General features: G+C 70.4%; 101 protein-coding genes (2 of these 101 cut by a window edge). 29 read left to right on the top strand and 72 right to left on the bottom strand.

The window, feature by feature from the left end; translation table 11 throughout:
- Positions 1-1,102, top strand: partial view of a PepSY-associated TM helix domain-containing protein gene (locus VAB18032_RS14945; protein ID WP_013733696.1) — the 3' portion only. Its footprint begins 344 nt before the window's first position; only the last 1,102 of its 1,446 coding nucleotides appear in the window; the start codon falls outside the window, past its left edge; the stop codon is at positions 1,100-1,102.
- 81 nt (positions 1,103-1,183) lie between these two features.
- On the opposite strand, the gene VAB18032_RS14940 is transcribed toward VAB18032_RS14945, so the two are convergent.
- Both VAB18032_RS14940 and VAB18032_RS14935 read right to left on the bottom strand, forming a co-directional pair.
- Positions 1,184-1,681 carry a GNAT family N-acetyltransferase gene (locus VAB18032_RS14940; protein WP_013733695.1) on the bottom strand — a complete coding sequence of 166 codons (498 nt, stop codon included), beginning with the start codon at positions 1,679-1,681 and terminating at the stop codon, positions 1,184-1,186.
- 197 nt (positions 1,682-1,878) lie between these two features.
- Positions 1,879-3,060, bottom strand: coding sequence for a macrolide family glycosyltransferase (locus VAB18032_RS14935; protein ID WP_043720761.1), 1,182 nt, complete (start codon positions 3,058-3,060; stop codon positions 1,879-1,881).
- 32 nt (positions 3,061-3,092) lie between these two features.
- On the opposite strand from VAB18032_RS14935, the gene VAB18032_RS14930 reads away from it, so the two are divergent.
- Positions 3,093-5,519, top strand: a complete 2,427-nt coding sequence (locus VAB18032_RS14930; RefSeq protein WP_332416552.1) for a glycoside hydrolase family 95 protein — start codon at positions 3,093-3,095, stop codon at positions 5,517-5,519.
- Between the two features lie 5 nt (positions 5,520-5,524).
- Here the strand turns inward: VAB18032_RS14930 and VAB18032_RS14925 are convergent, their stop codons facing one another.
- The 4 genes from VAB18032_RS14925 to VAB18032_RS14910 form a co-directional block, all read right to left on the bottom strand.
- Positions 5,525-6,487, bottom strand: a complete 963-nt coding sequence (locus VAB18032_RS14925; RefSeq protein WP_013733692.1) for an aldo/keto reductase — start codon at positions 6,485-6,487, stop codon at positions 5,525-5,527.
- Positions 6,484-7,272, bottom strand: a complete 789-nt coding sequence (locus VAB18032_RS14920) for an SDR family NAD(P)-dependent oxidoreductase (protein ID WP_013733691.1) — start codon at positions 7,270-7,272, stop codon at positions 6,484-6,486. Before VAB18032_RS14920 ends, VAB18032_RS14925 begins: the two co-directional genes overlap by 4 nt.
- Positions 7,269-8,120, bottom strand: coding sequence for a fumarylacetoacetate hydrolase family protein (locus VAB18032_RS14915; RefSeq protein WP_043720758.1), 852 nt, complete (start codon positions 8,118-8,120; stop codon positions 7,269-7,271). The genes VAB18032_RS14920 and VAB18032_RS14915 overlap by 4 nt, the downstream gene beginning before the upstream one ends.
- Positions 8,121-8,202: 82 nt before the next feature.
- Positions 8,203-9,477 carry an MFS transporter gene (locus VAB18032_RS14910; protein ID WP_050814746.1) on the bottom strand — a complete coding sequence of 425 codons (1,275 nt, stop codon included), beginning with the start codon at positions 9,475-9,477 and terminating at the stop codon, positions 8,203-8,205.
- A gap of 329 nt (positions 9,478-9,806) precedes the next feature.
- Between VAB18032_RS14910 and VAB18032_RS14905 the strand changes: the two genes are divergently transcribed.
- On the top strand, positions 9,807-11,177 hold the full coding sequence (locus VAB18032_RS14905; protein WP_013733688.1) for an extracellular catalytic domain type 1 short-chain-length polyhydroxyalkanoate depolymerase: 1,371 nt from the start codon (positions 9,807-9,809) through the stop codon (positions 11,175-11,177).
- A 105-nt stretch (positions 11,178-11,282) separates the two neighbouring features.
- Here VAB18032_RS14905 and VAB18032_RS14900 read toward each other — a convergent pair whose 3' ends face one another.
- From VAB18032_RS14900 to VAB18032_RS14885, 4 genes are all read right to left on the bottom strand, one after another.
- Positions 11,283-12,218: an oxidoreductase gene (locus VAB18032_RS14900; protein WP_013733687.1), complete on the bottom strand. Its 936-nt coding sequence runs from the start codon at positions 12,216-12,218 to the stop codon at positions 11,283-11,285.
- A 112-nt stretch (positions 12,219-12,330) separates the two neighbouring features.
- Positions 12,331-14,364, bottom strand: a complete 2,034-nt coding sequence (locus tag VAB18032_RS14895) for a cellulose binding domain-containing protein (RefSeq protein ID WP_013733686.1) — start codon at positions 14,362-14,364, stop codon at positions 12,331-12,333.
- A 376-nt stretch (positions 14,365-14,740) separates the two neighbouring features.
- Positions 14,741-14,932, bottom strand: coding sequence for a DUF397 domain-containing protein (locus VAB18032_RS14890; RefSeq protein ID WP_013733685.1), 192 nt, complete (start codon positions 14,930-14,932; stop codon positions 14,741-14,743).
- Positions 14,923-15,696: a helix-turn-helix domain-containing protein gene (locus tag VAB18032_RS14885; RefSeq protein ID WP_043724338.1), complete on the bottom strand. Its 774-nt coding sequence runs from the start codon at positions 15,694-15,696 to the stop codon at positions 14,923-14,925. The genes VAB18032_RS14890 and VAB18032_RS14885 overlap by 10 nt, the downstream gene beginning before the upstream one ends.
- A 203-nt stretch (positions 15,697-15,899) precedes the next feature.
- Here VAB18032_RS14885 and VAB18032_RS14880 point away from each other — a divergent pair, with 203 nt between their 5' ends.
- Positions 15,900-16,253 carry a hypothetical protein gene (locus VAB18032_RS14880; RefSeq protein WP_013733683.1) on the top strand — a complete coding sequence of 118 codons (354 nt, stop codon included), beginning with the start codon at positions 15,900-15,902 and terminating at the stop codon, positions 16,251-16,253.
- Positions 16,250-16,507 carry a hypothetical protein gene (locus tag VAB18032_RS14875; RefSeq protein WP_013733682.1) on the top strand — a complete coding sequence of 86 codons (258 nt, stop codon included), beginning with the start codon at positions 16,250-16,252 and terminating at the stop codon, positions 16,505-16,507. The genes VAB18032_RS14880 and VAB18032_RS14875 overlap by 4 nt, the downstream gene beginning before the upstream one ends.
- A gap of 99 nt (positions 16,508-16,606) precedes the next feature.
- On the opposite strand, the gene VAB18032_RS14870 is transcribed toward VAB18032_RS14875, so the two are convergent.
- The 6 genes from VAB18032_RS14870 to VAB18032_RS14845 all read right to left on the bottom strand — a co-directional run bounded on the left by VAB18032_RS14870 (position 16,607) and on the right by VAB18032_RS14845 (position 24,888).
- Positions 16,607-18,235, bottom strand: a complete 1,629-nt coding sequence (locus tag VAB18032_RS14870; RefSeq protein ID WP_013733681.1) for an isovaleryl-CoA dehydrogenase — start codon at positions 18,233-18,235, stop codon at positions 16,607-16,609.
- A complete protein-coding gene (locus VAB18032_RS14865) occupies positions 18,232-19,128 on the bottom strand; it encodes a bifunctional helix-turn-helix transcriptional regulator/GNAT family N-acetyltransferase (RefSeq protein WP_013733680.1) in 897 nt (298 codons plus the stop codon). Before VAB18032_RS14865 ends, VAB18032_RS14870 begins: the two co-directional genes overlap by 4 nt.
- A 98-nt stretch (positions 19,129-19,226) precedes the next feature.
- Positions 19,227-20,492, bottom strand: a complete 1,266-nt coding sequence (locus tag VAB18032_RS14860) for an MFS transporter (protein WP_232510808.1) — start codon at positions 20,490-20,492, stop codon at positions 19,227-19,229.
- A gap of 121 nt (positions 20,493-20,613) precedes the next feature.
- Complete coding sequence (locus tag VAB18032_RS14855; protein ID WP_013733678.1) at positions 20,614-21,744, bottom strand: glycoside hydrolase family 26 protein; 1,131 nt, start codon at positions 21,742-21,744, stop codon at positions 20,614-20,616.
- Positions 21,732-23,624, bottom strand: coding sequence for a glycosyltransferase family 2 protein (locus VAB18032_RS14850; RefSeq protein ID WP_232510807.1), 1,893 nt, complete (start codon positions 23,622-23,624; stop codon positions 21,732-21,734). The genes VAB18032_RS14855 and VAB18032_RS14850 overlap by 13 nt, the downstream gene beginning before the upstream one ends.
- 184 nt (positions 23,625-23,808) lie before the next feature.
- Complete coding sequence (locus VAB18032_RS14845; protein ID WP_232510806.1) at positions 23,809-24,888, bottom strand: glycosyltransferase family 39 protein; 1,080 nt, start codon at positions 24,886-24,888, stop codon at positions 23,809-23,811.
- A gap of 527 nt (positions 24,889-25,415) precedes the next feature.
- Here VAB18032_RS14845 and VAB18032_RS14840 point away from each other — a divergent pair.
- Positions 25,416-25,712, top strand: a complete 297-nt coding sequence (locus VAB18032_RS14840) for a hypothetical protein (protein ID WP_013733675.1) — start codon at positions 25,416-25,418, stop codon at positions 25,710-25,712.
- Positions 25,713-25,764: 52 nt separating this feature from the next.
- On the top strand, positions 25,765-28,506 hold the full coding sequence (locus VAB18032_RS14835; protein WP_013733674.1) for a beta-L-arabinofuranosidase domain-containing protein: 2,742 nt from the start codon (positions 25,765-25,767) through the stop codon (positions 28,504-28,506).
- A gap of 544 nt (positions 28,507-29,050) precedes the next feature.
- On the opposite strand, the gene VAB18032_RS14830 is transcribed toward VAB18032_RS14835, so the two are convergent.
- The 9 genes from VAB18032_RS14830 to araB all read right to left on the bottom strand — a co-directional run bounded on the left by VAB18032_RS14830 (position 29,051) and on the right by araB (position 41,789).
- Entirely contained in the window at positions 29,051-30,040 is a 990-nt protein-coding gene (locus tag VAB18032_RS14830; RefSeq protein ID WP_193386257.1) for a LacI family DNA-binding transcriptional regulator, read from the bottom strand.
- 451 nt (positions 30,041-30,491) lie between these two features.
- A complete protein-coding gene (locus VAB18032_RS14825; protein WP_013733672.1) occupies positions 30,492-32,537 on the bottom strand; it encodes a family 43 glycosylhydrolase in 2,046 nt (681 codons plus the stop codon).
- 452 nt (positions 32,538-32,989) lie between these two features.
- The gene (araA, locus tag VAB18032_RS14820) at positions 32,990-34,492 is read right to left on the bottom strand and encodes an L-arabinose isomerase (protein ID WP_013733671.1); all 1,503 of its coding nucleotides are present in this window, start codon (positions 34,490-34,492) and stop codon (positions 32,990-32,992) included.
- Between the two features lie 27 nt (positions 34,493-34,519).
- A complete protein-coding gene (gene yjfF, locus VAB18032_RS14815; RefSeq protein WP_013733670.1) occupies positions 34,520-35,509 on the bottom strand; it encodes a galactofuranose ABC transporter, permease protein YjfF in 990 nt (329 codons plus the stop codon).
- Complete coding sequence (locus tag VAB18032_RS14810; protein ID WP_043720749.1) at positions 35,506-36,549, bottom strand: ABC transporter permease; 1,044 nt, start codon at positions 36,547-36,549, stop codon at positions 35,506-35,508. Before VAB18032_RS14810 ends, yjfF begins: the two co-directional genes overlap by 4 nt.
- Before the next feature lie 17 nt (positions 36,550-36,566).
- Positions 36,567-38,108 (bottom strand): sugar ABC transporter ATP-binding protein, encoded by a 1,542-nt coding sequence (locus tag VAB18032_RS14805; RefSeq protein ID WP_043720744.1) that lies wholly within the window; start codon positions 38,106-38,108, stop codon positions 36,567-36,569.
- Between the two features lie 187 nt (positions 38,109-38,295).
- Complete coding sequence (locus VAB18032_RS14800; RefSeq protein WP_198408907.1) at positions 38,296-39,303, bottom strand: ABC transporter substrate-binding protein; 1,008 nt, start codon at positions 39,301-39,303, stop codon at positions 38,296-38,298.
- A 129-nt stretch (positions 39,304-39,432) separates the two neighbouring features.
- Positions 39,433-40,107, bottom strand: a complete 675-nt coding sequence (locus VAB18032_RS14795) for an L-ribulose-5-phosphate 4-epimerase (protein ID WP_013733666.1) — start codon at positions 40,105-40,107, stop codon at positions 39,433-39,435.
- Positions 40,104-41,789 (bottom strand): ribulokinase, encoded by a 1,686-nt coding sequence (gene araB / locus VAB18032_RS14790; RefSeq protein ID WP_013733665.1) that lies wholly within the window; start codon positions 41,787-41,789, stop codon positions 40,104-40,106. The genes VAB18032_RS14795 and araB overlap by 4 nt, the downstream gene beginning before the upstream one ends.
- Positions 41,790-42,657: 868 nt before the next feature.
- On the opposite strand from araB, the gene VAB18032_RS14780 reads away from it, so the two are divergent.
- Complete coding sequence (locus tag VAB18032_RS14780; protein ID WP_013733663.1) at positions 42,658-44,310, top strand: glycoside hydrolase family 27 protein; 1,653 nt, start codon at positions 42,658-42,660, stop codon at positions 44,308-44,310.
- Between the two features lie 245 nt (positions 44,311-44,555).
- On the opposite strand, the gene VAB18032_RS14775 is transcribed toward VAB18032_RS14780, so the two are convergent.
- From VAB18032_RS14775 to chvE, 4 genes are all read right to left on the bottom strand, one after another.
- Positions 44,556-45,737 (bottom strand): ROK family transcriptional regulator, encoded by a 1,182-nt coding sequence (locus VAB18032_RS14775; RefSeq protein ID WP_013733662.1) that lies wholly within the window; start codon positions 45,735-45,737, stop codon positions 44,556-44,558.
- A gap of 110 nt (positions 45,738-45,847) precedes the next feature.
- On the bottom strand, positions 45,848-47,098 hold the full coding sequence (mmsB, locus tag VAB18032_RS14770) for a multiple monosaccharide ABC transporter permease (protein ID WP_013733661.1): 1,251 nt from the start codon (positions 47,096-47,098) through the stop codon (positions 45,848-45,850).
- The gene (gene mmsA / locus VAB18032_RS14765) at positions 47,095-48,633 is read right to left on the bottom strand and encodes a multiple monosaccharide ABC transporter ATP-binding protein (protein WP_013733660.1); all 1,539 of its coding nucleotides are present in this window, start codon (positions 48,631-48,633) and stop codon (positions 47,095-47,097) included. Before mmsA ends, mmsB begins: the two co-directional genes overlap by 4 nt.
- A 105-nt stretch (positions 48,634-48,738) precedes the next feature.
- The gene (chvE, locus tag VAB18032_RS14760; RefSeq protein WP_043720736.1) at positions 48,739-49,869 is read right to left on the bottom strand and encodes a multiple monosaccharide ABC transporter substrate-binding protein; all 1,131 of its coding nucleotides are present in this window, start codon (positions 49,867-49,869) and stop codon (positions 48,739-48,741) included.
- Positions 49,870-50,430: 561 nt separating this feature from the next.
- Here chvE and VAB18032_RS14755 point away from each other — a divergent pair.
- A complete protein-coding gene (locus tag VAB18032_RS14755; protein WP_013733657.1) occupies positions 50,431-51,732 on the top strand; it encodes a phospholipase/carboxylesterase in 1,302 nt (433 codons plus the stop codon).
- A gap of 139 nt (positions 51,733-51,871) precedes the next feature.
- On the opposite strand, the gene VAB18032_RS14750 is transcribed toward VAB18032_RS14755, so the two are convergent.
- The 4 genes from VAB18032_RS14750 to VAB18032_RS14735 all read right to left on the bottom strand — a co-directional run bounded on the left by VAB18032_RS14750 (position 51,872) and on the right by VAB18032_RS14735 (position 57,611).
- Entirely contained in the window at positions 51,872-54,868 is a 2,997-nt protein-coding gene (locus tag VAB18032_RS14750; RefSeq protein WP_013733656.1) for a glycoside hydrolase family 95 protein, read from the bottom strand.
- A gap of 366 nt (positions 54,869-55,234) precedes the next feature.
- Positions 55,235-55,690, bottom strand: coding sequence for a hypothetical protein (locus VAB18032_RS14745; protein WP_013733655.1), 456 nt, complete (start codon positions 55,688-55,690; stop codon positions 55,235-55,237).
- A 137-nt stretch (positions 55,691-55,827) separates the two neighbouring features.
- Positions 55,828-56,583: an SDR family oxidoreductase gene (locus VAB18032_RS14740; RefSeq protein ID WP_043720728.1), complete on the bottom strand. Its 756-nt coding sequence runs from the start codon at positions 56,581-56,583 to the stop codon at positions 55,828-55,830.
- 2 nt (positions 56,584-56,585) lie between these two features.
- Positions 56,586-57,611 (bottom strand): zinc-dependent alcohol dehydrogenase, encoded by a 1,026-nt coding sequence (locus VAB18032_RS14735; RefSeq protein ID WP_013733653.1) that lies wholly within the window; start codon positions 57,609-57,611, stop codon positions 56,586-56,588.
- A gap of 185 nt (positions 57,612-57,796) precedes the next feature.
- On the opposite strand from VAB18032_RS14735, the gene VAB18032_RS14730 reads away from it, so the two are divergent.
- A complete protein-coding gene (locus VAB18032_RS14730) occupies positions 57,797-58,549 on the top strand; it encodes a FadR/GntR family transcriptional regulator (protein ID WP_013733652.1) in 753 nt (250 codons plus the stop codon).
- Here the strand turns inward: VAB18032_RS14730 and VAB18032_RS14725 are convergent.
- From VAB18032_RS14725 to VAB18032_RS14705, 5 genes are read right to left on the bottom strand one after another with little or no spacing between them, the layout of a single operon-like run.
- Positions 58,501-59,379 carry an amidohydrolase family protein gene (locus VAB18032_RS14725; RefSeq protein ID WP_043724318.1) on the bottom strand — a complete coding sequence of 293 codons (879 nt, stop codon included), beginning with the start codon at positions 59,377-59,379 and terminating at the stop codon, positions 58,501-58,503. The genes VAB18032_RS14730 and VAB18032_RS14725 overlap by 49 nt on opposite strands.
- The gene (locus VAB18032_RS14720) at positions 59,376-60,719 is read right to left on the bottom strand and encodes an enolase C-terminal domain-like protein (RefSeq protein ID WP_043724315.1); all 1,344 of its coding nucleotides are present in this window, start codon (positions 60,717-60,719) and stop codon (positions 59,376-59,378) included. The genes VAB18032_RS14725 and VAB18032_RS14720 overlap by 4 nt, the downstream gene beginning before the upstream one ends.
- A 52-nt stretch (positions 60,720-60,771) precedes the next feature.
- Complete coding sequence (locus tag VAB18032_RS14715; RefSeq protein ID WP_013733649.1) at positions 60,772-61,812, bottom strand: ABC transporter permease; 1,041 nt, start codon at positions 61,810-61,812, stop codon at positions 60,772-60,774.
- Entirely contained in the window at positions 61,805-63,346 is a 1,542-nt protein-coding gene (locus VAB18032_RS14710) for a sugar ABC transporter ATP-binding protein (RefSeq protein ID WP_013733648.1), read from the bottom strand. Before VAB18032_RS14710 ends, VAB18032_RS14715 begins: the two co-directional genes overlap by 8 nt.
- Positions 63,343-64,404 carry a sugar ABC transporter substrate-binding protein gene (locus VAB18032_RS14705; protein ID WP_043720725.1) on the bottom strand — a complete coding sequence of 354 codons (1,062 nt, stop codon included), beginning with the start codon at positions 64,402-64,404 and terminating at the stop codon, positions 63,343-63,345. The genes VAB18032_RS14710 and VAB18032_RS14705 overlap by 4 nt, the downstream gene beginning before the upstream one ends.
- Positions 64,405-64,822: 418 nt before the next feature.
- Between VAB18032_RS14705 and VAB18032_RS14700 the strand changes: the two genes are divergently transcribed.
- On the top strand, positions 64,823-65,284 hold the full coding sequence (locus VAB18032_RS14700) for a VOC family protein (protein ID WP_013733646.1): 462 nt from the start codon (positions 64,823-64,825) through the stop codon (positions 65,282-65,284).
- 62 nt (positions 65,285-65,346) lie between these two features.
- On the opposite strand, the gene VAB18032_RS14695 is transcribed toward VAB18032_RS14700, so the two are convergent.
- The 4 genes from VAB18032_RS14695 to VAB18032_RS14680 are packed head-to-tail and all read right to left on the bottom strand — an operon-like array spanning position 65,347 to position 69,696.
- On the bottom strand, positions 65,347-66,495 hold the full coding sequence (locus VAB18032_RS14695; RefSeq protein WP_013733645.1) for a serine hydrolase domain-containing protein: 1,149 nt from the start codon (positions 66,493-66,495) through the stop codon (positions 65,347-65,349).
- A gap of 4 nt (positions 66,496-66,499) precedes the next feature.
- Positions 66,500-67,327 (bottom strand): carbohydrate ABC transporter permease, encoded by an 828-nt coding sequence (locus tag VAB18032_RS14690; RefSeq protein ID WP_013733644.1) that lies wholly within the window; start codon positions 67,325-67,327, stop codon positions 66,500-66,502.
- Positions 67,324-68,289, bottom strand: a complete 966-nt coding sequence (locus VAB18032_RS14685) for a carbohydrate ABC transporter permease (protein WP_013733643.1) — start codon at positions 68,287-68,289, stop codon at positions 67,324-67,326. Before VAB18032_RS14685 ends, VAB18032_RS14690 begins: the two co-directional genes overlap by 4 nt.
- A gap of 45 nt (positions 68,290-68,334) precedes the next feature.
- Positions 68,335-69,696 carry an ABC transporter substrate-binding protein gene (locus VAB18032_RS14680; RefSeq protein WP_013733642.1) on the bottom strand — a complete coding sequence of 454 codons (1,362 nt, stop codon included), beginning with the start codon at positions 69,694-69,696 and terminating at the stop codon, positions 68,335-68,337.
- A 351-nt stretch (positions 69,697-70,047) separates the two neighbouring features.
- Between VAB18032_RS14680 and VAB18032_RS14675 the strand changes: the two genes are divergently transcribed.
- From VAB18032_RS14675 to VAB18032_RS14665, 3 genes are read left to right on the top strand one after another with little or no spacing between them, the layout of a single operon-like run.
- Positions 70,048-71,094, top strand: a complete 1,047-nt coding sequence (locus VAB18032_RS14675; protein ID WP_013733641.1) for a LacI family DNA-binding transcriptional regulator — start codon at positions 70,048-70,050, stop codon at positions 71,092-71,094.
- A gap of 50 nt (positions 71,095-71,144) precedes the next feature.
- Complete coding sequence (locus tag VAB18032_RS14670; RefSeq protein ID WP_013733640.1) at positions 71,145-72,092, top strand: family 43 glycosylhydrolase; 948 nt, start codon at positions 71,145-71,147, stop codon at positions 72,090-72,092.
- Positions 72,093-72,114: 22 nt separating this feature from the next.
- Positions 72,115-73,038 (top strand): carbohydrate kinase family protein, encoded by a 924-nt coding sequence (locus tag VAB18032_RS14665; protein ID WP_043724313.1) that lies wholly within the window; start codon positions 72,115-72,117, stop codon positions 73,036-73,038.
- Positions 73,039-73,290: 252 nt separating this feature from the next.
- On the opposite strand, the gene VAB18032_RS14660 is transcribed toward VAB18032_RS14665, so the two are convergent.
- The 13 genes from VAB18032_RS14660 to VAB18032_RS14600 form a co-directional block, all read right to left on the bottom strand.
- Positions 73,291-73,812: a flavin reductase family protein gene (locus VAB18032_RS14660; protein WP_013733638.1), complete on the bottom strand. Its 522-nt coding sequence runs from the start codon at positions 73,810-73,812 to the stop codon at positions 73,291-73,293.
- Between the two features lie 243 nt (positions 73,813-74,055).
- Positions 74,056-75,063 (bottom strand): sulfate/molybdate ABC transporter ATP-binding protein, encoded by a 1,008-nt coding sequence (locus VAB18032_RS14655; protein WP_013733637.1) that lies wholly within the window; start codon positions 75,061-75,063, stop codon positions 74,056-74,058.
- Positions 75,060-75,896 carry a sulfate ABC transporter permease gene (locus tag VAB18032_RS14650; protein ID WP_013733636.1) on the bottom strand — a complete coding sequence of 279 codons (837 nt, stop codon included), beginning with the start codon at positions 75,894-75,896 and terminating at the stop codon, positions 75,060-75,062. Before VAB18032_RS14650 ends, VAB18032_RS14655 begins: the two co-directional genes overlap by 4 nt.
- Positions 75,889-76,659: a sulfate ABC transporter permease subunit CysT gene (gene cysT, locus VAB18032_RS14645; protein ID WP_232510804.1), complete on the bottom strand. Its 771-nt coding sequence runs from the start codon at positions 76,657-76,659 to the stop codon at positions 75,889-75,891. The genes VAB18032_RS14650 and cysT overlap by 8 nt, the downstream gene beginning before the upstream one ends.
- Before the next feature lie 74 nt (positions 76,660-76,733).
- Positions 76,734-77,753, bottom strand: coding sequence for a sulfate ABC transporter substrate-binding protein (locus VAB18032_RS14640; protein ID WP_013733634.1), 1,020 nt, complete (start codon positions 77,751-77,753; stop codon positions 76,734-76,736).
- 247 nt (positions 77,754-78,000) lie between these two features.
- Positions 78,001-78,456, bottom strand: coding sequence for an RrF2 family transcriptional regulator (locus VAB18032_RS14635; protein ID WP_013733633.1), 456 nt, complete (start codon positions 78,454-78,456; stop codon positions 78,001-78,003).
- Positions 78,457-78,552: 96 nt separating this feature from the next.
- On the bottom strand, positions 78,553-79,575 hold the full coding sequence (locus VAB18032_RS14630; protein ID WP_013733632.1) for an ABC transporter ATP-binding protein: 1,023 nt from the start codon (positions 79,573-79,575) through the stop codon (positions 78,553-78,555).
- Positions 79,572-80,558: an ABC transporter ATP-binding protein gene (locus tag VAB18032_RS14625; protein WP_013733631.1), complete on the bottom strand. Its 987-nt coding sequence runs from the start codon at positions 80,556-80,558 to the stop codon at positions 79,572-79,574. Before VAB18032_RS14625 ends, VAB18032_RS14630 begins: the two co-directional genes overlap by 4 nt.
- On the bottom strand, positions 80,555-81,448 hold the full coding sequence (locus VAB18032_RS14620; RefSeq protein WP_013733630.1) for an ABC transporter permease: 894 nt from the start codon (positions 81,446-81,448) through the stop codon (positions 80,555-80,557). Before VAB18032_RS14620 ends, VAB18032_RS14625 begins: the two co-directional genes overlap by 4 nt.
- Positions 81,445-82,389, bottom strand: coding sequence for an ABC transporter permease (locus VAB18032_RS14615; RefSeq protein WP_013733629.1), 945 nt, complete (start codon positions 82,387-82,389; stop codon positions 81,445-81,447). The genes VAB18032_RS14620 and VAB18032_RS14615 overlap by 4 nt, the downstream gene beginning before the upstream one ends.
- 18 nt (positions 82,390-82,407) lie before the next feature.
- Entirely contained in the window at positions 82,408-83,943 is a 1,536-nt protein-coding gene (locus VAB18032_RS14610) for an ABC transporter substrate-binding protein (protein ID WP_013733628.1), read from the bottom strand.
- A gap of 81 nt (positions 83,944-84,024) precedes the next feature.
- Positions 84,025-84,678, bottom strand: coding sequence for a M23 family metallopeptidase (locus tag VAB18032_RS14605; RefSeq protein WP_050814609.1), 654 nt, complete (start codon positions 84,676-84,678; stop codon positions 84,025-84,027).
- A 32-nt stretch (positions 84,679-84,710) separates the two neighbouring features.
- Positions 84,711-85,166: a MerR family transcriptional regulator gene (locus tag VAB18032_RS14600; protein WP_013733626.1), complete on the bottom strand. Its 456-nt coding sequence runs from the start codon at positions 85,164-85,166 to the stop codon at positions 84,711-84,713.
- A 41-nt stretch (positions 85,167-85,207) separates the two neighbouring features.
- On the opposite strand from VAB18032_RS14600, the gene VAB18032_RS14595 reads away from it, so the two are divergent.
- The 3 genes from VAB18032_RS14595 to VAB18032_RS30765 are packed head-to-tail and all read left to right on the top strand — an operon-like array spanning position 85,208 to position 86,823.
- A complete protein-coding gene (locus VAB18032_RS14595; protein ID WP_013733625.1) occupies positions 85,208-86,380 on the top strand; it encodes an MFS transporter in 1,173 nt (390 codons plus the stop codon).
- A gap of 33 nt (positions 86,381-86,413) precedes the next feature.
- On the top strand, positions 86,414-86,560 hold the full coding sequence (locus VAB18032_RS32115; protein ID WP_013733624.1) for a hypothetical protein: 147 nt from the start codon (positions 86,414-86,416) through the stop codon (positions 86,558-86,560).
- Positions 86,557-86,823, top strand: coding sequence for a hypothetical protein (locus VAB18032_RS30765; protein WP_013733623.1), 267 nt, complete (start codon positions 86,557-86,559; stop codon positions 86,821-86,823). Before VAB18032_RS32115 ends, VAB18032_RS30765 begins: the two co-directional genes overlap by 4 nt.
- Positions 86,824-86,966: 143 nt before the next feature.
- Here the strand turns inward: VAB18032_RS30765 and VAB18032_RS14590 are convergent, their stop codons facing one another.
- From VAB18032_RS14590 to VAB18032_RS14580, 3 genes are all read right to left on the bottom strand, one after another.
- Complete coding sequence (locus tag VAB18032_RS14590; protein ID WP_013733622.1) at positions 86,967-87,788, bottom strand: RICIN domain-containing protein; 822 nt, start codon at positions 87,786-87,788, stop codon at positions 86,967-86,969.
- The gene (locus VAB18032_RS14585) at positions 87,785-88,294 is read right to left on the bottom strand and encodes a sigma-70 family RNA polymerase sigma factor (protein WP_013733621.1); all 510 of its coding nucleotides are present in this window, start codon (positions 88,292-88,294) and stop codon (positions 87,785-87,787) included. The genes VAB18032_RS14590 and VAB18032_RS14585 overlap by 4 nt, the downstream gene beginning before the upstream one ends.
- 95 nt (positions 88,295-88,389) lie before the next feature.
- Positions 88,390-89,055, bottom strand: coding sequence for a hypothetical protein (locus VAB18032_RS14580; protein ID WP_148272279.1), 666 nt, complete (start codon positions 89,053-89,055; stop codon positions 88,390-88,392).
- Positions 89,056-89,297: 242 nt separating this feature from the next.
- Here VAB18032_RS14580 and VAB18032_RS14575 point away from each other — a divergent pair, with 242 nt between their 5' ends.
- The 5 genes from VAB18032_RS14575 to VAB18032_RS14555 all read left to right on the top strand — a co-directional run bounded on the left by VAB18032_RS14575 (position 89,298) and on the right by VAB18032_RS14555 (position 95,991).
- Positions 89,298-90,893 carry a GMC family oxidoreductase gene (locus VAB18032_RS14575; protein ID WP_013733619.1) on the top strand — a complete coding sequence of 532 codons (1,596 nt, stop codon included), beginning with the start codon at positions 89,298-89,300 and terminating at the stop codon, positions 90,891-90,893.
- Positions 90,894-91,255: 362 nt separating this feature from the next.
- Complete coding sequence (locus tag VAB18032_RS14570) at positions 91,256-92,536, top strand: multidrug effflux MFS transporter (RefSeq protein WP_013733618.1); 1,281 nt, start codon at positions 91,256-91,258, stop codon at positions 92,534-92,536.
- Positions 92,537-92,741: 205 nt separating this feature from the next.
- Entirely contained in the window at positions 92,742-94,166 is a 1,425-nt protein-coding gene (gene rox / locus VAB18032_RS14565) for a rifampin monooxygenase (RefSeq protein WP_013733617.1), read from the top strand.
- Positions 94,167-94,189: 23 nt separating this feature from the next.
- The gene (locus VAB18032_RS14560) at positions 94,190-94,678 is read left to right on the top strand and encodes a GNAT family N-acetyltransferase (protein WP_013733616.1); all 489 of its coding nucleotides are present in this window, start codon (positions 94,190-94,192) and stop codon (positions 94,676-94,678) included.
- Between the two features lie 53 nt (positions 94,679-94,731).
- Positions 94,732-95,991, top strand: coding sequence for a cytochrome P450 (locus VAB18032_RS14555; protein ID WP_013733615.1), 1,260 nt, complete (start codon positions 94,732-94,734; stop codon positions 95,989-95,991).
- A 119-nt stretch (positions 95,992-96,110) separates the two neighbouring features.
- Here the strand turns inward: VAB18032_RS14555 and VAB18032_RS14550 are convergent, their stop codons facing one another.
- The 4 genes from VAB18032_RS14550 to VAB18032_RS14535 all read right to left on the bottom strand — a co-directional run bounded on the left by VAB18032_RS14550 (position 96,111) and on the right by VAB18032_RS14535 (position 100,411).
- Positions 96,111-98,372, bottom strand: a complete 2,262-nt coding sequence (locus VAB18032_RS14550) for a catalase (RefSeq protein WP_013733614.1) — start codon at positions 98,370-98,372, stop codon at positions 96,111-96,113.
- Between the two features lie 140 nt (positions 98,373-98,512).
- Complete coding sequence (locus tag VAB18032_RS14545) at positions 98,513-99,016, bottom strand: SRPBCC family protein (protein WP_013733613.1); 504 nt, start codon at positions 99,014-99,016, stop codon at positions 98,513-98,515.
- A complete protein-coding gene (locus VAB18032_RS14540; protein ID WP_043720718.1) occupies positions 99,013-99,375 on the bottom strand; it encodes a metalloregulator ArsR/SmtB family transcription factor in 363 nt (120 codons plus the stop codon). Before VAB18032_RS14540 ends, VAB18032_RS14545 begins: the two co-directional genes overlap by 4 nt.
- A 52-nt stretch (positions 99,376-99,427) precedes the next feature.
- Positions 99,428-100,411 carry an NAD(P)-dependent alcohol dehydrogenase gene (locus VAB18032_RS14535; RefSeq protein ID WP_013733611.1) on the bottom strand — a complete coding sequence of 328 codons (984 nt, stop codon included), beginning with the start codon at positions 100,409-100,411 and terminating at the stop codon, positions 99,428-99,430.
- Positions 100,412-100,530: 119 nt separating this feature from the next.
- Here VAB18032_RS14535 and VAB18032_RS14530 point away from each other — a divergent pair, with 119 nt between their 5' ends.
- The gene (locus VAB18032_RS14530) at positions 100,531-101,241 is read left to right on the top strand and encodes a TetR/AcrR family transcriptional regulator (protein ID WP_013733610.1); all 711 of its coding nucleotides are present in this window, start codon (positions 100,531-100,533) and stop codon (positions 101,239-101,241) included.
- Between the two features lie 62 nt (positions 101,242-101,303).
- On the opposite strand, the gene VAB18032_RS14525 is transcribed toward VAB18032_RS14530, so the two are convergent.
- The 5 genes from VAB18032_RS14525 to VAB18032_RS14505 all read right to left on the bottom strand — a co-directional run bounded on the left by VAB18032_RS14525 (position 101,304) and on the right by VAB18032_RS14505 (position 106,749).
- On the bottom strand, positions 101,304-102,302 hold the full coding sequence (locus VAB18032_RS14525; protein WP_043720713.1) for a DUF5954 family protein: 999 nt from the start codon (positions 102,300-102,302) through the stop codon (positions 101,304-101,306).
- 99 nt (positions 102,303-102,401) lie between these two features.
- Complete coding sequence (locus tag VAB18032_RS14520) at positions 102,402-103,322, bottom strand: arginase family protein (RefSeq protein WP_232510803.1); 921 nt, start codon at positions 103,320-103,322, stop codon at positions 102,402-102,404.
- A gap of 50 nt (positions 103,323-103,372) precedes the next feature.
- Entirely contained in the window at positions 103,373-104,191 is an 819-nt protein-coding gene (locus tag VAB18032_RS14515) for a hypothetical protein (RefSeq protein WP_013733607.1), read from the bottom strand.
- Complete coding sequence (locus tag VAB18032_RS14510; protein ID WP_013733606.1) at positions 104,188-105,201, bottom strand: WxL protein peptidoglycan domain-containing protein; 1,014 nt, start codon at positions 105,199-105,201, stop codon at positions 104,188-104,190. Before VAB18032_RS14510 ends, VAB18032_RS14515 begins: the two co-directional genes overlap by 4 nt.
- Positions 105,202-105,234: 33 nt before the next feature.
- On the bottom strand, positions 105,235-106,749 hold the full coding sequence (locus VAB18032_RS14505; RefSeq protein WP_013733605.1) for an HtaA domain-containing protein: 1,515 nt from the start codon (positions 106,747-106,749) through the stop codon (positions 105,235-105,237).
- 133 nt (positions 106,750-106,882) lie between these two features.
- Between VAB18032_RS14505 and VAB18032_RS14500 the strand changes: the two genes are divergently transcribed.
- From VAB18032_RS14500 to VAB18032_RS14485, 4 genes are read left to right on the top strand one after another with little or no spacing between them, the layout of a single operon-like run.
- Positions 106,883-107,704: a hypothetical protein gene (locus tag VAB18032_RS14500; protein ID WP_013733604.1), complete on the top strand. Its 822-nt coding sequence runs from the start codon at positions 106,883-106,885 to the stop codon at positions 107,702-107,704.
- Positions 107,701-108,708 (top strand): heme/hemin ABC transporter substrate-binding protein, encoded by a 1,008-nt coding sequence (locus VAB18032_RS14495; protein WP_043720709.1) that lies wholly within the window; start codon positions 107,701-107,703, stop codon positions 108,706-108,708. Before VAB18032_RS14500 ends, VAB18032_RS14495 begins: the two co-directional genes overlap by 4 nt.
- Positions 108,705-109,733, top strand: coding sequence for a FecCD family ABC transporter permease (locus VAB18032_RS14490; protein WP_013733602.1), 1,029 nt, complete (start codon positions 108,705-108,707; stop codon positions 109,731-109,733). Before VAB18032_RS14495 ends, VAB18032_RS14490 begins: the two co-directional genes overlap by 4 nt.
- Positions 109,730-110,527: a heme ABC transporter ATP-binding protein gene (locus VAB18032_RS14485; RefSeq protein ID WP_013733601.1), complete on the top strand. Its 798-nt coding sequence runs from the start codon at positions 109,730-109,732 to the stop codon at positions 110,525-110,527. Before VAB18032_RS14490 ends, VAB18032_RS14485 begins: the two co-directional genes overlap by 4 nt.
- Before the next feature lie 54 nt (positions 110,528-110,581).
- On the opposite strand, the gene VAB18032_RS14480 is transcribed toward VAB18032_RS14485, so the two are convergent.
- Together VAB18032_RS14480 and VAB18032_RS14475 are read right to left on the bottom strand one after the other, a co-directional pair.
- Positions 110,582-110,896: a DUF2470 domain-containing protein gene (locus tag VAB18032_RS14480; protein WP_013733600.1), complete on the bottom strand. Its 315-nt coding sequence runs from the start codon at positions 110,894-110,896 to the stop codon at positions 110,582-110,584.
- On the bottom strand, positions 110,893-111,534 hold the full coding sequence (locus tag VAB18032_RS14475) for a biliverdin-producing heme oxygenase (RefSeq protein ID WP_013733599.1): 642 nt from the start codon (positions 111,532-111,534) through the stop codon (positions 110,893-110,895). Before VAB18032_RS14475 ends, VAB18032_RS14480 begins: the two co-directional genes overlap by 4 nt.
- A gap of 217 nt (positions 111,535-111,751) precedes the next feature.
- Between VAB18032_RS14475 and VAB18032_RS14470 the strand changes: the two genes are divergently transcribed.
- Positions 111,752-112,144, top strand: a complete 393-nt coding sequence (locus VAB18032_RS14470) for an SCO5389 family protein (RefSeq protein WP_013733598.1) — start codon at positions 111,752-111,754, stop codon at positions 112,142-112,144.
- 90 nt (positions 112,145-112,234) lie between these two features.
- Here the strand turns inward: VAB18032_RS14470 and VAB18032_RS14465 are convergent, their stop codons facing one another.
- The gene (locus VAB18032_RS14465) at positions 112,235-112,624 is read right to left on the bottom strand and encodes a VOC family protein (RefSeq protein ID WP_043720701.1); all 390 of its coding nucleotides are present in this window, start codon (positions 112,622-112,624) and stop codon (positions 112,235-112,237) included.
- Entirely contained in the window at positions 112,606-112,890 is a 285-nt protein-coding gene (locus tag VAB18032_RS14460) for an ArsR/SmtB family transcription factor (protein WP_043720698.1), read from the bottom strand. Before VAB18032_RS14460 ends, VAB18032_RS14465 begins: the two co-directional genes overlap by 19 nt.
- Before the next feature lie 125 nt (positions 112,891-113,015).
- Between VAB18032_RS14460 and sthA the strand changes: the two genes are divergently transcribed.
- Positions 113,016-114,419 carry a Si-specific NAD(P)(+) transhydrogenase gene (sthA, locus tag VAB18032_RS14455; protein ID WP_013733595.1) on the top strand — a complete coding sequence of 468 codons (1,404 nt, stop codon included), beginning with the start codon at positions 113,016-113,018 and terminating at the stop codon, positions 114,417-114,419.
- Between the two features lie 208 nt (positions 114,420-114,627).
- On the opposite strand, the gene aceB is transcribed toward sthA, so the two are convergent.
- Positions 114,628-114,708 carry the end of a malate synthase A gene (aceB, locus tag VAB18032_RS14450; protein WP_013733594.1) on the bottom strand. 1,530 nt of this gene lie beyond the right edge of the window, so only the last 81 of its 1,611 coding nucleotides appear in the window; its start codon lies off the right edge, out of view — the gene reads right to left on this strand; the stop codon is at positions 114,628-114,630.

The raw sequence follows: 114,708 nt of genomic DNA, 5'->3' as shown, positions 1-114,708 counted from the left end.
TACGACAGCTGTGGTGTTCGCCTTGCCGGAGTTGGGCGACAAGCAGCACACCGTCTACGTCGACCCGTACACCGGCACGGTGGCCGGGCAGTTGACCACCTGGTTCGGCTCCACCCCGGTCACCACCTGGCTGGACGACCTGCACCGCAACCTGCACCTCGGTGCCGTCGGCCGGCACTACTCGGAGATCGCCGCGAGTTGGCTGTGGGTGCTGGCGCTCGGCGGCATCATCCTGTGGTGGCGTCGCCGCGCCACCGGGCGGGGACGGGTACGGCACCTGCTGGTGCCGGACCTGTCGACCGGGCGCGGAGTACGCCGGACCCGGGGCTGGCACGCCACTCTCGGCGTCTGGCTCGCCGTGGGCCTGCTTGTCCTCTCGGCTACCGGGCTGACCTGGTCCCGGTTCGCCGGCGGCAACTTCTCCGCCGGCCTGACCGCGCTCGACGCCGCCCGCCCGACCCTGTCCACGAGTCTCACCGCCGCTCCCGTTGACGGTGGCGGGGAACACCACCACGGCGGCGCACCGTCGCCGACGGCCGAACCGGCGACCTTCGACCGGGTGCTCGCGGTGGCCCGGGACGCCGGGCTGGACGGGCCGGTCGAGATCAGCCCGGGTGAGGCCGGCGAGGCCTGGGTGGTCGCCCAGACCGACAACACCTGGCCGGTCGGCTGGGACCGGGTGGCAGTGGACCCCGACGCCGGTACGGTGACCGCGCGCAGCGACTACGCCGACTGGCCACTGCTGGCCAAGCTCAGCGCGCTCGGCATCCAGGCGCACATGGGTGTGCTGTTCGGCCTGGTCAACCAGATCCTGCTGGCCGCCCTCGCGATCGGTCTGCTCTGCGTCATCGTCTGGGGCTACCGCATGTGGTGGCAACGCCGCCCCACCCGGGTCGACCGGCGGGCCCTTGTCGGCGCCCCGCCTGCCCGGGGTGCCCTGCGCGGACTGCCCTGGTGGGCGCTGCTGCCGGGCGTGCCGCTGGTCGCCGCGCTGGGCTGGGCGCTGCCGTGGTTCGGTGTGACGTTGCTCGGCTTCCTGGCCGTCGACGTGGCCCTGGGCCTGGCGGCCCGACGACGCACGGGCCTGACGTCCGTCGGGTGAGGCACTGCGTTTCGGCGCGATGGCGGTGACCGGGTGCGCCCGAAGCCGCCATCACGCCGAAACGGAGTCGATCACCGCGGGTCAGTCGACGACCGGGCTGCGCCGTTCCAGCAGCGTGACGTCGCGCCAGCGGCCGTGGTGGCGGGCCACCCGCTCGCGGACGCCGACCACCCGGAATCCCGCCCGACTGTGCAACGTCAGGCTGGCGGTGTTCTCCGGGAATACCGCGGACTGGATGGTCCAGATGCCCGCCGCCTCGGTCGAGGCGATCAGGCCGTCGAGCAGCAGGCGGGCCACTCCCCGGCCCTGTGCCGCCGGGTCGACGTAGACGGAGTGTTCCACCACACCGGCGTACACCGGCCGGGTCGAGGTGGGCGACACGGCGACCCAACCGAGCACCGTCCCCGCCTCGTCGACCGCCACCAGGCGATGCGCCGGCAACCGCCCGGCGTCGAAGGCCGCCCACGTCGGGGCGACGGTCTCGAAGCTGGCCTGTCCACCGTCCAGCCCGGCCTGATAGATCGTCAGCACCCGGTCGGCGTCGGCGGCCGTCATCGGCCGCAACACCACCTCGGCCATCGGCCCCCGCTCTCGTTCGCTCCGTACCTGCTCAGGGGCGGTCTCCGGGGTCCGGAACGCGCCCCGCCCCACCGTACTCCGGCACCTCACGGCCTTGATCATCGGCACCCGGCCGGGAGCCCTCCGGCCTCATGCCAGCCGGCCCGCCGCCGAGAACCCCTCGGGCGGCGGGCCGACATCATGCAGGGCAGGTCGGGTCAGCGTTCGGTGAGGTAACTCTCCACCGCGTGCGCTGCCTTGGCGGTGCCGCCGTCGGCCCGTACCTCGGCCTGGGCCTCGGTCAGGCGGCCGCGCAGCGCCGTGTCGTCGGCGACCGCGTCGACGGCCGCGCGCAGCGTCTCGGCGGTGACCTCCTCGGCGGGCAGCAGCCGGCCGAGGCCGGCGTCGGCCAACTGTTGCGCATTGGCGAACTGGTCGACCGCCTGCGGGATCGCGACCGTGGGCACCCCGAACCAGAGCGCCTCGGTGCAGCCGCCCATGCCGGCGTGGGTGACGAAGGCCGAGGCGTGGGCCAGCACCACCAGCTGCGGCACCCGGCGATGCACCTCGACGTTGCCGGGCAGCGGTCCCAGGTCCGCCGGGTCGACCTTGTCGCCGATGGCGATGACCACGTGCCACGGCGAGTCGGCGAACCCTTCCAGGCAGGCCCGGTACACCGGCAGCTGGTCGTTGTAGGCCGTACCGAAGGAAACCAGCAGGACCGGCCGCCCGTCGGTGGGCGGCGTCCACCCCGGCTCGGTGAGCCGGGCCGGGTCCAGGCACGGGCCGACGAAGCGAACCGTCTCCGGCACCCGGTCGGCGTTCGGTTGCATCACCCGTGGGATCAGCGACAGCACCCGCTGGGGAAAGGTGACGAAGGTGCGCGAGTCCTGGTGGATGCCGTGGTCGGCCAGCCAGGCGTCGAAGGTGGCGTAGTAGTCCCGCCCGGACGCCGAGGAGGTCAGCGCGGTGAAGAACTCGGCCATGTCCTGCTCGTAGCCGGTCCAGGCGACCATCGTCGGTGACAGTTGCACCGCCGGCACACCGTACCGCTCACCCAGCAACGGGCCCGGCAGGCCGCCGATGTCGTAGAGCACGAGGTCCGGCCGGTCCGCGTCGTAGCGTGCGGTCACCTGCGGCAGCACCGCGATGCCCTCGTCGAGGAAGACCCGCATCGCCGTGGCCGGGTCCTCCGGCCACGGCGTGTCGCCCTGCGGCAGGATCGTCGGGTGGGCGATGGGCTCGGCGCCGGTCGGCGCGACCAGGCCGGTGAGCGGTTCGCCGACCACGTAGGTCACCCGGTGTCCCCGGTCGACCAGTTCGCGGATCAGCGCCAACGAGGGGTAGATGTGGCTCGGCGCGGTGCAGCCGACCATGGCGATATGAGCTGGTTTACGCATTCGAGATAGGTCCCGTCGAGTCGGAGAGACGTGTGTCATCCGAGGGTCGAGGCGACGCGGACCGGGCCACTCACCGGGGTGAGGGCGTCATCGGGCCGACGAGGCACCGGTCAACGACCGGTGCGACGCGCGCCGCCTCAGGCGGAACGCAGGCGCATGAAAGCGATGATCATGTGTACGACCCTAGTGCGGCAGATCAGACCCGTCAAACCGGAAACACCGGTACGTCTTGTCGGCCGCGGACATCAGCCGGTACTGTCGCGACAATAGCCACCGATCAACCCGCCGCCACCCCGACCGGCCGGCACCTGCTCTGGTTTCGGCGGCCCGCCGTGGACTGGCAGTCCCAGGCCCTGCCGATCGGCAACGGCCGCCTCGGTGCCATGCTCTTCGGCCAGCCCGACCACGAACGCATCCAGTTCAACGAACAGAGCCTGTGGGGCGGGGTCGACGACTACGACAACGCCCTGGCCGGGCAGCCCGACGACGTGTTCGACCCGAGCATGACCGGGTTCGGCTGCTACCTGGCCTTCGGCGACCTGCACCTGCGCTTCCACGCCCACCAGCAGCCGGACGTCGACTACCGCCGGGCGCTGGACCTGGAATCCGGCATCCACACCACCCGCTTCGGTGCGCCCGGTCGACGTGTGCGGCGGGAGGCGTTCGCCAGTCGTAGCGCCGACCTGCTCGTCCTGCACTACGCGGCCGAGCGGGCCGACGCGCTCGACTGCGACATCACCCTGACCAGCGCGCAGGACGCGACCGCGACCGCCGACGCCGGGACCATCGCCTTCCGCGGCACGCTGGGAAACGGGCTGCGGTACGCCGCAGCCGTCCGGGTGGCGGCCACCGACGGGCAGGTCAGAGCCGACGGCCATCGGTTGCAGGTACGGTCGGCGACCCGGCTGACGCTGCTGCTGGACGCGCGTACCGACTACCGGCTCGACGCCGCCGCGCGGTGGCGGGGCGCGGACCCGGAGCCGGCGGTGCGCGCGGCGCTCGACGCGACGGCCGGGCAGCCCTACGCCTCGCTACGAGCGGCACATCGGGCGCGCAGCAGGGCGGTGGCCGACCGGGTACGGGTGAGCTGGGGTGCCAGCGCCGACGAGGTCGTGGCGTTGCCGACGGACGAGCGGCTGGCCCGCTACCGCGCGGGCGGCGTCGACCCCGAACTGGAACAGACCATGTTCGTGCTCGGCCGGTACCTGCTGCACAGCTCCTCGCGGCCCGGTGGCCTGCCCGCCAACCTGCAAGGGCTGTGGAACGACAGCAACCAGCCGCCCTGGGCGGCGGACTACCACACCAACATCAACGTCCAGATGAACTACTGGTGCGCCGAGACCACCGACCTGGACGACAGCCACCGGGCGCTTGTCGAGTTCGTCCGGCAGGTGGCGGTGCCGAGCCGGGTCGCCACCCGCCACGCCTTCGGCGCGCACACCCGAGGGTGGACGGCCCGCACCAGCCAGAGCATCTTCGGCGGCAACGCGTGGCAGTGGAACACCGTCGCCAGCGCCTGGTACGCCCAGCACCTCTACGAACACTGGGCCTTCGGTCAGGACGTCGGCTACCTGCGGGACACCGCCTACCCGATGATCAAGGAGATCTGCGAGTTCTGGACCGACCGGCTGGTCGACGACGGCACCGGCCGCCTCGTCGCGCCGCAGGGCTGGTCACCGGAGCACGGCCCACGTGAGGACGGCGTGCCGTACGACCACCAGATCATCCGGGACCTGTTCCAGAACTACCTCGATTGTGCCGCCGCCCTCGACGTCGACCACGATTACCAGGCCACCGTCACCGACCTGCGATCGCGGCTCGCACCGGACCGGATCGGCAGGTGGGGTCAGCTCCAGGAGTGGCGAGCCGACCGCGACGACCCGGACGACCGGCACCGCCACACCTCGCACCTGTTCGCCGTCTACCCGGGCCGCCAGATCACCCCGGCCGGGTCACCGGCACTCGCGGCCGCCGCCCTGGTGTCGTTGACGGCCCGCTGCGGTCGGCACGACGGCGGCCCGGTCAGTGACACCACTGTCACCGGCGACAGCCGCCGGTCGTGGACCTGGCCCTGGCGGGCGGCGATCTTCGCCCGGCTGGGCCAGGCACCGCAGGCGTGGACCATGCTCCACGGGCTGCTGCGGCACAACACCCTGGACAACCTGCTGTGCACCCACCCGCCTATGCAAACCGACGGCAACTTCGGCATCACCGCGGCGATCGCCGAGATGCTGCTGCAGAGCCACGACGGCACCATCCACCTGCTGCCGGCCCTGCCACCACACTGGACCGACGGCAGCTTCGCGGGGCTGCGGGCCCGAGGCGGCTACCGGGTCGACTGTGTCTGGCGGGCCGGCCGGGTCACCGACTTCACGATCACCGCCGACCGCGCACCCCACTGCGACCCGGTCGTGGTCCGTTGCGACGGCCGGGACGTGCTTGTCGAGCCGGCACGCTGAGCACCTCAGGACGTCAGCAGGCCCTCGGCCGCCAGGTCGTCCCAGAGCGCGTCGGGCACCGGCTCGGCGAGCAGTTCGGCGTTACGCATCACCTGCTCGACGCTCTTGACCCCGACGACCACGGTCGCCACCGCCGGGTGCCGGGCCACGAAGGCCATCGCCGCCTGCGGCAGGGTCACCCCGTGTCGCCGGCACGTGGCGGCGATGCGGACCGCCCGGTCGTACACCGGCTGCGGGACCGGACGGTAGTCGTACATCCGGCCTGGTTCCTCGGTGGCCAGCACACCGCTGTTGAAGACCCCGGCGGCGAGCACCGACACCCCACGTTCCTGGCAGGCGGGCAGCAGGCGTTCCTGCGCCGACTGGTCGAGCAGCGTGTACCGGCCGGCGAGCATCACGGTGTCGATGTCGGTCTCCACCACGAACCGGTGCAGCATCTGCCACTGGTTCATGCCGACGCCGATGGCACCCACCACGCCCTGCGCCCGTAGGTCGTGCAGCGCCGGATACGCCTGCTCGACCGCCTGCTGCCAGTGGTCGTCGGGGTCGTGCAGCAGCACCACGTCGATGCGGTCGAGTCCCAGCCGGTCGAGGCTGGACTCCAGCGACCTGCGGACCCCGTCGGCGCTGAAGTCCCACTCGCGGACGTGGTCGGCCGGCACGTCGAAGCCGCCTTCCTCGTCGCGCAGGTGCGCGGTCTGCGGCGAGGGCACCAGCAGCCTTCCGACCTTGGTGGACACGGTGTACTCGGCGCGGGGCCGGTCGGCCAGTGCGGCCCCGAGCCGGCGTTCGGACAGGCCGAGGCCGTAGTGCGGGGCGGTGTCGAAGTAGCGGATGCCCGCCTCCCACGCCGCGTCGAGGGCGGTGTGCGCCGTCTGCTCGTCGACGGTCCGGTACAGGTTGCCGATCCCGGCCGCGCCGAAGCCGAGCGGACTGACGGTCACCGTCGAGTTGCCGAGCCGTCTCATTGCTGCCTCGATTCTGCGGTGGGGGTGGTGGTTGTCGGTGGGCGCAGGCGCAGCCCGTGCATCCCGCCGTCGACGGCGAGCACGGTTCCGGTGGTGGCGGCGGCCAGTGGGCTGGCCAGGTAGGCGACCGCCGCCGCGACCTCGGCGGGGGTGACCAGCCGTCCGATGGGCTGGCGGGCGCGCAGGGCCGCGTACTCGGCGGTGGGGTCGTCGGCGGCGTCGACCAGGCGGCGTACCCACGGGGTGTCGACGGTGCCGGGGTTGACGCAGTTGACCCGGATGCCCTCACCGACGTGGTCGGCGGCCATGGCGAGGGTCAACGCCTGCACCGCGCCCTTCGTGGCGCTGTAGAGGGCCCGGCCGGGCAGGCCGGCGGTCGCCGCGATCGAGCAGGTGTTGACGACGGCGGCGGACGCGGAGACCCGCAGGTACGGCAGGGCGGCCCGGGTGACCCGGACGATGCCGACGACGTTGACGTCGTACACCCGGTGCCACTCGTCGTCCGACTGGGCCTCGATGGTGCCCTGCGCGCCGGCACCGGCGTTGTTGACCAGGATGTCCAGCCCGCCGAGCCGGTCCACGGCAGCACGCACCGCCGCGTTCACCGAGTCGGCGTCCCCGACGTCGCACGCGATGGCGTGCAGCGGCGCGGGCACCTGCGACGGGTCGAGGTCGAGGCAGGCCACGGCGGCACCGCGCGCGGCCAGCAGCTCGGCCACCGCCAGGCCGATGCCCGATCCCCCGCCGGTCACCACGGCCGCCAGCCCGGCGAACTCCCCGCTCACGCGGTGCCGACCGGCTGGCGTTGCCGACCGAGCCCGTCGATCTCCAACTCGATCACGTCGCCACCGCGCAGGTACGGCTTCGGCTCGGGCATCCCGAGCGCCACCCCGGCCGGGGTGCCGGTGTTGATTAGGTCGCCCGGCTCCAACACCATGAACTGGCTGACGTAGTGGACGATCTCCGCCACCCCGAAGATCATGTTTTTGGTGTTGCCGTCCTGGCGCAAGATGCCGTTGACGCTGCACCGCAGGCCCAACTGCTGCGGGTCGGGCACCTCGTCGGCGGTGACCAGCCACGGGCCGAGCGGGTTGAACGTTTCGCAGGACTTGCCCTTGTCCCACTGGCCGCCGCGTTCCAGCTGGAACTCGCGTTCCGAGACGTCGTTGGCGATCGTGTACCCGGCGACGCAGTCCCACGCCTCGGCCGGGCTCGCCAGATAGCGGGCGGTACGGCCGATGACGACGGCGAGCTCGACCTCCCAGTCGGTCTTCCGGCTGCCCCGGGGGATGAGCACCTGGTCGTTCGGCCCGACCACGGTGTTCGGCGCCTTCATGAACAGGACCGGCTCGGCGGGCGGCTTCGCGCCGGTCTCGGCGGCATGATCGGAATAGTTCAACCCGACGCAGACGATCTTGCCCGGTCGGGCGATCGGGGCGCCGATGCGGGCCGTGGGATCGGCCTCGGGAAGCGTGCCGCCGTCCACCGCCGCCCGGACCTCGGCCATGCCGTCCCCGCCGAGGAACGCCGCGTCGATCTCGGACACCAGGCCGGACAGGTCGACCAGTCGGCCGGCCCGGTCCAGTGCGGCGGGCCGCTCCTGCCCGACCGCTCCCACTCGCAGTAGCTTCACCGTGCACCCTCCGGCCAGACATCGGATCTATCGCCCTGGTTCTATCCGGATCATCGAGCACCGGCAAGCCCCGACCGGAAACTCAGGCGGCAGCGCGTTCGGCGGCCTCGATGGCGGCGTCGGTGACCCAGAACATGCCGACCAGCAGGATCAGGGCCAGCACGCCCATGATGACGAAGACCGCTTGGAGGCCGAACACCTCGGCGAGCCCGCCACCGACCAACGCCCCCAGCGGCATGCTCCCCCAGGCCAGCAGCCGGTAGCCGCTGTTGACCCGCCCGAGCAGGCGGTCCGGGGTGATCTGCTGGCGCAGCGAGACCGTGATGACGCTCCAGGAGGTGAGCAGGATCCCACCGACGAAGAAGACTCCGCCGAGGACGAACGGGTTGGTACTCACCGCCGGTACGCCCACGACGACCGCGATCGCGACCATCGCGACGCCGAGCGCGCGGGCGCGGCCGAGCAGCCGCTCGATCCTCGCGGCGACGAGCGACCCGAGCACGATGCCCGCCGCGAGGGTGGTCAGCAGGAGGCCGTAGCCCGGCTCGCTGAGCCCGATGGCCGAGTTCGGCCCGACCGCGTACAGCACCAGCACCGCGAAGGTGGCCGTGGTGGTGAGGTTGCTGACCCCGACCATCAGTGCCAGGGTCCGCAGCAGTCGGTGTCGCCAGAGGAACCGTACGCCTTCGGCGATGTCGGCGCGCAGCGTGCTCGTGCCCTGCCGCGCAACCCGGAACCGGCCGCCGACCAGCAGCAGGGCCACCACGGCGGCCGCCCAGAGCCCGGCCGGCCCGAGCATCGCGTACGCGACTCCGCCGGCGACGAGGAAACCGGCCAGCGGCGGGCCGACGAACTGGTTGGCGGCCAGTTCGACGGCGTACAGCCGTCCGTTGGCGCGGGGCAGCGCCGCGCGCGGGACGAGTTGCGGCAGGATCGACTGGGCCGAGGTGTCGTACAGGGTCTCGGCGGTGCCCGCGCCGAAGGCCACCAGGTAGAGCAGCCAGATCGAGCCGGCGTCGAGGGCCACGGCCAGGGCCAGCGTGCCGAGCAGGGCCGCCCGGAGGCTGTTGGCGGCCAGCATCACCTGTCGCCGGTCGAGCCGGTCGACGAGCGCGCCGGCCGGCAACGCGAACAGCAGCCAGGGCAGGCTGAACGCGGCGGCCACCCCGGCGACGAGCACCGGCGAGGTCGTGTAGCCGACGGCGGTCAGCGGCAGGGCGATCTTGACGATCCCGTCGGCGAGGTTGGACACCGCCGACGCCGACCACAACCGCCAGTACCGGCCACCCAGACCGCCCGAGCCCGTGCCCGTCTGCTCTGAGCCGGCCGGTCGCGCGGTCGCTACTGGCTCATCCACCCCCGTCACCGGCAGATCATCGCAGACCTCGCGCCCCTGCTCGACCCCGCCGGTACACGGCGGTCGACCGGCCGGAAACCGACCGTGGAGAACTGCGATCATGGATGACCGGAATTATCGATATTCACAAGCATCTTGCTCCGACCCATGGTGCACGCCCATACTTTGGCTACACGCGAGCAGCGGATTGGCACGAATTGCACCGTTGGCACGGCGAGGTGGACGGACACCAGGTTCCGTAGGGCAGCACCTCGCGCATCGCGACGCCGGTCCTCGTCCTCGGTCCACGCCTTTCTGCCGTGGCCCGGTCCGGCGCGCTGTCGTAGTCCATGGAGGTGGACGTGAAACGAACCGTAGCGGCGCTGGGATCCCTGGCTGCCGCGTCCCTTCTCGCCGTGACGGGCGTGCTCTTCGCCCCGTCACCGGCCTCCGCCGCGTCCCTGGTCGAGGTGACCAACTTCGGCACCAACCCGGGCAACATGCGGATGCACATCTACGTGCCGGACGTCCGGCCCGCCAATCCCGCCGTCGTGGTCGCCATGCACGGCTGCGGCGGCAACGGCCCCGGGTTCTACTCCGGCAGTGAGTTCGGCCGCCTCGCCGACCAGTACGGCTTCGTGGTCATCTACCCCACCGCCACCCAGCAGGCCGGCTTCGGCAACTGCTTCGACGTGTGGTCCGCCGCCTCGAAGGTGCGCAACGGTGGCAGTGACCCCGTGTCGATCATGTCGATGGTCAGCTACGCCCAGCGCCAGTACGGCGGCGACCCGCAGCGGGTGTACGCCACCGGCAGCTCGTCGGGCGGCATGATGACCCAGGCCCTGATGGCGCTCTACCCGGACGTCTACAAGGCCGGCGCGGCGTTCATGGGCGTGCCGTTCAACTGCTTCGCCAACGCCGCGGACTTCCCGCCCACCAACAGCCAGTGCGTCAACGGTCGGATGGACCGGACCCCGCAGCAGTGGGGTGACGCGGTCCGGCAGGCGTACCCCGGCTACACCGGTGCTCGCCCGCGGGTGCAGCTGTGGCACGGCACCAACGACAACCTGATTCCCTTCCAGCTCCTGCAGGAGTCGGTGGAGCAGTGGACCAACGTGGCCGGGCTGAGCCAGAACCCGACCCGCACGGACACCCCACAGGCGAGCTGGAACCGGCGTCAGTTCGCCGACTCCACCGGCACGGTGCGGGTGGAGGCGTACGCCATCCAGGGTGCCGGGCACAGCCTGCCGTCGACCGGCATGGCCCGGGCCGCCATCGACTTCTTCGGTCTGACCAGCACCACTCCGCCGCCCACCACCCCGCCGCCGACGACTCCGCCGCCCACCACTCCCCCGCCGACCACGCCGCCGCCCACCACTCCGCCGCCGACGACCCCGCCGCCGGGTGCCACCTCCTGCCGGGTGCAGTGGACGGCCGACACCTGGAACAACGGCCTGGTCGCCAACCTCACCGTCACCAACACCAGCCCGGTTGCGGTCAACGGCTGGACGGTGCAGTGGACCTGGGCCAACAGCCAGCAGGTGACGAACGCGTGGAACGCCACGATCACCCAGAGCGGCAACCAGGTGACCGCCCGCAACGTCGGCTACAACGCCACCATCGGGGCCAACCAGAGCATCACCTTCGGTTTCCAGGCCACCCACACCGGCACCAACACGCCGCCTGACCGCTTCACCCTGAACGGGGCAGCCTGCAGCTGACCCCTCGACCAGATCGGTGCCCCGGCCGTCGACGGCCGGGGCACCGGCACGCCCGGTCCGCGCGGGCACGCCTCCCCGACGACCTGACTCAGGCGGGCGTACCGCTCAGGATGTCGTGGCGTCGACCGGCGGCAGGTCGATCGGGACGCCGGTCAGGCGTTCGCTCTGCGCCCACAGCTGCTGTGCCACCTCGACGTCGACGGCGCGGGCGCTGCGGGTCGCGGGCACCGGCGGGCCGACGTTCTCCGCCCGGTGCGCCGGGCCCCAGTAGCTGCCGCCCTCGGCGTCCGGGTCGGTGGCGGCGCGCAGGATCGGCAGCGCCCCCTCGGAAAGCGGCATCGCCAGGTACCGGCCGATGCCGTTGACGATCGTGACCAGACGGTCGCGACCCTGACTCGGCCCGGTGTACGTCCACCCAGGATGGGCGGCGGTGACCCGCAACGACGTTCCGGCCCCGGTCAGCCGCCGATGCAGCTCCAGGGTGAACAGCAGCATCGCCAGCTTGCTCTGACCGTAGGCGGCGAACCGGGCGTAGCGCCGCCGTTGCCAGTTCAGGTCGTCGAGGTCGATCCGCCCGGTACGGTGCGCGTTGCTTGCCACGTTGACGATCCGGGCCTGCTCGGTGGCGAGCAGCAGCGGCAGCAGCCGGCCGGTGAGCGCGAAATGGCCGAGGTAGTTGGTGCCGAACTGCAGCTCGAAGCCCTGCCGGGTACGCCGCAACGGCGGATACAGCACCCCGGCGTTGTTGACCAGCAGGTCGAGTCGATCGTGCTCGGCCCGGTAGGCGGTGGCGAACGCGGTCACCGAATCGAGGTCGGCCAGGTCCAGCGGACGGCAGTGCACCTCGCTGCGCGGGTGCCGGGCGCGGATCACCTCGGCCGCGGCCTCACCCCGGCCGCGATCCCGGCAGGCGAGCACCACTCGCGCACCCTTGCCGGCCAGCGCTCGTGCCGTCTCCACGCCGAGCCCGCTGTTGGCCCCGGTGACGATAGCCGTGCGCCCCCGCTGGTCCGGAATGTCGTCGTACGTCCAGTGGGGCATCTGTCGCTCCTCGATCCGCTCGGGACCTGGCCGACACGACCAGGTTGGGCTCGTTCACGGCGACCCGGTGCGGTCCGCCGGCGGGATGACGCCGCCGGCGGACCGCACGGGGTCAGCCGATGGTGCAGAGGGTGCCGTTGAGCCGGAACGCCGTCGGTACGACGTTCGGCCCGCTGTACTCGCCGACGAGGCCGACAGTGGTCGAGGCCCCGGCGGAGAGTCGACGGTTGTCGTCGTTGCTTGTCACCCGCACGGTGCTGCCGACCTGTTCCCAGGTGGCGCTCCACCCGCTGCCGACCCGCTGCCAGGAGGTGGGCCAGGTCCAGGTCAGGGTCCACCCGTCGATGGTGTGCTCGCTGTTGTTGACGATGTCGACGTTTGCCACGTAGCCGTTGCCCCAGTCCGTGGTGCTGGTGAAGCGGACGGCGCATCCGCTGGTCGCGGGGCTGCCGGTGGTGAAGGTCAGCGGCGGGGACGCCCAGGAGACCCGTCCTGTGGTGTCGCGGGCCAGCACGTTGACCGTGTACCTGCGGCCCGGCACGAGGTTGCCGACGGTCAGGCTGGTCCCGGAGGTCTCGCCGAGCTGCTCACTGACCGCACCGTTCTGCCGGTGCACCTCGTACTTGGCGATCGGGGCGGCCCCGGCGGTGGCGGCCGGCCAGGTGATCGTCACGTCCCGGTCGGTGACGCCGGTCGCGCTGGGTTGGCCGGGCGCGCCGGGTGCGCCGGTGACCGCAGCCGCCGGCCGCACCACCAGGGTGGTCAGCGAGTACGGCGGCAGCGTACGGCTGGTCGCCTCGCCGCTGCGGGCGGTGGTGACCTCGGTGGCGCCGTTGGTGTGGGTGTGGACCGTCGGTGCTCCGCTGGCCGGGGCGAACCCGGCGTAGTCGATGGTGACCGGGTGGGCGTTCTCCGGGTCCTTGTTGATCAGCAGCACCGCCACCTCCCCGTTGGCCCGCCGCACCGCATGCGCACTGACCAGTGGCTGGTCGGTCTCGGCGCGGATGAACTGGTCACCGGTGCGGGCGAACCGACTCATCATGGACAACCCGTGATAGGCGGCGAACGGGGTGTTCACCGGCGGTTCGCAGACCGAGCCGTCCGCGGTGCAGGTGCCGCTGGAGAGCAACCCGAAGTCGCCGTAGTCGGTCTGCCCCGCCACGGTGCTCACCCGGCCGATGCCGTTGTGCACGTTCCACCAGTGCACGGTGAAGACCCCGTTGGCCAGCAGACCGCTGTAGGCGTCGGCCAGGAACAGCGCGGCCGGTTGGCTGGTCATGCCCTCGGAGGTGACGTTGACCTCGGTGAGGCTGATCCCGATGCGGTCGGCCTGGGACCCGGCGTACCGGGTGATCTGCTGGCGCAGCAGGTACACCGCGTCGGTGATGTGGCTGGTCCGGGGCAGCGACTCGGCGGGGCTGCCGCCCGGGTACCAGTGCACGTCCACGAAGTCGATCGACGGCCCGGCGATGGACAGCACGGTCTGGTTCCACGGGCCCGGGTCGTTGCCGGCGGTCAGGCCGTCCGGCCAGTTGGCCGGCATGGTCAGCACCGCGCCGACCTTGATGGTGGGGTCGGCGGCCTTCATCGCCTCGGCGTAGTCGACCACCAGGTTCGCGTAGTAGGTGGCGCTCTTGTCGGGGTGGTGGTCGGCCTCCCAGGCGGACCCGTAGTGACCGTTGCCGTAGTTCTCGTTGCCGACCGTCCAGTACCGCGCGCCGTAGCCCTTTGTCACGTTGGCGTACCGCACCCAGTCGGCCGCCTCCTGCGGCGTGCCGGTGCCGTAGTTGGCGATGATCATCGGTTCGGCGCCGACCCGCCGCACCGCACCCATAAAGGTGTCGAAGTCGGTGCCGGGAGCGACGTAGCCGCCGGGCGCGGTGTGGTCGCGCCAGTGGTAGATGTCGGCGTACGAGCCACCGGGGTAGCGCATCATCTGCACCCCGGCGTCGCGCAGCAGGTCCGACGTCTCGGGGGTGGCCAGATACTGGTCCCAGATGGCGTGGTTGACGCCGAGCGCGGTGTCGGGCACCCGGGCCAGCCCGGCCCGCGCGTTCACGCTCACCGTCACCGGTGCCGTCGCCGCGTCGGCGCTCGGGGCGTCGACCCCGGTCACCACGCCTGTGGCGAGCAGCAGGCCCGCCACGAGCAGCGCACCTCCACGCCGGGGCAGTCGCCACGATCGGGCCGAGGATCGAACACCGTGCCTGTTCGGAAATCTCATGGTTGTCCTTTTTCGATCACGAGCGAGATCCGCCCGGCCGACAGCCCACGACCGGCGGCGGAGAAGAGAGAACGACCAGCTCACCTGCCGTCACCCGCCGCAGGCCCGGACGGGCCCCGGCTGCCCATCGGGCGACGGTCACTCGCGCGACAACACATCGACAGATCAGAATTGCACAGCGTACGGCGATCACTCAACGTCTCGGGCCCAGAAGGCCGATGCGAGGCGGACGAGAAAAGCGCCCGTCCCGGCTCGGGGAACGGGCGCTTCGCGCATCCGGGTCAGGGCCGCTCGCCGGTCAGGCCCGCTCGGTCACCTGGGCGACGAACGCCTTCCAGGCCGCCGGACCGAAGGCCAGCATCCCGCCGTCACGGTCCTTGGAGTCCCGGACGAGAACGACCCCGGAGAGATTGTCCGCGACCTCGACGCACGCGCCGCCGTTGCCGCTGCTCCGACTGCTCTTACGCCACCGCGCGCCGGTCAGGCCCATGACGCTGCCACATCCCTCATCAACTCGACGGACTGCCGATGAGACAACGCCTCGCCACGGACGTTCTCCCACGCCGCCAGTATGGCCGCCACGTCGTCAGGGTCGCTAACCACTTGCCCCTGTAGTTGCGTGTCCAGGTAGACAGCGGTGCGATGGTCCCTGCTGGTGGCGATGACGAACGGACCGTCCAGCCCGGCGTAGGCCCCGGCCGCCTGCGGCACGACATGCACGCGAACGTGCGGAAGCTCGCACCAGGCGATCAGTGCCTGCATCTGGTCGCGCATCACGTCCCGACCACCCACCGGGCGGCGCAGGGCGAATTCGTCCACGACCGCAGTGAGCCATGGCGGGTTCTCCCATTTGAGAATGACCTGCCGAGCGAGCCTCGCCGCCACCAACTGATCCACCTCGTCGGAGGTGCGCCGCCCGCTCGCGCTGAGGACCGCCCGCGCGTATGCCTCGGTCTGCAACAGTCCCGGCAGGACGGTCGACTCGAACCACCGCAGTTCCGTCGCCTCACGCTCCATCTCCTGCCACGGGCGAAACCACACCAGGTCACGGATCCGGCGTCGTGAAGTGTCCGGCCAAATGTCCGACGCGCTCCTACCGAGGACAGCAGCAGCAGTGGCGCGATGTCCGGGGTGCGGGATGCGGCCCTGCCGGAGCCACCGGTCGGTCGTCTTGGGATCCACGCCTATCTGCGCTGCCAACGATTCCGTGGTGTGGCCTGCTTCTTGGAGTGCCGTCCGCAGTGCGTCGTTCATCAGACCCCCATCGGACATCGGAGATTTCTGCCCACCATATATCTACGCGGTGTTGCCGTCCCATCACCGTTGGCAAGGTGGCGGTAGGCGGTGTTCACGGGCTGGACCAGTAGCCCCCGTGGGCGCTGCACAGGGGCCGACCTGTCCGTACACCTTCGAGGGTCGGCCCCCTTCCACGACGCGCACCGACGGAAGGGCCGCCCATGCCCGTGCAGAGACCAGCGCACGCCGCCACATCCCACGGAACCGCCCCGAGACGGGCCGCGAGCCCGACGCCCACGCGACCGGACGGCACACCACGGGTCGCTCCCGGCGCGTACCTGCTGACCCGGGCGGCGTCGCCGCAGTTCAGTCAGCCGATCGTGGTCCGGGTGATCCGCGAGTTGGTCGAGCGGCAGCCGTACGACGGTTGGGCCTGGGTGGATTGTTACGTGCTCGACCGCCACGGCGACGCGACGGAAAAACGGCAGTTGTTCGTCCGCCCGGACGGGATGCGGCCGGTGCAGATCCGACCGGTTCCGTACGCCGAGCGGCACCGCGCCAAGGTCGGCCGGTGAGCGCGCCGCACGCCCGGGATCATGTCGCCTCGCGTCCGACGTGGCGCTGCCGGGCGTGCGGGGTCGTGTGGCCGTGCAGTGCGGCGAAGGTACGTCTGCTCGCCGAGTACCGGGGCAACACCCCCGGGCTGATGGTCTACCTGGTGACGCTGCGCGAGGAGGCCACCGCCCAACTGGCCGAACTGAACCCGAGCACGCCCCTGCCGGACCTGCACCGACGGTTCACCGACTGGGTTCGCGTCCGGTCGACGTAGCGAGCGGGTGCGCCGGAAAGGCTGTGGCAGTAGAGCTGCTCTGCGTCGGCGTGTCGTACCGCTCAGCTGCCACAGTCCTGCGTTCCTGGGGCAGTACAGCTAGGGCAGCTTCGGGGTGGCGCGGGCGAGGAGGGTGGGGAAGTCGACGCCGGGGGGCAGGGTGCCGTAGGCGTGGCCGTGGTCTGCGGCGAGTCGGGAGGCGCAGAAGGCGTCGGCGACCGCCGGGTGGCCGTGGCGCACCAGCAGCGCGCCCTGCAACACCAGGGCCAACTGCTCGACCAGCCGGCGGGCGCGTACCTCCCGGTCGGCGGGGTCGGCGAGGGCCGCCTGCACCTGGCGTACCGCCGCGTCGAGGCGCGGGTCGGCACCGGCGGCGGCGTCCAGCTCGGCGCGGAAGGCCGCCAGCACCTCGGGCTGGCCGGCGAGCGCGCGCAGCACGTCCAGCGCGGCCACGTTGCCGGAACCTTCCCAGATCGAGTTCAGCGGTGACTCGCGGAACAGCCTCGGCATGCCGGATTCCTCGACGTAGCCGTTGCCGCCCAGGCATTCCAGGGCCTCGGCGGCATGGCCGGGCCACCGCTTGCAGACCCAGTACTTGCCGATGGCCAGCGCGATCCGTTTGAACGCCGCCTCGGTCGCGTCGCCCCGGGCGGCCCGGTCGGTGGCTCCGGCCAGCCGCATCATCAGGATCGTGGCGGCCTCGGACTCGATGGCCAGGTCGGCCAGCACGTTACGCATCAGCGGCTGGTCGATCAGGGCACGACCGAAGGCACGCCGATGCGTGGCGTGGTGCACGGCGGTGATCACACCCTGGCGCATGCCGGCCGCCGCACCGATCACACAGTCCAGCCGGGTCAGGTTGACCATGTCGATGATGGTGCGTACGCCCCGGCCCTCGTCACCGATCCGCCAGGCCGCCGCCTGCTCGTATTCGACCTCGGCGGAGGCGTTGGAACGGTTGCCGAGCTTGTCCTTCAGGCGCATCAGTCGCATCGGGTTGCGGGTGCCGTCGGGCAGCACCCGGGGCACCAGGAAGCAGGTGAGGCCGCCGGGCGCCTGCGCGAGGGTGAGGAACAGGTCGCACATCGGCGCGGAGGTGAACCACTTGTGCCCGACCAGCCGGTAGCTGCCGTCGGGTTGCGGGCGCGCGGTGGTGGCGTTGGCGCGGACGTCCGAGCCGCCCTGCTTCTCGGTCATCGACATGCCGGCGAGCAGTCCCCGCTTGGTCAGCGGCGGGCGCAGCCCGAAGTCGTACGCCCGGGTGGTCAGCAGTGGTTCGTGGTCGGCGGCCAGGTCCGGCGCGTGCCGCAACGCGGGCACCGCCGCGTAGGTCATCGAGATCGGGCAGCCGTGCCCGGCGTCCGGACGCCAGGTGTAGAACTTCGCGGCGCGGGCGACGTGCGCGCCGACCCGCTCGTCGGCCCAGGGCGCGGCGTGCAGACCGTGCTCGACGGCGGTACGCATCAGCTCGTGCCAGGACGGGTGGAACTCCACCTCGTCGATGCGGTGACCGTAGCGGTCGTGGGTACGCAGCACCGGCGGATATTCGTTGGCCAGCCGACCGTGCTCGATGGCGGGCTGGCTGCCGGCGAGCCGACCGAGGTCACGGACCTCCCCGACGGCCCAGCCGGCACCCTCACGGGCGAGGCCTTCCAGCAGCGCCGGGTCGTCGGCGGTGTCGTGGTCGATCAACGGGGGGACCTGGTTGGACACCTCGTGTGTGGTCACGGCGACACCCCCGGCGCGTGGTGCAGTTGCTTGGCGAACCAGTGATCAGGGTACGGGCTCGTGTTGTATCGCGGGATCTCCTCGTATCCGGCGCTGCGGTAGAGCCGGATCGCCTCGGTGAGGGCGCGGTTGCTGTCCAGGCGTACGCAGTCCGCACCGGCTGCCGCGGCGTGCCGTTCCAACTCGGTGAGCAGCCGTCGGCCGACACCGAGCCCGCGCACCGTGCCGGAGACCCAGAGGCGCTTGATCTCGGCGGGCCCGTCGGGGTCGAAGCGGACCGACCCGCAGCCCACCGCCTCGGAGGCGAGGGTGGCGACCAGGAACACCCCGGCGGGCGGGACGAACTGCTGGTCGTCGTCGGTGTCGAGGGTGAACCCGGACTCGAACCGCTCGGCCAACTCCGCCGCGTACGCCCGCAGGCAGGCACGGGCACGCGGATCGGCGGGCGGGCAGACCTCGACGGTGACCATCGAGGCCATCAGCAGCCGTTGCACCTCGTTCATCGCGGTGGTCAACCTGTCACGTTGGCCGACGGTCAACGGGGCGAGCATCGACCAGGCCAGTTCGTCGGATCGGCGATCGAGCAGTGCCCACTCGGCACGGCCGGCTTCGGTGAGCCGGGCCATGCGTACCCGTCCGTCGCCCTCGGCCGGTGTCACCACGACCAGTCCCGCGCCCTCCAGGGTGCGCAGCAGCCGGCTGAGGTATCCGGCATCGAGGTCCAGCCGGTTGCGCAGCGCCGCCACCTCCGCCCCGGCGGGGCCGATCTCCCAGAGCAGCCGGGACTGGGCCAGCGGCCGATCGCGGGCCAGGAACTTGTCGTCCAGCGCGCCGACACGCTGGGTCACCGTGCGGTTGAAGCCCCGCACCACGTCCACCAGTTCACGCTCCATGTTGTCTGACTTTAGTCAGCTATTCTCTCCGACGGTAGGGCGGATCCGCATCGGACACCCGGAGCACCCCAACCGGGCAGCCGAAAGTCCAACGCCGGTCAACGCCGGTCGGCGCGGCGCAGGGAGGGCGAGGTCAGTGCCGTCACCGCCGCCACGGCCAGCACACCGGCGCAGCCGTACAGCAGCGCCGCCACCGGCACGACCTCGGCGAGCGAACCGAGCACGTTGAGGGTGAGCAGCAGCGGCAGGCTCTGCACGAGCACCAGCACCGACTGCACCCGAGACACGTGTGTGTCCGGGGCGACGGCCAGGATCAACGGGCCGACATGGGTGGCGAAGCCACCCGATCCGACACCGATCACCATCCCGGCGGCGACCGAGACCGACAACGAACCGGCCGCCGCCCCCAGGGTGACCACGCCGACGGCGGCCACCAGCAGCGCGGCAGCGCTGGCCCGACCGGGGTCGGGCAGGGCGCCACGCACCAACACGAGGATCGCGACGGTCGCGGTGCCGAGCGCCAACGCCGCGACGACCGCACTGGTGGCCGGCGACGACCAGGTGCGCTCCCGCCCGAGCAACGGTACGAGCAGGCTGGACACCGGCAGCAGGAAGCCTGCGGCCACCCCGACCAGCAGCATTGCGGGCCGCAGTACGGCATGCGAGGCGGCGATCCGCAGGCCGTCGACCGCAGCCCGCCACAGTGGTTGCGACGGCGGCTGCCCGTCCGGCAGTTCCGGCGATCCGCTCGGCCGTCCGCCCATGGCCGCACGGAGCACCACCAGGACCGCCAGCATCAGGGCGAAACTTGAGGCGTTGGCCAGCGCCACTGCGGCGAGCCCGAGGGCGGCCAGCAGCAGGCTGCCCGCCGCCGGCCCGACGAACATGGCGAGTTGACCGGCAAGGTGTCGGGCCGACATCGCCCGCGCCAACCCGGCCGGTGGCACCAACCGCCGGGGCATCGAGCCCGTGCTGGGCAGGTAGAAGGCGTCCACGACCCCGATGGCCAGGGCTGCCAGCAGCAGTGGCAGCCACGGATCCGCCGCCGACCACACGGCGGCGGCCAATGCCACGGTGACGACGACCATCGCCGCGTCCGAGACCACCATGACGGTCCAGGCGCCCAGCCGGTCGGCCACCGCACCGCCGACCAGCAGGAGCAGGGCCCGGGGCAGGTTGACGGCGGTGAGCACCAGCGCGGCGAAGCCGCCACCTGCTCCGGCCGCCACCCAGGCCATCGCGAACGCCATGGCCTGAACGCCGATCAGGGACAGCGTCGTCCCGCCCAGCCACGCCCAGTACGCGCCCGGCACCGCTGTCGCACTGCCGCTCGATGGCGCCCTACCGGTAGATGTCGCCGCCACGGTTCCTCCCGATCACCGCATCGCGCCGACCGTTGCCGGTCGGTGTCTCGCGTCCGGCACTGTCCGGCCTCGACCCGGTCGAGAGTCAAGTCGGCACGGGACCGGCCCCGGCGGGCGACCGTCAGTCGGCCGGCTCGGTGCGCGGCAGCATTTCGGGCGACCAGGTGAAGCGGTAGCGCGGATCGGACACGGCCTGGGCGAAGGCCGCCGAGACAGCCGGGGAGCTGACGATCCGCCAGTCCCGTTCCTTGTTCACCTCGAACCAGATGAGCCCGATGATGCCCTCGTGCTCGGGTAGCGACCGGAACGTCTCAGTGATCCATTCCGCCTTGCGGCCGGCGATGTCGGAGGCCGCGGTCTCGGTGATGACCAGCGGTTTGGCGCTGAAGGCACGGATCTCCCCGATGGTCTCCTTGAAGATCGCGTCGAAGGACCGGTATTTCGAGAAGGCGCCCATGCCGTAGTAGCCCGAGATGCCGATCCAGTCGACGTAGTCGTCCCCCGGGTAGAGCGCGGAAAGCTTCGGCGTCGAGCCGTCCCATCTGGCGTTCGGGCTCCACACCCAGATCACGTTTGTCGTTCCGGCAGCCATGAACAGATCGTGCAGGTGGCGCCAGGCCTTGACGTAGTCGCCCGGCTGATTGCCGTTGGCGGTCTCGCACCACGGGTACCAGTTGCCGTTCATCTCATGGGCGAACCGGATGGCCACCGGGTAGTCGAGCGCCTTGATCCCCTCAGCCCAGGAGCGCAGGTAGTCATCGAAGTCGCCGCGCGTGATGTGGGACAACCGGTAGTCGGGCTGACGGGAGCGGAGCCGGTCGATCGTGCCGCGGGCGGCTCCCTTCTTACGGGCCTGCTCGTCCAACCGGTAGTCCCATGGTTCCCAGGCCAGCATCGGCAGCATGCCCCGACTGCTTACCGCGTCGAACAGCGTCCGGTCGAAGGTGTCGGTCGCCCAGCCGGAACCGAAGAGCATGACCTGCGGATGGTGCTTCGCCGTCGCGGTGAAGGCGTCCACGGGTGTGAAGTCGTGCGGTCCCTCCTTGGTCGCGATGCCGATGAACACCTTTTCCGCTGGCGGGAAGACCTCGGGCGGGGATGGCGAAGGGCTCGGTTCGCGTACCGCCGCCTGGTCCGCCGGGGCGGATTCCCGCCTCCCGGACCCGGTGCCCGGTGCGATGGCGAAGGCGTACGCCAGCAGCAGCGCGCCGACCAGCGACATGGCGACCCGCGGCAGAGTCAGCCGTGCCATGGCACCTCCCGGGAAGCGACCACCGGTGCTGTCGCCCGGACCCGCCGGTGGCGGACGGCATGACGCCCGGTCGGACTGGCGCGGCGCGAGCGCCAGGCCAACAGAGCCGACCCGCACGCGATCAGCGGTGGGCCGAGGCCAGTCAGGAGGGTCAGCAGAGGCCATACCCGCAGCGGTGTGCGGCCGTGTTCCAGCACGAAGCTCACGGCGAGCAGGCCGGCGGCGAAGGCCGCCCAGCACAGGTGCAGCCGGAACGTGTTGAGCGATTCGGTGGTGCGTAGCCTGCCCTTGGCGGTCACCACGAACCCGAGCTTGCGGCGCAGCAGCGCGCCGACGGCAGCCGCCACGTAGATCGGGCCGGCGAACAGCGCCAGCGCCATGCCGACCAGGCCGATCTCCTCCCGCTCGTGCGGCGCGATGTTGAATCGACGCAGCCAGAGCCAGAGCACGAACCAGGTGCAGATGGTGGCGCCCCACAGCACCGACCACACGGCGATGTCGACCCGGGCCGCGCTCACCCCGGTGAGCAGGTACGCGGCTGTGGCGAAATTGCCCAGCAACAGACTGACCGCGACGCTCGGGTAGTAGAACTGGAGCAGCCGGTAGTGCCAGCGCCGTCGGGACCGTAGTTCGCGCGGCGCCCGCAACTCGGGGCGGACCAGTATCTCGCAGATCCCCGCCGCCCACCGCTTCTGCTGGTTGAAGTAGTCCGCCCACGATGTCGGGCCTTCCCCGATGGCCACCACGTCGGGGGTGTAGACGCCCTTCCACTGGTTGCCGGTCTGCGGGTTCACCGCAGCGTGGATCCGGATGCTGGTCAGGTGGTCCTCGATGATCGAATCCTGGTAGCCGCCGATGCTGCGCCAGGCGGACGGCCGGTACAGGTGGCCGGTGCCGGTGAGCAGTGGGGCGTCCAGTCCGTTGCCACCACGGGCGATCAGTCCGTTGTAGAGATACTGCTGGACCGACGCGCCGTGGGCGACCATGTTCTGGTGCATGTTGCCGTAGACCTGTGGCGTCACCACGAAGGCGACGTCCGGGTCGCGGAAGTAGCCGAGCGTACGCTCCAGGAAGTTGGCCAGCGGCACGTGGTCCGGATCGACGTTGGCGACCACGTCGTAGTGGTGCTCGTGCTCGGCCCGCCAGGCGTTGTGGTTGCCGGACTTCGTCCTGGTGCGGAACTCGCCGTCGGGTTGGTTGTACTCCGGTCTTCCCTTGCGGCTGAAGTGGCGTACGCCGAGCCGCGCGGCCATCTCCTTCACCGCCGGATCGTCGCCCTCGTCGAGGATCCAGACGTCGACCTGACCGCAGTAGACGATCTGCCGCATGCGCCGCAGGGTCCGCTCGGCGACGTCGATCGGCTCCTTGCTCGGCACGATCGTGGTGAGCAGCGCCACCCGCAGGCCGACCGGAGGATCGACCGGGATCGGATCCTTGGCGTGGTAAGCGAACACCCAGACGACCATGTTCTGCGCGAGGCGGATCAGTTCGACGCCGACGATCACGCAGAAGCCGAGCCGGGCCACGGCGGTCTGCCAGTCGCCGAGCCCCGTCACGCCCGAGCCGGGTACGTGCTGGGGAAGCAGCAGCCAGCCGACGAGCAGCAGTCCGGCCGCACTGTTGACGAGGACCAGCAGGGTCAGTACGAGCCGCGCCGCGGGCGACAGGACGGATCGGAACTCGACCGCCGCCTGCGGATGTCGTGGCGCGACGAGAGTTCCGGCACTCGCCCCGCAACTCGCGTACGCGATGCGAGCACTGATGTTGAGTTGACGACGGTCAGGGCGTCGGGCGGGTGACGGCCGGACCGCGGTGCTCTCTACGGGCCCGCCTCCGGGCGGCCTCTCCGCCACGTCCCGAGACAGGCGTGTGTCGGTCACGACGCCCACGTTGCCCCCCAAGGGTCGGAGTTCCCTGGCCTTCATGAACACGGCCATGCTGATCGTAAGGACAGATACCGGCAAACTTCTCAGATAGCTCTGTTCGACCCCAAAGGGCTACATATCTGCTCTTTCATCTACCAGCAGGGCAGGATTGAGTCCCGTGTCGCGGAACGGTGCCCGGCTATCGCCGCCAGCACACCCGCCGACCGGCGGACGCGCATCGCGCGAGCGCGGCCGCGCCGAGCGTCGCCCAGGCCGGAAGCGTGAAGAGGACGAACTCCGGCCGCCAGAGCGGCGTCGCCTGCGCAGCGAGCAGCAGAGCCAGCGGCGGCACGGCTGCCCAGGCGGTGAACACGGCGGCGGGGTGACGCAGCGGAAGGCTGAACAGCACCAGCACCAGCAGCGCCGCACCCAGCGCGGTGACGCCGAACAGTTCTCCCGGCGTCGCAGCCAATTCGGTCAGACTCGGGCTCGACGTCTGCGCGAGCCGTACTCCCTGCCGCGTGGCGTGCCAGAGCAGGCCGACCGCGGGTAGCGCGCTCACCACCGCAGCGGCCAGCCATCGCAGCGCCACCTCGCGCCGGAAGGCGAGCACGGTCCAGCCGTGTCCGACGAGGAGCAGGAGCGCGGTCACCTGACACAGACCCATCAGGCCCGCCACGGCGGCGTAGAGCACGAAGCGCCAGAGTCTCGGCCGACCCACGGCCGCCTGGAGCAGCCATGTGGCGAGGACCGCGGCGAGCAGGGTGAGCGCGTACGGCTGGGCCTCCTGCGCGTACCGCGCGGACGTCGGCAGCAGGGCGAAGATGACGCCGGCCAAAACACCGGTGCCCGGTGCGAACATCCGGGCGGCCAGCGCTCCGACGAGCGCTGCCGCTGTGACCATGGCGAGGACGGAGAGTCCCCGCAGCGCCAGCTCCGAGGTGCCGAAGTACTCCGCCCAGGCCCGTACCAGCAGGTGGTAGAGCACGCTGTCGCCCGAGCGGAGCATCGACCAGGTGTCCCGCCAGGACGATGTGGCCCCGGCCCGGGTCGCGAGTTCCGCCATCCGCGGCCCGGGTGTGTCGGCCCGTACGGCGCCGAGTGCGCCCATCAGCAGTGCTGGCACCAGCCAAGCGGCCAGCCGCATTCGGCGGCTACCGTTCACCGGCTCGCCCGGTGCCTCGCCGCGGCCCTCCCCCCATGGGTCCTCGGCGGCCTCCGGCAACCCGAGTCGGGGCAGGACGATGGTGTCGGCGTCCTTCATCTGTCCCTCACGCATCTCCGTGGGTTCCGTAGCTCCAGGAGCGTATTGAGCGGATCTCACCACCGAGGCCGTTATGCCTACAAAGCCGCCGAATCGGTACGTCATAGCTGCAAAGCGACAAACAACCATGGCCATCTGAGCGGGCCGCCGTAGGATGCCCGCGCCGCTCGACGTTGACCGACAGGCGTGTTGCGGGACGATTTCGACCCTGCGTTCCGGCGGAAACCCGAGGCTTGCGCACCTGTCACCGGAACCATTATGTTAGCGATAACATCGATGCCGGCGCATAAAGGTTCGGAGCTCGATCCGTGGAGACGGGCGAGGGCACCCCGCCGCCACGGCCGCACAACACCCGGCCGGACAGTCGTGGGTCGCCTGCGGCGCCGCCGTCTCCGACGCCCCGCCGAGCCCCACCACCTACCGCAGCGGCACCTCCTGCCCGCCGGCCGTTCCCTGGGCTTCGTCCCCCGGGGCTCACGGCCCGTCCAGCACTTGGCGTACCGGAGTCACACCCCCGTCCACCACCAGAAAGGTCCACCCCCATGGCGTTGCGCCGACGAGCATTCACCCCGGGCGCGATAGCCAGCGCCGGACTCACCGTGACCGGCCTGGCGGTCAGTCCACGGGTCGCCTCGGCGGCCACGCACACCGCGTACCTCAAGACCCACTTCACCGAGTCGCCGAACCAGTCGGCGGCCAACTACGGCCTGCACCTCGCGGTCAGCCGGGACGGTCTGAACTGGTCGCCGAAAGAACCCCGCCAACGGGAACATCCACGCCGCTCGATCAAGCACCGACGCGCCGAACAGCTTCACCACCTATTCCGGGTCACCTCGTAACGGTCCACCCGGCCGCTACCACCACTGCTCACCCGCAACCAGGGAGGCCGCGATGCCCTACCCGTCCCTCAACCGTCGACACATACTTCAGGCCGCCGGCGCGGCTGCCCTCGCCACCGCCGTCGGTCCCGTCCTGCGTGGCGGCACCGCCAGCGCGGCGATCCCGCCGGTGCGACCCGATCTCGGTGTCGCCGCGTACGCCTTCGACATGGGTCAGGTGCGACTGACCGCCAGCCGCTGGCTGGACAACCAGAACCGCACCCTGAACTACCTGCGCTTCGTCGACGTCAACCGGCTGCTCTACAACTTCCGCGCCAACCACCGGCTGTCCACCGCCGGGGCCGCGGCGCTCGGCGGTTGGGAGGCACCCACCTTCCCGTTCCGCACCCACTCCCAGGGGCACTTCCTGACCGCCTGGTCGCACATGTGGGCCGTGCTCGGCGACACCACCTGCCGGGACAAGGCCAACTACATGGTGGCCGAGCTGGCGAAGTGTCAGGCCAACAACGCCGCCGCCGGCTTCAACCCCGGCTACCTCTGCGGCTACCCCGAGTCGGACTTCACCGCCGTGGAGGCCCGTACCCTCAACAACGGCAACGTGCCGTACTACACCATCCACAAGACCCTCGTCGGCCTGCTCGACGTGTGGCGGCACATCGGCAACAACCAGGCCCGAGACGTGCTGCTGGCGTTGGCCGGGTGGGTCGACTGGCGTACCGGCCGGCTCAGCTCCGCACAGATGCAGGCCATGCTCGGCACCGAGTTCGGCGGCATGAACGCGGTGCTGACCGACCTGTACCAGCAGACCGGTGACGCCCGCTGGCTGACCGTCGCCCAGCGCTTCGACCACGCGGCCGTGTTCAACCCCCTCGCGGCGAATCAGGACCAGCTCAACGGGCTGCACGCCAACACCCAGATCCCCAAGTGGATCGGCGCGGCCCGCGAGTTCAAAGCCACCGGCACCACCCGGTACCGCGACATCGCCAGCAACGCCTGGAACCTGACCGTCAACACCCGCACGTACGCCATCGGCGGCAACAGCCAGGCCGAACACTTCCGGGCCCCGAACGCCATCTCCGGGTACCTGCGCAACGACACCTGCGAGCACTGCAACACGTACAACATGCTCAAGCTGACCCGCGAGCTGTGGCTGCTCGACCCGAACCGGGTCGCGTACTTCGACTTCTACGAGCGCGCCCTGCTCAACCATCTGATCGGCGCACAGAACCCGGCCGACAACCACGGCCACATCACCTACTTCACCCCGCTGCAACCGGGCGGACGGCGCGGCGTGGGACCGGCCTGGGGTGGCGGCACCTGGAGTACGGACTACAACTCCTTCTGGTGCTGTCAGGGCACCGGCCTGGAGAACAACACCACCCTGATGGACTCGATCTACTTCCACAACGGCAGCACGCTGACGGTGAACCTGTTCATGCCATCGGTGCTGAACTGGTCGCAGCGCGGCATCACCGTCACCCAGTCGACCAGCTACCCGGCCAGCGACACCAGCACGCTCACCGTCACCGGCACCGTGGGCGGCTCGTGGACGATGCGCATCCGCATCCCCGCCTGGACACAGGACGCCACCGTCAGCGTCAACGGCACCGTGCAGAACATCGCCACCACGCCCGGCACGTACGCCTCTCTCACCCGCACCTGGACCTCCGGCGACACGGTGACCGTACGGCTGCCGATGCGGGTCGTCGTGGAGCCGACGAACGACAACCCGAGCGTGGTCGCGCTCACCTACGGCCCGGCGGTGCTCTCCGGCAACTACGGCAACACCGCCCTGTCGGCGCTGCCCGCACTGGCCACCGCCTCGGTCACCCGCACCAGCAGCACGGCGCTCACCTTCACCGCCACCGCCAACAACACGCAGGTCAACCTGCTCCCGTTCTACGACGCGCACGGGCACAACTACACCGTCTACTGGAGCAGCGGCGGCTCCTCCGGCCCGGCGCAGGCCACGTTCCGGCTGGTCAACGCCGCCAGCGGGCTGGTGCTCGGGATCGAGAACATGTCCACCGCCGACGGCGCACCGGCGTTGCAGTGGGCCGACAACGGCACCGCCGACCACGACTGGCAGCTGATCGTCGACGGCAGCGTGGTGCGGTTCCGCAACGCCAACAGCGGCAAGGTGCTCGGCGTGCAGAACATGTCCACCGCCGACAACGCGCAGGTCCTGCAATGGTCGGACACCGGCACCGCCGACCACCGCTGGACGATCGTGGACGCCGGCGACGGCTCACACAAGATCCGCAACGGCAACAGCGGCAAGCTGCTGGCCGTCCTGAGCGGCTCGACCGCGCAGGGCGCGCGGGTGGTCCAGGACCCGGACAACGGTACGCCGGACAACCAGTGGCGATTCGTCCCCAACGGTGCCCGCCGGATCCAGAACCTGGCCACCGGCCTGGTCCTCGGTGTGCAGAACATGTCCACCGCCGACGGCGGCCTGGTGATCCAGTGGGGTGACACCGGCACCGCCGACCACCTCTGGACCGCGATCGTGGACAGCGGCGGCTACCTGCGGCTGCGCAACTCCAACAGCGGCAAGGTGCTCGGCGTGGAGAACGGCAGCAGCGCCGCCGGCGCCCGGGTGGTCCAGTGGACCGACAACGGCTCGGCCGCCCACCGGTGGCGGCTGCGGTACGGCGGAGGCGGCTACTTCCGGATCCAGTCGGCCAACGGCGGACGGGTGCTCGGCGTACTCGGCGCCTCGTCGAGCCAGGGCACCCAGATCGTCATCTGGGACGACAACGGCGCCAACGACCACCGCTGGCGCTTCATCTGACCACCACCGCTGATCGGCTGATCGCTGACGGCCGACGCTGATCGCATAGCCCGCGTGCGGCCCGGGCCTCCGCTCGGGCCGCACACGCGTCTTCGGCAACCGGTCCCTCAGCAGGCACGACCCCGCAGTCGTCAATCCATCGACACTCTTGATGGTGTTATCGATAACATGCTAACTTCTGCCCAGGAGTAAGGGCACACTCCTTTTCGAGGTCACCGTCTGCCAGGGCGCTGCGGGACGCAACCACTCCCGCCACCCGCCGACCGAGACCTGTCCGGGCCGACACCACCCCAGCCAACCCCACACTCCCCCACCCGCCCCACCCCGTTGATCAAGACGTTTCGGTCTGATTCCACGCGCTCCCCGACCAGAACCTCTTGATCACCGTTGCGGGCGGCGAGGCGGACCGACCCGACCAGACCGGCCGGGGTCGGGTTGAGCCGGGGGCGCGGCGGGGTGGGTGATCAAGAGGTTTTGGTCGGGTGTCGAGCTGATTCTGACCGAAACCTCTTGATCACCACTTTGAGCGGGGGCAGGGGTCGGGTTAGCGGTGGGGTGGGGGGCCTACGGATTGGCGGGATACGAGGGAGGGGGCGATGGTTTCGCGGAGGGCACCGCCGCTGTCGGTCTCGATCTGCGCCAGCAGCATCTCCAGGCTGGCCCGCGCCACCGCGACGAAGTCCGGTCGGACGGTGGTCAGCGGTGGGATGAAGTAGGCCGCTTCCGGCACGTCGTCGAAGCCGACCACGCTTATGTCGTCCGGCACCCGTCGGCCGTGCTCGTGCAGGGCGCGCAGCACCCCGAGCGCGAGATGGTCGTTGGCGGTGAAGACCGCTGTCACGTCGGGCATCCGGGCGAGCATCTGCCCGCACCGGTAGCCGGCCGCCGCCGACCAGTCCGCCGGCACCAGCGGCGGGATCTCGACGCCCGCCGAGAGCAGGGCGCTCCGCCAGCCCTCGATGCGGCCCGCGCTGTCGAACCAGTCGGACGGCCCGGAGACGTGCCAGACCGTACGGTGCCCGGCGTCGAGCAGATGCTGGGTCGCGGCTCGGGCACCGGCTGCCTGGTCGACAGTCACCAGCGGCATCGGTCGGCGCGGATCACCGTCGACGGTGACCAACGGTACGTCGTTGGGCAGCCGCTCCAGCGCCTCACCGGCCGACTCCACCGGTGCGATCACCACGATGCCGGCGACCCGGTGGGCCAGGTGCCGTTCGACGACCGCCGAGATGGACCGGTGATCGAGGTCGCGGACGCTGCCCACACTGACCGCGAAGCCGGACTCCGCGGCGGTCTGTTCCAAGGCGGCCAGCAGTGACGCCGGCCCGTAGAGGGTGGTGTTCTGCGCGACCACGCCGATCACCTGAGAGCGACCGGTGACCAGCGCACGCGCCGCCCGGTTCGGCCGGTAGCCCAGCTCGGCTATTGCCGCCTGGACCCGCAGCCGGGTCTGTTCCCGCACGTTCGGGTGGCCGTTGAGCACTCGCGAAACCGTCTGGTGGGAGACGCCAGCGAGGCGAGCCACGTCCGTCATCGCAGGATCGCGTACGGCCATCTCACACTCCCGCATGCCCGTGGGTCGCCGCGACCCGTCGACACTGACCGGAGCGGCTCAGATTCACGATCCCTCTCGCGACGCCCACGCCGGCCCGTGCCAGCCGGGGTGGCTTTTCGCTAGATCACGCACAGTCTACGACAGCGACGACGTCATACGCCGACAGGCCAGTCACGGATTGACGGATGTCCGTCTTTCCGACCGCACCGATCGGCTAAAGGGTGATTCGAAGTCGCTGCTCCGCGCTTTTCGCCACGCGGCGATCACGGGGCCGCGATTCCGCGAAATTGCGGATCGGCGCGTGGTGCGGGTGGCGCCCATGCCTGGGCGCCACCCGCCGGTCACCGGTGGCTGGTGACCTCGTTCCCGGTGGTCGGCGTTGCCGGAGGAGAACGCCGGACCCACTTCGAGAGCCGCCTGACGATCGAGGTCAGGGCGTCGCCAGCTCGAAGCGTCGCACGGTCACCGCGCCGCCCAGTGCCTGGGTGGCGTGGTTGAAGATGGCGAACCGGTACCCCATGAAGAATGTCCAGTTGTTGTTGAGGGTCAGGGCATTGCCCAACGAGACGAAGTTGACCCCGTCGGTGCTGTACGAGAAGCGGGCCTGCCGGCCGGAGCCGGGCCTGATGTCGGCGTTGGCCCGCAGCCAGATCCGCCCGCCGGACACCGCCGCGCTGGCGATCTCGCTGCCGGTGCTGGTGGTGTCCCAGTTGCTGTTCATGTTCAGCCCGTTGGTCATGACCACCCGGGTCTGCCCGTTGTCACGCCGTACCCCGATCCAGGCCGAGACGTCGCGCAGCATGGCCAGACCGGTCCGGTCGCCGTCGCGCATCGTCGAGTAGTCCAGCTCGACGGTCGCCGTGGAGGTCGGCCCCTGGATGCGGTGGGTGACCGTGTTCCGGGCCTGGTAGAGGTCGTTGGTGACCGAGGCGGTCTGCAGACGCAGGCCGTTGTTCACCGACCAGCGGCTGTTGTCCGGGTTGTGGTTCCACTCCCACTGCGGGCCGAGGGTGGTGCCGGCGAAGGTGTCCACGCCGGTGAGCGGCTTGACCGGACGCAGCGGCAGCGGGTTGGGGTAGTTCACGCCCCAGGCGCCGTTGACCGTCTGCACCTGCGGCCAGCCGTCGGCGGTCCAGGTGATCGGGGCCAGGGTCGGCACCCGCCCGCCCGGGTACGCGTCGGTGAAGGCCATGTAGTACCAGGCGCCGTTCGGGGTCTGCACCAGGCCGCCCTGGTGGGGTACGCCACCGCCGGAGATCGGACCCTGCATGTTGAGCAGCACCTGCCGCTGCTCGTACGGGCCGAAGGGTCCGTTCGTGGACTTCAGCACGTACTGGCCGTTGGCGGGGCGGGTCAGCCAGATGTAGTAGGCGCCGTTGCGCTTGTAGAACCGTGCCCCTTCCAGGGTGCCGATGCTCGACGGAGTCTGGTAGACCTGCTGGGCCCGTACCTGGCTGCGCCCGTCGGCGGAGAGCTGCGCGACGCTGATCGTGCCGTTGCCGTACGCGACGTACATCGTGTCGTTGTCGTCGATGAGCATGCCGGCGTCGTAGTAGCAGGGCAGGGTGGCGTGCCGGGTCCAGGTGCCGTCGACGGCCTTGGCGGTGTAGATGTGGGTCTGGGCGAAGTTGATGCACCCGGCCCAGTAGTACGTCTGGTTGCTCGGCCGGTAGCTCAGGGTCGACGCCCAGATGCCCTCCACGTACGCCTGTTGCCCGGGGGGCAGGTCGTACTTGGTGCCGAAGTCCAGTCGGGGCACGGAGTGCCCGGCGAACTCCCAGTTCACCAGGTCCCAGGAGCGCAGGATCGGCGCGCCGGGCGAGTAGTGCATCGTCGAGGCCGTCATGTAGTAGACGTCGCCGACCCGGATCACCTCGACGTCGGCGAAGTCCTGCCAGACCACCGGGTTGGTGAAGTTGCCACCGGTGGGCGGCGGGGTCGTCGGCCCGGGGGTGGGCCCGTCGCCGACCCGGACCAGCTGCCACTGCTGGTTGGCACCGTTCCAGTCGTCGTACTGGACGATGTTGCCGCCGTCGGCGGTCGAGGCGTTCTGCACCTCCATCACCCGGTTCGAGTTCCGGTTGATCAGCCGTACGTAGCCACCGGCCGAGTCGGCCAACCGGAACTGCTGGTTGGTCCCGTTGTGGTCGGACCACTGCACGATCGAGGCACCGTTGGCGGTGGAGAAGTTGTAGACGTCGAGCACCTTGCCCGACAGCCGCGACTTGAGCCGGTAGTAGCCACCGCCGGAGTCGACGAACTGCCACTGCTGCTGGTTCCCGTCGTTACGCGACCACTGGGTGATCCGCGCGCCGTCGTTGGTCGCCAGGTTGTACACGTCGAGCGCCTTGCCGCTGTTGCGGTTGACCAGCACGTACCACGCGTTGGTGTCGACCGTCGCGGCCGAGGCCGGCGTTGCGGCCACCGCCACCAGCGTGCCGCCGACCATCACCGCCGCCGCCACCGCGGCCCACATCCGCGACCACCACCCACGCCTACGCGGCGCGGGTCCTGAGACCTCGCCAATGGCAACCATGATCCTCCTTCAGCAATGACGAGCCATCTGAGCGGGACGGTCTCCACTGCGGCGAGCGTCGTGGTGATCTCAGACCAGTCATGTGATCGCTAACATGCCATCCCGTGCCCAAAGGACGACAAGAGATCATTTACTGGGAGAGACGCGAAGCGGCCCGGACAGCCACAGATATCGTCCGTCTTCACTATCGACTGTGAGCGATAACACGACGTTAGTCAAGACGTAACATCCGCCGCGCGATCGGGCGGCGGAGGCGAAGGCGAGGACCCGCCACCGGCAGGGTGGTGCCCCGGCCGGTGGGTGGCGGGTCGGCCGGGGCGAGGCAGCCGCGAAAGCGCGCGCTGCCGTCTCGGCGTGACGGGGGCGCGCCCGTCACGCCGAGAGGGTCGTGCTCAGAAGCCCCGGGCGAGCCGGTAGTACGCCTGGTTCCAGCGCAGTTCGTTGGCGAAGCGGCGCGGCTCGGTGTCCGCGTCGATGACGACCAGTTCGGTACGGGCCATCTCGGCCAGATCGTGCAGCTCCTCCACCCCGACGCCCTGGGACAGCACGGTGTGGTGCGGCGCGCCCGCGGTGATCCACGCCTCGGCAGAGCCGGCCAGGCTCGGGCGGGGCTGCCAGACGGCCCGGGCCACCGGGAGCTTGGGCAGCGGCTGCGGCGGCGCCACCACGTCGACCTCGTTGGCGACCAGCCGGAACCGCTCCCCCATGTCGGCCAGGCCGAGCACCACCGCCGGGCCGGGTGCGGCGTCGAAGACCAGCCGGACCGGGTCCTCCCGGCCACCGATGCTCAGCGGGTGGATCTCGACGTTCGGCACGCCTGAGGCGATCGTCGGGCACACCTCCAGCATGTGCGCGCCGAGGATCAGCTCCTGGCCCGGCGTGAGGTCGTAGGTGTAGTCCTCCATGAAGGAGGTGCCGCCCTCGGCCCCGACCGCCATCGCCTTGACGGTGTGCACCAGCACCGAGGTCTTCCAGTCGCCCTCGCCGCCGAAGCCGTACCCGTCGGCCATCAGCCGCTGCACCGCGATGCCGGGCAGTTGCCGCAGTCCGCCGAGGTCCTCGAAGTTCGTGGTGAAGGCGCGGAAGCCACCGGCGTCCAGGAAGGTACGCAGACCGAGCTCGATGCGGGCGGCGTAGCGCAGCGAGTCGTGCCGGTCACCGCCGGGACGCAGCTCGGCGGCGACCCGGAACGTGTCGTCGTACTCCTTGACCAGGTCGTCGATCTGCGCCTCGGCGACCTCGTCGACGGCCGTGACCAGGTCGTTGACGCCGTAGGTGTTGACCGAGACGCCGAAGCGCAGCTCCGCCTCCACCTTGTCGCCCTCGGTCACCGCGACGTCGCGCATGTTGTCGCCGAAGCGGGCCAGGCGCAGCGAGCGCATCGCCGACCAGCCGATCGCGGCCCGGGTCCAGGCGCCGACGCGGGAGACCACCCGCGGGTCGGTGACGTGCCCGGCGACCGTCTTGCGGGCCACCCCCAGGCGGGTCTGGATGAACCCGAACTCCCGGTCGCCGTGGGCGGCCTGGTTGAGGTTCATGAAGTCCATGTCGATCTCGTGCCATGGCAGCTGAACGTTTGCCTGCGTGTGCAGGTGCAGCAGCGGCGTACGCAGCGCGTCCAAGCCGGTGATCCACATCTTCGCCGGCGAGAAGGTGTGCATCCAGGCGATGACCCCGACCGCCCCGTGCACGCTGGCGTCCTGACAGACCTTCAGGATGTCGGCGCTTGTGGTCAGGACCGGCTTCCAGACCACCCGGGCGGGGATGTGCGGCGAGTCGTCGAGCAGGGCGGCGATCTGACGGGACTGCTCGGCCACCTGCCGGAGGGTGTCCTCGCCGTACATCGCCTGGCTTCCGGTGAGGAACCAGACCTCGGGTTCAGGTTGTGCTGCCATGGGAGTTGCCTTCCGCGAGAGGGGCGGTCACTTGTAGCGGATGCCGATGAGGCGCTGGAACAGGATGAACGCGAAGAGCAGGCCTCCGATCACGATCTTGGTCCACCAGGAGTTGAGGCTGCCGTCGAAGGTGATCAGAGTCTGGATCACGCCGAGCACCAGCACACCGAGCACCGTGCCGAACACGTAGCCCGATCCACCGGTCAGGACGGTGCCACCGATCACCACCGCCGCGATCACGTCGAGTTCCATGCCCACCGCGATCAGCGGCGCGCCGGACAGGGTGTAGAACGACAGCAGGATCCCGCCGATCGCCGAGCAGAGCCCGCTGATCGTGTAGACCGCGATCCGGGTACGGCCCACCGGCAGGCCCATCAACAGCGCCGACTGCGGGTTGCCGCCGATCGCGTACACGTTGCGCCCCAAGCGGGTGTACGCCAGCACGTACGCGGCGATCAGCACGACCGCGAAGGCGATCAGGACGCTGACCGAGACGAAGTTGCCGCGGGGATCACCGATCCGGTACTGCGCCATCGTGGTCCAGAAGCCGTCGGTGATCCGGATCGACGAGTCACTGATGAACGTGCACATGCCCCGGGCGAAGAACATCCCGGCGAGTGTCACGATGAACGGCTGGATGTCGAAGAAGTGGATCGCACAGCCCATCAGGAAGCCGAGGGTCGGCCCGATGAGCAGCGCGATGATCAGCACCGGCAACGCCGGCAGACCGGATTCGAGCAACCAGGCCGAGACCATCGCCGTCATCGCGACCACCGAGCCGACCGACAGGTCGATGCCGCCGGTGAGGATCACGAAGGTCATCCCGACCGCGACCACGAGCAGGAAGCCGTTGTCGATGAAGACGTTGAAGATGACCTGGATGTTGGAGAAGGCGCGGTACTGGGACACGCCGATGCCGTACATGACCAGCAGCAGGGCGAGGGTGACAAGCACCGGCACGTGACGCCGGGGCAGTCGGGCCCACCGCGGGCCGGTGGTCAGCGAGGTCGTGGTCACGCCGTCACCTCTTCCTTCTGCGGCTGCGGGGTCGAGGTCGGCGAGGCCGGTCCACCGCGCCTGCGCCGACCGAGCTTGGCCCGGAACTCCGGTGCCTGGATGAGGCAGACCGCGATGACGACCACCGCCTTGAACAGCAGGGCCGTCTGGGGGGAGATGTTCATGGCGTACACCGTCGTGGTGAGGGTCTGGATGATCAGCGCGCCGAGGATGGTGCCGCTGAGATAGAACCGGCCACCGGCCAGCGACGTGCCGCCGATGACGACCGCGAGGATCGCGTCCAGCTCGACCCAGAGGCCGGCGTTGTTGCCGTCGGCGCTGGAGACGTTGGCGGTCATCATGAAGCCGGCGACGGCCGCACATGCCGCGCTGACCACGTAGACGAGGAAGACCATCCGGGCCGACCGGATGCCGGCCAGCCGGCTGGCCTCGCGGTTGCCACCCACCGACTCGATGATCATGCCGAGGGCGGTACGGCGGGTCAGCGCCGCGACGAGCAGGGCCGCGCCCAGCGCGATGAAGATCGCCAGCGGCAGGGTCAGCAGGTGCCCCAGCCCGATCGCCCGGTACGGCCCCGAGTTGATGGTGATGATCTGTCCCTCGGTGACCAGCTGGGCCAGGCCCCGGCCCGCCACCATGAGGATCAGCGTGGCGATGATCGGCTGGATGCCGATCACGGAGACGAGCACACCGTTCCACGCGCCGAGCACGAGTGCGGCGCCGAGCGCCATGGCCAACGCGGTGAAGACGGTGACCAGGCTGTTCTGGTCCGGTGCCTGACTGATGTGCAGACAGGCGATGGCGCCGCTGATGGCGCAGATCGAACCGACCGACAAATCGATACCGCCGGTGGAGATGACCAGGGTCATGCCCAGCCCGACCAGGATCAGCGGGGCGCTCAACCGGAGGATGTCGATCGGGGTGCCGTAGAGATGCCCGTTGTTCACCTCGACGGCCAGGAAGCCGGGACGGTAGATCGTGTTCACCGCCAGCATCACCACGAGGACCGCCACCGGCCAGAACAGCCGGTGGCTCGCCATCGACCTGAGACGCTCGTTCACTGGCTCGCCTCCTTCCTCGTCGATCCGCTGGCGATGGTCTGCATCACGCGCTCGGCGTCCACAGTGTCGTCGTTGTCGAGCTGCGCCACCATCTCCCGGTCGCGCATCACCGCAACCTTGTGGCTGAGCCGCAGCACCTCCTCCAGCTCGGCGGAGATGAACAGCACGGCCATGCCGCCGTCGGACAGCTGCACGACGAGCTTCTGGATCTCGGCCTTGGCGCCGATGTCGATGCCGCGGGTCGGCTCGTCCAGGATGAGCAGGCGAGGCTCGGTGATCAGCCAGCGGGCCAGCAGCACCTTCTGCTGGTTGCCGCCGGACAGGTTACGCACCGGCACGTCCGGGTTGGCGGGTCGGATGCTCAGCGCCTTGATGTACTGCTCGACCAGCTCGTCCTGGCGTCGGCGTGGGATCGGGCGGAGCCAGCCCCGGGCCGCCTGCATCGCCAGGATCATGTTCTCCCGGACGGACAGGTCGGGGATGATCCCCTCCGCGCGGCGGTTCTCCGAACAGAACCCGATGCCGTACTCGATGGCCTGGACCGGGTTGCGCAGGCTTGTCGGTTTGCCGTTCACCGCGACCTCGCCCCGATCGGCGCGGTCCGCGCCGAAGAACAACCGCGCCGCCTCGGTACGCCCCGAGCCGAGCAGGCCGGCCAGGCCGACCACCTCGCCGGCGTGGATGGTCAGGCTGAACGGGGCGATCGCGCCCTTGCGACCCAGCTCGGAGACCGCCACGAACGGGGTGCCGCCCTCCAGGGCCGCGAGCTCCCGCCGGGGCTGCTCCTCCAGCCGTTCCAGGACGTCGAGTTCCTTGCCGATCATCTTCTCGACCAGGGCGAGCTGCGGCAGCTCCGCGATCGGGTACTCACCGACCAGGGTGCCGTTGCGCAGCACGGTGATCCGGTCGGCGATGCCGTAGACCTGGTCGAGGAAGTGGGTCACGAAGAGGATCGCGATTCCCTCGTCGCGCAACTGGCGCATGACGCGGAACAGCTGCGCCACCTCACCGGCGTCCAGACTGGAGGTCGGCTCGTCGAGGATCAGTACCCGCGCCTGCACGTCGATCGCGCGGGCGATGGCGACCATCTGCTGCACCGCCAGGGAGTAGCTGGCCACCGGCGCGGTGACGTCGATGTCGAGGTCGAGACGGGTCAGCAGCTTGCGGGCGCGACGGCGTACCTCACCCCAGCGGACGGCACCGAAGAGTCGGGGCTCCCGGCCGATGAAGATGTTCTCCGCCACGGAGAGGTTGGGGCAGAGGTTGACCTCCTGGTAGACCGTGCTCACGCCGGCGGCGGACGCCTGCATCGGGCCGGAGAAGGCCACCTGCTCGTCGCCCAGCGTGATGGTGCCCTCGTCGATGCCGTAGACCCCGGTCAACACCTTGATCAGGGTCGACTTGCCGGCGCCGTTCTCGCCCATGAGGGCGTGCACCTCGCCGGGAAAGAGCCGGAAGTCGACGTTGTGGAGTGCGCGCACTCCAGGAAAGGACTTACTGATCCCGGTCATCGTCAGGACCGGACGGCTATCCGTCATCCCATCAGGCCTTCTTCTGGGTTCGATTCTGTTCGGGGGAATACGGCCGTCCCGTGACGTCCGCCCGACCGACCCGGGGGTCGATCGGGCGGACGTGGGCACCGGAGGTGTCGGGCCGCCCGGTCCGTCGGGGAAGTGGGCGACGCGGCGGGGCCGCCACGATCAGTGTGGCGACCCCGGGCATCGATCAGTACTTACGGTTGGGCAGAGCCTCCTTGGCCTGCTCCTGGGTGAAGGTGGTCTCCTCGGTCTCGATCCGCGGCGGCACCTCTTCACCGGCGTGCACCTTCTTGGCCAGCTCCATCAGCTGTGGGCCGAGCAGCGGGCTGCACTCCGCGATGAAGTTGAACTTGCCGTCGGCCAGGGCCTGCATGCCATCCTTCACCGCGTCGATGGTGATGATGATGATGTCCTTGCCGGGCTCCTTGCCCGCCGCGGTGATGGCTTCGAGAGCACCCAGACCCATGTCGTCGTTGTGCGCGAAGAGCACGTCGATCTTCGGGTGGGCCTTGAGGAACTGCTCCATGACCTGCTTGCCACCGGCACGGGTGAAGTCACCCGACTGGGAGGCGATGACCTTCAACTTGGGGTCGGCGGCGATCGCCTCGCCGAAGCCCTTCTTGCGGTCGTTGGCCGGGGCCGAGCCGGTGGTGCCCTGCAGCTCGACGATGTTCACGTCGCCGGTCGCGCTCTTCATCTGCTCGACCAGCCACTCGCCCGACAGCCGGCCTTCCTTGACGAAGTCCGAGCCGAGGAACGTCTTGTACAGCGACTTGTCGGCCGAGTCCACGGCGCGGTCGGTCAGGATGACCGGGATGCCGGCGTCCTTGGCCTCCTTGAGCACGGTGTCCCAGCCCGACTCCACGACCGGCGAGAAGGCGATCACGTCGACCTTCTGCTGGATGTAGTTGCGGATGGCCTTGATCTGGTTCTCCTGCTTCTGCTGGGCGTCGTCGAACTTCAGCTCGATGCCCGCCTCGGCAGCCGCCTCCTTGATGGAGTTGGTGTTGGCCGTCCGCCAGCCGCTCTCCGCACCGACCTGGGAGAAGCCCATGACGATCTTGCCGTCGCCGCTTCCTCCTTCGTCGGTTCCGGTGTCACTGTTGCCGCAGGCTGCCATGCCGCCGGCCAGAAGCACGGCGGCGAGCGCCGCGACGGCGCGCCGAGGCGCGAGGGACATTCGCATGTTTCTCATCGGATCTCCTCGGGTGGGGGTGCGGGTTCCACGCCGTCGGCCGAGACCGGCGGCATGGCGTACTGGTGGTGTGGATCCTGTGCACGGTGGTACGAATTCGGTCGCGGCCCGGTCGGGTCGCGGCCGGGGTCAGGTGGTCGTCGCCGGCGCGGGACGTTGGCCGTAGACGTTCTGGTAGCGGTCGTAGAGGGCGTCGATGTCCGCCTGCGCCATCGGCACCGGCTGTCCGAGCGCCCGTGCCAGGTGCGCGGTCCGGGCGACGTCCTCGCACATCACCGCGGCCTTGACCGCGGCCCGAGCGGTACGCCCGATGGTGAAGACCCCGTGGTTGCGCATCAGTACGGCCGGCGAGCGGTGCCCGGTCAGCGTGCTGACGATCCCCTTGCCGATGTCGTCCCCGCCGATCAGCGCGAACGGACCCACCGGGATCTCCCCGCCGAACTCGTCGGCCTGGGCGGTCAGCCAGCAGGGGATCGACTCGCCGCGAGCCGCCCAGGCGGTCGCGTACGTGCTGTGGGTGTGCACCACGCCGCCGACCTCGGGCATGGCCCGGTAGACGTAGGCGTGCGCGGCGGTGTCACTCGACGGCGACAGGTCACCCTCGACCGGTACGCCGTCGAGGTCGCAGAGCACCATGTTGTCGGCGGACAGGTCGTCGTAGTCGACACCGCTCGGCTTGATGATCATCAGGTCCCGGCCGGGTACCCGCGCGGAGACGTTCCCGGCCGTCCAGGCCACCAGCCCGTAGCGGGTCAGTTCGCCGTGCAGCCGAGCGACGGTCTCGCGCAACTCACGCTCGATCATGCCACCTCCTCCGACGCGGTCTCGTTGGTCGACGCGGCCGATCCTGCGGCCGCATTACGGATCGCCCGCAGGCGCAGCATCACGTCGTTGGTGCCGCGACCGAAGTGGTCGTGCAACGTCCGGTACTCGGCGTAGAGCGCGTCGTAGGCGCGTACCCGGTCCGGATCGGGGCGGTAGACCGCCTCGCTGATCCGGCCCATCGCCTGCGACGCCTCGTGGATCGAGGAGTACTCACCGGCGGCCACCGCGGCGTGGATGGCCGAGCCGAGCGCCGGGCCCTGCGCCGAGCCGATGATGCTCAACGGCCGGTTGGTGACGTCGGCGTAGATCTGCATCAGCAGCGTGTTCGAGGTGAGCCCGCCGGCGATCACCAGGTCGTTGACGGGCACCCCCGCCTCGACGAACGCCTCGATGATCATGCGGGTGCCGTACGCGGTCGCCTCCAGCAGCGCCCGGTACACGTCCTCCGGGCGGGTGGCCAGGGTCAGGCCGACGATCATTCCACTGAGGTCGTGGTTGACCAGCAACGACCGGTTGCCGTTCCACCAGTCCAGCGCGACCAGGCCGTGGGCCCCGACCGGCTGGGCGGCGGCGAGCTCGGTGAGCCGCTCGTGCGAGGCGACCTCCGCCGGGGCGGCGTGCTTGACGAACCAGCCGAAGATGTCGCCGACCCCGCTCTGACCGGCCTCGTAGCCCCAGGCTCCGGCGCTGATGCCACCCTCGACGACGCCGCACATCCCGGCCACCTCGGCCGGCTGGGCGCCGTTGACCACGTGGCAGGTGGAGGTGCCCATGATCGCGACCAGTCGGCCCGGCGCGAGGGCCTGCGCGGAGGCGGCGGTGACGTGCGCGTCGACGTTGCCGACGGCCACCGCGATGCCCTGCGGCAGGCCGGTCCAGGCGGCGGCCGCCGCGGTCAGCTCGCCGGCCTTGTCGGCCAGCGGCATCAGCGGACCGTCGAGCTTGGTCACGAAGTCGCCGAAGTCGGGGTTGAGGGCGGTCAGGTAGTCCGTCGACGGGTACTTGCCGTCCTGCATGATGCCCTTGTAGCCGGCCGTGCAGACGTTGCGGGTCTCGATGCCGCACAGCTGCCAGACGATCCAGTCGGCGGCCTCGATGAACCGGTCGGCCCGGCGGTAGACCTCCGGGTCCTCCTCCAGCAGTTGCAGCCCCTTGGCGAACTGCCACTCGGCGGAGATCTTGCCGCCGTAGCGGCCGATCCACGGCTCGCCGCGTTCGTGGGCCAGGGCGTTGATCCGGTCGGCGTGCGGCTGGGCCGCGTGGTGCTTCCAGAGCTTCACCCAGGCGTGCGGGCGCTGCCGCAGCTCCGGCACCTCGCACAGTGGAGTGCCGTCGGCGAGCGTCGGCAGGATCGTGCAGGCGGTGAAGTCGATGCCGATGCCGACGACGTCGCGCGGGTCCACTCCGGCCGCGGCGACGGCCGCCGGCACGGCATGACGCAGCACGTCGCGGTAGTCCTGCGGGTCCTGCAACGCCCAGTCCGGTGGCAGGGACGGGCCGCCGTCGGGCAGTGCGGACTCGATGACGGCGTTGCGGTACTCGTGCACCGCCGTACCCAGTTCGGCACCGTCGCGTACGCGGACCACCAGGGCCCGCCCGGACAGGGTCCCGTAGTCGACTCCGACGACATACCGGTCGCCGACTTCGCCCACACCGCTCATGCTCACCTCCGGCCGATGACGGCCCTCAGTGTTAACGCTCACATCCGGCGTCGTCAAGACACCGGCCGGCAACAGCTCCGTAACGGAGTACGACGACCCGTCCGACCACCCGCAACGAACGGCGCGACACCGCTTACCCGACCCGTGCTGCACCAGATGCCGGGATGCGCCAGCGGTCGTCGATGTCGGGCTCGGTCGGTGCGGGCGTCGCCCGGTCGTCGGCTGCCCGCGACCGCTCCGGCGGCTCCGCCCGCAACGGCCACGCCAACACCCGGACCGCCGGCCACCGCGACGACGACAACCCCGGAAGCGAGCCTGCCGAGCGATCGACCGACGCCATCCACAAAGGCTTCCGGGCCACCGGCGAAAGCGGGCTCGACTCGGCACATGAGCGTTAACATCCGTCGATTCGGCCGGGGCTACCCGACTCGCGTCCTCGACATCCGCGACACAGCGACGCCGCACCGGAGACGATCACTTACTGAATCGTTTCCACATGCGAAATCAGCAGCGCGAGGACGGGGTAACCGCTTCTGATCAGGTCGAGAAGTCCGCTTGGCATCCATCGACGACGATTTACAGAACTAGATGTCAGCGATAACATCCCTGACATCGGAGCGCCCGTGTCCGGGAGAACCGCCACCGTCACACCGCCCACGTCGTAGCGCCACCACCGTGACGGCCGACGCGATCCTCGGGCGGCCCGTGGGCGACGGCGTCCCCGCCACGGTCGGCGGCACTTCGTTCATCTGACCGCGAGCAGACGACGCTGCCCGCGCCCGCTCGACGAACCAGCTGGGCTGCCCGACAACTCACCGGTCGGTCATCGATGACTACCACTCACCACCCCTGTCCCGAGGAGGATCGAATGCGTGCACGACCACGATGGTTGGCCGTCCTGAGCGTCCTGGTGCTGACGCTCACCACGGTCGTCGTCGACGGACTCCACTCACCGAAACCCGCACAGGCGCTGAACAACGGCGTGGCTCGCACCCCACCGATGGGGTGGAACACCTGGAACACCTTCGGCTGCAACATCAACGAGACGCTGATCCGGCAGATGGCCGATGCGATCGTCAACACCGGCATGCGCGACCTCGGCTACAAGTACGTCGTCGTCGACGACTGCTGGTTCGACCCGAACCGCGACGCGCAGGGCAACCTTCAGGCCCATGCCGGCCGCTTCCCCAGCGGCATGAAGGCCCTCGGCGACTACCTGCACTCCCGGGGTCTGCTCTTCGGCCTCTACCAGGTGCCCCGGGAGAAGACCTGCGCCCAGTACTTCGGCGCCTGGCCCGGTTCCACCGGTAGCCTCGGGCACGAATACCAGGACGCCCGGCAGTTCGCCGCCTGGGGCGTGGACTTCCTCAAGTACGACTGGTGCTCACCGTGGGGCACCATCAACGACCAGATCGCCGGGTTCTCGCTGATGCGCGACGCCCTCGCGGCCACCGGTCGGCCCATCGTCTACAGCATCAACCCGAACAGCATCCACGAGAAGACCGGCCCCCAGCGCAACTGGGGCGACATCGCCAACATGTGGCGGACCACCGAGGACATCACCAACGCGTGGAACACCGGTCAGACCAACGGCTACCCGATGGGCATCCAGAACATCGTCAACGTCAACGTGCCCATCGCCTCGTACGCCTCACCGGGCTCGTTCAACGACCCGGACATGCTCGTGGTCGGCAACGGCGGCATGACCGACACCGAGATGCGCAGCCACTTCGCCCTCTGGGCGATCATGGCGGCACCGCTGATCGCCGGCAACGACATCCGTAACGCCAGCGCCGCCACGCTGGACATCCTGCGCAACCAGAACCTCGTCGCCATCAACCAGGATTCCCTGGCGCTGCAGGCAGTGCAGGTCGCCAACGACGGCATCCGCCGGGTGCTGGCCAAGCGGCTGGCCAACGGCGACGTCGCGGTCGCCCTGTTCAACCAGGGCAACTCCACCACCACCGTCTCCACCACGGCGGCGGCGATCGGCAAGTCCGGCAACTCGTTCACCCTGCGCGACGCCTGGACCAACACCACCTCGACGAGCACCGGAACGATCTCGGCAAGCGTCCCGGCGCACGGCACCGTGGTCTACCGGGTCAGCGGTGGCGGCACCACCACTCCCCCGCCCCCGCCGACCACCTTCCGGCTGCGCAGCGAATCGTCCGGCCGCTGCCTGGACGTCAACAACAGCGGTACCGCCAACGGCACCGCGACGCTGATCTGGGACTGCCACACCGCCAGCAACCAGAGCTTCACCCAGAACGGTCAGGCCCTGCAGGTGCTCGGCAAGTGTCTGGACATCTCCCCGACCGCCACCCCCGGCACTCCCGTACAGATCTGGGACTGCAACGGCGGCACGAACCAACAGTGGACGTTCAACAGCAACGGCACCATCAGCAACGTCCGCTCCCCCAACCTCTGCCTGGACGTCAACAACAACGGCACCGCCAACGGCACCCCCGTGATCGTCTGGACCTGCCACACCGCCCCCAACCAACGCTGGACCCGCACCTAACACCCCACCCACCCCACCCCCACCCCCACGCCCTTGCGCCCTTGCGCCCGCCCCGCCCGCTCGCCCCGCCCGCCCGCCCTGCCCGCTCGACCCGCCCGCTCGACCTGCCCGTCGATCTTGCACTTTCCGCCTCGACAAAAGCTGCCAATCCAGGCATATAGGCGACCAGAAGTGCAAGATCGACGGGGCGGGGGGCGGGGTGGGGGGTGCGGGGCGGGGTGGGGTGGGGCAGGGGGGTGTCGGGGTCAGGTGGGGGTGGTCAGGGGGTTGGTGAGGAGGGGGGTGAAGGCCAGTTCGGCGGCGCCGGTGAGGGTGGCGTCGTCGCCGAGGGCGGCGATGCGCAGCTTGACGTGTTCGCGGGCGACCGGCAGGACGTTGCGGGCGATGCGGGCACGGACCTGGTCGGCCGCGCCCGGGTACAGGTCGCACAGCATCCCGCCGAACACCACCATGCCGGGGTTGAACAGATTGATCAGGTTCGCCACCCCGATGCCGAGCCAGTCGCCGACGTGCCGCAGCGCCTCGCGGGCGGCGGGATCTCCCCGGTCGGCGTCGTCGGTCACCGCGCGGATCGCGTCGCGGCCGAACAGTTCGGCCGGCCGACCGGCGGCGTCGAGCAGGGCCCGCTCGCCGACCTCGGCCTCCAGGCAGCCGTACGAGCCGCACCCGCAGGCCCGCCCGTCGTACGGGTTGACCACCATGTGCCCGACCTCGCAGCCGTAGCCGCCGTCGCCGCCCAGCAACCGACCACCGACGATGATCCCGCCGCCGACCCCGACGTCCCCGTGCAGGTAGATGAGGTTCTGCAGGCCGACACCCGCGCCACGCAGGTGTTCGGCCTGCGCGCCCAGGTGTGCCTCGTTGCCCACCAGCACCGGCAGACCGAGCCCGAGCCGGCGACCCAGTTCGGCGCCGAAAGCCTGGTCGACCCAGCCCAGGTCGGGACCGAAGCGCACCATCCCGTCGCCGGGGCGGATCATCCCGCAGTACGACGCGCCCACGCCGACGCAGGTGGCCGACGGTGGCGCGGCGCGATGCAACTGGCGACCGAACCGGGCCAGCACCTCCACCACCTGCGGCAGGTCAGGCCCGGCGCGGGGGCGTACCGCCTCGCGACGGTCCAGGATGACGCCGCCCAGCCCGACCCGGGCGGCGACCAGCCGGTCCACCGCCACGTCGAAGGCGAGGACGTAGATCCGGTCGGACGCGGGCCGCACCAGCAGGGACGGTCGACCGGCACGACCGGTGTCCGACGGGGACTCCTCCTCGACCAGGCCCACCCGGGCCAGCTCGGTGGTCAGCGCGCGGATGGTGCTGCGGTTGAGCCCCATCCGCGCGGCCAGGTCGGCACGGCAGAGCGGACCGTCCAGATGCACATGGCGCAGCAGTGTGCTGGCGTTGCGCCGACGGATCTCCTCCTGGACCAACCCGATCCTCCGGCATCAGCGTCGATGCGGACACCCCGACGCGAGGCAGTGTGGTCAACAGCCGCCGTGACGTCAAGGCGAGGGCCGGGCGACCCATCCACGCCGCACCGTCAACGGGTCGCCCCGGCGCGGCGCTTGTTGTAGACGTCGAACGCGACGGCGACGAGCAGCACCAGCCCCTTCACCACCGACTGCATCGACTGGTCGACGCCCATCAACTGCATGCCGTTGCTCATCACCGCCATGATCAGGCCACCCACCATGGCACCGACCACGGTGCCGACGCCACCGGTGACGGCCGCGCCGCCGATGAACGCCGCGGCGATCGCGTCCAGCTCGAACATGTTGCCGGCCGCCGGCTGCGCGCCGTTGGAACGGGAGGAGAAGATGACGCCCGCCACCGCGGACAGGAAGCCCATGTTGACGAAGATCCAGAAGTTGACCGTACGGACCTTCACACCCGACAGCATCGCCGCCGGCAGGTTGCCGCCGATCGCGTAGACCTGCCGACCGAACACGGTACGCCGGGTGAGCAGCCCGTAGACCAGCACCAGCACGGCCAGGATGATCAGCACGATGGGCAGGCCCCGGGCGTTTGCCAACTGCCAGGCGAACCACATGACCACGGCGCCGACCAGGACCATCCGCGCGACGAACAACGCGAACGACTCCACCGGCTGCTGGTAGCGGATCCGCGCCACCCGGGTACGGAAGCAACTGACCACGTATCCGGCCACCGCGATGCCGCCGATGAGCAGGGTGAAGGCGTCGTAGCCGTCCCCGCCGATCAGCCCGTTGAGGAAGCCGGCCGCGATCCGGTTGTACTCCGCCGGGAACGGCGACAGCGAGATGTTGTCGAGCACCCGCAGTGTCAGACCACGGAACAGCAGCATGCCGGCGAGGGTCACGATGAAGGCGGGGATGCCGACGTACGCGACCCAGAAGCCGTGCCACGCGCCGACGGCGAGCCCGACGGCCACCGCCGCGAGCACCCCCAGCCACCAGGGTTGCCCCTGCCGGATGACGACCACGGCGGAGACCGCGCCGGTCAGCGCCACCACCGAGCCGACCGACAGGTCGATGTGCCCGCCGATGATCACGATGACCATGCCGATGGCGAGCACCAGGATGTAGGAGTACTGGAGGACGATGTTGGTGATGTTGCCGGGGCTCAGCGAGAGACCGTCGGTGAGGAAGGCGAAGAGCGCGACGATGACGACGAGCGCCACGAAGATGCCGCTCTGCCGCAGGTTGTTCATGATCAGCGTACGGGGGTCGCTGCTGCCGACGTGCAGTGCGTCGGCGGGCGTACTCTCGGTCGACCCGCCCTTGTGCACCGAGGAGGGCTTGGTGCTGGTCATCTGACGGATTCCTTGTCCTTCGCCATGAGTTCCATGAGCTTCTCCTGGGTCGCCTCGGCCGCCGGCAGCACGCCGGTGATCCGGCCCGCCGACAGGGTGTAGATGCGGTCGCACATGCCCAGCAGTTCCGGCAGTTCGGACGAGATCATGATGACCGCCTTACCGTCGGCCACCAGTTGGTTGATGATCGTGTAGATCTCGAACTTCGCCCCGACGTCGATGCCCCGGGTCGGCTCGTCCAGGATCAACACGTCCGGGTCGGTGAACAGCCACTTCGACAGGACGACCTTCTGCTGGTTGCCGCCGGAGAGCTTGCCCACCACGGACAGCACGCTCGGCGCCTTGATGTTCATGTCGCGCCGGCTGGACTCGGCGACCCGGGTCTCCTCGTTGTCGTGCACCCATCCGGCGCGGGCCAGCCTGCGCAGCCCGGCCGAGGACACGTTGTGCCGGATGTCGTCGATGAGGTTGAGGCCGAAGCGCTTACGGTCCTCGGTCGCGTACGCGATGCCGTTGCCGATCGCCTCGGACACCGACCGTGCCCTGATCTCCTTGCCGTGCATGTACAGCCGACCGGAGATGTCCCGCCCGTACGAGCGTCCGAAGACGCTCATCGCCAGCTCGGTACGGCCCGCCCCCATCAACCCGGCGATGCCGACCACCTCCCCGGCCCGTACGTCGAGGCTCGCACCGTCGACGACCAGCCGGTCCTGGGTGGGATGCCGGACGGTCCAGTCCTCGATGCGCAGCACCTCCGCTCCCGGGGAGGAGACCCGGTCGGGGTAGAAGCTGTCCAGGTCGCGGCCGACCATGCCGCGGATGATCCGCTCCTGGTTCACCTCGCCCGAGCCCATCTCCAGTCGTTCCACCGTGCGGCCGTCGCGCAGCACGGTGGTCGAGTCGGCGATGGCGGTTATCTCGTTGAGCTTGTGCGAGATCATGATGCAGGTGATGCCCTGGTCGCGCAGCCGGCGCATCAGGTTCAGCAGGTGCGCGGAGTCGACGTCGTTGAGCGCGGCCGTCGGCTCGTCCAGGATCAGCAGTTTGACCTCTTTGGACAGCGCCTTGGCGATCTCGACCAGTTGCTGTTTGCCGACGCCGAGTTGCACCACGGGGGTGACCGGGTTCTCGTGCAGGCCGACCGAGGCGAGCAGCTTCGCCGCCTCGGCGTTTGTGCGGTTCCAGTCGATCAGGCCGCTGCGGCCACGGCGTTCGTTGCCGAGGAAGATGTTCTCGGCGATGGAGAGGTACGGCACCAGGGCGAGTTCCTGGTGGATGATGACGATGCCGTGGGCCTCGCTGTCGCGGATGCCGCGGAAGTCCACAGGTTTGCCGTCGAGCAGGATCTCGCCGGAGTAGCTGCCCGACGGGTAGACCCCCGACAGCACCTTCATCAGGGTGGACTTGCCGGCGCCGTTCTCCCCGCAGATGGCGTGGATCTCGCCACGCCGTACGGCGAGGGTGACGTCCTGGAGCGCCGCCACCCCCGGGAAGGTCTTGGTGATGCGACGCATCTCGAGGATGTGGTCGTCCATGATCACCGTCCTGCGGTCTCGATCGTGGTGCGGGGCTAAGTGGTGCGGTCGAAGATGGGTCCGGGCTCGGCGGCGGGCACCCGCCGCCGAGCCCGGGGAGTGCCGTCAGCCCTTGGCCTGGCCGGCGGCGACCTCCTCGGCGGTGAAGTATCCGGAGTCGATCAGGACCGGCTTGATGTCGTCCTTGAACACGGTCTGCACCGGCAGCAGGTACGACGGGACGACCTTGACCCCGTTGTTGTAGGTCTCGGTGTCGTTGGCCTGCGGCGTCTTGTCCTGGAGGAACGACTCACCGGCGACCACGGCCTGCTCGGCCAGCAGCCGGGTGTCCTTGAAGATCGTGGAACTCTGCACGCCGTCGTTGATCAGCTTGACCGAGGCGATCTCGGCGTCCTGTCCGGTCACCACCGGCATGTCGCCGCTGTAGCCGGCGTTCTGCAAGGCGGTGATGATGCCGCGCGACAGGCCGTCGTACGGCGAGAGCACCCCGGCGACCTTGCTGCCGTCGTTGTAGCTCGACGTCAGCAGGTCCTCCATCCGCTTCTGCGCGCCCTCCTGCTGCCAGCGCAGGATCGCCACCTGATCGATCTTGGTCTGACCGGACTTCACCTTCAGCGTGCCGGCGTCGATGAACGGCTTGAGGGTTTCCATGGCGCCGTTGAAGAAGAAGTGGGCGTTGTTGTCGTCGAGCGAGCCGGCGAACAGTTCGATGTTGAACGGCCCGGTCGCCTCGCCCTTCCCGCCGTCCTTGGTCTGCAGGCCCAGACCGACGAGAAGCGCGGTGGCCTGCGCCACGCCGACCTTGAAGTTGTCGAAGCTGACGTAGAAGTCGACGTTCGGGCTGTCCCGGATGAGCCGGTCGTAGGCGATGACCGGGATCTTGGCGTCGGCCGCCGCCTGCAACTGCCCGCTGAGCGCCGTGCCGTCGATCGCCGCGATGATCAGCACGTCGGCACCACGGGTGATCATCTGGTCGACCTGCTGCGACTGGGTGGGGATGTCGTCGCCGGCGTACTGAAGGTCCACCTTGTAGCCCTTGGCCTCCAGCTTCTCCTTGACGGAGTTGCCGTCGGCGATCCACCGCTCGGAGGTCTGGGTGGGCATCGAGACGCCGATGGTCAGATCGCCGGGCTTGTCGCTGTCATTGCCGCCACCGCCGGCGCCGTCACCACTGCAGGCCGCCATGCTCAGCGCCAGGACGACGCTACCGAGAGCGGCCAGGATTTTTCTGCTCACTGGCTTCCCCAATCTGAACTCGCGCCGTCAGCCGGCTGCGTGGGTCGCACTTGGAGGCCAAGTGTTAGCGCTCACATGTACCAGGTCAACACCTGCCCGGAAATCCAGCGGTCACGGTCTCGTAACGTTCCCAGGGCTCCTCCGATCGACCAATTAGCCGCAGGTCAGAGCGGGTCGCGCCGACGAACGCAGCGGCATCTCATCGATGCCCGAGGATGCCTTTGTCGCGTCGAACGCGACTCGGTGGCGGTCGCCGCGCACCACCCGGACGCCACCCGCGCGCCGTCGCGCACCGGGGGCGACGTCGATGACCACGAAGGGTGACAACGGAGACCACAAGAGACAGTCGGAGGCGGCGCATCATCGTCACCGAGCAGGCGACCCCGAGGCCTCCGTCACGACGGCGGGGCCGTCCGAGCGGGTTCCGATGACCCGCCCGTCCTTGACAGCGCACCGACTCTCGGAAGATGCTCTGCTAAATCAGTTTAGCGACTGCATCCCCCGGACCCCTGAGCAGTTGTCAGCACGCGCGGGCCAGTCGCACCCCACCAGGGAGGATCGATGAGACTGCGCAGGGCGCTGATCGCCGTCGCCGCGGCGCTGGCGATCGGCATGTCCGGTACGGCCTACGCCGCAGCCGGCGACCGGGGCGGTGCCGGCGGCATCGCCAGCATCACCCCCATCACCACCGTCTACACCTACGGTCAGAAGGTCTCGGCCGTGGCCGTCGAGTACCCGGCCACGGTCAACCCGCGCACCCTGGACACCTCGACCTTCGCGGTGTCCGACACGACGTACAACTTCCGCTTCAACCCGATCGAAGACCTGCCCAAGCTGGCGGAGCGGACGATCACCCACACCTACACCAACGACGCGCCGACCATCCGCGCCGACCGGCGGTCGGTGCCGGGGCGGTACGTCATCGTGGAGTTGGACCCGGACGAGAACCTCGGCTGGACCGTCGTGCTCTCCAAGTGCCCGACCTTCCTGTGCCACGTCAAGGTCAACGAGGACCTGCCGACCCGGGTGGTCCAGCGCAAGGACGTCCACGCCCAGCCGGGCAACGGCAAGGGCAAGGGTCCGGTGCTGGTCAAGGCGGCGCCGACCACCGCGCACCCGGTCACCGAGCAGGCCGTCAACCTGCTCGTCGACGACTTCCGGTACGGCTCGTACCTCAGCGGCGGCATGGTCCTGCCCTACCACTACCACCTGCCGAAGAACTACCAGCCCGGCAGGACGTACCCGCTGATGGTGGTCCTGCCCGGCCACGGCATGGGCTGGGACGGCGACAACCTGGGCGTGCAGATCGCCGCCGACATCCCGGCGACGGCCTGGTTGCAGTCGAGCTGGACCGGCAGCACCGAGGACGTCATCGTGCTGGCGCCGCAGAACCAGCGGGTCGGTCTGCCCGCCGAGGGGGACCTGCTGATCCGGCTGGTCGAGCAGTTCGTCAAGGACCACCCGGTGGACAGCGGCCGGGTCTACGCCACCACCGTGTCGTACGGCTCGCGTCTGCTGTGGGAGGCGTTCGCCAAGCGGCCCGACCTGTTCACCGCCGGCCTGGTCACCGGTGGCTTCCAGATCAGCGCCGCCCAGGCGATCGCGATCGCCGCCGGTGAGGTGCCGCTCTGGATCACCCACGGGGTCAACGACCACCTGCTCAACATCTCGCTGGCCCGTAACACGCACGCCGCATTGCGGGCGGCGTACCAGGCGCAGGGCACCTCGCCCGAGCGGACCGCCGAGCTGCTGCGCTACACCGAGTACGGCAACGAGGCGTTCTCGCTGCCGGACTACCACGCCGCCTACGGCCCGACGTACGAGGACAGCAGCATCCTGCGGTGGCTGCTGGCCCAGCGGTGACGCACCGGTGATGATCGTCGCCTGACGCGGCGCGCCGACCGCGGCACCCCCGTGGTGCGCGGCCGGCGCGCCGCTTTCGATGGTCCGTGCCCGCCCGGCGGTGCGGGCACGGACGTGTAGGGGCCGACCCGGGCGTTCCTCAGCCGCCGATCGCGACGGCGAAGATGTGCATGGTCGGCACGTTGGCGGCCGGTCGCGCGCTGATGTTGGGCAGCTCGACCCGGCTCACCGGCTTGTTCTGCAACCCCACCCCGACGTAGTAGACGCAGGCGGAGACGTTGTGCCGCTGGTTGCCGGGCCGGTTCTGGTACGCCGTCACGATGGCGGCGGTGGCACCGGCGTGCGGTCCGCCGTACCAGTCGGGGGTGCTCAACGTGAAGCTCTGCCGGGTGCCGTCGGCGTAGACCACCGTGGCGGTGCCGGACACCGCACCGTAGGTGCCGGTGGCGAGGAACCCGAGCGTGCGACCCGTACCGGTCACGCTTATCGACTGCCCTGAGGCGATGGCGTTGTCCGCGCCGCCGGGGGCCACGTTCGGCCAGCGGAAGTTCACACCGTTGCGGCTCACCGTGCTGCCCGGGGTGACGCCGGCCTGGGCCAGGGCCTGCGCGGAGAGGCTGGCGCCGTTGCCGTCGAAGTTGGCCGCCCCGGTGTTGGTGTCGTTTGTGGTGCTGGCGTTGCTGAAGCTCTGCTCCAGCGTCGGTGCGGCCGCCGCCGAGCCGGTGGCCCGATAGGTGCGTCCACCCTGCACGGTGACCTCGATCAGGTCGGTCTCGACGCGGGTGGTGCGGGCCGGCGTGCCGTCGGTGGTGTCGACTACGGTGAAGGTGCCGGTGAACATCCGCCCGCGCAGGCGTACGGTGCCCGGCCGGTCCGGCCGGACGAGGATCTCGGTGGCCTGGCCGTTGCTCCAGGTGATGCCGACGGTGTGCCCACCGCGCCCGCGCAGGCCGCTGACCGAGCCGCTGGGCCAGGCGGCCGGCAGGGCGGGCAGCAGGTGCAGTTCACCGGCGTGGCTGTGCAGCAGCATCTCGGCGATGCCGGCGGTGGCGCCGAAGTTCCCGTCGATCTGGAACGGTGGGTGCAGGTCGAACATGTTGGGGGCGAGCCGGGCGGTGGTGGCCAGGTAGCGGATGAGGTCGTGGGCGCGGTTGCCTTCCTCGAGGCGGGCCCAGAAGTTGATTTTCCAGGCCAGCGACCAGCCGGTGCCGTCGTCGCCACGGATCTCCAGGGTCCGGCGGGCGGCCTCGAACAGTTGCGGGGTGCCGCGCCGGGTGATCTGGTTGCTGGGGGCGAGGCCGTAGAGGTGCGAGACGTGCCGGTGGTTGCGTTCGGTCTCCACCCAGTCGTAGAGCCACTCCATGATGTTGCCGCGCGAGCCGATCCGGGTCGGGGCGAGCCGGTCGCGGGTGGCCCGGACCTGGGCCCGGAAGGTGGCATCGGTGTTGAGGATCTCGCTGGCCCGGGCACAGCCGTCGAAGAGGTCGCGCAGGATCTGGTTGTCCATGGTCGGGCCGGCGCAGACGCTGGCGTCGGCATGGTGGCCGATCTCGGGTGAGTTCGACGGGTTGGTGACCAGGTAGCCGAGGCTGGGCTCGGTGACCAGGGTGTCGAGGAAGAACTGCGCGGCGCCCTTCATGGCGGGGTAGTTGGCGCGCAGGAAGTCCAGGTCGCCGGTGAACAGGTAGTGGTCCCAGATCATGGTGGCCAGCCACGCGCCGCCGGTCTGCCACATCCCCCAGAACGCGCCGTCGACCACCGACGATCCGCGCCAGGCGTCGGTGTTGTGGTGGGTGACCCATCCCCCGGCCCCGTACTGCACCTGGGCGGTACGTGCGCCACTGACGGTCAGGTCCTGGATCATCGAGAACACCGGTTGGTAGCACTCGGACAGGTTCGTGGTGTCCGCCGGCCAGTAGTTCATTGGCAGGTTCGCGTTGATCGTGTACTTCGAGTCCCAGGCCGGGGTCAGCGAGTCGTTCCAGATGCCCTGGAGGTTCGCCGGTTGGGTGCCCGGCCGCGACGAGGAGATCAGCAGGTACCGGCCGTACTGGAAGAGCAGGGTCGAGAACTGCGGATCGTTCACCGAGTTGTGCTGGGCGATCCGGACGTCCGTCGGCTGGTCCGCGGCCGACGTACGCCCCAGGTCGAGACTGACCCGACCGAACAGCGCCTGGTAGTCGGCCACGTGCCGGGCGCGCAGCTGGTCGTAGCTGCTGGCCCGGGCCGCAGTGAGGTGCCGTCGCGCGATGCCCTGGTAGTCGCCGCCGACGTTGCGGAAGTTGACATAGCTGGAGCCGATCGAGACGAGCAGGGTCACGCTTGTGGCGCCGGTGACCCGCAGCGTCCCACCGGAGCTGCTCACGGTGCCGCCGCTGACGGTGGCGTGCGCCAGCGCGAGGAACCGGACTGCTCCGGTCACGCCTTCCTGGTTGCCGGAGACGCCGTCGAGAGCGATCGTGGCCCCGTCCGGACTGGACACGGTGGTCCGCTGCGGGCTGTCGAACGTCGCGGTGAAGGTGATCGAGGCGGACCGGTCGGCGGTCAACCGCATCGCGATGACCTGGTCCGGCGCGCTGGCGAAGACCTCCCGCTGGAAGCGCACCCCGTTCATCACGTAGCTGACGGAGGTGGTCGCGGTGGTGAGGTCCAGCTGGCGGTTGTACTGCGAGGTGCCGCTGGCGCTGGCGAAAGCCAGCCGGAGATTGCCGACGGTCTGGTATGCCAGTTGCCCGACCGGGTTGCCGAGCATGGTCTGGTTGATCAGGTTCTGGGCCTGGGTCCACTGGTTGGCGAAGACCAGCCGCCGGATCTCCGCGAGCGAGCCCTGGCCTCTGGGGTTGCTGGAGTCGTGCGGCCCACCGGCCCAGACGGTGTCCTCGTTGAGCTGGAGCCGTTCCGTGTCGCTGTTGCCGAACACCATGGCGCCCAGTCGGCCGTTGCCGATCGGCAACGCCCGCAGCCAGTCGGTGCCGGCGGAGCGGTCGTACCAGAGCGCGAGGTCGCCGGCCGCCAGCACCTGTGGGGGTGCCACCGAGTCGGCGCGGGCGACTGCCGTCCACGGCAGCGGCAGCAGGGCGCCCCCGGCGCCGGCCGCGCCGATCTTGAGGGCCTGCCGTCGGGTCAGGTCTGACATCGATCCTCCAAGGCGGTGACCGATCCCGGCCACCCGAAGCGCGGAAACACTGATTGAGGAATCAGCCCGTTGAAGCCAGCCGCGGCCGCGATGCGTCAGGTCGCCGGTAGCCTGCGAACCAGGCAGACATCTGATGTGTTTCGGAAATGTTACTACCGGCTCGCGCGATAGGCAATGGTCGATGCTTGCGGCGAACCTGCCCGACTGACTGGAGAAAACCGCTGCTGGAGGCGACCAGCGAGAGCTGATCGCCCACCTCAGGCGACACCCGGACACGCCGAGGAAGACGGCCAGCGGAGCAGTCACCGGTCGCTTACATCAGATGTTTTCGGGTACGCTTTTCTGCGTCGGGCTGCGTGGTGGCGGCTATCCGGAGCCGCGACGAGGGTGGGGAATCCGGTCCATGTTGGCCAGCCGGACGAGTGCGGCGGTGCGCAGCACGGCGGGCTCGTCGAGGGCGAGCCGGCGCGCATGCTCGACGATCAGGTCCGGTATCCGGTAGCGGACCCCGCACTCGACGACCAGCCGGCGCTCCACCAGGTCGGCCAGGGTGCGTCGGGCGTGCACGAGGGTCAGGTTGCCCAGCGCCGCCGCCGCGCACACGTCGAAATCCGGGCCCGGGTGCAGACCCAGACAGCGGAACAACCGCCTCCGGCTGGCAGGCAGGGCGTGGTAGGCCAGGTCGAAGGCAGCCGTCGCGGCCCGCTGCTCCGCAGCCGCGTCGAGCGGCTGACGGCGTACGCGGTCAAGCGCGACGAACGCGGCGGCGGTGGTACCGCTCGGCAGCCGCCCCGCGTACCGCACCTGGCCTGGTAGCCGCATGAAACCCCCTCCCACCAGCCGAACTCGGCAGTGACCTCCGACTTCGACGGTGGCCGCCACCGGCGACCAAGGTGTCCTGCTCATGTCGAGAGATAAAATGTTATCGATAACACTGCAGGAGTCAATGGCACGACAGTTCAGCGGGCGAGCCAGCCGCCATCGACCGGGATGATCGCCCCGTGCAGATAGGCCGCGGCGTCGGAGGCCAGGAAGACGGTGATCCCCGCGAGGTCCTCGGGCCGCCCCCAGCGTCCGGCCGGGATCCGCTCCAGGATGGCCTGGTTGCGTTCCGGCTGCTCGCGCAACGCCTGGGTGTTGTCCGTGCTGATGTAGCCCGGCGCGATGGCGTTGACGTTGACACCGTGCCGCGCCCACTCGTTTGCCAACGCACGGGTCAGCCCGGCGATCCCCGATTTCGCCGCGGCGTAGCCGGGCACGGTGATGCCCCCTTGGAAGCTCAACATCGACGCGGTGAAGATGATCTTCCCGCTGCCCCGGGCCACCATGTCCCGACCGACCTCGCGGGCGAGCAGGAACGGCGCGGACAGGTCGACCTCCAGCACGTGGTCCCAGTCGGCGTCGGAGTGCTCGGCTGCCGGCGCGCGGCGGATGGTGCCGGCGTTGTTGACCAGGATGTCCACCGGTCGGTCCCGCTGGCCGAGCCACCGCGCGAGCGCCCGGACGGCCTCGCGGTCGGACAGGTCCGCCCGGTACGGCACGAACGAACGCCCCTGCGCGCCGACCCGGGCCGCGACCTCGCTACCGGTCTCCCCCAGTGCGGCGCTCACCCCGATCACGTCGGCGCCGGCCGCCGCGAGCGCTTCGGCCATCGCCAGGCCGATGCCGCGGCGGCAGCCGGTCACCACGGCCAGCCGGCCACCGAGGTCGAACATCGTCACGCGTCTCCTCCACAGTCGATGAGCACCTTGACGTCGCCACCGGTGGCCAGTGCCTCGAACGCCTGCGCCACCTCGGTCAACGGCACGATGCGGGAGATCAGTCGGTCGACCGGCACCTGACCACCGTGCACCAGACGGACCGCCTCGACGTAGTCCGCGCGCTCGTAGACGCGTACGCCGATCACCTCCAGCTCGCGCCAGAAGATCCGGTGCAGGTCCACCTCGCGGGGGGCGGGGTGGATCGCCACCACGACCAACCGCCCGCGTACGGCGAGCAGGTCCGTCGCCGTACGGACACCGGCGGCTGATCCCGACACCTCGTACACCACCTCGGCACCGGCGCCCCCGGTCACCTCGTGGACGTAGCCGGCGACGTCGACCGTCGCGGGATCCACCGCGGACAGGCCGAGGTCGGCGGCGAGTTGACGCCGCCGCGGGTCGAGTTCGAGCACGGTCACCTGGGCACCGGTCGTCCGCGCGACGGTGCCGATGAGCAGCCCGACCGGGCCGGCGCCGATGACCACCGCGTGTTCACCGGCGGCCAGGCGGGACCGCCGTACGTCGTGCACGGCCACCGCAGTCGGCTCCACCAGCGCGGCGTGGGCCAGGGACAGCCCTTCGGGCAGCGGCACCAGGATCCGCGCCGGCACCGTCCAGGACTGCTGCATCGCGCCGGGCGAGTCGATGCCGACGAAGTTGAGCCGGTGACAGATGTGGGTGTGCCCGGCACGGCAGGCGGGACAGTCGCCGCACCAGTCCAGCGGCATCACCGTCACCGGGTCCCCCACCCTGTGGCCCTCGACACCCGCGCCCAACTCCGCGATACGGCCCGACATCTCGTGTCCGATCACCGCCGGTCGCTGGACCCGCTGGTCCATCGCGCCGTGGGCGATGTGCAGGTCGGTGCCGCAGATCCCGGTGTAGGCGACCTCGATGCGGACCTGCCCGGGACCGGGCGGCACCGGGTCGGCCTCCTTGACGACGAAGGTCTGGTCGCCGACGTAGTACGCGCTGCGGTTCACGCCGCCTCCTCGGTCAGGTGCTTGTCGACGGACGTGACCGGACGCCGGTCCCGCTGCCCGGGTGGCACGGCGGACCGCGACGGCGACAAACGTCCGATGTCTCTATAGTGGTGGAAGCTGGTACCGGTCACCGCCGGTGGATCCGAGCCGAGGGTGCGAGGCGGGCCGGGCCGAAGGGGGCGTGGATGGCACTGACCGACGACGCGATCGCGAAGATCCGGAGCATGATCCAGAGCGGTGAGTTGCCGCCTGGGGCGCGGCTGCCACCGGAACCACAACTGGCCGCCCAGATGGGGCTCTCCCGCAGCGGCGTCCGGGAGGCGGTGAAGGTGCTGGAGTCGGCCCGGGTGCTCGACGTACGACGCGGTGACGGCACCTATGTCACAAGTCTCGCTCCTCGACTGCTGCTGGAGGGGCTGGGCCTGGCGGTCGAGCTGCTGCGCGACGACACCCTGCTGGAGGTCATGGAGGTGCGCCGGATGCTGGAGCCGGTGGCGACCGGCCTGGCGGCGCTGCGGATGACCGACGCCCAACTCGACGAACTGGCCCAGATCCTGGAGGACATGCGGGCGGCGGCCGACGACGCCGAGAAGCTGATCCAGTTCGACACCGCCTTCCACCACACCGTCATCGCCACCACCGGCAACGAGACCCTCACCTCGCTGCTGGACGGGCTCTCCAGCCGTACGTTGCGGGCTCGGGTGTGGCGTGGCCTGATCGAGGGCAACGCGGCACACAAGACGATCGACGAACACCACGCCATCTATCTCGCCCTGCGTTCGCGTGACCAGCTGCTCGCCCAGGCCAGCGCGCTGATCCACGTGAACACCTCCGAGGCGTGGTTGCGCACGGTGCTCGCGGCCAACGCGGCGAAGGCCCAGCGACGGGCTCATCCGGGTGCTCCGGCGGGGCGGATCGACGGCACGGACAGGTCGTAGGTGCGTATCGCGGTGCCGGCGAAGATCTCGTTGCGCTGCCGGTCGGTAAGCGTCGGCAGGGCCGCCTCCAGGGCCCGCCGCACGCCCGGATAGTCCGACCTGAGCAGGCACACCGGCCAGTCCGAACCAAACATCAGACGATCGGCGCCGAACTGTTTCACCGCCTCCTCGACGAACGGCCGCAGGTCGTCCGGCGACCAGTGCGGCGCCGCCTCGGTCACCAGGCCGGACAGCTTGGCGGTCACGTTCGGGTGCGCCGCCAGGTCGGTCAACGGCGTACGCCACCGGCGCAGTCCCGCCGCACCCTCGTCGATGCGGGGCTTGCCGAGGTGGTCCAGAACGAACCGGAGTTCGGGCAGCGCCTGGGCCGCCCGGGTCGCGGCGGGCAGCTGATCGGCCCGGATCACCAGGTCGAACACCAGGCCGGCGGCGGCGATCTCGGCCAGTCCCCGGCGTACCTCGGGCCGATCGAGGTAGTCGGGGTCGGTCTCCCCCTGCACCTGCGAGCGGAGCCCGACCAGCAACTCGCCACCGCGCAGCCGCCGGTATCCGGCGATGGTCTCGGCGACGTCACCGGCGGCCACGTCGAGCCAGGCCACCACCCCCAGGATCGGCGCGGTGTCGGCGGCGTAGCCGAGGAACTCGGCCGCCTCGTCGGGATGGCAGCGACCACCCTCGACGAGCACCGTGCCGTCCACCCCGGTCGCGCTCAGCTCGGCGGTCAAGTCCTGCGGCGTGAACGGCCGGCGGATGACCGTCAGCTCGGGCTCGTCGAGCCAGGTGTAGCCGCGTTCCGGCCGCCACAGGTGGTGATGCGCGTCGATGATCATGCCGGCGCTCCCGCCATGGTCGGCGCGGCCCACTCCGGGCCGTCGGGGTAGCGGTAGTCGGCCAGCGCGGCGGGCACGAGTTGGGCGCTCATGCCCGGCGCGGTGGGGGCCAGGTAGCGACCGTCGCTGATGCGTACCGGATCGACGAAGTGTTCGTGCAGGTGGTCGACGTACTCGATGGCCCGGTCGTCGGTGCTGCCGCTGAGCGCGACGAAGTCGAACATGGCGAGGTGCTGTACCAGTTCGCACAGGCCCACCCCACCGGCGTGCGGGCAGACCGGCACCCCGAACTTGGCGGCGAGCAGCAGGATCGCCAGGTTCTCGTTGACGCCGGCGACCCGGCACGCGTCGATCTGCACCACGTCGACCGCCTCGGCCTGGAGCAACTGCTTGAACATCACCGCGTTGTGCACGTGCTCGCCGGTGGCCACCTTCACCGGTGCCAGGGCGGCGCGTACGGCGGCGTGGCCCAGCACGTCGTCGGGCGAGGTCGGCTCCTCGATCCAGTACGGGTCGAACACGGCCAGCTCACGCATCCACTCGATCGCCTCGGGTACGCCCCAGACCTGGTTGGCGTCCACCGCGATGCGCACGTGCGGCCCGACCGACTGCCGGGCGATGCCCATCCGGCGAATGTCGTCGGCCAGGTTGCCGCCGACCTTGAGCTTGATCAGGCGGTACCCCGCCTCGACGGCCTCCCGGCACAGCCGGGCCAGCTTCTTGTCGTCGTAGCCCAGCCAGCCGGGTGTGGTGGTGTAGGCCGGGTAGCCCTCGGCCCGCAGGACCCGCTCGCGCTCGGCGCGGCCGTCGGCGGCGGCCCGCAGCAGCGCCACCGCCTCCTGCTCGGTGAGGGCGTCGCGCAGGTAGCGGAAGTCCACCTGGGCCACGAGTTGTTCCGGGGTGAGGTCGGCCAGCAGCTTCCACAACGGCTGGCCGGCCCGCCGGGCGGCCAGGTCCCACACCGCGTTGACCAGGCCGCCGGCGGCCATGTGCACCACGCCCTTCTCCGGGCCCAGCCAGCGGATCTGGCTGTCGCCGACGAGTCGCCGGGCCAGCGCGCCGGGGTCGGCGACGAGCTCGTCGACCGACTGACCGATCACCATGGCGGCCAACGACTGCACCGCCGCCACCTGGATCTCGGTGCCGCGTCCCACCGTGAAGACCAGACCGTGTCCTTCGGCCCCGGCGGTGGTACGCAGCAGCACGTACGCGGCGGAGTAGTCCGGGAACGGGTTCATCGCGTCCGACCCGTCCCGGTGCCGGGAGGTGGGGAATCGTACGTCGATGGTCTCTACGGACGAGATGAGTTCAGTCACCGGGGCTCCTGTGGGATCGGACATCTGACCTGCCTGTGCCGGGTGCTCGCCGGTCGGGGCGCCGCAGCGGTGCACCTCATGTCTGTGCCTTGCCTCCGGTGATGCGGGAGACCACCAGGGCCACCAGGATGACCGTGCCGTTGAGGAAGTTGGTCCACTGTGCGGGCACACCGGCCAGGGTCAACACGTTGATGATCATGAACAGGAGCAGCACTCCGGTGAAGGCGCCGAACACGGTGCCCTTGCCGCCGTTGAGGCTGACCCCACCGATGACGGCGGCGGCGAACACCTGGAAGATGGCACCGCTGCCCTGCGCCGCGGGCACCGAGGCGAGCCGACCGCTGATCAGCAGCCCGGCCAGGGCGGCGAGCATGCTGGCGACGATCAGCGCGATCCACAGCACCCGGTCGGTACGGATGCCGGCGGCGCGGGCCGCGTCGACGTTGCCGCCGATGGCGTAGAGCGCCCGACCGGCCCGGGTGTAGCCCAGCACCACGATGCCGACCGCGAACAGCAGCAACGACACCCAGATCGACACCGGTACGGCGAACCAGCTCGCCGAGCCCAGGTAGGTCATCGACTCGGGCAGGGCGAAGAAGGTCTTGCCACCGGAGATACCGGTCAGCAGTCCGCGCAGCACGATGAGCATGCCCAGCGTGACGATGAACCCGTTGAGGCCGAACCGGACGATGAGCAGGCCGTTGAAGGCGCCGACGAGGGCGCCGACGGCCAGCACGACCGGGACCGCCCAGGCCGACGGCAGTACGTCGAGCCCGAGGCCACGGGTCAGGGCCGGGTCGACGACCAGCCAGGCGGCGATGCCGGGGGCGAGCCCGAAGGTGGATTCCAGGGACAGGTCCATCTTCCCGGTGATCAGCACGATTGTCTGGGCGAGCACCACGATCGCGATCTCCGACATGCTCTGCAGCACGTTGATGATGTTGTCGGAGCTGAGGAAGACCGGGTTGACGACGAACCCGACGATCGCGACCGCGATGATCGCCGGCACCAGGGCCAGGTCCCGCAGTCGGGCGATGGCCAGCGTCCGTGACGGCGGCCGGGTCGGTGGTGGTGGCGCGGCAGCCGGTGACGCGGCGGTGGACAGCGTCTCAGACATGGTGGAGGTCCACCCCTTCCATGGCGGCTACCAGATCGTTGTCGCTCCAGCCGTGAGCCATCTCGCGGACGACCCGCCCCTGGAACATCACCAGCACGCGGTCGCAGATCCGCAGGTCGTCCACCTCGTCGGAGACGACGAGCACGGTCGTGCCGCGGCGTCGTACCTGCTCGACGACGCCGAGCAGAGTCTGCTTGGACCGCACGTCGACACCGGCGGTCGGCGTGATGAGCACCAGCAGCTTCGGGTCGCTGGCCAGCGCCCGACCCATCACCACCTTCTGCTGGTTGCCGCCGGACAGCTCCGCGACGGGCACCTGCGGGCCGGCCGCCTTGATCGCAAGGTCGGCGATGCTCTGCCGGGCGAGGGCGTCGCGGCGCGCCGGGGAGATGAGGCCCCGCCGGCCGACCCGGTGCGGCACGGTCATCGTGACGTTCTCCGCGATGGACAGCAGCGGCACCAGTCCCTCCCGGTGCCGGTCCTGCGGGACCAGACCCACGCCGGCAGCCAACGCGTCGGGCACGCTGCCGGGACGCAACCGCCGGCCGTCGAGGGTGACCGTCCCGCCCGCCGGACGGGCCAGTCCGACGATCGCCTCGGCCACCTCGACCTTGCCGCTGCCGCCGCCACCGGCGATGCCGACGACCTCGCCGACCCTCGCCTCCAGCGACAGGTGCGCGCCGGAGGCGGTGACCAGGTCCCGTACCGACAGCAGCACCGGCACCTCGCGCGACGGTGGCCGAGGTGCCGCCTCGGGCATGCTCACGTCCTCGCCCGTCATGGCCGCCACCAGCGCCGGCCGGCTCAGCTGCGCCACCGGGGCGGTCACGATGTGCCGGGCGTCGCGGAACACCGTCACCTGGTCGCAGATCTCGTAGATCTCCTGGAGATGGTGGCTGATGAACAGGAACGTCACGCCCTGGGCGCGCAGGTCGCGGATGCGGGCGAACAACCGCCCGATGCCCGCGCCGTCCAGTTGGGCGGTCGGCTCGTCGAGGATGATGAACCGGGCCCCGAAGGACAGTGCCCGGGCGATCTCCACGAACTGCCGCTGCTCGACGGTGAGCGTCGCGGCGGGCTGGCGTACGTCGACGTCGACCGACCATTCGGCGAGCAGTTCCTGGGCCTGCCGGCGCAGGGTGTTCCAGCGGATCAGCCGGCCCGGCCCACGGGCGTGCCGGTTGAGGAACAGGTTCTCCGCCACCGTCAGGGCCGGGATGATCGTGGACTTCTGATAGACGCAGGCGACCTGCCGCCGCCACGCGTCGCGGTCGCCGAGCGGCGGTGCCGGCGCGCCGGCGAAGAGCACCCGGCCCTCGTCGGCTGCCTGCAGGCCGGTGAGGATGCCGACAAGCGTGGACTTGCCGGCGCCGTTGCGCCCGACCAGGGCGTGCGTCTCCCCGCGCCGGACCACGATGCCGGCCTCGGACAGGGCCAGTGTCGATCCGAAGCGTTTGGTGACGTTCACCGCCTCGACGACGGGCTGGTCGTCACCGACCGGCCCGGCGCTCGGGGCTTGCCGGGTGGCGCTCATCCGTTGTTGCCCCACAGCGCGGCGTCGTCGAACTTCGTGGTGGGCTCGCCGCCGATCGGCGCGCCGTCCAGGGTCACCAGCGGCGCGGGCAACTGGTCCTCCAGCAGCCCGTCACGCACCTGAATGATGGTGCTGCCGTGCTCGGTCGGGCCGGGCTGGAACGTCTTGCCCTCGATCGCCGCCTTGACGTACTCCAGCCCGTACTTGGCGTAGAGGTCGGCGGGCTGGCTGACGGTGGCGTCGATGAGGCCCGCGCCGATGTTCTTCAGCTCCTCGGGGATGCCGTCGTTGGAGACCACGAAGACGTGCCTGGGGTCGGTCGGGGGCACCTGAAGACCGCGTTGCTTGAGGATCTGCAGCGTGCCGGAGAGGGCGAACGACGACTGCATGTAGATGCCCTTGATGTCCGGGTCGGAGGCGAACCGGGTCTGGAGCTTCGACGCCGCCACGTCCGCCTTCCAGTCGGTGGCCTCGCCGAAGACGGTGATGCCGGGGAAGTCCCGTTGCATGCACTCGTTGAACGCCTCGGTGCGGTCCCGGCCGTTGATCGAGTCGAGGCCGCCCTGGAGCATCACCACCTTGCCCTTGCCGCCGAGCTTGGTGCCGAGGAACTGGCAGGCCTTCGTCCCGTACGCGCGGTTGTCGGCGCGGACCACCATGAACACGTTGCCGGTGTCCGGCCGGGTGTCGATGGTGACCACCGGGATCTTCTTGTCGTCGAGCTGGGCCAGCGTGGGCGCGATGGCCGCGGTGTCCTGCGGTGCCATCACCACGCCCTTGACCCCCTGGCTCATGAAGGTCTGGGTGTTCGAGATCAGGTTCGCGATGTCGTTCTGCGAGTTGGTGGTCTTCAGGTCGACTCCCAGCTCGGACGCGAACTGCGGCACGTAGGTGATGTACGAGTTCCAGAAGTCGGTGTCGGAGCGCGGGTAGTCCACCCCGACGAGCAGTTCGGAGCCGGACCCGCCGGTCGCGTCGTTGCCGCAGCCGGCGGCGAAGGTGGCCGACGCGGCGAGCATCGTGGCCACCCCCATACCGAGCAGAGCCCTACGGTTCATTGCCGTTCCTCCATATCGGGAAGTCATCGACACGGTCGCGCCCGGGGGACGGCGGCGACGCGGGTCGGACGGGGATGGCGAAGGATCAGACATCAAAGGCGACCTAGACATCGGACGTTATACGTTTCCGCCGCGTAACGTCAACGCCTCGATCCCGAGGCGGACGCGGCACTCGGCGCACGGGTCCGCGAAGAAGACACGCCGATAGGTCTGATGATTGACTGTGGCGACGACTCAGTGGGGCAAGCGGCTCATTCGCCAATGTCGGCGGTCACAACCGGTCGCCGATCGATCACTGTTTCGCGTCGAAGGGGCGCTGCGGGAACGCTAACATCGACGCCCGGTGATTGTCAGCCCTCGTCCCGAATCGTCCCCGGGACGGCGCACCGAAGACCGGCGTCACTGGCAGGCTGGGGGCATGAGTCGCCACATCCAAGTCACCTTCGACGCCCATGACCCGACGGCACTGTCGTCGTTCTGGCGGGACGTGCTGGGCTACGTACATCCCGGTCCGCCCGGGGTCGACCTGCCCGACGGCGCTGACCCGCTGGCCGCGTGGGACGACTTCCTCGCCCGACTCGGGGTGCCGCCGGAGCAGCGCAACACGCGATCGGCCATCGAGGACCCGGACGGGCACGGTCCCCGGCTGTTCTTCCAGCAGGTGCCGGAGGACAAGGTCACCAAGAACCGGGTCCATCTCGACGTGCGGGTCGCGCCCGGTTTGCAGGGCGACGAGCGGATGGCCGCGCTGGAGGCCGAGTGTGATCGGCTGGTGGCGCTGGGCGCGAGCCGGCTACGTCGGGTCGAACCCGCGCCGCCGTTCGAGAGCGGCTTCATCGTGATGGCCGATCCGGAGGGCAACGAGTTCTGCCTGGACTGAGCCGGCCCGAGGGGGTGGCGCCGACGCCACGGCCGGGGGGTACGGCCGTGGCGTCGGGTGTCCTACTCCCCCAGGCAGTCGCGCACCGCGGCGCTGAGCAGGTTGGCTCGTTCGTCGTCGAAGCCGCCCATCTGGTTGACCACGTAAGCGAAGCCGACCTGGTGGGCGTCGTCACCGAAGGCCAGGTGCCCGCCGGCACCGTCGTGGCCGAAGCTGCGTGGCCCGAGCATCGGCCGGGGCAGCGAGTGCACGAGGAACCCGGTGCCCCACTGGTGTCCGGCGTCGGGGTGGCCGTACACCTGCTGGCCGGCGGCGCGGACGGCGATCGCGTCGTCGACGGACGCGGCGGTGAGCAGCCGGGGCCCGTCGACCTCCGATACGCAGGCGGCGTAGAGCCGGGCGAGGCTCTCGGCCGTGCTGACCGCGCCCGCGCCGGGGACCTGCGCCGCCTGGATGGCCGGGTCGTTGAAGCTGACCTCGTTGTTCTCGTCGGCCGGGAACGGGAAGGCGCCGCCCATGGTGATGGCGCGCTCGGAGACCGGGTCGATCTCCGGGCCGGGGTCCCCGATCGGCCCCAGCATCCAGGCGACCGCGTCGCGTTCGGCGGCCGGCAGCCCGATCCAGGTACGCAGGCCGAGCGGCTCGGCGAGGGCCCGGGCGAACCAGACGCCGGGCAGCTCGCCGGTGATCCGGCGGATCACCTCACCGATCAGCCAGCCGAAGGTGATCGGGTGGTAGCTGTGCGCGGTGCCCGGCTTCCACAGTGGCGCCTGCGCCTCGATCGCCTGGATCACCGGATCCCAGGCGAGCACTTCCTCCCGGGTGAAGGGCTTGTCCAGCGCCGACAGGCCGGACTGGTGGGTGAGCAGCCAGCGGACGGGGATCTCCGCCTTGCCGTTCTGGCCGAACTCGGGCCAGTAGCGGGTGACCGGGGCGTCCAGGTCCAGCCGGCCCTGCTGGACCAGCAGGTACGCGCAGATCGTCATGATCCCCTTGGTGCAGGAGAAGACCACGGCCGGGGTACGGGCGGTCCACGGTCGTCCCGAGCGGGGGTCGGCCGACCCGCCGTGCAGGTCGACGACCTTGCGTCCGCGCCGGTAGACGGCGACCGCGGCGCCCACCTCCTGCCGGTGGGTGAAGTTGTCTCGGAACACGTCGGCGACCCGGCCGAAGCCGTCGGCGACGTCGCCGTGGATCTGGGTGTCGGTCAACCCGCTATCCCTTCACTGAGCCCTGAAGCAGGGCCTTGATGAACTGCCGCTGGAAGATCAGGAACACGATGAGTGTGGGGGTGAGGATCAACAACGACCCGGCGCACAGCAGCACCAGGTCCGTCCCCCACTGTCCCTGGAAAGCGCCGAGCGCACCAGCCATGGTCCGCTTGGTGGCATCGTCGACCATCACGATGGCGAGCAGGAACTGGTTCCAGGTCCAGAGGAACAGCAGGATCGTCAGCGAGGCGATCGCCGGGCGGGCCAGCGGCACGTGGATCCGCCAGAACAACTGCCAGGTGTTGCTGCCGTCGACCCGCGCCGCCTCGGACAGTTCGGCTGGCACGTTCGTGAAGTGCGCCCGCATCCAGAACACCGCGAACGGCATGTAGAGGCCGATCAGCGGCAGGATGATCGCCCAACGGGTGTTGAGCAGGCCCAGGTCCCGCATCTGGTAGTACAGCGGGGTGACCACCGCCTCGAAGGGCAGGGTGAGCCCGAGCAGCAGCAGCCCGAAGGCGATGTGGCCGCCGGGTACCCGCAGGTGACCGAGACCGAAGCCGGCCATGGTCGCGATGAGCACGCCGATCGGCACCACCCCGGCCACGATCAGCATGCTCGACTTGAGCAGGGCGCCCATGTTCGCGGCGGTGAAGGCGTCGGCGAAGTTGCTCCACTGTGGGTCCGACGGCCAGGCCAGACCGGTGGGTACGGTGCCGCGCGGTTGCAGCGCCGCCGACAGCATGCTCAGAAACGGCAGCAGGGTGACCACGACCAGGGCGATCAGGAAGATCCGCCCGCTCACCCGCTCGCTGCGACTGGTCAGGTTCATGGCTTCTCCCCTCGGGTCAGCCGCTGGATCGGCAGCACGCAGACCAGCACCAGCAGCATCAGCACCACGCCCAGGGCGGAGGCGAGCCCGACCTGCCGCTGGGAGAAGGCGAGCCGGTAGATCTCCAGGCCCGGCACGGTGGTCTGGATGCCCGGACCGCCGCTGGTGGAGATGTAGACGATGTCGAAGCTCGCCAGCGCCGCGATGACGGTCACCGTGAGGCAGACGCCGATCTCCTGGCGCAGGCTGGGCAGGGTCACCGCGAAGAACTCGCGGATCGGGCCCGCGCCGTCCATCCGGGCCGCCTCGTAGAGCGACGGGTCGATCTTGCTCATGCCGGTGACCAGCAGGATGGTGCAGAGGCCGAGCATGATCCAGGTCCCGATCACCCCGACCGCCGGCAGCGCGGTGCTGAACTCGCCGAGCCAGGGACGGGTGACGCGGTCCAGGCCGACGGCCCGCAGCAGCTGGTTGACCAGGCCGTTGCTGGACAGCACCCAGCTCCAGGCGATGCCGGCCGCGACCAGCGGGATCACCTGCGGCAGGAACAGCACGGTACGGACCAGGGTGCCGCCCGGCCCGGTGGTGATCCGCCGTACCAGGCTGGCCACCAGCAGACCGAGCGCGACCGGGATGAAGCTGAAGAAGATGATCAGGACGAACGCGTTCGTGATGATCTTCAGCAGGTCCCGGTCGGTGAAGACGGTCAGGTAGTTGTCGAACCCGACCCACTGGGCCGGCCCGATGCCGTTCCAGCGGTACAGCGAGTACTGCACGGTCAGCGCGAGCGGGCGCAGCACGAAGAAGCCGTACATGAGCAGAGCGGGCAGGACCCAGAGCCACCCGATCCACCGGGTCGGGCGACCCCTACGGTTTCGGCGCGCGGGTCGCGCAGGGTCCGCCCCGCCGGGCCGGGTCGCGGTGCCCGGCCCGGCGGGGACGCTGCCGAGGGCAGACGTCATCGGATTCCTTCCGTGGCTTCCCCGGCCCACGGGCCGGGGAAGAGGTCAGCGGGACAGTTCCTTCTCGTACTCGGCCTGCACCGCCTTGACGTAGCCCTGCGGGTTCTGCTGGCCGGCGATCAGCTTCTGCATCTCCGGGGTGATCGCCGAGGCGAAGATGCCGCCGGTGGCGTTGGCGGTGAAGTCGACGGCGCCGTTGTCCGCGCCGAGCTGCTGCGAGGCCTTGAGGGTCTCGGCCAGCACGGTGCCCTCGCCCACGGCCGGCAGCGCCGACGTGCTCGGGCCGCCCGGGTGCGAACCGCCGACGTTGACCGAGATCTCCCGGGCCTTGTCGTTGGTGTGCGCCCAGTTCAGGAAGTACGCGGCGGCGTCGGCGTTCTTGGCCTTGGCCCCGACGCCGAAGGTGTTCGGCGCGGACATCGCGACGCGCTTGGCGTCGGGGGTCTCACCCGGGAAGAGGAAGAAACCGACGTTGCCGGCCATGTTCTTGTCCAGGTTCGCCGACTCCCAGTCGCCGTTGAACATGAACACGCCGTTGCCCTTCATGAACTCGCCCATCATCGCGGTGTAGTCGATGGCGTTGGCGTCCTTCGGGAAGTACCCGGCCTGGGCCCACTTCTGGATGCTCTCGGTGGCCTTGAGGGCGGCCGGGGTGTCGAAGGTGGCGCCCGGCTTCTGGAAGATCCAGTCGGCGATCTGCTGCGGGTCGCCGAACTGGTTCTGCAGCGCCTGGTGCGGGAAGTTGATGCCTGCGGTGTTCTTGTTGAACTGCATGATCGGCTGGAGGTTCGCGGCCTTGGCCTTGGCCAGCAGGTCCTCGAACTCGGCGATGGTGGCCGGCGGCTGGGTCATGCCGATCTGCTCGGCCTGCTTCTTGTTGTAGAACACGCCGGTGACGCTGTAGCCCAGCCCCATGCCGTAGAGGGAGCCGCTGCCACGCTGGGCGCCACCGTCGGTGAGCCGCAGCTGCACCAGCTGGGAGGCGGGGAACTTGTCCCACCCGTGGGCGTCGAAGTACGGGTCCAGGTTCTTCAGCAGGCCGTCCTTGACCAGGTCGACCATGGTGGGCAGCCGGATGATGTCGGGCGCGTTGTCCGAGGCCAGGACGCGCGGCGCGTTCTCCACGATGACGGTGAACTGGTCTTCGCGGACGTTGAACGTGACGTTCGGGTGCTGCTTGGTGAACTCGTCGGCGAGCGCCTTGGCCAGCGGGAAGCCGGTCTCGGCGTACATCTCCAGGGTGATCGGGTCGGTGCCGAGCTCGGTGCTGACCGCGGCGTCGGCATCGCCCGACGGGGTCTGCTCCGTGCCCGGAGCGCTGCAGGCGGTGATGGTCAGGCCGGCGGTTAGCAGCGGCACGAGTAGTGCCAGCCGGCGTCGAGTGAACCTGGTGGAGAACTCCGGCACCTCAATGCTCCTTGACTCGTCCGCGTGCCTCGCCGTCCGGCGGTCCGGGCGCCCCGTGGATCGGCCTTCGGCCGGGTGGGACGTCGCGCCGGGACTCCGGCTCGCGGTATCCAATGACAAAATGGCGGAATACGTCCTCCGCCAGCGGCTCAACCACGTCGCTAAACTGATTTAGCAGAGCATGCGCGTGATGCCGGGCACTGTCAAGGAGCAGTTGGCAACGGTCCGGAAACAACCGGTTCACCTGGCGGGCCCGACGCCGGCCGGTCCGCCCGCCGGTGATCGGTCCTTTGCCGCAACGCATCATGATGGGACGGCGGCGCGCGACGGACCGCCGCGATCGGAGGACTGATGGGCCGCGACCGAGCAACCCTGGCCGATGTCGCCAAGCGGGCAGGGCTGTCCAAGACCGCCGCCTCGATGGTGCTCAACGGGCGGGAGGGCACCCGACTGTCCGCCGAGGCGCACCAGCGGGTCTTCGCCGCGGCCGAGGAACTCGGTTACCGACCCAACGTGGCCGCGCGCAGTCTGCGTACCCGCAAGACCGCGACCATCGCGTTCGTCTCCGACATCGTGGCCACCACCCGCTTCGCCGGTGGCCTGATCCGCGGCGCGCTGGACGCCGCCCGCGAGCGCGACCACGTCCTGCTCATCACCGAGACCCAGGGCGACGCGACGTTCGAGCGGTACGCCATCGAGGCGATCCTGGACCGTCAGGTCGACGGCGTCATCTACGCCGCCATGGCCACCCGCCGCCTGTCCGTGCCGCCGGCGATCCTCAGCGGGCCGGTGGTGCTGCTCAACGCGACAAGCGCCGAGGAGCTGCCCTGCGTGCTACCCGACGACGAGGGGGCAGGCGTCGCGATCGCCGAGACCCTGCTCGGGTACGGCCACCGGGACCGGATCGCCCTGATCGGGCGCAACCGGCAGAAGGAGCGTGACCCGGAGATCTCGCTGGCCGCCGAGGCGCGACTGCGCGGCATCCGGGCCACCCTCGCCGCCGCCGGGGTCTCGTTGCTTGTCGAGAGCTTCTGTCCCGAGTGGCTTCCGGAGCACGGCTACACCGCGACCCGGGCGCTGCTGGCCCGCCCGGACCGGCCGACCGCGATCATCTGCATGAACGACCGCCTCGCCTTCGGCGCGTACCAAGCGCTCGGCGAGGCGGGGTTGACCATCCCCGACGACATCTCGGTGATCTCCTTCGACGACGATCCCACCGCCTCGTGGTTGCGCCCGCGGCTGTCGACGGCCGCCCTGCCGCACGAGCAGATGGGGCGGCGGGCGGTGGAGTTGCTGCTCGACGGCGAGGCCCCGGCGCAGTCGCTCGTGCCGATGCCGTTGCGACGGCGCCGGTCGGTCGCCGCACCGGCCGGCGCACCTGCCGTCGAGCACGACTGACGGCAGGGCGGCGCTAGCCGCTAAACCGATTTAGTGGTACGTTCCCCGCCATGCTACGTCTGCCCGACCACTGGGTGTGGGACAGCTGGTACGCCCAGGACGACGACGGTTCGTGGCACGCGTTCTTCCTGCGTGCCTCCCGCGCCCTGCTCGACCCGCACCGCCGCCACCGGCGCGCCTCGATCGGCCACGCCGTGTCGACGGACCTCCGCTCCTGGCAACTGGTCCCCGACGCGCTGGTGCCCGCCGACTCCCCCGCCTGGGACGATCTGGCGACCTGGACCGGTTGCACGGTCCGTGGCCCGGACGGACGGTGGTACCTGTTCTACACCGGTGTCGGCCGGGCGGAGGACGGTCTCGTCCAGCGCGTCGGCGTCGCCGTCTCCGACGACCTGACCACCTGGCACCGGCACGGCGACGGCCCGCTCGTGGAGGCCGACCCGACCTGGTACGAGCTGCTCGACCCCCAGATGTGGTACGAGCAGGCCTGGCGTGACCCGTGGGTGTTCCCGGACCCGGCCGGCGACGGCTGGCACATGCTCATCACCGCCCGGGCCAACCAGGGGCCCGCCGCCGAACGCGGCGTCATCGGCCACGCCACCTCCCCGGACCTGCTGACCTGGACCGTCCAGCCGCCGCTGTCCGCGCCGGCCGGCTTCGGTCACCTCGAGGTGCCGCAGGTCGCCGTCGTGGACGGCCAGCCGCTGCTGCTGTTCTGCACCAACGCCGTCGCCGACGGCCCCGAGCACCAACTCTGGGTGGTGCCCGCGCCCACCGTCCAAGGCCCCTGGGACGTGGCCGCCGCGCAGCCGATCGCGCTGCCGAACCTGTACGCGCCTCGGCTGGTGCCCGACGGCGACGGGTGGTCCCTGATCGGGTTCGTCGACCACGTCGACGGTGAATTCGTCGGTGCGATCAGCGACCCGGTGCCGGTCCACTACCAGCCGGGCATCGGCCTGGTCCCCCGCCTGCCGGCCGCCACGACCAGCGGAGGCTGAGGTGACCTGCGACCCGCAGCCGGTGGTCACCGTGCTCGGTGAGGCGGTCGTCGACCTGGTGCAGGGCCCGGACGGCCGGTTCACCGCCCACCCGGGCGGCAGCCCGCTCAACGTCGCCGTCGGCCTCGCCCGGCTCGGCGTACCGGCCACGTTGCTCGCCCGCTTCTCCACCAGCCGGTTCGGTCGCATCCTGCGCGCACACGCCGACGCCAACGGTGTCGACCTGCGGCACGCCGTCGACACCGACGATCCGGCGACCCTGGCGATCGCCTCGCTCGACGACGACGGGGTCGCCACGTACGACTTCTACGTCGACGGCACCGCCGACTGGCAGTGGCGCGACGACGAGTTGTCCCCGGCACTGACCAGCCGGGGCATCCTGCACACCGGTTCGCTTGCGGTGTTCCGCTCCCCCGGCGCCGACCGGGTGGCCGACGCGCTGCGTACCGCGCGGGCCGAACGCGCACTGATCAGCATCGACCCGAACATCCGTCCCGGCCTGCTCGGCACCCCCGCGCAGGCCCGCGCCCGCGTCGAAGAGTTGATACGGCTGGCTCACCTGGTCAAGGCCAGTGAGGAGGACATCGCCTGGCTCTATCCGGGCCGGCCCGTCGAGGACGTCCTGCGGCACTGGCGGGACCTCGGCGCCGCCCTCACGGTGGTGACCCTGGGAGCCGGCGGGGCGCTCGCCCTCTCCGGCACCCGCACGTTCCGGCAACCGGCACCGGCCGTCGAGGTGGTGGACACCATCGGCGCCGGTGACGCGTTCACCGCCGGGCTGCTGGCCGCGCTGTCGCGCGCGGCATCCGGCTGGCCGAACGAGGAGATCGCCGCCGCACTGCGGTACGCCGTCGAGGTCGCCGCCGTCACCTGCACCCGGGCGGGCGCCGACCCGCCGTACCGACACGAGCTGTCGAACCCTGATCAGCCGGGCACCTCGGCCTGAGCACGCCGGGTGAGGTGCCCGCCCGCAGCACCGGTCCACTCACCCAGCAGTAGAACGTCAGGCGCCATCGCCGTCAGCACCGCCCGCCGTACCGGGGGCAGGTCGACGCGCGTCTGGTTGCCCCAGCCAGAGGTATCCCGACCAGGCGAGCCAGAGCATCATCTGCAGCAGTCAGACGCCCCTCCCCCACCGCGACCTGCGGCTTTCCCGATGTCAGGCAGCGGTTCTCCGCACGAGGGCGCAGGTGTCACTTCACCCGGGCACGTGGGCTGCCGGTAGGCCGGTGTAGCGGCCCCGGTGGTAGAGCAGCGGTGAGCCGACTCCGGCGCTGTGAAGCAGTTCCGGTTCGGCCAGCACGATGGCGTGGCTGCCGACCCTGACCCGATCGATCACCCGGCACAGCAGCCAGGCCAACGCGTCGGCCAGGACGGGCACGCCCTCCGGGCCGGGCTGCCAACGGGTCGGTGCCGCGAACCGGTCGATCCCGCTGGTGGCGAAGGTCCGCGCGAGTTGGTGCTGGTCGTGGGCGAGCAGATGCACCCCGACATGCCGTGCCGCCGCCATGGTGGGCCAGCTCGACGAGCCGGTGTCGACGCAGAACGACACGACCGGCGGTCGGAGCGAGACGGCGGAGAAGGAGGTGGCGGTGAAGCCGGCCAGCGGGGGTCCGGGCGCGGTGACCACAGTGACCGTGCTCGCCTGGTGACGCAGGAGGTTGCGGAGCTCCGCCACGTCAGCATCGACGGGCTTGAGATCGTCGGTGGGCGGCGCCATGGGGTACTCCCTACGCTCCGGGAACGGCCTCGGGTCAATAACCTACTGATCCGGTTGGTTATGTCGATATTCTGAGCCGGTCAACCAGACCATGACAAGTAGCGTCCAGATCCCGGACACTTCTCCCCGTTTCGGCCGCATCAGCACGACGCTGTGAGTGCGTTTCTTGTTGCTCCAGCGACAAGAAACGCACTCACAGCGTTCAGCAGACGCCGACCCCGCGCGCAGGGTGCGCGTCCCGGGTCACGAGGTGGTCGTGGCGAGGCTGGGTTCGGCGGTGCGCTGCTCCGGGGTGCTCACCGTGGTGCTGGGGCTGCCCGGGGCGAGCTGGACCCGCACCTCGGAGTCGACCGCGATGCCCAGGGCGAGGAACTCGTTGCGGGTGAGCGTCACCGTCACCGGCTGGCCGCCGGTCGTGGCCACGTCGACCCGGATCTCGAAACCGATCCGGGTCACCCTGGTCACCCGGGCGGCCACGCCGGCGGTGCCGCCGGCCGACAGGTGCAGGTCGTGCGGGCGCACCAACTGGTCGCCGAGCTGGGTGACCGGGCCGAGGAAGCGCATGACGAACTCGTTGGCCGGGCGGTCGTACAGGTCGTCGGGCGAGCCGATCTGCTCCACCCGCCCCTCGTTGATCACCACGATCTCGTCGGCCACCTCCAGGGCCTCCTCCTGGTCGTGAGTGACGAAGACGGTGGTGACGTGCACCTCGTCGTGCAGCCGACGCAGCCAGTCCCGCAATTCCTTACGGACCTTCGCGTCCAGGGCACCGAACGGCTCATCGAGCAGCAGCACGGTCGGCTCGACGGCCAGTGCCCGGGCCAACGCCATCCGCTGACGCTGCCCGCCGGAGAGCTGCGCGGGCAGCCGCTCGGCGAACTGTTCCAGGTGGACCAGGGCGAGCAGTTCATCGACCCGGCGACGGATCTCGTCCTTGGGCCGCTTGCGGATCTCTAGACCGAAGGCCACGTTGCGGCGTACGGTCAGATGCTTGAACGCGGCGTAGTGCTGGAACACGAAGCCGACGTTGCGTTTCTGCGGCGGCAGACCGGTGGCGTCCACGCCCTCGATCTCCACCTTCCCGGTGTCGGCGCGCTCCAGGCCCGCGATGATCCGCAGCAGGGTGGACTTACCGCCACCGGAGGGGCCGAGCAGGGCGGTGAGTCGGCCGGACGGGATGCTCACCGACACGTCGTCCAGGGCGACGAAGTCGCCGAAACGCTTGCCGACGTTGACAATCTCGATGCTCAACGGTCTTCCTTCGGCCTGAGGACGGACACGACGATGATGCAGGCGACAGCGACGAGGGCCAGCAGGAACGCGGTCGCGTACGAGCCGCCCTTGTCGAAGTTCAGGTACTTCTCCTCGACGACGAGGGTGGCCGTACGGGTCTCGCCGAGCACGTTGCCGGAGACGACCTTCACCGCGCCGAACTCACCCAGGGAACGGGCGAGGCTGAGCACGACGCCGTAGATCACGCCCCACTTGATCGCCGGCAGGGTGATTCGACGGAACGTCTGCACGGCGTTCGCGCCGAGGCTGCGGGCAGCCTGCTCCTGCTCGTCGCCGATCTCCTGAAGGACCGGTACGACCTCCCGGATGACCAGCGGCAACGCCACGAACACGGTGGCCAGCACCATGCCCGGCGTGGCGAAGATGATCTGAAGACCGGCGGATTCGAGCGTCGGGCCGAACCAGCCCTCCCGACCGCCGTAGACCAGCACCAGGGCGAGGCCGACGACGATGGGCGAGACCGACAGCGGCATGTCGAGCAGGGCGTTCAGCGTCCGCTTGCCGGGGAAGTCGTACCGGACCAGCAGGATCGAGATGCCGACCCCGAACACCGTGTTGATCACGACGGCGGTCACCGCGATGACCACGGTCAGCCGCAGCGCGTGGGTGACGTCGGGATCGGTGAGGATGTCGCCCAGGCTGGTGAAGCCGTCGGCGAGAGCGTTGCGGCCGACCAGGTACAACGGCCAGGCCACCAGGAGGAACAGGTACGCGGTGACCACCGCGCGCAGCACGTACCGGCCGGGTCGGCGGCCGACCTGGTTGCGGGTGGTGATCGAGTGTTCAGCCACGGCGTATCACCCTCCGCTGGATGACGTCGAGCACGACGATGACGGCCAACGAGACGGCCAGCAGCACCACCGCGACCGCCGCCGCGCTGTCGATGTTGTCGTTCTCGATGCTGCTGAGGATGCGTACGGAGGCCACCTCGGTCCGCATCGGCAGGTTGCCGGTGAGCAGGACCAGCGAGCCGTACTCGCCGACCGCGCGGGCGAACGACAACGCCGCGCCCGCGGCGATGGCCGGGGTGAGGCTCGGCAGGACGATACGCCGGAAGGTGGTGTACCGGCTGGCACCCAGCGAGGCGGCGGCCTCCTCCACCTCCGGGTCGAGTTCGGCCAGCACCGGCTGCACGGTCCGCACGATGAACGGCAGGGTGACGAAGAGGAAGGCGAGGAAGACCGCGATCCGGGTGTTGGCGATGTTGACCCCGAGCGGGCTGCCCGGCCCGTACAGCGACAGCAGCACCAGACCGGCGACGATCGTCGGCAGCGCGAACGGTACGTCGATGAGGATTTCCAACGCCCGCTTGCCGAAGAACCTGTCGCGGACCAGCAGCCAGGCGATCAGGGTGCCCATCACGATGTTGACCAGGGTGACCAGCAGCGCGGTGCCCACGGTCAGCCGAATGGTGGCGGCGGTCTGCTCGTTGGTCACCGACCGCCAGAAGCCGGCCCAGCCGCCTTCGGCGGCGGTCACCGCGACGGCGGCCAGTGGGATCAGCACGAGCAGGCTGAACCAGACCATGGCCACGCCGAGGCCCAGCCCGGACACCCGGGTCAGCGGCAGGCCGCTCCGGACCGACCGGCGGGGGGCCGCCGGTCGGTCCGGAGCAAGAGTTGCCGAGGTCACTTCGCCTTCCCGGAGGCCGCGATGACCTTGGTGATGATGCCCTCGTTCTCATCGAAGAACTTCTTGGACAGCGCCGACCAGCTCTCGAAGTCCGTGTCGACGGTGAGCAGCTTCTGCGGCGCCGGGAACGGGTTGGCCGGGTCGAGCGCGCCCTCGATACCGCTGGTGTCGACGCCGTCGATGATCGGACGGAAGCCGGTCAGGGCGAACTGCCGCTGCCCCTGCGGGCCGAGCACGAAGTCCAGCCACTCCTTCGCCTTCGGGTCCGCGTCCTTGAGCACGGCGCCCGGGTTCTGGATCAGGATGGTGGTGGGAGGCAGGATCCAGTCCAGATCCTCGCCGTTCTGCCGGGCCAGGATCGTCTCGTTCTCGTAGGCCAGCAGCACGTCACCGGTGCCACCGAGGAAGGTGGTGGTGGCGTCCCGGCCGCTGCCCGGCAGCGACACCACGTTGGCGAACAGCTTGGTGAGGAACTCCTGCGCCTGGGCGTCGGTGCCACCGTTGGCGGCGATGTGTCCCCAGGCGGCGAGGGCGTTCCAGCGGGCGGCGCCCGAGGAGGCCGGGTTGGGCGTGACGATGCCGATGCCGGGCTTGATCAGGTCGTCCCAGCCCTGGATGTTCTTGGGGTTGCCCTTGCGTACGGCCAGGACCACGACCGACGAGGACACGATGCCCTTGTTCGGGCCGTCGTCCCAGCTCTCGTCGACCAGACCGGCGTCGACCAGGCGGGTCACGTCGCTGCTGACGGAGAAGTGCACGTAGTCGGCCTTGAGGCCGGAGACCACCGCGCGACTCTGGTCGCCGGAGGCGCCGTAGGAGGACTTGAACCGTACGCCCTTGCCCGCCTCGGTCTTGTTCCATTCCGCGGCGATGGCCTTGTTGGCCGCCTCGGGCACCGCGAATCCGACGATGTTCAACGTGCTGGAGTCACTCGCCGAGGTGCCGCCGCCGCAGCCCGACAGGGCCAGGCCGGTGACCATGGCTGCAGCGATGGCCGTTCTGATCCGGAGCCTCATCGCAGGTGTCCTCCTCCAGTGCGCGCCCGCACTCTATAAATCCGACCGACTAGATAGGGAATATGCCCGTTTTGGGTCATCAGCAGGAAAAGCGGTGTTGGATCGCGGTCACGGACCGAGCCTCGGTGCCCAGCCGACAACGGCGCGACGACGACCCCGACGCGCCCGGCTCACGCCGGCGCGGCAGCATCGATCGCCTGCCCGACCGCGCACCGAATATCCCACCAACTCGACAGGATTTCAAGCCTTAATCCGGGCCGGACCGGGTGCAGACCCGACCGGCGTGCGCATCCGCGGGGCGGTCGACCGGCACGAGCAGGTCGGCGAGGCTGGACCGGTCGACCACCCGCTCGATCGCGCGGTGCACCGACTGCCACACCTCGCCCAGCCCGACGGCCACCCCGTGATACGTCGCCACCTCGGCAGGCGCACCCCGAACGGTGGTCAGCGGCCCGCCGGTGGCCCGCAACACGTCACCGACGGTGATCTCCTCCGGTGCCCTGGTCAGCGCGTATCCGCCGTCGGAACCGCGGGCGCTGTGCAGCAGACCGGCACGGCGCAGATCCAGCAGGATGCCCTGCAGGAAGGAGTACGGGATGTCCTGGCTGGCCGCGAGCGCCGCCGCCTTCACCAGGGCCGGGTGCTGCTGAGCCATCGCCAACATGGCCCGTACGGCGTAGTCCGATCGCGCTGACACGTACACGCCTAGGCCCCAGGTGCCCTACATACTCCATCGAACATATAGGGATACTGGACAACGTCGTACGGCGCGTCAAGAGCCACGGTGCCGGCGGAGGGGTCAGGAGACGCGCATCGCCCGTACGGCCTCTCCCGCGTACAGGCAGGCGGCCCGGTGCCCGGCGGCGACCTCGACCAGCGCCGGATCGGTCTCGGCACAGTCGGGTCGCGCCTGCGGGCAGCGGGTCCGGAACCGGCAGCCGCTGGGCGGGTCGACCGGGCTGGGGATGTCCCCACTGAGGATGACCCGCCGACGTTCCCGTTCGACCCGCGGATCCGCCACCGGAATCGCCGACAGCAGCGCGGCCGTGTACGGATGCGCCGGCTCCCGCCAGATCTGCGCCGGTGTGCCGCTCTCCACGATGCGACCCAGATACATCACCGCCATCCGGTCGCTCATGTGCTCGACGGCGGCCAGATCGTGGGCGATGAACAGGTAGGTCAGTCCCAGGTCCCGTTGCAGCCCGCGCAGCAGATTCATGATCTGCGCCTGCACGCTGAGATCGAGCGAGGCGATCGGCTCGTCGAGGACGATCAGGTCCGGCTCGCCGGCCAGCGCGCGGGCGATACCCACCCGCTGCCGCTGGCCGCCGGAGAGTTCATGCGGGTGCCGGTCGGCCAGGTCCCGACGCAGACCCACCGCGTCGAGCAGTTCCTCGACGCGGCGACGACGAGCGGCGGAGGAGTCGACGAGCCGGTGCACGATCAACGGTTCGGCGATGCTGGACCCGACGGTACGGCGTGGATCGAGCGACGCCTGCGGATCCTGGAACACCATGGCGACCCGACGCCGCAGCGCCCGCAGCTGGCGACGCGACCAGCCGGTCACGTCCTGCCCGGCCACCCGGACGCTGCCCGTGGTGGGATCGACCAGGCGCAGCAGCGCCAGACCGGTGGTCGACTTGCCGCTGCCCGACTCCCCCACCAGCCCCAGCGTCTCGCCCCGGCGGACCTGCAACGACACCCCGTCGACCGCCCGGACCACGCCGGCCGAGGTCGGGAACCAGACCCGCAGGTCGTCGAGCTCGGCGACCGCCTCAGTCGCACCGCGCTGCGTCGGCACCTGCACCTCACCGCGCTTCATCGGCCCTCCCCGTCGGGTTGCTGCGGGTAGAAGGTGCGGACGTGGTGTGCGCCGGCAACCGGGACCAGCGGCGGCAGCTCGTGCTCGCATCGGGCGTCGCCGCGCACCGGGCAGCGGGGCCAGAAGGCACAGCCGGCGGGTAGCTCGTGCGGGCTGGGTGGCGCGCCGGCGATGGTGACCAGGTCGCCACCGCCGGCCCCCGGCTCGGGTCGGGCGGCGAGCAGAGCCGAGGTGTACGGGTGCCCCGGCCGGTCGAACACCGCGTCGACCGGCCCCTGCTCGACGATCCGCCCGGCGTACATCACCGCCACGGTGTCCGCGATGCCGGCGACCACGCCCAGGTCGTGGGTGATCCAGACGACCGCGGTGCCGAGGCGCTGTTGCAGGTCGGCGACCAGCTCGACGATCTGGGCCTGGGTGGTGACGTCCAGCGCGGTGGTCGGCTCGTCGGCGATCAGCAGATCCGGTTCGCAGGCCAACGCCATGGCGATGACCACCCGCTGGCGCATGCCACCGGAGAACTGGTGCGGGTAGGCGTCCACCCGCTGCGCGGCCGACGGGATGCCGACCAGGTCGAGCAGTTCGATGGCGCGGGTGCGGGCGGCCCGCCGGGTCAGCCCGAGATGTTCCTCGCCGGCCTCGGCGACCTGCCGACCGACTGTGAGCACCGGGTTGAGCGAGGTCATCGGATCCTGGAAGACGAATCCGACGTGCCGACCCCGCATCCGCCGCCGCCGATCCGCCGGCAACGCGGTGAAGTCCTCACCGAGCAGCCGTACGCCGCCCGTCACCCGGGCGGCGCGCGGTGCCAGGCCGGTGGCGGCGAGCACGCTCATGCTCTTGCCGCTGCCCGACTCGCCGACCAGGGCGAGGGTCTGCCCCGCCTGGACCGACCAGTCGACCCCGGCCACCGCGCGGGCCGGACCGCGCCGGGTGCCGATGGTGACGGTGAGCCCCGACACGGCCAGTACGGCATCGCTCATCCGGTGCTCCTCCTGGCCTCGTTGACGGTCAACTGACGGGGGTCGAGCACGTCGCGCAGCGCGTCACCGACCAGGTTGAACGCCAGCACGGTGCAGAAGATGGCGGCACCCGGAAAGACGCCCAGCCACCAGGCGTCGGTGACGAAACCCCGACCGTCGTAGAGCATCCGACCCCAGGCGGGGGCGGGTGGCTGCACCCCGAGACCGAGGAAGGACAGCGCCGCCTCGGACAGGATCGCGAAAGCCAGCGACAGCGACGTCTGCACGATCAGCGGCGCGGCGATGTTCGGCAGCACGTGCCGGCGCATGATCCGCAGGTCGGACGCGCCGATGGAGACCGCGGCCCGGACGAAGACCTGCTCCCGCACCGAGAGCACACCGGCCCGGGTGACCCGGGCGAAGATCGGCGTGTAGACCACCCCGATGGCGATCATCGCGGTGAGCAGGCCCGGTCCGAGCACCGCCACGATGGCCACCGCGAGCAGCAGCACCGGGAACGCGAACAGCACGTCCATGCAGCGCATCAGCAGGTTGTCCAGCCAGCCCCGGTAGTAGCCGGCGAACAGGCCGAGGGTGACCCCGGCGACCAGGGCGATGCCGACGCTGACCGCGCCGACCTGAAGGGACACCCGGGCGGCGACCATGACCCGGCTGAGCACGTCGCGGCCGAGTTCGTCGGTGCCGAACGGATGCGCCCAACTGGGCGCCTGGAGCATCCGGTCGACGTCCACGTCGTTGATGCCGGCCGGTGCCAGCCACGGCCCGGCCACCCCGACCACGACCAGCAGCACCAGGACCGCGGTGCCGGTCAGGGCCAGCGGGTCGTGGCGCAACGCCGACACGGCACGCCGCAACTGCCCCTCGCTCGGGTTGACCGTCGGCGCGCTCATTTGACCGTGATCCTCGGGTCGAGGCGGGCGTAGAGGATGTCCACCAACAGGTTGACCAGCAGGAACAGCGCCGCGACCAGCAGCACCGCCCCCTGGAGTACGGGATAGTCGCGGGCCTGTACCGCGTCGAAGGTGAGCCGGCCGATGCCCGGCCAGGCGAACAGCACCTCGATCACGATCACTCCGCCGAGCAGGCTCGCCAACTGCACCGCCACCACGGTGACCACCGGGATCAGGGCGTTGCGCAGCACATGCCGCAACACCACCACCCGGGTCCGCAGACCCTTGGCCTCGGCGGTACGGACGTAGTCCTCCGACAGCACCTCAAGCATCGACGAGCGGATGAACCGGGTCAGGATCGACGCGGTCACCAGGCCCACGGTCGCCGCGGGCAGGGCGATGTGCGACGCCCACCGGGCCGGGTCCTCGGTCAACGCCACGTAGCCCGACGGCGGCAGCCAGCCGAGCACCCCGGCGAAGAGCAGGATGCCCATGATGCCCATCCAGAAATCCGGCACGGAGACACCGAACTGGCTGAACACCCGCGCCGCGTGGTCGACGACCGATCCGCTGCGCATGGCCGACACGATGCCCAGCGGCAGGGCGATCACCAACGCGAACAGCACAGCGGTCACGGCCAGCGACAGCGTCGCGGGCAACCGCTCCAGCACGATGGCGGTGACCGGCCGGCCGCTGCGGAAGCTGACCCCCAGGTCGCCGGTCAGCGCCCGCCGCAGATAGTCGAAGTACTGCACCACCAGGGGTTGGTCCAGCCCGGCCCGAGCCCGCAGCGCCTCGTAGGTCTGCGGGTCGAACCGGGTGCCCAGCGCCACCCGGACCGGGTCACCCGGCACCAGTTGCAGCAGCAGGAACACCACGAGGGTGACGCCGAGCAGCACCACGCAGGACTGGAGCAGTCGGCGGATGACGAAGCGGGCCACCTGCGGTCCCCTGCCCGCTCACCTGGTCAACGCCACGTCGCGGAACCGGATCGCCCGGTCGGTGCGTACCTGATAGCCGGTGACCTGTTTCGACCAGCCCTGCGCCACGTCGGGGTTGTAGAGGTAGATGTAGCTGGCGTCGTCGACGATCTGCTTGGCCACCTGCTCGTACTGCTGTTTGCGGGCGCCCTGGTCGGTCTGCGTGCGGGCCCGGTCCAGCAGTTGGTCGACGGCGGGGTTGTTGTACTTGTGGAAGTTGAACGTGCCGCCGCTGTGGTGCTGGGCGTAGTAGAACTCGTCCGGGTCGATGTTGCCCAGCCAGCCGAGCATGAACGAGTCGAAGTTGCCGTTGCCCTGCTCGTCGAGCCACTGCGCGAAGTCCAGCGTACGGATCTTGACGTTGACGCCGATCCCTGCCAGCTGAGAGGCGATGACCTGGGCGGCGGTGACCGTCTCCGGGTACTCGCTGGTCACCATCAGGTCCATGGTCAGGTCATTGACCCCGGCCTGGTCGAGCAGTTGCCGGGCCTGATTCGGGTCGTGCGAGTACGGCGCGTACTCGTAGTAGAAGGCGCTGTTCTGCGGAATCGCCGTCTGGTTGACCGTGGCCAGCCCGAACTTGGCGGCCTTGGTGATCGCCTCCCGGTCCAGCGCGAACGCGATCGCCCGGCGCACGTTGACGTCGTCGTACGGCTTACGCGCCTGGTTGAGGGCCAGGTACCAGTAGTCCGTCGACGGCACCGACTCGACGGTCGGCTCGTCGCCGTCGAGCAGCGCGGGCACCTGCTGCGGGGGCAGGTTGTCCGTCCACTGCACCTCGTTTCCGCGTAGGTTCTGCAACGCCACCGTGGGGTCGCTGACGAAGGTGAACCGCACCCCGTCGAGCTTGGGCCGCTCGCCCCAGTAGTTGTCGTTGCGGACCAACTGGATGTTGTCGCCGGAGGTGTAGCCGCCGATGGCGAAGGGTCCACTGCCGATCGGCTTGGTGGTGATCTCGCCGGACTCCACGTTGGCCTTCTGCACGATCGCCACCCCCTTGAAGCCGCCCAGGTTGGCCAGCAGATTCGGGGTGGGCGCGGACAGGGTGATGACCACGGTGGTCGGGTTCGACGCGGCCACCGACTTGACGGTGCCGAACTTGTACGCCGTGTTCAGCTTCTCGTCGATGATCCGGTTGTACGAGTAGACGACGTCCTCGGCGGTCAACGGCGTACCGTCGGAGAACTTGACCCCCTCGCGGAGGGTGAACGTCCAGGTCAGCTGGTCGTCGCTGGTGGTCCACCCGGTGGCCAGCGACGGCTGCATCTCCAGGTTCGCGTCCGGCTCCACCAGGGTGTCGAAGACGTTCTCCAGCACCTGGAAGCTGTAGTAGGCCGAAGTCTTGTGCGGGTCGAGCTGATCCGGTTCACCACCGATGGCGGCGTTCAGGACACCCCCCGCGCCGGCCTCGTTCCCGCCGTCGACATCGACGCCCTCCCCCGCGCTACAACCCACCGACACGGTGAGCAGCAGGGCGAGCGTCGCGCCGGCCAACCCGAATCTGGTGCTGGACATGGTCCTCCCCCAGGGATCCTGCGGCCACTGCCTGACCCCACGCTAGCCGCTAACCGGGCATCTGGCAGGGCATGATCGGCGTCAATTACCGGCAGCGGCGCAGTTCTTGCTGGTCAGCCGCACGGTGTACTCGGCATCGTCGTGCGTGATACCGGACGGTTGACCGTCGAACCAGGTCTCCACCTTCTGCCAGCCCGCACGCTGCTCGTAGTGCAGATGCGGGGCCCCGGAGTTGCCGGTGCTGCCGATCCGCCCGATCTGCTGACCCTGGGCGACCCGCTGCCCGACCTGCACCATCGGCGGTTCGAGCAGGTGCAGATACTGGGTCTCCCACCGTCCGCCGTGGTCGATCTTCACCCAGTAGCCGCCACCGCGGCCCCGAGGCCCATCCGGATTCTCCGGCGTACGCCCACCGAGCGACCCGTTGATGCCCGCCACGGTCACCGTGCCCTCGTACGAGGCGAGCACCGGCTGCCCCCACGGGTCACCGGAGAGGGGGAAGAAATCCACGTCGTTGTCACCGTGACCGGGATAGGTGCCCACCTGCCAGGTCTCCCCGCAGCCCACCGGCATCTGGAACAACGGTCGCGGCCCCGGCGGCAACACCTGCGGCACCACCACGTACGCGACCGCGCCGAGCACCCCCAGCAGACCGACGACCAGCAGCAGCCACGGCAGACGTCTGCGGCGGCGACGGTGTGAGCGGGGGTGGCCGGTCGTCACGCCCCGAAGCATCTCAGACGCCCACAACGCCGCTGCTCGGACGGTCAGCGGGCGCGGCCGGTCGCCGGTCCCGCCTTGCTTACCGATCGGCGCACCACCCGGGCACCCGGGTCGCCCGGTCGGCCGGGTCCCACCGCGTCCCCGCGTACGTCGGCGACGAAGGTGGCGAGCAACTCCCGGCTGTGTTGCAACGACGCGATCTTCTCGGTCAACTGGTCCAGTTCGCTCTCAAGGGTTTCGGCCAGCCGAGCCCGGTCGGCCGGTTCGTCGGGGATCGCCGCACGCCCGTCCAGCAGGAAGCGCAGCGCCTGCCCGACCACGCCCGAGGGCAGCGAGGCCGACAGCATGCACCTGATCCGGGCCACCCGGTCGACATCCGCGTCGGCGTAGACCCGGTAGCCCGAGGCGGTCCGCTCGGGCTTGAGCAGCCCCTGCTCCTCGTAGTAGCGCAGCATCCGCTCCGAGGCGCCGGTACGGGCGCTCAACTCACCGATCCGCATGGCTTGACTCTAACGTCGATGTCAGGCTTTAGCGTCCGTCTGTGATCATCTATGTACTCCTCGTCTGCTCGTTCGCCGTGGCCACCGCCGAGTTCGTGCTGGTCGGCCTCCTCCCCCAGGTCGCCGTCGACCTGGGGGTCTCGGTGCCCGCCGCCGGGCAACTGATCACCGCGTACATGATCGTGGTGACCGTGGGCGGCCCCGTCACGGCCCTGCTGACCCGCCGGCTACCCCGCCGGGAACTACTCGCCGCCACCATGGCGCTGGCGACCGTGTCGGCGGCGGCCAGCGCGATGTCCACGTCGTACGCCATGCTGTTGTCGGCCCGGCTGGGGTCGGCGCTGGCGCAGGCGCTGTTCATGGCCGTGGCCTCCCAGATCGCCATGGCGGCCGTGCCGCCCGAGCGGCAGACCGCCGCGGTGGCCCGGGTGTTCGGCGGTTTCGCCCTGGCCACCGTGCTCGGTCTGCCGCTGGGCAGCCTGATCGGTGCGGCGTACGGCTGGCCGGTCACCTTCGTGGTCGTCGCCGGCCTGGCCGCCGTCGGGCTGCTCGGCGTCGTCGTCTTCTGCCCCCGGATCGTCGCCGTGCCACCGGCCGGGATCCGCGACAGCGTCGGCGCGCTGACCCGTCCGGCCATCCTCGCCGGCCTCGGCGTCACCCTGCTCACGCTTACCGGCTTCGTGGCAGCCTTCACCTACGTCGCCCCGATGCTGCGTACCGTCACCGGATTGAGCCCCGGCTGGGTCAGCGTCGGCCTGGTCGGCTACGGCCTGGGCACCATCGTCGGCAACCTGCTCGCCGGCCGGGTACGCCCCGACGCCATCACCCGCCGCCTGCCGTACGCCATCGGCGCCCTGGCGCTGATCCTGCTCGCCCAGCCGCTCCTGCTACCCACGACGGCACCGGCGTTGGCCGGGCTGGCTCTGCTGGGTGCTGCGGCGTTCCTGGTCGTACCGCTGGTCCAGACCTGGCTGATGGGCCAGGTCGACGCGGGTGCCACCGGCCTGATCGCGGCGGTGAACATCTCCGTCGCCGGCGCGGCGGGTGCCCTCGGCGCCGCGCTCGGCGGGACGGTGCTCGCGATCGGGTTCGGCCCCGCCTGGATCGGCCCGGTCGCCGCCGTCTCCGTACTCGGTGCGACCATCATCGCCACCGGCATCGCCCGGTCGTCATCGCCGAGCAAACGGTCACCGGGAGCACTGCTACGGCGGTGAAGTGGGTGAGAACGGCTCCGACGGTGCCCGCCGATGTTGCTGGAAGCCGACCGGATCGCGCCCGCCGAGGTACGCCACCGGCCCGCCGCCCGGCAGGTGCTCGCCGACACCCTCAGTCACCCCGACGCCCCGGCCACGATTCTCGCGCTCGCCGCCACCCTGGGGGTGACCCGAGGATGACCGCCCCCTTCCTGACCCTGGCCCAGGTCCTCAACCGGCTCACCCTGACCGCCCGCTGGACCCTGCGTGACCACCAGCCCGGCCCGGACGGCCGCTGCCCCCTCTGCCGCGTCCCGGATTGTGCCGTGGCCGCCGCCGCCCGCGACGTGCTCACCACGATCAAGCAGACCCGCTGGGTCCCGCCCAACCCTCCCTCCACCCCAGACGCCCTCTCCCCCACGCCCCCTTCCCGTCGATCATGGAGTTTCGGTCGGGACAAATAGTTGATATGCCACATTCCGGCGACCAAAACTCCATGATCGACGGGGCGATCGGGCGGGGCGATCGGGCGGGGCGATCGGGCGGGGCGATCGGGCGGGGCGATCGGGCGGGGCGATCGGGCGGGGCGAGTGGGTGGGGAAGGGGGTTACTTGGGGGCGGGGCCGTTGTCGACCAGGCGGAAGCGGGCGGTTACCGGGGCGTCGCCGGCCTCTTCGAGGATCAGGCCTCGGGTCGGGGAGTTCTGCAGGTACGCCGAGTTGCTGCTGATCAGGTACGTGCCTCCGGCGGCGGGGTCGAGAGAGAAACGCTGTCGGGGTTCGTCCTGGTCGCAGGGGACGCCTTCGACGCGCAGCGGCTGGCTGCCTGCCGAGCGGACCTCCCAGCAGGTGTCGGTCAGGTCGGTGTCGGGGTCGGCGGCGGTGCGGATCTGGTAGGTGCCGGGGCCCTGCGGCGTGATCACGAACAGCCGGCGGCCCTCGACGCCGTCGACCTCGGCCAGCCGGCCGTCGTCGAGCATCGACACCGCCGACTCGAACGCGTCGGTGCGCACGATGGCGACCTGGCGGGTGCCGGACAGCAGCCGATCGGTGCTCGGCGGCACGGCCGGCGAACTGGTGGACGAATCAGGTGAATCAGGCGACCCCGTGGACGAGTCGGGCGAGCCCGTGGGCGAGGTCGACGGGCGCGACGGATCGACGCTGGGGCTGGTGGACGGGCCGATGACGGTGGACGGACCGGCCGGGTCGATCGGCATCGACTGCGTGGAGCCGCCGAGGCGGGCCAGTGCGACGCCCGCGCCGAGCGCGACGACCGCGGTGGCGGCGAGCGCCACCGAGGCGGTCCGGCGGCGTCGGCGGCGGATTTCGCCGCGTCGCCGGATGTCGGTGGCGGCGGGGATCCGGCTGTCCTGCCCGCCGTCGCGCGCCAGTGCCCGTAGGGCGTCGTCGAGCTGGTTGTCGAAGCTCACGTGCTGCGCCCTCCGTCCATGTGGGGACTGCTCTCCTCGGTCAGATGGGCGGCCAGCGCCCGGCGGCCCCGGGCCAGCCGGGTCTTGACGGTGTTCTCGTTGCTGCCCACCTCGGTCGCGATCTCGGTGACGCTGAGGCCGACCAGATGGTGCAGCACCACCACCCGACGCTGCTCGGTGGGGATGCGCCGCAGCGCCGTCACCACCGCGACGTGGTCGACCGAGGTGGCCTCCACCTGCTGCCCGGTGGCGTCCCGCCGGTGGGCGCGCAGCCGGTTGACGGTCTTGCGCCAGGCGCTCACCGCCACCCGGTAGGCCACCCGGCGCACCCAGGCTTCCGGGCTGTCGCACTCGCGCACCGTCGCCCACCGGTCCCAGGCCCGGGCGTACGCCTCGGCCACCGCGTCCTCGGCCTCGGCCCGGTTGCCGATCATCGCGTACAGCTGTCCCAGCACCCGCTGCACGGACGCGGAGTAGAAGGCGTCGAACTCCGCAGCGTCACGCATCGATCAAAGTCTCCCACCCGACCCGGTTGAATCCGTCAACTGTCTGGTCACACTGGTGACCCGGCCGGGGGTGGACGGCCGGGTCACCGGGCCGGTCACGTGCGCGGGGCCGGGCCGGTGTCGTTGAACCGGAAGCTGCTGAACGGTGCGGCGTCACCCAACTCCTCCAGGATCAGCCCGGATCGTACCGAGTCTCGCAGGTACGCCCAGCGGTTGCTGATCACGTACTCACGGGGTCCACCACCCTCGGCGGCGGTGATGACGAACCGCTGTGCCGGGTCGTTCGCCCGGCAGGTGGCACCCCGCACGTACAGCGGTTGGGTGTTCTGCGGGTTGTGTGCCTGCCAGCAGATCGGCTTGCCGGTGCCGCCGCCGTAGTACGCCTTCATCAGGAACTCGCCCGAGCCGAGGGGGGTCGGCACGAACACCTGTCGACCCCGGTCGTCGTCGACCTCGGCCAGCCGGCCACCGTCGAGCAGGGACAGACCGCCCTCGAACGCGCCCACCCGTACGATCGTGACCCGGCGTTTGCCGGAGAGCACGGCGTCGATGCTCGGGGTCGGCTGCGGTGTCGGCCGCCCCTTGCCGGCACCGGGCGGCCGCAAGCCAGCCACCGGCGCCGCCGCAGCCGGCGCATCGACGGCCACCGCGCTCGGCGTCGGTGTGTCGTTTTCGGACGCCGACGCTACCCCGTACACGGTCGCGGCGACGCTTGTCAGCGCCACCAGGCTCGCTCCAGCGAGCCATCTACCCACCACCACGGTTCCTCCCGGCTGCCTCGCCTGTCGAGGCCATCTGCCCTGCCGGCGGCTGGTCCTCGGTCGTTCAGCCTGATGACGCGTAGCGCCGGCAGCGGGTTTCACCGATCCGCCGCATTTCTCGGCGGGCATTGCGGACACCCCTGCCGGCTGCTGACAGGACGGCCTCCGCCCCCACCCTTTCCCTGCCGTGACCGACGCAATACGGTGTGTGGCAGCGAGACACGCCAATATCGGGGGCCAGCATGGCGGAGTTCGACTACATCGTGGTGGGTGCGGGGTCGGCCGGCTGTGTGCTGGCGAACCGGCTGACCGAGGACCCGGGCACGCGGGTCCTGCTCATCGAGGCCGGCGGCTGGGACCGCAGCCCCTGGGTCCGCATTCCCAAGGGTTTCAGCCGGCTGATGGACGACCGACGCACCGCCTGGCACTACCCGGCGCAGGTCCGAGCGGGCCAGCAGGAGGTCTGGCAGCGCGGCCGGCTGGTCGGCGGGTCCAGCTCGATAAACGGCATGGTGTACGGCCGCGGCGACCGGCTCGACTACGACGAGTTGGAACGTCTCGGCAACCCCGGCTGGGGTTGGGACACCATGCTGCCGATCTTCAAGCGCCTGGAGGACAATCCGCTCGGCGCCTCGCAGGTGCGCGGCGTCGGCGGGCCGCTGCGCCTGTCCACCGCCACCGGCACCGACGAGATCAGCGAGAACGCCATCGCGGCCGGGGTGGAACTGGGCTGGCAGCGGGTGGACGACCTCAACGCCACCGACGACGAACGCATCGGCTACCTGATGGCGACCATCCGCGACGGTCGCCGCAGCAACGCCGCAGACGCCTTCCTGCATCCGGTCCGCAACCGACCCAACCTCACCGTCGTGGTCGACACCGTCGTGGTACGCATCCTGATCGAGAACGGTCAGGCGGTCGGGGTATGCACCCGCCAGGGCGGCCGGAGTGTCGAGCATCGGGCCGCCGCCGAGGTGGTCCTCGCCGCCGGGGCGATCGCCACCCCGCAGTTGTTGCAGGTCTCCGGCATCGGGCCGGCCGAGACCCTGCGCCGGGCCGGTGTCCCGGTGCTGGCGGACCGGCCGCGCGTCGGGGTCGGCATGCGCGAGCACCGCACCACGCCCATGCAGTTCCGGCTGGCGGGCCGGGCCGGCTACAACGCCCGCCTGAGCAGCCCACTCGGGCAGGCCCGCGAGATGCTGCGCTACCTGACCACTCGACGGGGGCTGCTCGCCCTACCGGTGTACGACGTCGGGGCGTACTTCCGCTCCGCGCCGGACGTCGGGCACCCCGACGCGCAGTTGCTGCTCGCGCCCTTCTCGGCAGCACCCCGACGCCCCGGACGGGCGATCGAGTTGGAGTCGGAGTCGGGGTTGATGGCCCAGGTCACGGTGACCCGGCCGGAGAGCGAAGGCAGCCTGGCAATCACCTCGGCGGACCCTGGCACCGCACCGGCAATCGTGGCGAACTACTTCACCGCCCCGCATGACCGTCGGGTCGCCGTCGGCGCGTTCCGGCGGGTGCGGGAGTTGTTCGGCACGGCACCGATCGCCAAGCGGATCGTCGCCGAGACGCTGCCCGGCCCGGCGGTACAGGACGACGAGGAGATCATCGAGGCGGGGCTCGCCCTCGGCTACTGCGGTTACCACGCGGTGGGCACCTGCGCGATGGGGCCGGGCGACGACTTCGTGGTGGACTCCCGGCTGCGGGTACGCGGTGTGGCAGGCCTACGCGTCGTGGACGCGTCGGTTCTGCCGATCCTCGTCTCGGGCTACCTCAACGCCCCGGTGATGGCGCTGGCCTGGCGCGCCGCCGACCTGATCCGCGCCGACCGCTGACCGCCCCCGCATCCGCTCATCTGATCCTGCTGATCACGTGACCACCTGGCGTGGCTGTCACCGGCGTTGACCGCGACACCATCCGTCGTTGACCGCGACACCATCCGTAGAGCATCCTAGGCAGATAGGTTGAAGAGGAACAGCTCGGCGCGCCTGAAGGCCCATGGCAGGTCAGTGGCGGAGAGTTACCAGGTGGTGCCTCGTGCTGCCGGCCCGGCCGCTCGGGCGGCATTCTCCGGCAGGGCTGTGACCTGCGTTACCAACGTCCGCAGCGGGAATCAGCTCGCCGGTCACGGGTTGCAGCCAGTTGTGACGATCACGCCGCTGACTGCCCTGACCGCCCGTTTCGTGGAGACGACCCGATGACCTCAGTCGACACGGCCACGGCACCGGCGCAGCCGGTGATGCCCGGCGACCTGATGACCCCTCGGCAGCGCCTGCGGCTGATCCTCGTCCTCGGCTCGCTGATCGCGGTGGGGCCGCTGACCATCGACATGTACCTGCCGGCGCTGCCCGCGATCGTCGACGACTTCGCGACAAGTTCGGCGGCGGTCCAGTTGACCCTCACCGGCACGCTTATCGGTCTCGCGTTGGGTCAGCTGCTGATCGGTCCCCTCTCCGACGCCGTCGGCCGCAGGGCACCGCTGATCGCCGGCACCGCACTGCACATCGTCGCCTCGGTGTGCTGCGCGCTCGCCCCGAACGTCACCGTGCTGGGGGCGCTGCGGGTCGTGCAGGGTCTCGGCGCGGCGGCCGCCGCCGTGATCGCCATGGCCGTGGTGCGTGACCTGTTCACCGGCATCGCATTCGCCCGGACGCTGTCCCGGCTGCTGCTGGTGATGGGTGCCGCGCCGGTGCTCGCCCCCACGCTCGGCAGCGAACTGCTGCGGTGGACGCAGTGGCGTGGCGTCTTCGCCGCGCTGGCCGTCTTCGGCGTACTGCTGATGCTCGTCGCCGTGTTGGGGCTGCCGGAGACGTTGCCGCCCGCGCAGCGGCAACGCGGCGGGCCGCTGCACATCGTGCGGCTCTACGGTGGACTGCTCCGCGACCGCGCCTTCGTCGGGTTGATCATGGTTGCCGGCCTGGCCATGGCGGCGCTGTTCGCCTACGTCGCCGGGTCCTCGTTCGTCATGCAGGAGCAGTACGGGCTGGACGAGCAGCAGTTCGGGCTCGCCTTCGGTGCCGGTGCCATCGGGCTGATCGCCGCCACCCAGGGCAACGTACGACTGCTGCGCCGCTACACCCCGCAGCGGATCCTGCTGGTCGCCCTGCTCGCGGGCACCGCTGCCGCTCTGGTGCTCGTCGCGCTCGCCCTGACCGGTTTCGGCGGGCTGCCGGCGCTGCTGGCCGCGCTGTGGTTGGTGCTGGCCGCGACCGGCCTCGCGCTGCCGAACGCGCCGGCGTTGGCGCTCAGCCGGCACGGCGAGGCGGCCGGCACCGCCTCCGCTCTGCTCGGCGCGGTGCAGTTCGGCGTCGGCGCGGTGGCCGCGCCGCTGGTCGGCGTGCTCGGCAACGGCGCGGTGGCGATGGCCGCGGTGATCGCCGGCGGCCTGGCCTCGGCACTGATCGCCCTGCTCGTCGTGGCCCGGCCCGACCAGCTCGCCGCGGTGGACGCGGAGCCGGTGGCCGTAGCGCTGCACTGACCATCAAGGCCGGGAAATGCGAAAAGCAGGAAGCGGATCGCTTCCTGCCACTCTTAACTTATAGCGCACAGGGGGTCTTGCGGCAAGACCCCGGTGATGGCGCAGACTCTGCGCCCGAGGCCACAAGCTGCGGAAATGGCAGCGCCTGCGGTGCAAGTGAAACCGCAGGAACTGGTGGCCGAATCCTTCACCGAATGGGCGGCGCATGTTTGACGTGATCGTTGTGGGCGGCGGACCGACCGGCCTGATGCTGGCCGCCGAGTTACGGCTGCACGGGGTGCAGGTCGTCGTACTGGAGAAGGATTCGGAGCCGACCAAGTTCGTCCGGTCGCTCGGCCTGCACGTACGCAGCATCGAGGTGTTGGACCAGCGCGGGCTGCTGGACACCTTCCTCGCGCACGGCCAGCGGTACCCGGTCGGCGGCTTCTTCGCCGGGATCGAGAAGCCGGCGCCGGAGCTGGACAGCGCGCACGCGTACGTGCTCGGCATTCCGCAGACCACCACCGACCGGCTGCTCGCCGAGCATGCGGTCGCGGTCGGCGCGGACCTGCGGCGCGGCTGCGAACTGGTCGGGTTGAGCCAGGACGAGGACGGCGTCACCGCCGAACTGGCCGACGGCACCCAGCTGCGCGCACGCTACCTGGTCGGCTGTGACGGCGGGCGCAGCACCGTACGCAATCTGCTCGGGGTTGGTTTTCCCGGCGAACCGAGCCGGGTCGACACCCTGCTGGGTGAGATGGAGGCGGATGCCCCGCTGGACACGATCGTCGCCATGGTCACCGAGATCCGCAAGACCCAGAAACGGTTCGGTCTCGGGCCCCTCGGCAACGGGGTCTACCGGGTCATCGTGCCCGCCGAGAAAGTGGCAGTCGACCGGACCGTCGCGCCGACGCTCGACGAGTTCAAACAGCAACTGCGGGCGTACGCGGGCACCGACTTCGGTGTGCACTCACCGCGCTGGCTGTCTCGCTTCGGCGACGCCACCCGGCTGGCCGAGCGTTACCGGGTGGACCGGGTGCTGTTGGCCGGCGACGCTGCGCACATCCACCCGCCGACCGGCGGGCAGGGCCTCAACCTCGGCATCCAGGACGCGGTAAACCTCGGCTGGAAGCTGGCCGCCGAGGTCAACGGGTGGGCCCCGGAAGGGCTGCTGGACAGCTACCACACCGAACGGCATCCGGTCGCCGCGGACGTGCTGGACAACACCCGGGCGCAGATGGAGTTGCTCTCCACCGAGCCGGGCCCGCAGTCGCTGCGCCGACTGCTGTCGGAGCTGATGGACTTCGAGGAGGTCAACCGGTACCTGACCGAGAAGATCACCGCGATCGGCGTCCGGTACGACTTCGGCGCAGGGCACGACCTGCTGGGCCGGCGGATGCGGGACGTGCCGCTGGGCCGGGGACGCCTCTACGAGCTGACCCGGACCGGTCGTGGGCTGCTGCTCGACCAGACCGGCCGGCTCTCGGTCGCCGGCTGGGCCGACCGGGTCGACCACGTCGTGGACACCAGTGGCGAGCTGGACGTAACCGCGGTCCTGCTGCGGCCCGACGGCCACATCGCCTGGGCCGGTGCCGATCAGCAGGAGTTGCGGGGCCAGCTACCGCGCTGGTTCGGCGACCCGACCGATTGACGTGATGTGCGAGCATCGCGCGCATGTCTGAGCTGACGGTGCGATCGATGACCGAGGCCGAGTTCGACCGGTGGCGGGCCGGCATTGTGCGGGCCTTCGCGGACGCGCAGGTGGCGGCCGGCAACTGGCCCGCCGAGGAGGCCCAGGAACTGGCCCAGCAGGGCAACGACGCCCTGCTGCCGGCGGGTTTCGGCACCCCCGGGATGCTGTTCCTCACCGGTGAACTCCGCGACGGGACACCGATCGGGGTGTTGTGGATCGGCCTCACCCATCCGCGTGGCGTCCCGGACTGCGCGTTCCTCTACGACATCGAGATCGGCGCGGACCACCGTGGGGCGGGCTACGGGCGGGCGCTGCTCGCCGCCGGTGAGGACGCGGTTCGCCGGCACGGCGTCGGTGCCATCGAACTCAACGTCTTCGGTGACAATGCCCGCGCCGTCGGGCTGTACGGCAGTTCGGGATACCGGGTGGTCACACAGCAGATGCGGAAGACCCTGGTGGCGCAGCAGTGAGGTGAACGGGTGCTACTGGTTTGACAACGGCAGCAGTGGGCAGGACCAGCCTCATGCTGGTTGACCTGATGGGACGCATGGACGACACGCTGACGCTCGCGATCCAGGGCTACGGATGGCTGCCCAACCGCCTGCGCCACAGCCCGCAGGACGTGGTGCGGACCCGTCTGCTCGGTCAGACCACGGTGGCGCTGCGCGGGCCCGACGCCGCCCGGTTCTTCTACGACGAGCAGCACATCCGCCGGCACGGCGCCATTCCCGAGCCGCTGCGCGGCACACTGTTCGGCAAGGGCGCCGTACACACCCTCGACGGCGAGCCGCACCGGGTGCGCAAGGCGATGTTCACCGCGCTACTGATGAACGGCGGCTACGACGGCCTGGTGGAGCGGGCCGAGACGGCGTGGGACGCGGCCACGCGATCCTGGGCGGGGCGGCAGGTGGTGTTGTTCGACGAGACGGCCCCCGTGTTGGCCCGCGCGGTCTGCGAGTGGACTGGCATCCCGGTGCAGCCGCAGGACCTTCCGGCACTCGCGGCCGACCTGGTCGCGATGGTCGACGGCTTCGCCACTGCCGGGCCCCGGCACTGGCGGGCCCGCCGGGCGCGGGGACGTCGGGAGCGCTGGCTGGCCGACATCGTCACCCAGGTCCGGCGGGGTGAGCTTGACGTGCCGCCGGGCGCGGCGCTGGCCGCGGTGGCCGCGCACCGGGACAGCGACGGTGAGCTGCTCGACCCGCAGATCGCCGCGGTGGAACTGCTCAACATCATCCGACCGACGGTCGCGGTGACCTGGTTCGTGACCTTCGCCGGGCACGCCCTGCACCGCTGGCCCGAGCACCGGGGCCGGCTCCGACAGGGCGACGCGGTCTTCGCCGAGGCGTTCGCCCACGAGGTGCGCCGCTTCTACCCGTTCGCGCCCTTCATCGGCGGTCGGGCCAGGACCGACCTGACCTGGCGGGGCACCGACATCCCGGCCGGCGCGATCGTCCTGCTCGACCTGTACGGCCAGAACCACGACGCGCGACTCTGGCCGGACCCGTACCGGTTCGACCCGGACCGCTTCGTCGGTCGGGAGATCGGTGCCTTCGACCTCGTACCGCAGGGCGGCGGCGACCCGCGGACCGGCCACCGCTGCCCCGGTGAGCAGATCACCGTCGCGCTGCTGAAGGCCCTGGCCGTACGGCTCGCCCGCCTCGACCACCAGGTGCCCGCCCAGGACCTGGACATTCCGCTGCACCGCATCCCGACCCGGCCGGTCAGCGGCCTGGTGATGGCCGTGCCCGCCCGCAGCGCCGCGCCGCTGAGCACCCACTGACCAGTTCCTTCCGGCACCGCGTCTGAGGATGGACAGCTGGATCCGCGACGGCAAGCAGACGTGAGGCCGCCCCCGCCGGATTCGGCGGGGGCGGCCTCACATGCGTGTCGGCAGCGGGGTCAGGACACCGAGGCGGGGAACCTTTCCCAGACCCGGTGGTGGGTCATCAGTTGCCGGACAGCGTCGAAGACGTCGTCGCCGGAGTCGCCGGTGACCACACCCGGACTGGCGGTGACACCGGCCTGCTCCAGGACGGTGACGCCGGCACCCCAGGCGCCGATCGCCTTGGCGTGCCGCCAGACCTCCTCGACCAGGAGCAGCACCCGGGGGTCGACGGTGGCGGAGTCGGCCGCGCCGGCCTTGGCGTCCCGGGCGGGCAGCGCGTCGGGGGCCGGTGGCGGTGCGGCGGCGAGCAGGAGCGCGTCGAACTCGACCGAACGGCCGGTGGCGAAGGTGCGCTGCACCGGCAGATCGCCGATCATGCCGCCGTGCCCGACGATCAGCAGCGGCACCATGTCCGCGGCGAAGACGGCGCGACGCACCTGGTGAATGGTGTCGAGGTCGCTGTCGTCGGTCACCACGATGCCGATCGTCCGGCCGTCGACCGGCCACTGCCGGCCCACCTGCGAGAGCGCGGGGCTGGGCTCGACGTCGGCCAGCGGTACGGTCGGCTTCGGCGCGGGCAGTCCCAGGCCGGTGGCGACCTGGGCGCAGAGCACCGGGTCGATGTTGGCCAGGCATTGCAGTTGCCGTTCCTTGATCGCCTGGTGGTAGCACTTGCCCAGCTCGAAGGTGTAGGCCCGGATGATGTGTTCCTGCTCGACCGGGGACATGCTCAACCAGAAGAGTCGGGCCTGGCTGAAGTGATCGTCGAAGGACGCCGGGCTCTGCCGGACCTTGGGAGCCTGGGCCACCTGGACGGGTACGTCGATGAACGGGTGGTCGTCGTCGCCGGCCGGGAACGGGTTGCCGCCGTCGAGGGAGTTCGGCCGGTACGGTGCCACCCCGGCGTGAATGGCGTGCTGGTGGAAGCCGTCACGCAGCATGTCGTTGACCGCGGCGTGCGGCCGGTTGATCGGGATCTGCGAGAAGTTCGGCCCGGCCAGCCGGGTCAGCTGCGTGTCGACGTACGAGAAGAGGCGGCCCTGCAACAGCGGATCGTTCGTGACGTCGATGCCCGGTGGCAGGTGGCCGACGTGGAAGGCGACCTGTTCGGTCTCGGCGAAGAAGTTCGTGGGCGTGCGGTTGAGCACCAGCTTGCCGATGGGCTGCACCGGCGCGAGCTCCTCCGGCACGATCTTGGTCGGGTCGAGCAGGTCGATGCCGGCGAACGTCTCCTCCGGGGTGTCGGGGAAGACCTGGATGCCGAGTTCCCACTCGGGGAACGCGCCGGCCTCGATGGCGTCGTAGAGGTCACGGCGGTGGAAGTCCGGGTCGATGCCGTTGAGCAGCTGCGCCTCCTCCCAGACCAGGGAGTGCACACCCAGCTTCGGCTTCCAGTGGAACTTCACCAAGGCCGTCTCCCCCGCCGCGTTGACCATGCGGAAGGTGTGGACGCCGAAGCCCTCCATGGTCCGGTACGAGCGCGGGATGCCCCGGTCGGACATGTTCCACATGGTGTGGTGCTGTGCCTCGGTGTGCAGGGAGACGAAGTCCCAGAAGGTGTCGTGGGCGCTCTGCGCCTGCGGGATCTCCCGGTCCGGGTGCGGTTTGGCGGCGTGGATGATGTCGGGGAACTTGATGGCGTCCTGGATGAAGAAGACCGGCATGTTGTTGGCGACCAGGTCGAAGGTGCCCTCGTCGGTGTAGAACTTGGTGGCGAAGCCACGGGTGTCGCGTACCGTGTCGGCCGAACCGCGCGAGCCGAGCACGGTGGAGAAGCGGACGAAGACCTCGGTCTCGCGGCCCTTGCGCAGGAAGCCGGCCCGGGTGACGTTCTCGGCGGTGCCGTACGCGGTGAACAGCCCGTGCGCGCCGGCGCCCCGGGCGTGCACGACCCGCTCCGGGATGCGCTCGTGGTCGAAGTGGGTGATCTTCTCCCGCAGGTGATGGTCCTGGAGCAGGACGGGCCCGCGGGGCCCCGCCTTCAGCGAGTGGTCGGTGTCGCGCAGCCGCGCCCCCTGCGCGGTGGTGAGGAAGGCACCCTGCTGGCCCTTTGCCGTCGGCGGCGTGCCGGTCTTCGCGCCGGTGGGCGTACGGGTCTGCGGGGCGCCCTGCTCGGGCTTGGGTGGCAGCGGGTCGTGCGGGGTGGTCGGCTCCGCCAGGGACGGCGGGGCGCTGCCCGGCGCACCGGGCACCTGCGGGGTCAGCGCCTCGGTGACCTTCTCCGCCGCGGATTCCACGACGTCCTTGACCGCCTTGGCGGGGTTACGCGATTCCATCTCTGCAGGTACCTCCCTGGAGCACAACGACCGGACTCCAGGGGCGGTACCCTGGCCAGGGAGAACAAAACGGGCCGAAGGCACTCGACGCCGCCGAATCGATCACACCTGCCGGATCGGGCATCTGACGGCGGAGGAGATCAGCGCGGTGACAGACTCAGCTGATCGAAATAGGTCTTCATGGCCGGGTAGTAGTCGTCGAACGACGGCATCGTCGTGTCGTTGTGGACGGCGAGCAGCCGATCCAGGTAGTACTCCCAGCCGGGCCCGATCTCGCCGATGCCCTCGACCGTGTCCAGGTGCTGGACGAAGCGCAGTTCCGTCCGCTCCCCGTGCGGGGTGAGCTGCACCTCCCACCGCCAGGCACCGGCTTCGTCCTGGCTGGAGAGGGCGAGTCGGCGGGGCGGCTCGCAGGCGTCGATCCGTAGCTCGGACCACGGCTGCCCCTCCTCGAAGGCCATCTGCACCCGGATGCTGCGCCCGGGCGCGGCGTGGCCGTCCCAGCGGCCGTACCAGCGGGCCGTGCGATCAGGTTCGGTCAGGCTGGCCCAGACGTCCTCGACGGGGGCGCGAAATTCGCGGGTGATGACCAGGTCGGTCCCGCGGTCGGCGCCGAAGAGGCGTCCGGTCGGTGTGGGTGTCACGCTGTCCGCTCCTCGCGGGAGTTGGGCGAGCGGCCGGTGCGGCGCTCGCGGCGGGTACGGTGAACTTCGGTCTCCAGCGCGTCGAACCGGCGCTCCCAGCGCTCGGGCTGCGCGAACTGCGACAGCCATCGATTCAGCTCGTCGAAGCGTGTCGCGTCCAACTCGTAGCGACGCTCGCGGCCGACCAGGGTGTCGCGCACCAGGCCGCTCTCGCGCAGGACGCGCAGGTGGCGACTGACCGCGGGTCGGCTGATCTCGAAGTGCTCGGCGATCCGGCCGGCGGTGAGCCGGCGTTCCCGCAGCAGTTCGAGGATCCGCCGGCGCACCGGATCGGCGATGGCGGCGGCTACCTTGTCCACCACAAAAGCGTAACTGATGGGTTACGGGTTTTCCAGCGGAACACCGGGCCGCTCAGATGGTGATGACCACCTTCGCCCGGGCGTGTTCGCCTTCTAGGTAGCCGATGGCCTGGGGCACCTCGTGCAGCGGGTAGGTCCGGTCGATGACCGGGGCGAGCCGGCCTGCCTCGACGTACGCGCGGAGGGTGTCGAGGTGGGCACGGCTGGGTGTCGCGGTGAGGATGGCGATGCGCTGCCCGACGACCGGAGCCAGCAGCCGCCCCCGGGTCAGCAACCAGACCGGCCCGAGCAGGCTGCCCCGACGGTGGACACCGCCGCCGGAGAGCACAAGCGTCCCGGTCGGGGTCACCGCGCGCCGCAGCGCGGTCAGTGAGCGGTTGCCGACCAGGTCGAACACCAGGTCGTGGCGGCGGCCGTCGCGGGTGAAGTCGTCGCGGGTGTAGTCGACCACGTGGTCGGCGCCGAGGGAACGGACCAGGTCGACGTTGCGGGTGCTGCACACCGCCGTCACGGTCGCACTGAGGGCCTTGGCCAGTTGCACGGCCAGGGTGCCGACGCCGCCGGAGGCGCCGTTGACGAGGACCCGCTGACCCGGCTCGACCCGTCCGACGTCGGACAGTCCCATGAGGGCGGTCACCCCGGCCAGCGGCAGGGCAGCAGCCTGCTGCGGGGTCAGGTTCGTCGGCGCGGGCGCGACCAGGGCCTCCGGTACGCAGACGTACTCGGCGAACGCGCCGTTGGCGTCGCCGAGGTCACCGAAGACGGCGTCGCCGGGGCGCACCTGGTGGACGTCGGGACCGACGGCGCTGACCCGGCCGGCGAAGTCGCGACCACGGATGCGGGCCCGAGGCTTCGCGGGGCCGAAGGCCAGTCGGGACATCCAGGGGTCGCCGCGCACGATGTGCCAGTCGTACGCGTTGAGCGCGGCGGCCTCGACGCGCACGAGCACCTCGCCGGCGGCGGGCACCGGCACGTCGACGTCGGCGAGTCGCAGTGTCTCGGGCGGGCCGTACCGGTCCTGGACGATCGCTCTCATCGCGCTTCCTCCTCTACAGCGGGTGTACGGCGTACACCACTGCGACCTACGGTAGGTGTACGCCGTACACCTGTCAAGGCGGTTATGGTTTTCCCGGCACCCGGAAGACGAGGATCACGATGGCTGAGCAGGCAGGAACGGCCCGGCGGACGCCGCTGAGCAGGGAGCGGATCCTGCGTACCGCGATCGCGCTCGCCGACGCCGCCGGGATCGGGTCGCTCAGCATGCGCAACCTCGCCCAGGAACTGGGTGTGGTGCCCATGGCGCTCTACAAGCACGTGGCCAACAAGGACGAACTACTCGACGCGATGATCGACATGGTGGTCGGCGAGATCGACACGCCGATGCCCGACACCGAGTGGAAGCAGGCCATCCGGGGACGGATCCTGTCGGCCCGCTCGGCGTTGCAACGCCATCCCTGGGCGGCGCTCGCGATCGAGTCCCGGAACATGGCGACCCCGGCGATCCTGGGCTACCTCGACTCGGTGGTCGCCACCCTGCGATCCGGCGGGCTCTCCGCCGACCTCGCCCACCACGTCATGCACGCGATGGGTAGCCGGGTGCTCGGCTTCAGCCAGGAACTGTTCGACACCACCCGCGACGCCGGCCGGTCCGGCCCGAGCACCGCGCCGCAGCCGGCCGCCATGCCACCGGAGGTCGCGGCCCGGTTCCCGCACCTCGCGGAGATCGCCACGGCGGCGTCCCACGACGACGCGTCGGTGGTGGGATCCGGCTGCGACGACCAGTTCGAGTTCGAGTTCGCGCTGGACCTGCTGCTCGACGGCATCGAACGGTTGCAGCAGCAGGGATGGACGTCAGCACATCGCTGAGGACGGTCGGTGCCGGCCGCGGCGCTCAGTCCGGCTGTGGTGGTCAGTCCCGGCTGTGGTGGTCAGTCCGGCTCGGGTAGCCGCCCCTCGGCGCGCAGTCGGGCGAAGTGCGCCTCGGGTGGCGGCTCGGGGTCCGGATCGGAGGGACGTGGCCGCTCGGGCCCGTCGGCGGCGAAGCGCAGCAGCGTCTCCACGCGGATGACCCGGAGCCGACGGCCGCGCACACTCACCTCGTCGGCGCGGCTGGCTTCCAGGTCGTCGGCGGCGCGGCGGTACTCGGCGGCCGCCGCCTCGCCGGGGTTGGCGATGCGCGGGGTCAGCCACCGGAAGTCGAAGAGGATCAGCTCGCGGGCCTGCTGCGGGGTGGCCACCGCCCGGCTCGACGGCTGCCAGACGCCGGCCACCTGCTCGGCCACGGCGTAGCGGGTGGGCAGCAGCACGCCGTTGGGATGTGAGCGTACGGCGGCGACACTGTCGGCGTACGCGGCCGGCGACACCTCCGCCTTCGGGTAGCGGGCGGGCAGCAGCTCGACCTTCAACACCGCTGCGCCGACGCCGGTGGGTGCGGCCGGATCGGCGATCAGGTCGGCCCCGCCCAGGAAGCTGTCACAGGTGTCGGCCTGGCGTGGATCCAGGTCGGTGGGGCGTGGCGGCTCCGGCCCGGCCGGACCGAACCGGGCGAAGGTGTCGGCCCGGATCACCCGGTGCCGGCGCCCGCCGACGGTCACCTCGTCGACCTTCTGCCAGTCCAACACCTCACCCACCGCCGCCAACTCGGCGACCAGGTCGGCGTCGGTGGCGGTGACGAGTCGTTCGCGCAGCCGGTGGGCCAGGGCGTCGCGGGCGGCCTGCGGAGTGTCCTCGACGAGACCGTGGATCCGCCACCGCCCGCCACCGAGATCGATCGCGTGACCGAACAGCGGAGCGCCGATGCGCAGGATCGGGTACGCCTCGGCGCGTTGCACGGCGTCGTGGTCGGTCACCACGGCGACCGGATCGTCCAGGCGCCGGAACCGGATCACCACCCCCGGAAACTGCTCTGCGTCATCCACACATGGCATTCTGTGACCGCCCGGATCGACACGCCAGACCGCCACGCGCGACACGGCGACCGATCTCCCCGACGGGTTGGCGGAACAGGCCCCACTGCTCCTGATCGATCAGCTTCGCAGGGCGTCGACCAGGGTGTCGACGAGCGCGGCGGCGTAGCGGCCGTCCGGGTCGAGGTCCGGGTCGTAGATCGTCACCTCAAGGCCGACACAGGCTGGGTTCGCGAGCAGCGGACGGAGCAGTTCCACCAGATGCGGATGGTCCAAGCCGCCGGGGTCGGGCGCGTCGGCGGCCGGCATCACCGCAGGGTCGAGCACATCGGCGTCGAGGTGTACGAAGTAGCCGTCGCAGCCGGCAAGTCCCTGTGCCACACGATCGCCGACCAGGACAGGGCCCTCGGCGATGATCTCGGGCGCGGTATGCACCGTGATGCCCAGACCACGCACCTCGTGGAGATGGTCGTCGTAGTCGCGGACGCCCAGGACAACCAGATCGTCCTCACGGCAGTACGGCGCAAGCCCGTCGATGTCGGCAATGTCCGGCTGACCCCGGCCGGTGACGATGGCGGTACCCTCGCCTGCGGACGCCCCCACATACGTGCTGTTGCCGGTATGACGGAAGTCAATCGAACCGTCAAGGTAGGCGATGCCGTAGCGGCCACGTCGGCGTAGCGCGAGCGCGGCCCCGAAAAGGATCGAACAGTCACCGCCCAACAGCATCAGGAAGCCCGCGTTGTCGAGGACCACGTTCACCCGCTCCGCGAGTCGGCGCGTGTACGTCGCGAGGGCGTCGGCGTTGAGTACACCGTCCCCCGGCCGCCAGCCACGGATGTCGTAGCGCGGCGGGACGACCACGCCACCGTCGTGCGCCCCGAGCCGGTCGAGCAGACGCTGATCGCGAAGCGCACCGGCCAGCTTGTAACACCCGGGGACGAGACCAGGGGCCGGGGCACGCAACCCGAGATTGGACGGGGCGTCAAGAACCGTGATCGATCGCATCGATCCAGCGTAGAGCGACATCCGGGCACCCACGGTACGCGAACATCTGCCGCGAATCGCTCGCTGGGGCCGCCAGCCCGCCATCATCGCGGATTACGCCATCCTGCCGACGCACCCTTGAGCGGCCGGACCACCGCCAGCGCGGTCAGCACGAACCCGAGCATTCCGGCCAGTCCCCATGGCTGGTGGTCGGTGCTCGCCGTCACCCGGCTCGTCGCCCCGGCGGTGACGATGTCGCCATGGATCTGGTAGGTGCCGACGGCGAAGGCCGGCAGGGTGACCGGTACGCGAACCTCCCGTTCCTCCCCAGCGGCGAATTCGTCCGGTTCGGGTGGGGTGACGAAGCCGGTCGGGTCCGGGCCTCGACCGACGCTGAACGACCAGGCCACGTTCACCGGTGCGGGCTGCTCGTTGCGCAGTCGCAGCACGAGCGTCCGGCGGGCGGGCGCGCCGAAATGGGCGGTCCACCCGTCGGCGCGCTCCAGATGCGCCGCGAGGACGGTCGGGGGCCGGGTGGCCGCCTGCCGGACGGTGTCATCGACCGGTGCGGGTGCCCCGGTGACGACCAGCGGCGCGGTGGCCGACAGCGAGTTGTCCAGTGTGGTCACCCGCACCTGGCAGGGACAACCGCCGGGTGGTGCCACGACGGTCAGCGGCGTCCCACCGGCGCCGCCAGCGGGCAGGTGGATCTGCGCCGAACTGTCCACCGCGCAGCGTGTCGGCGTGCCCGCGCCACACAGCTCGATGCGGACCGTGCCGCCGGGCCAGCCGGTGAGCCGGACCAGCACCTGCTCCCCCGGCTTCGCCTCGGCCCGGTCCACGCCGACCTGAGGGCCGGGATCCGGGGCACCGGCCAGGGCGAGCGCGGCGACCAGGGCGAGAGCAGAAATCGAGAGCCTCACGTCTCGACCGTCGGCGGTCGACGCCGCGCCGAGCGCAGCCGGATGACCAGCAGCCAGCCGAGACCGGTGAGCAGGACGGCGGCCCAGACCCACGGTACGGCCCAGGTGCCGGCGGTACGGCGCACCGTGGGCAGGATCTGGTCGGGGGTGGCCGGGTCGACCACCACGGCGGCGGTCAGCCGACCGGCGGGTACCACACCGTTGATCTGTTCGGTGATGGTGATCGCCGCGCCGGGCAGCAGTTCGGGCACGTCGACGGGTTCGGTGCGGGCCAGCCGAATGCCGAACGGGGCGGTCAGGCGTACCTGGGCGGTGCCGGTCAGCCGGGTGTTGCCGGTGTTGCGCAACCGGTAGCTGACCACGACCGGGCCGGTGCCGAACGGGTTGAGCGGGTTGTCGTAGCCGATCCGCATCGCCTCGACCTGGAGGCCGGGACGGACCGGACCGGCCACCCGCAGGTACATCCGGGCCGCGACCCGGCGGTCCAGGTTGACCTGTCCCCCGTCGCCGGCGGACTGCACCTGGGCAACCGAGGCGACCACACCGCCGGCATGGTCGCCCGGCGTGGCGTTGGCCGGCACGGTGAGCTGGAACGGCACGATCACCTGTTCCCCGGCGGGCACCCGGTAGGTCCGTTCGGCGAAGGTGGTCCAGGCGCCCACGTCGGTGGCGGGGCGGCTGGCCGGTTGCAGGGCGAACCCGCCGTCGGTGGTGGTGAACGCGTCCGCGCCGTACACCGCGAAGGTCATCGCGCGCTCGCTCAGGTTGGTGATGGCGACCCGGTCGTCGATGCGTTGGCCGGGCTCGGCGTCGTGGACGAAGTAGCTGCGCCCGGTGGGTCCGGACGGGCCAGAGGGCTGCACCGCCCAGGTGAAGCCGGTGGCGCTCGGGGTCGGGGTAGGGGCCGGCGCGGCGGTGAGAGCGGCCGCCGGGCCTACGGTCAGGACGGTGGCGAGCACGGTGAGGACCGCGGTCGCGGCGACCAGGTGCGGGAAAGGGCACCTCGTCATCGATCTGCGCACAACAAGATGCCCTTTCACGCGTCAGGACAGGGTCAGGGTGAGGGTGGCGGTGTAGCCGCCCGGCACGGCGGCGGGCGGGACCCCGAGGCGCAGGTCGGCACCACACTGGAAGCTGCCGGCGCTGGTCCCGGCCGGGGCGGCGCACAGCGTACGGGCGCTGCCCAGGCCGTCACCCGGGGTGGCCGGGGCGCCGGGGTTGACCACGCCGGCCGCACCCACCAGGGTGTCGGCGAGCACGGACGCGTGCGGCGTCCAGCCGAGGTTCTCGGCGGCGATGGTGCCGCCGAGCGCGCTGGTGAACTCCTCCACCTGACCGACGACGTTCCAGCCGGCATTGGTGCCGCGCAGGTCGCTGACCGTCACCGCGTTGAGGGAGCTGTCGGCGAAGGCACCCGGGTGCACGGCGGGCAGCGCGACGCTGTTGCCCGAAGCGGTGAGCGTCAGCGGGCCGGACTGGAGCACCTCGGCGGTGATCTCCTGCTCGGCACCGCTCGGGCCACCCGTACCGCCGAAGGTGATCGGGGTGAAGGTGTCCTGGCTGCGGTCGCTGGAGGCGTGCGCCGCGAACGTCATCACGTAGCACTGGATCGCGGTGCAGTCGACGGTGTTGCCGTTGCCGTCGGTGTAGGTCGGCACCAGGTCCAGGGTGGTGGAGAAGCTGCCGTCGGCGGGCAGCCGCACCTGGGCGGCGGATGACGAGGCGTTCTTGTGCACCCACTTGACCGGCTTGTAGGGACGCGAGTTCGTCCAGTAATTCTCGCCCTTGGGACCGAAGGCCAGGTAGAACCCGACACCACCGTTGGCCTCCGGGTCGAACCCGGTGCCGGTGACGGTGACGGTGGCTCCCTCGGGGTCGAGGGCGGCGGACGGGCTCACCGTGACCGACGGGGCGGCGGGAGCACCGCCGCCGCCGGCGGCAGTGGTGAGGGTGAACGACGCCGGATCGAGCACCGTGCCGGCGGTAAAGAAGCCGGAGAACGCGCTGGCTCCGGTCTCAGTGAGCGTGGTGGTGAGGTTGCTCCAGGAGACCGTGCCGCCGGAGACCGACGGGCTGGCCGTGGCGAGGGTGGCGATGGCCGCCTGCTCGATGCGTACCGGCTCGAAGCCGCCGCCGCTGGTCTGCAGGTCGACGTCGGCGAGCAGGGAACCACCGGTGCCGTCGAGGACCACCGTCGGGTTGGCCAGGGTGATGGTGAAGAAGTGCGCGGGGTACGAGAACACCACCGTGCCGCCGTAGTTCACCGTGGTCGCTCCGGTGGCGCTGTCGTACGTGCCGCCGGTGGCCGGGAACTTGAAGGTGCCGTCGGCGTTGCGGGTCGCCCCGTCGGTGACCGCGATCGGCGGGTTGCCGTTGCCGGTCGACACGTACGCGCGGAACGAACTCTTGAAACCCCAGTCGAGGCTTCCCCCGGTGACGTCGGCGGGCGCCGCCGTCGCGGGGACCACCACGGCCAGTGAGGCGGCGGCGCCGAGCACGGCAGCCGTCACCCACCGGTACGACCGGCGGCGCACGCCGCCTGGTCTGGGTACGGACATGTGTCTTCCTCTCAGAAGGGGGTTGGCGGCCTTAGGTTAGGCTCTCCTAACTTCTTCGAAAATCCGCCGAACACCCTCTTGCGCCACAGGCAAGATCGACTTAGGTTAGCCTAACCATACATGGAGGTTAGTCATGCCTGCCCGCCTAGCCGCTGCCCTGGTCAGCGCGATGCTGCTGGCCCTCGGCGCCCTCGCCACCCCCGCGTACGCCAACACGGTCGGCAAGGGACCCAACGGTCAACGACTCTCCGTCAGCAAGACGACCGGGATCCCGCTCGGCGGCACCACCGTCACCGTCACCGGTTCCGGCTACGACACCACCAAGGGGATCTACATCGCGTACTGCGTCGACAACGGGGCGGGCGTGGCACCCTCACCGTGCGGCGGTGGCGTCGACACCACCGGTTCCACCGGCGCCTCGCACTGGATCTCCTCCAACCCGCCCTCGTACGCCGAAGGGCTGACCGTCCCGTACGGCGCGGGCGGATCGTTCACCGTGCAGGTGAAGATCACCTCGAAGATCGGTGACGTGGACTGCACCACCAGTCGTTGCGTGGTGGCCAGCCGCAACGACCACACCCGCGCCTCGGACCGGTCCCAGGACGTCAAGGTGCCGGTAACCTTCGTCACCCCGGCCGCCCCGAGCGCACCCGCTGCCGCCCCGGCCGCACCCGCTCCCGCCACGCCCACGAACACCTCCGCCGCGACCACACCGGCCGCCACCGGCTCGGCACCCGCAGCCATCGTCGGCTCGGCTGCCGCTGCCGGGGCCACCGACGCCGCCGGTGGCGAGGCCGCGCCGGCACCCGGCGCCGAACAGCCCCTGCTCACCACGCAGGTCAGCGACAGCACCGGCGCGGGACGCTGGTTCACCCCGGTCCTGGCGGGACTTGCCGTGCTGCTGGTCGTCGTGGTGGCGCTGCGGATGCGGGGCCGACGCCGGGAACAGCGATGAGAAGGTGCCTGACGCTGCTGATGCTGCCCGCGCTGCTCGGCCTCACCGCCTGTGCGCCCGCTGCCTCGACGGCGGCCCCGACGACGGGCTGCGGACCGACCACGGCCGTGGTCACCGACGTGGACATCGAGCCGATCGGCGCCGATCCCGGCAGCACCCTGCCGGCCACGGTCACCTCGGCCGACGGCTCCAGCGTGACGGTCACCGACGCCAGCCGCATCCTGCCGGTCAACCTCTACGGTTCGATCGCCGAAATCGTGTTCAGCCTCGGGCTCGGTGACCGGGTGATCGGCCGGGACACCTCCACCACCTTTCCCGCCGCCGGCGACCTGCCCGTGGTCACCCCGGCCGGACACGACCTGTCCACCGAGGCCGTCCTGCGCCTGGACCCCAGCGTCGTACTCGCCGACGACAGCATCGGCCCGCCCGAGGTGCTCGCCCAGCTGCGGCGGGCCGGCATCCCCGTGGTCCTCGTTGACGACGAACAGAGCCTCGCCGCCATCAGCCGCAACATCCGGACCATCGCCGCCGCGCTCGGCGTACCGGAAGCCGGGGAACAGCTGGTGGCCCGGGTGGAGGGCGACATCGCCGCCGCCCGCCGAGCCGCCCCACCCGACACGGCACCACTGCGCATCGCGTTCCTGTACGTCCGCGGCACCGCGGGGGTCTACCTGATCGGCGGCAGGGGCGCCGGGTCCGACGAGATGGTCCGCGCCATCGGCGCCACCGACGCCGGCACCGAGATCGGGCTGTCCAACTTCCGGCCGCTGACCAGTGAAGGGCTGATCAACGCGGCGCCCGACGTGATCCTGGTGATGACCGAGGGACTGGCGTCGGTCAAGGGCGTCGACGGGCTGCTTTCCCTGCCCGGCGTGGCCCAGACCCCGGCCGGTCAGCACCGCCGCATCGTGGACATGGACGACGGGCTGCTGCTCACCTTCGGTGCGCGTACCGGTCGGGCCATCCGGGCGTTGGCCGACGCGGTCTACGGATCATGCGCGTGAGACGGGCCGCCCTCGTCGCCGGCCTCGCGGTGACCCTGCTGCTGCTCTGCCTCGTCGCCGCCGGCACCGGGCAGGTCCGGGTCCCCCCGGCGGAGGTGCTCGGCTCGATCCTGCACCGCATCGGCCTCGACATCGGACCGACGCCGAGCGTCACCCACGGCGAGAGCGCGCTGTGGGTGGTGCGCTTCCCCCGGGTCGTCCTCGCCGTGATCGTCGGAGCCGCGCTCGGCTGTGCCGGTGCGCTGATGCAGGGCGTCTTCGGCAATCCCCTGGCCGAGCCCGGCGTCATCGGCGTCTCCTCCGGCGCGGCGGTCGGCGCGGCCACGGTCATCGTCACCGGGGCGGCCACGTTCGGCGGCTGGACGGTGGCGGCCGGTGCGTTCCTGGGCGGTCTCGCCGCCACCGGCCTGGTCTACTCGATGTCGCGCGTCGGCGGGCGGACCGAGGTGGTCACCCTGGTGCTGACCGGCATCGCGGTCAACGCGGTGGCCGGCGCGCTGATCGGCCTGCTGATGTTCTTCGGCGATGCGGACGCGGTGCGGGCCATCGCGTTCTGGCAACTCGGCAGCCTGGCGCAGGCGAACTGGGCGGCGGTGGCGGTCACCGCCCCGTGCGCAGCGGTCGGCATCGCGATCGCCGTCGCCGCCGCCCGCCGCCTCGACCTGCTCGCCCTCGGCGACCGGTCGGCCCGGCACCTCGGTGTCCACGTCGAACGACTGCGGCTGGGAATGGTCGCGGTGACCGCCCTGCTCGGCGCCGCCGCCGTGGCCTTCACCGGCGTGATCTCCTTCGTCGGCCTGGTCGTGCCGCACCTGGTCCGGATGGTCGCCGGCCCGGGTCACCGGCTGTTGCTGCCGGCCAGTGCCCTGGGCGGGGCCATCGTGGTGGTGGCCGGGGATCTGGCTGCCCGCACCCTGGTCGACTACCAGGAACTGCCGCTGGGCGTGTTGACCGCCGTGGTGGGCGGACCGTGCTTCTTCTGGTTGCTGCGTCGGACCCGGGCCCGAGCGGGAGGTTGGGGATGAAGTGGACCGATGTCGACCCGGACCGGGTGGGCCTGCGGGTCGAGCGCCTGGGCATCCGGCGTGACGCTCGGCCGATCCTGTCCGACGTGTCCCTCTCGGTTCGTACCGGCGAACTGCTGGCGCTGGTCGGTCCCAACGGTGCCGGCAAGAGCACCCTGCTCGCCGCGATCTGCGGTGACCTGGCTCCCGCCGCCGGCACCATCGAGTTCGCCGGCCGGCCGCTGACCCGTTGGGCGCCGGTCGAGCTGGCCCGACTGCGCGCCATGCTGCCGCAGCGCGCCACCATGTCGTTCCCGTTCACCGTGGCCGAGGTCGTGGCGATGGGACGTGCCCCGTGGGCCGGCACCCGGCTCGCCGCCAAGGACGACGACGCGGTGGCCGAGGCGTTGCGGCTGACCGGGATGCAGGCGTTCGCCGGCCGGGTGTTCTCGGCGCTGTCCGGTGGTGAACAGGCCCGCGTGGCACTGGCCCGGGTGCTCGCCCAGCGCACCCCGATGCTGCTGCTGGACGAGCCCACCGCCGCGCTGGACCTGCATCACCAGGAGTTGGTGCTCCGGCTGGCCCGCGACCGGGCCCAGCAGGGTGGCAGCGTCGTGATCGTGCTGCACGACCTGGGCCTGGCGGCGGCGTACGCGGACCGGATCGCGTTGCTGGCCGGTGGCCGGCTGGTCGCCGACGGGCCGCCGGACGCGGTGCTCACCGCCGACCGGCTCAGTGAGGTCTATCAGCACGAGGTCGAGGTGCTGCCCCACCCGCACACCGGTGTCCCGCTGGTGCTGCCAGTACGCCCCTGACCAGCCGGGCTGGTCAGGGGCGTCAGGTCAGGTTCCCGCCGAGGCCGGTCGGGTTCAGCTGGCTTCCGGGCGGGGGGTGCGGCCCAGCGCGGCGCACGCCTCGCGGTACATCCGGGCGGCCTCGGCACGGATCTGTCGGCGTTCGGCGATACGGCTGGAGAACGGGACGCGCACCGGCACCTCGACGCCGTCCACGACGGCCAGGAACTCCATCGCGTCGGCGTCCATGCCGGACATGGCGGCCGCGGTGGCCGTCGGCTGGCTGCCCAGCCCCTGGCAGATCACCCGGCAGTCGTCGGCGTGGTCGGTGTTCATGTGTCGCATCACCGCCGCGACGACTTCCGGCGGGAACGGGTTCGCGGCGCTCACGCCGCACTCTCCTGCGTCACGGCCCGCCCCAGGTCGTCGAGCATGGCGGTGTTCAGCCGGTAGGCGTACGACACCTCGTCGAGGAAACGTTGCCGCTCGACGGCGTCCCAGGGCGCCGCGTCGAGCAGCTCCCGGTACTGCTGCTTGAAGGCACGCGCGTCCAGGCCGGGGAAGAGGAAGAACTGCACCCCGTCGGTGTCGAAGCCGAAGGTGCGGTGCAGCGCCCGGGCCATCACCTGACCACCGGAGAGGTCACCCAGGTATCGGGTGTAGTGGTGGGCGACGAAACCGGCCGGCCAGGAGAAGGCCACCTCGCGCAGACGCGCCCGGTACTCGTCGGTGGCGGCGCTCGGGACGATCGGACCGGTCCAGTCCGGACCGTGCAGGAAGGAGAGATCATCGACGATGCGCGGCAGTCGACGCAGCTCGTCGACGACGAACGGGCCGGCCACCGGATCGTCGCGCATCGTGTCGGCGGCCTCTTCCAAGGTCTGGTAGACCACGTGCAGCTGTTCGAGCAGCGCGGCGTACCCGGCCCGGTCCAGATGTCCCGACAACAACGCGTCGAAGTACGTCACACTCTGCGCGGCCCGATGGTCCGCCCTGGTCAGCTCTCGCACCTCTGCGGCGAACCCCATAAGCACCTCCAAGTTAGGTAAGCCTAACCTATCATGATCAAGCTTTCCTGTGGAGATGGCCGAAAGTGCCAGCCCGCGCACCCCACCAGGGGATACCCGCCGAACCGAACCGGCCACCGGCGTGGCGACGCGCAGGAGCGTTGACACCGCACAGACGTCATGGTGTGCTCGGACTGCGCGCGCAAACGACAATCGTTTCCATTAAGCGAGGAGAAGCATGTCTCTCACCGTGTCACCTGACCTCCTGCGAGCCGCCGAGTCGGGGCCCGTCACCGACGAGGAGTTCATCGCCTGCGTCCGCGAATCGCTGCCGTACGCCTGGCAGACCGTCAGCCGGGTGGCCGCGGAGCTGGCCACCTCGGACGTCGAGTTCTCCGACAACGTGATCGCGCCACCCGGTGACGCAGAACGGGGCCAACTGCTGCGCGCCATGGCCAGCGACGCGATCCGCGCCGGCCTGGAGCGGCACTTCGGGGTGAAGCTGGCCTTCCAGAACTGCCATCGGGTCGCGGCGTTCCGCACCGCGGCCGTCGACTCCGACACCTACCGTCGCTTCGTCTCCGCTCGTGGCCAACTGCTCAACCAGTCTCCGGAGCTGCGCAACTGCTGAGACGCGGGTCCCGGACCCCGGCGGGCGGGCGTGCGCCCCACGGGCGCCAGCCCCCGTCCCGCCCGCCGGGGCACCCGGTCGGTGACCGCCCTACCCCTGCGGCGCCACGATCTGGATGAGGTTGCCGCAGGTGTCGTCGAAGACAGCGGTCGTCACAGTCCCCGCGTCCAGCGGCGGCTGGGTGAAGGTCACTCCCTGCGCGGTCAGCCGCTCGTACTCGACGGACACGTCCGCGACGGTGAACATGGTGACCGGGATCCCGTCGGCGACGAGGGCCTTCTTGTAGGCGAGGGCGGCCGGGTGCTGATCCGGTTCGAGGACCAGCTCCACGCCCTCCGGATCCTCCGGGGAGACCACGGTCAACCAACTGTATTCACCCAGCGGCACCTCGGTCTTCTTGATGAAGCCGAGCACCCCGGTGTAGAAGGCCAGGGCCTTGGCCTGGTCGTCGACGAGAACACTCATGTGTCCGATTCGCATGGTCCCACCCGCCATCTCTGATAGATCTGCTGGAGTGGAGACGTGTCCAGGTCGATGAAGGTGTACCGGCCCTGACGCCGCAACACCACCAGCCCCGCCTCGGCCAGCACCGCGAGGTGCTGGGAGATGGCCTGGCGTGTCGAGGTGAACCCCTTGCCCGTCAAGCGGACGCACAACTCGAACAGCGTCTGGCCACTGCGATCCTGCAACTCGTCGAGGATGGCACGCCGGGTGGGATCCGCCAGCGCCTTGTACACGTCGCCCACCGCCGAACAATAGGCAAGCAACCACTTGCATGTCAAACATCGACAACGTTCCGAGTAGGTAAACCCTTGCCCCGGGCGGCCGGCAGGCCTGGCGCGAGTGGACGCCGCTTGCGACGCTTGCGGCCATGTACGACTACGACGTGTTGGTGCTGGGTTCCGGACCCAGTGGTCAGAAGGCCGCGATCGCCGCCGCCAAGCTCGGCCGACGGGTCGGTCTGGTGGAACGGCGCGACATGATCGGCGGGGTGTGCATCAACACCGGCACCGTGCCGTCCAAGACGCTGCGCGAGGCCGTGCTCTACCTGACCGGCCTGAGCCAGCGGGACCTCTACGGCAGCAGCTACCGGGTCAAGGAAGACATCACGGTCAGCGACCTGGCCGCCCGCACCCAGCACGTGATCAACCGGCAGACCGACGTGATCCGCAACCAGTTGGCCCGCAACCGGGTCACGATGATCACCGGTACCGGGCGGTTCGCCGACGCCCACTCGGTCTGGGTCGACGGCGGATCCGGTCACGAGTCGAAGGTGACGTTCGACAAGGCGATCATCGCCGCCGGCACCCGTCCGGCCCGCCCGGACAGCGTCGACTTCGACGACCGCACCATCGTCGACTCCGACGGCGTCATCAACCTGCAGGCCGTGCCGCGCAGCATGGTGGTGGTCGGCGCCGGGGTGATCGGCATGGAGTACGCCTCCATGTTCGCCGCCCTCGGCACCAAGGTGACGGTGGTCGAACGCCGGGAGAAGATGCTCGACTTCTGCGACGAAGAAGTCGTCGAGTCCCTGAAGTACCACCTGCGCGACCTGTCGGTCACCTTCCGCTTCGGCGAGGAGGTCGCCGCGGTGGAGAAGCACCAGACCGCCGCACTGTGCATCCTCAAGAGCGGCAAGAAGATCGCCGCGGACACCGTCATGTACTCCGCCGGGCGGCAGGGTCAGACCGACGGGCTGGCCCTGGAGGCGGCCGGCCTGACCGCCGACCGGCGGGGCCGCATCGAGGTCGACGCGCACTTCCGCACCGCCGTGGAGCACATCTACGCCGTCGGCGACGTGATCGGCTTCCCGGCGCTGGCGTCGACCTCGATGGAGCAGGGCCGGCTGGCCGCGCAGCACGCCTGCGGCGAGCCGGTACGCGCGATGCACGAGTTGCAGCCGATCGGGATCTACACCATCCCGGAGATCAGCTTCGTCGGTAAGACCGAGGACGAGTTGACCGACAGCGCCACCCCGTTCGAGGTGGGCATCGCCCGCTACCGCGAGCTGGCCCGGGGGCAGATCGTCGGCGACTCGTACGGGATGTTGAAGTTGCTCGTCTCGCCAGACGACGGACGCCTGCTCGGCGTGCACGTCTTCGGCACCGGCGCGACCGAGATCGTGCACATCGGGCAGGCGGTGATGGGCTGCGGCGGCACGGTCGACTACCTGGTCGACACGGTGTTCAACTACCCGACCCTGGCCGAGGCGTACAAGGTGGCGGCGCTGGACGCCGCCAACAAGATCCGCAACATCACCCGCATCGACGGCTGACCCGCGACCCGGGTCGGACCTCCGCGCGCCCACCGTGCGTCACGACAGCTCCGCCGGCCGAATGCCCCTGTCCGCGCTTTGCTCTGCTTCAACCCACGCACAGGTCTGTTGATCTGCGGTTCCTGCTGTCGGTGCCGCAACGGCGGATGGCGCTGGTCGACGACGACGGCAGGCCGGGGTGGGGCGAGAGGCCCCACCCCGATTGCCGTCAGCTGGCCGCCGCGAGTGACCGGCGGCGCGGCCCCAGGTGCCGGGCGTACGCGCCGGTGGTGAAGAAGGCCGGCAGGTC

Origin of the sequence: Micromonospora maris AB-18-032 (genome assembly GCF_000204155.1) — a bacterium.
In the GTDB taxonomy this organism is placed as follows: Bacteria; Actinomycetota; Actinomycetes; order Mycobacteriales; family Micromonosporaceae; genus Micromonospora; species Micromonospora gifhornensis.
This window is presented reverse-complemented; position numbering and strand designations above follow the sequence as displayed.

Excerpts from the sequence above, each read along its gene's own strand:
- VAB18032_RS14940 (WP_013733695.1), bottom strand. The coding sequence starts at position 1,681 with ATGGCCGAGGTGGTGTTGCGGCCGATGACGGCCGCCGACGCCGACCGG.
- VAB18032_RS14935 (WP_043720761.1), bottom strand. The coding sequence starts at position 3,060 with ATGCGTAAACCAGCTCATATCGCCATGGTCGGCTGCACCGCGCCGAGC.
- VAB18032_RS14925 (WP_013733692.1), bottom strand. The coding sequence starts at position 6,487 with ATGAGACGGCTCGGCAACTCGACGGTGACCGTCAGTCCGCTCGGCTTC.
- VAB18032_RS14905 (WP_013733688.1), top strand. The coding sequence starts at position 9,807 with ATGGAGGTGGACGTGAAACGAACCGTAGCGGCGCTGGGATCCCTGGCT.
- VAB18032_RS14900 (WP_013733687.1), bottom strand. The coding sequence starts at position 12,218 with ATGCCCCACTGGACGTACGACGACATTCCGGACCAGCGGGGGCGCACG.
- VAB18032_RS14890 (WP_013733685.1), bottom strand. The coding sequence starts at position 14,932 with ATGGGCCTGACCGGCGCGCGGTGGCGTAAGAGCAGTCGGAGCAGCGGC.
- VAB18032_RS14885 (WP_043724338.1), bottom strand. The coding sequence starts at position 15,696 with ATGAACGACGCACTGCGGACGGCACTCCAAGAAGCAGGCCACACCACG.
- VAB18032_RS14880 (WP_013733683.1), top strand. The coding sequence starts at position 15,900 with ATGCCCGTGCAGAGACCAGCGCACGCCGCCACATCCCACGGAACCGCC.
- VAB18032_RS14865 (WP_013733680.1), bottom strand. The coding sequence starts at position 19,128 with ATGGAGCGTGAACTGGTGGACGTGGTGCGGGGCTTCAACCGCACGGTG.
- VAB18032_RS14855 (WP_013733678.1), bottom strand. The coding sequence starts at position 21,744 with ATGGCACGGCTGACTCTGCCGCGGGTCGCCATGTCGCTGGTCGGCGCG.
- VAB18032_RS14845 (WP_232510806.1), bottom strand. The coding sequence starts at position 24,888 with ATGCGTGAGGGACAGATGAAGGACGCCGACACCATCGTCCTGCCCCGA.
- VAB18032_RS14840 (WP_013733675.1), top strand. The coding sequence starts at position 25,416 with ATGGCGTTGCGCCGACGAGCATTCACCCCGGGCGCGATAGCCAGCGCC.
- VAB18032_RS14835 (WP_013733674.1), top strand. The coding sequence starts at position 25,765 with ATGCCCTACCCGTCCCTCAACCGTCGACACATACTTCAGGCCGCCGGC.
- VAB18032_RS14830 (WP_193386257.1), bottom strand. The coding sequence starts at position 30,040 with ATGACGGACGTGGCTCGCCTCGCTGGCGTCTCCCACCAGACGGTTTCG.
- VAB18032_RS14825 (WP_013733672.1), bottom strand. The coding sequence starts at position 32,537 with ATGTGGGCCGCGGTGGCGGCGGCGGTGATGGTCGGCGGCACGCTGGTG.
- araA (WP_013733671.1), bottom strand. The coding sequence starts at position 34,492 with ATGGCAGCACAACCTGAACCCGAGGTCTGGTTCCTCACCGGAAGCCAG.
- VAB18032_RS14810 (WP_043720749.1), bottom strand. The coding sequence starts at position 36,549 with ATGGCGAGCCACCGGCTGTTCTGGCCGGTGGCGGTCCTCGTGGTGATG.
- VAB18032_RS14805 (WP_043720744.1), bottom strand. The coding sequence starts at position 38,108 with ATGACGGATAGCCGTCCGGTCCTGACGATGACCGGGATCAGTAAGTCC.
- VAB18032_RS14800 (WP_198408907.1), bottom strand. The coding sequence starts at position 39,303 with ATGAGAAACATGCGAATGTCCCTCGCGCCTCGGCGCGCCGTCGCGGCG.
- VAB18032_RS14795 (WP_013733666.1), bottom strand. The coding sequence starts at position 40,107 with ATGATCGAGCGTGAGTTGCGCGAGACCGTCGCTCGGCTGCACGGCGAA.
- araB (WP_013733665.1), bottom strand. The coding sequence starts at position 41,789 with ATGAGCGGTGTGGGCGAAGTCGGCGACCGGTATGTCGTCGGAGTCGAC.
- VAB18032_RS14780 (WP_013733663.1), top strand. The coding sequence starts at position 42,658 with ATGCGTGCACGACCACGATGGTTGGCCGTCCTGAGCGTCCTGGTGCTG.
- mmsB (WP_013733661.1), bottom strand. The coding sequence starts at position 47,098 with ATGACCAGCACCAAGCCCTCCTCGGTGCACAAGGGCGGGTCGACCGAG.
- mmsA (WP_013733660.1), bottom strand. The coding sequence starts at position 48,633 with ATGGACGACCACATCCTCGAGATGCGTCGCATCACCAAGACCTTCCCG.
- VAB18032_RS14755 (WP_013733657.1), top strand. The coding sequence starts at position 50,431 with ATGAGACTGCGCAGGGCGCTGATCGCCGTCGCCGCGGCGCTGGCGATC.
- VAB18032_RS14750 (WP_013733656.1), bottom strand. The coding sequence starts at position 54,868 with ATGTCAGACCTGACCCGACGGCAGGCCCTCAAGATCGGCGCGGCCGGC.
- VAB18032_RS14745 (WP_013733655.1), bottom strand. The coding sequence starts at position 55,690 with ATGCGGCTACCAGGCCAGGTGCGGTACGCGGGGCGGCTGCCGAGCGGT.
- VAB18032_RS14740 (WP_043720728.1), bottom strand. The coding sequence starts at position 56,583 with ATGTTCGACCTCGGTGGCCGGCTGGCCGTGGTGACCGGCTGCCGCCGC.
- VAB18032_RS14730 (WP_013733652.1), top strand. The coding sequence starts at position 57,797 with ATGGCACTGACCGACGACGCGATCGCGAAGATCCGGAGCATGATCCAG.
- VAB18032_RS14725 (WP_043724318.1), bottom strand. The coding sequence starts at position 59,379 with ATGATCATCGACGCGCATCACCACCTGTGGCGGCCGGAACGCGGCTAC.
- VAB18032_RS14720 (WP_043724315.1), bottom strand. The coding sequence starts at position 60,719 with ATGTCCGATCCCACAGGAGCCCCGGTGACTGAACTCATCTCGTCCGTA.
- VAB18032_RS14715 (WP_013733649.1), bottom strand. The coding sequence starts at position 61,812 with ATGTCTGAGACGCTGTCCACCGCCGCGTCACCGGCTGCCGCGCCACCA.
- VAB18032_RS14710 (WP_013733648.1), bottom strand. The coding sequence starts at position 63,346 with ATGAGCGCCACCCGGCAAGCCCCGAGCGCCGGGCCGGTCGGTGACGAC.
- VAB18032_RS14705 (WP_043720725.1), bottom strand. The coding sequence starts at position 64,404 with ATGAACCGTAGGGCTCTGCTCGGTATGGGGGTGGCCACGATGCTCGCC.
- VAB18032_RS14700 (WP_013733646.1), top strand. The coding sequence starts at position 64,823 with ATGAGTCGCCACATCCAAGTCACCTTCGACGCCCATGACCCGACGGCA.
- VAB18032_RS14690 (WP_013733644.1), bottom strand. The coding sequence starts at position 67,327 with ATGAACCTGACCAGTCGCAGCGAGCGGGTGAGCGGGCGGATCTTCCTG.
- VAB18032_RS14685 (WP_013733643.1), bottom strand. The coding sequence starts at position 68,289 with ATGACGTCTGCCCTCGGCAGCGTCCCCGCCGGGCCGGGCACCGCGACC.
- VAB18032_RS14675 (WP_013733641.1), top strand. The coding sequence starts at position 70,048 with ATGGGCCGCGACCGAGCAACCCTGGCCGATGTCGCCAAGCGGGCAGGG.
- VAB18032_RS14670 (WP_013733640.1), top strand. The coding sequence starts at position 71,145 with ATGCTACGTCTGCCCGACCACTGGGTGTGGGACAGCTGGTACGCCCAG.
- VAB18032_RS14660 (WP_013733638.1), bottom strand. The coding sequence starts at position 73,812 with ATGGCGCCGCCCACCGACGATCTCAAGCCCGTCGATGCTGACGTGGCG.
- VAB18032_RS14640 (WP_013733634.1), bottom strand. The coding sequence starts at position 77,753 with ATGAGGCTCCGGATCAGAACGGCCATCGCTGCAGCCATGGTCACCGGC.
- VAB18032_RS14630 (WP_013733632.1), bottom strand. The coding sequence starts at position 79,575 with ATGAAGCGCGGTGAGGTGCAGGTGCCGACGCAGCGCGGTGCGACTGAG.
- VAB18032_RS14625 (WP_013733631.1), bottom strand. The coding sequence starts at position 80,558 with ATGAGCGATGCCGTACTGGCCGTGTCGGGGCTCACCGTCACCATCGGC.
- VAB18032_RS14620 (WP_013733630.1), bottom strand. The coding sequence starts at position 81,448 with ATGAGCGCGCCGACGGTCAACCCGAGCGAGGGGCAGTTGCGGCGTGCC.
- VAB18032_RS14610 (WP_013733628.1), bottom strand. The coding sequence starts at position 83,943 with ATGTCCAGCACCAGATTCGGGTTGGCCGGCGCGACGCTCGCCCTGCTG.
- VAB18032_RS14605 (WP_050814609.1), bottom strand. The coding sequence starts at position 84,678 with ATGCTTCGGGGCGTGACGACCGGCCACCCCCGCTCACACCGTCGCCGC.
- VAB18032_RS14600 (WP_013733626.1), bottom strand. The coding sequence starts at position 85,166 with ATGCGGATCGGTGAGTTGAGCGCCCGTACCGGCGCCTCGGAGCGGATG.
- VAB18032_RS32115 (WP_013733624.1), top strand. The coding sequence starts at position 86,414 with ATGTTGCTGGAAGCCGACCGGATCGCGCCCGCCGAGGTACGCCACCGG.
- VAB18032_RS30765 (WP_013733623.1), top strand. The coding sequence starts at position 86,557 with ATGACCGCCCCCTTCCTGACCCTGGCCCAGGTCCTCAACCGGCTCACC.
- VAB18032_RS14585 (WP_013733621.1), bottom strand. The coding sequence starts at position 88,294 with ATGCGTGACGCTGCGGAGTTCGACGCCTTCTACTCCGCGTCCGTGCAG.
- VAB18032_RS14575 (WP_013733619.1), top strand. The coding sequence starts at position 89,298 with ATGGCGGAGTTCGACTACATCGTGGTGGGTGCGGGGTCGGCCGGCTGT.
- VAB18032_RS14570 (WP_013733618.1), top strand. The coding sequence starts at position 91,256 with ATGACCTCAGTCGACACGGCCACGGCACCGGCGCAGCCGGTGATGCCC.
- rox (WP_013733617.1), top strand. The coding sequence starts at position 92,742 with ATGTTTGACGTGATCGTTGTGGGCGGCGGACCGACCGGCCTGATGCTG.
- VAB18032_RS14560 (WP_013733616.1), top strand. The coding sequence starts at position 94,190 with ATGTCTGAGCTGACGGTGCGATCGATGACCGAGGCCGAGTTCGACCGG.
- VAB18032_RS14555 (WP_013733615.1), top strand. The coding sequence starts at position 94,732 with ATGCTGGTTGACCTGATGGGACGCATGGACGACACGCTGACGCTCGCG.
- VAB18032_RS14550 (WP_013733614.1), bottom strand. The coding sequence starts at position 98,372 with ATGGAATCGCGTAACCCCGCCAAGGCGGTCAAGGACGTCGTGGAATCC.
- VAB18032_RS14535 (WP_013733611.1), bottom strand. The coding sequence starts at position 100,411 with ATGAGAGCGATCGTCCAGGACCGGTACGGCCCGCCCGAGACACTGCGA.
- VAB18032_RS14530 (WP_013733610.1), top strand. The coding sequence starts at position 100,531 with ATGGCTGAGCAGGCAGGAACGGCCCGGCGGACGCCGCTGAGCAGGGAG.
- VAB18032_RS14525 (WP_043720713.1), bottom strand. The coding sequence starts at position 102,302 with ATGCCATGTGTGGATGACGCAGAGCAGTTTCCGGGGGTGGTGATCCGG.
- VAB18032_RS14510 (WP_013733606.1), bottom strand. The coding sequence starts at position 105,201 with ATGACGAGGTGCCCTTTCCCGCACCTGGTCGCCGCGACCGCGGTCCTC.
- VAB18032_RS14505 (WP_013733605.1), bottom strand. The coding sequence starts at position 106,749 with ATGTCCGTACCCAGACCAGGCGGCGTGCGCCGCCGGTCGTACCGGTGG.
- VAB18032_RS14500 (WP_013733604.1), top strand. The coding sequence starts at position 106,883 with ATGCCTGCCCGCCTAGCCGCTGCCCTGGTCAGCGCGATGCTGCTGGCC.
- VAB18032_RS14495 (WP_043720709.1), top strand. The coding sequence starts at position 107,701 with ATGAGAAGGTGCCTGACGCTGCTGATGCTGCCCGCGCTGCTCGGCCTC.
- VAB18032_RS14485 (WP_013733601.1), top strand. The coding sequence starts at position 109,730 with ATGAAGTGGACCGATGTCGACCCGGACCGGGTGGGCCTGCGGGTCGAG.
- VAB18032_RS14475 (WP_013733599.1), bottom strand. The coding sequence starts at position 111,534 with ATGGGGTTCGCCGCAGAGGTGCGAGAGCTGACCAGGGCGGACCATCGG.
- VAB18032_RS14470 (WP_013733598.1), top strand. The coding sequence starts at position 111,752 with ATGTCTCTCACCGTGTCACCTGACCTCCTGCGAGCCGCCGAGTCGGGG.
- VAB18032_RS14465 (WP_043720701.1), bottom strand. The coding sequence starts at position 112,624 with ATGCGAATCGGACACATGAGTGTTCTCGTCGACGACCAGGCCAAGGCC.
- sthA (WP_013733595.1), top strand. The coding sequence starts at position 113,016 with ATGTACGACTACGACGTGTTGGTGCTGGGTTCCGGACCCAGTGGTCAG.